Consider the following 115,343-nt stretch of genomic DNA (forward strand, 5'->3'; position numbering starts at 1 on the left):
CCCATTATTAAATGCTGAAATTCAAGGCGACGAGCTTATCATTAAAAAATTCTATGATATCGGTATTGCAGTAGCAGCTCCAGATGGATTAGTTGTTCCAGTTGTACGCGATGCGAACCAATTAAACTTCGCTGAAATCGAAAGCGAAATTCGTGAATTAGGTAAAAAAGCACGTGATAACAAACTTTCACTAAAAGAACTACAAGGTGGTACATTTACAATTACAAACGGTGGTGTGTTCGGTTCTCTAATGTCAACACCGATCCTAAACAGCCCACAAGTTGGTATTTTAGGAATGCACAAAATCCAAGTACGTCCAGTTGCAATCGATAACGAACGTATGGAAAACCGCCCAATGATGTACATCGCTTTATCTTACGATCACCGTATTGTTGATGGTAAAGAGGCAGTTAGCTTCCTTGTTGCTGTTAAAGATATGCTTGAAGATCCAAAATCATTATTATTAGAAGGTTGATAGATTCATAATCTATTACAGGCTGTAGAATATATCATTCTACAGCTTTTTTTATTGCATTCATACGGGACAAATCGCATGACATAAGGTAATAATGTATGCCTAAAACGTAAGGAGGATTAAAATGAGTAACCTTCCAGCACATGCAAAACTAAAAGCAAATAAAGATACTTTCTTCCTCCCCGACTCAAACGGGGGTGTCTATTTTCGAAATAACGCCAGTTCATTTCGTATGGACGGTGACGGAATTTATAACTGGATTGAAAAATTAATGCCAATGTTTAACGGTAATTATTCTTTAGCAGAAATAACGGATGGTCTCCCTCTCCCCTATCAAAATCGTGTATTTGAAATTGGAGAGATTTTATATACAAATGGGTTTGTCCGTGATGTAAGTCAAGATGCACCTCATGAATTAAACAGTGCATTACTTGATAGATATGCTTCGCAAATTGAATTTCTAGAAGCAGATTCTCATTCAGGCGCTTTAAAATTCGAAACGTACCGCAATGCAAATGTACTTATAATCGGCTCTGGAGATATGCTTACTTCCTTAGTTTCTTCTTTATTAGAATCCGGATTACCTACCTTTCATTACCTTGTGACAGATTATGAAGAAACGAATTACGACCGTATTCACGAGCTAGTAGAACTTGCGCATGAAGTAGATGATGCTGTACTTGTTCAAGAAATAGATACAACAATTGATCGTCCCCTGCATGAAGTGTTCGAGCCTTTTGACTGGATTTTATACGTTTCGCAAAATGGAGATATCGAAGGACTAAGAGCAGTTCATGCGATTTGCAAGGAAATAGGAAAGAACTTCATACCTGCTGTCTGTTTATCAACAGTTGGTTTAGCTGGTCCTGTCGTAACAACTAATCATGAAGAATGCTGGGAGTCCGCATGGCATCGGCTACATGAAACAACTTTACAAAATGAAAATTCATCAGCCGCCTTCTCTCCTATTACATCCGCAATGCTAGCAAATATAATCGTTTTTGAATTATTTAAACATGTTGCTGATGATTCACATCGAGAAAAGAATCCACAATTCTTTTTATTAAATTATGAAACACTTGAAGGAACATGGCATCCTTTTATAAAACATCCTCTCGCCACTGATGAAAGTTTTACAATTGATACGATAGAAAACCTTTCTGAAAAACTTGAGCATCGGTCTAACCAACATACCTCAACTGAATTATTCCGTTTTTTCGATTCATTAACTTCTAAAGAAGCTGGTATATTCCATGTATGGGATGAACAAGATTTATATCAATTACCATTATCACAATGCAATATTCAAGTAGCTACACCGCTATTAGATGGCCCAACTTCCCTCCTGCCTCTTATGACTTGCGCTGGTTTGACTCATAACGAAGCGCGCCGAGAAGCTGGTTTAACAGGAATTGAAACCTATGTAGCAGAAATTATACACCGCCTTATCCCTGAACATAACGATATTGGTATTGGCGCTGGAGAAACGATGACAGAGGGTGTATACCGGGCATTACAACAACATTTAAATCACAAACTGTATGAACGACAATCACATATGCTAGAAGAAATTACGACGGTCGACTTAACGGACATTCATGATAAACATTGTAGATTTTATTACGATGCCCTCGCTACAATTCATGAAACACCTAAAATCGCAATGGGTGAAGATATTCTCAGCTTTCCAGTCGTTTGGGTTGGTATACATGATCGATGGTATGGTGCATCTAATATTAATATGACGTTAGCGTTACGAAACGCACTACAACTATCGCTTCTTCATATTCAAAATGAAGAGACTCCTTACAGCACTAATATTTTGCCTGAATCATCTATTATTTTATATAACACAGATTCTTTTAGAGTGGAAATACAAGCGGAAAAAGAAATTCCAGGTGTGCAATCATTACAGCTTGCCTTGCAACATTTAGAAGAACATCATTTTTATCCATTCGTGTTTGATTTAGCGATTGAATCATTTTTGAAAGAAAACTTAGATGGTGTGTACGGGGTATTAATTGCAAAGGAGGACGGTCTATGACTCAAAATATATTACTTATAGGAGATGGCCTTCTTGCAGACTATGTACATGATCAATTATGCAAACAATATTCCATCATTCGCCAACATACAATTGCAGAAGAACTCCCTGAAAATATCGACCTCGCTTTCGTATTACACGACGGCTCTCCTTCTACGATTCATCATGACGCTGAGCTAACTTTCCGGTCAAATCATATTCCGTGGCTACGTGGTTTTACTTCATTTGGTGAAGGGGTTATCGGTCCTTATATTCATCCTCTTGCAGCGGGATGTACTCATTGTGCCGATGGACGACGCTTTATCGCTGGATTTGATCAAAAAGAAATGTGGGAGCTACAAAGAAAATATGCGGTAAAGGAAGAAAACGTAACGAGGCGTGATGTACGTGGCACCCAAAATGGCATTCTGCAAATGTGCCATCTGATTTGCGCAGAAACAGAGAAAATATTAACTCATAATCATCCTTCTTTAGGAAATGAACTCATTTTACTAAACTTACAAACACTGCAATGTACGCGGCATTCTTTTCTTCCAGATCCGCTCTGCCCTGTATGTAGTAATTTACCTGATGACACAGCAGATGCAGCATTGATTTCATTACAACCGAGCTTAAAAACAAATGATGCAACATATCGCTGTCGTTCCATTCATGAACTAAACACATTTTTAACGAAGGACTATTTAGATTACCGAGTCGGTATGTTGAACGGAAAAATGCAGCATTCTTTATTACCATTTGCTGACGTTATTATAAACATGCCATTAATGTTTGGAAATGAAGGGGTTGCAGGCCGAACTCTTTCATTTGCAATAAGTGAAGCAACTGCTATTTTAGAAGGTTTAGAACGTTATTGTGGTATGTCACCTCGAGGGAAAAAGACAAATGTGCATGGTAGTTTTCATGATTTAGAGGATCATGCACTAAATCCCCTTACGCTCGGTGTACATACAAATGAACACTATAATCGTGATGGTTTTCCATTTAAACCGTTTGACCCTGACTATGAACAAAACTGGGTATGGGGATATTCCTTGTCACAAAACCGTCCAATTTTAGTTCCTGAATCAATCGCTTATTATAGTCTCGGTCATCGAGATGCTTACGTATATGAAACATCAAATGGCTGTGCCATTGGTGGTAGTTTAGAAGAAGCAATTTTTCACGGCATTTTAGAAATTGTAGAGCGTGACGCCTTTTTGCTCACTTGGTACGCTGAATTACCTCTTCCCCGCCTTGATCTTAGTTCAGCACATGATACAGAATTACAACTAATGATTCAGCGGCTGTACACGATTACTGGTTATGAATTGCATGCTTTTAACGCAACGATGGAACACGGCATCCCGAGCTTATGGGTAATTGCAAAAAATACGCGTGAAAATGGAATGAATGTCGTTTGTGCTGGAGGCTCTCATTTGGACCCAGTCCGCGCTTTAAAGAGTGCCATTCACGAAATAGCAGGCATGTTACTTATAACAGACGATGAACTCGAACAAAAAAGAGAGCACTACGAAAATTGCTTACAAGACCCTTATCTCGTAAATAAAATGGAAGACCATAGTATGCTGTATGGATTGAAAGAAGCAGAAGAACGTCTTCACTTCCTTTTACGTGACGATGCACCAGTGCAATCGTTCCAAGAAATGAATACATTACAATCAGTTAATCTAGATTTAACATCCGATCTTCATCAACTTTTAAACCGCCTGCAGCAATCTGGACTTGACGTAATCGTTGTAAATCAAACAGTACCTCTTATAGAAAAAAACGGATTACATTGTGTAAAAGTCATTATTCCAGGCATGCTACCGATGACGTTCGGTCACCATCTCACTCGACTTACAGGGCTAGATCGAGTGTATACCGTACCGATGACACTTGGATATACAGACGAACCTTTAACGACTGAACAATTAAATCCACATCCGCACCCGTTTCCATAGTAAAGGAGGGGATTTCATGCAACTAGATACTTTTTTACATCATCTCCATTTCTCTATCGATGAAATTATGCCAAATCATGAAATAGACTGGGAAGATGCACCGCTTCCTTATAAATTATATCGAAACTTACCTATTATCCCTCTCTCTTTAGAAATCCCATTATCTTTACCTAACTCTTCTACTACACCTACTTTAGATGAGATTGGTCATTATCTTTGGTGTTCATTTGGTTTAACCCAGTTATGTCAGCTAAATAGCGAGAAAATTTTATTTCGAAGATCTATCCCTTCCGGCGGCGCTTTGTATCCAAATGAATTATATATATATTTAAAAATTGACGATTATCCAGACGGCATTTACCATTACGACGCCGCGCATCACCGACTTATCTTACTTCGCGAAGGAAATTTCGATTCTTACCTTACAGAAGCACTCGGCAATCGTTGTAACATACAATCTTGTTTTGGTGCTGCATTCGTATCCACTATGTTTTGGAAAAACTACTTTAAATACAATAACTTTTCGTATCGGCTTCAAGGGTTAGATAGCGGTGTTCTCATCGGCCAATTACTGGAATGTGCCAAACAATTTGGTTACACAAATGGTGTGTATTTTCAGTTTCTAGACCGTGCAATCAATCATTTACTCGGACTGTCAGAAGGAGAAGAAAGCGTGTATGCTGTCGTTCCTTTCAGTACAGAACCGCAATCTAATTGGTTTCACAATGATTACCGTGAACATAAAACAATTACTTCTCATGAGCTATTACAACAAATTCCGCCTTTAGCACATGAACATTTCGTTCGCTCAAAGCATGTAAATGAGTATCCGATGATAACAAAAATAAATGAAGCTTCTATGATCGAATCGACAGCACAGTTCCAAACACTAGCTCATGAAGAGCACTATCAACATCATGCGCACGCTGTACAGCTGCCAAAAGTAGAACGTTTATCTTATGATTTCTTACAACTTTGCAGAAAACGGTATTCCCCTGATGCTGACTTTATTTTAACGAAATGGGATGCGGCCGAGCTCGCTACTTTACTACAAGAAGCGAGTCTCTCCTTCCCTTATTCCAACGACCTTGATGGTAAGTATGTAAATGAAAATGCGCGCGTCTCATTATATGGGTGTTTCTATAACGTAAAAGATATAAAAAACGGTGCTTACGCTTATAACAGTAAAACTCATTCCATCCAGCCAATTCGGTACGGAGACCTTCGTTATCCCCTTCAATCTAGTATGACGATGGATAACATAAACCTTTTTCAAGTACCACTTTGCTTACATGTAGTCGGAAAGAAAGATTACTATACAAATGCATTAGGCTATAGAGGGTACCGTATTCATCAAATGGAAGCAGGTATGCTCGTTCACAAACTCGTTTTTGCAGCGACCGCAATGGGGATGGGCGGGCATCCTTTACTTAGTTTTGATACAAATTCATGTGATCAGTTATACGGGCTAGATGCTGGAAATGAAACGTCACTTATTCAAGTTCCTGTTGGAGCTTATCGAGCGCGGAATTGGTTAAAAGGGGATTTGCGTAATTAGAAGCACGCCGCTCATCGGCGTGCTTTTTTTTAAAGGACTTACTTAATAAAAAGAGAAGTGAGTATATATTCTTACATAAAAGGAGAGTTTAACTTGAGCATTTTACAACGATTAATCCAGCAAGCAAAAAATCCTCGGGGGACAATTGGTTCTTCCATGCTTTGTATTATGAACAGTGCACATACGAGACTAACCAATTGGGCATTACAAAAAGTACATATAAAGAAAGAGGCAATTATATTAGATATCGGTTGTGGCGGCGGTAAAACGATACACACTCTTTCAAAACGAACTCCACTTGGAAAAATATACGGGATTGATTATTCCTATCAAGCTGTAAAAAATTCGATACAGACGAATATAAAGGATGTTCAAAAACAAAAAGTCATTGTTCAACAAGCAAGCGTTTCTTCTATTCCCTATCATACGAACTTCTTCGATCTCATTACCGCTTTTCAAACACACTACTTCTGGCCTGATGTGGAACAAGATATAAAAGAAGTATTCCGCGTCCTACAGCCGAACGGATCCTTTTTATTAGTGGCTGAAACTTTCAAAATTCAATATCATATGGAGAAATGCAAAACGAATGAAGAATTAGTAAACCTATTTTATAAAACAGGATTTACAAGCGTGAAATGTTATGAAGAAAGAGGATGCCTTTGTGTAATAGGGACCAAGTAAAAAAAAACAGACCCTTTGAGGTCTGCTTTTTTACTAGATTAATTTAAAGATACTTTTAATTTGTCTCGCAAATAACCAGTTTTTCGTACCGTAGTTATCATTTAAACTATCTAAATGGATAGATTGTCCGTTAGCAAACTTTAATTCTAGCGTTGTATTTTTATCGTTTGTTTTTAAGTTACTATGTGTAATAGCATCATACTTTAATTTTTCAATCTCAACATATTCGTCTTTTTCTTGTCCGATCACGACATGGTCTTGGAAGAAGAACAATACTTCTACTTTCTTACCGAAACAAAATACATTTTTCGTATAAATTAATGTCGCATTATCAAGTCCAATGCATACTTCTTTCATCTCTTCAACAACGTTTCCAAAGTCTTCTTCATGTCTTGCGTTTGATTCAGCAATCCATTCTTCGATTGTTTTCATGTTAATTGCCATACTGTGCCCCCTGGTTCGTTCATTGCTTTGTTTAAAAACTAAATACTATATGACAATATAAGCGATACGTACTATGTTTTCAAGGGTGAACGGTATATTCAAAATAAAGTTAAATTTCAAAGTAATATACTAGGAGCACCAATCTCATTGTATTTTAAACGTTTGCACGAGGCATTCTTCATCGTCGATTAACTGTATTTTCTCATCAAATTCGATGTTTAGCTCCCTATATACTTTCTTCCAAAAAGAAACGGCTGGTACATTTTTCACAAGTTCGATAACGAAATATTGCCCTCGTTTCTCTTTTAGTACATTCTTAATAACTTGTTTACCGATTCCTTTTCCCTTGTATTGATTCAATATGAAAATGTCATGAATACTAAAGTCATTTTCCTTCTTTAAGAATGGACGTTCCAGTAGCAATAAAAATCCTACAATATCATTATCACCTTTAATAAAATACGGAGTAATTCCATCATTTCCCTAAAACATATGTAAATCTTCGAATTCAAAAAATCCATTTGCCCCAATCGTTATATTCGGAGTGAATGTAGAGAGGTCATGAAGATATAGTGCGTACAAATTACGTAATATCTCTTTTTCTGATTCTTGAACTGCTTGAAGTGTTATAAACATTTTTAATGATCCCCTTCCCTATATGTAACTATTTCCCAATCGTCTTCATTCGACAAAAATGATGATTACCCTTTAACGAAAAGAATAGCACTTAAAAAGTGCTATTCTGCTCGTCTTGCCGCTTGCTGAATTGGATCCCAAACGCTGTTATATGGTGGTGCATAACTTAAGTCCACATCTTCTAAATCGTGAATGCTCATTTTATTGAAGAGTGCCATTGCGATCACATCAATCCGTTTATCTACACCTTCTTCTCCAATTACTTGTCCGCCTAATAATTGTTTCGTGTCAGAACGATATAGTAATTTCAAGTAAAGTGGTTTCGCATTTGGATAATAGCCCGCCATATTTGTGGAATCTACTTTGACTGTTTTATACGGGATATGTAGTCCCTTTGCTTCTTTTTCATTTAAGCCTGTTCTTGCAAGCGTCAAATTCATAAACTTAATAATTCCTGTACCTAACGTTCCTTTAAAAGCTCTTCGTTTATCCAGCATATTCAGTCCGGCAAGTCGCCCTTGTTTATTTGCAGTTGTTCCAATTGGAATATGGTCATGAATTTCTTTTATCACGTGATAATGTGTCGCACAATCACCAGCTGCATATACGTCTTGCACATTCGTTTGCATATATGCATTTACCTCGATTGCCCCTTTATGATTTGTACGTATATTCGTTCCTTCAAGAAAATCAGTATTCGGCTTCACTCCGACAGATACTAAAACAAGATCCGTTTTATACGTACCTTTATCCGTTTCAACTGCTTCTACTCGTTCATTCCCTTTAAACGCTTTTACATTTTCATTCGTTAAAATTTCAATATGATGTTTATCTGCTTCTTTATGTATATACTCCGCCATATCCGCATCATAAATCGTACCAATATGATCATTTCGCTCAATCATTCTTACTTTTTTACCAAGTTCAACGAATGTTTCTGCCATTTCCAGCCCAATTGCACCGCCACCAATAATCGTTACATCCTCAACTTTATTCGTTTCTAACGTTTTTAATATACGTTCAGCATCTGGGATTGTTTTTAAAAGATGAACGCCTTGTAAATCTCGCCCTTCCCATTCTGGCATAACAGGACGTACTCCGGTCGCAATTAATAAACGGTCATACGAAAATTCAAAGACATCTTTCGTCTTCGTATGCTCTGCGTATACCATTTTCTTTTCCGTATCTACTTTCGTTACTTCATGTCGTACTTTCGCATCAATTCCGTATTTCTCACGAAACGTCTTTACATTACGCGCGATTAACTTTTCCGTTGAAGCGATAGCACCACTAATGACATATGGTAACCCACACTGCGCGTACGAATAAATTTCACCTTTTTCTAACGTCACAACATTTGCATTTTCATCGTTTCTAACAATTTGCATCGCTGCACTCATACCAGCTGCATCTCCGCCAATAATGACATAGTTCACTTTACCACTCCTTCTTTTTTACATACTCTTTACGTTTTCCATATTTTATAGAAATAACACCTACTTCTATTGTAAAGAAAGAGAATTTCATCTTCAAATTTGGTGCACAAACCTATACGTGAATAGGTAACCGTCGTGCCTTATAAACAACATGTTTAATATGCTATAACAGTTACTATTGAAAGTAGGTGAAATATATGTGCGCCGGCCTTCTCGCCCAGCTTCCAGATGAACCGCAAGAACCAAAAGAACCGAAACCCGCCGTCTCACTTGACCAAGAATTTTCCATTAATGCAACAATATATAGCGCTCGTGCTTGGTTATCTAACGATGATACGTTTGCGCAAGATATTTGGAAAGCTACCCAATTCGCTTCAGCATCACATGCTGGCAAGTCCATCTTTCCAGTCGGTTCTGTTAAAATTATAAACTTCTCTGATGATACAATTACTGTTACTGCTTCACCAGAATCAGATCATGCGCTCAAAATAGTCGTACCACCCCATTCCGAGGCAGCCCTAACGTCTGGTCCTTTATCACATATACAAGCTAGTACATCAGGAGGATCCAGTAAAGTCACATTTCTCTTTCACATCTTTTTCTCAAGGGATCCTGGTTCAGATAAATAACGATAAAAAGGTACAGTTATGCACTGTACCTTTTTATCGTGTTTATTCTCTTGATTTAATGCGTTCAACATTATAAGATTCAATATCCGTTAGCTTTCCTGTATAATACTTGTTTTCTCTATACCAAGACTGCTTTGAAAAATATGTCCATGCCTTGCGTATATTTCGTTTCTCTCTATTTTCAATTGTTCTTTCGATAAGTATGTTAAGTCCCCACTCGTTAATTTTCGGATATCACTATCAGGAAAGATGAAGCCATTATATACATACCGAGGTTTTGACAAAATTGCACACCGCCTTCAAACTGAGTCCCACACTTTGTACATACATTCAACCACCTTTTCGTTAGAAGCCAGTGAATCCCTGTGTAAAGGTTTGAATTATCGTACTAATGTAAGACCACAGTACAATGAATGTTGCAATTCCGATTAAAACATTTGCGATAAGAAGTGTATAAATAAGGTCTAATCCGCCGTTATCTAGCTTTACTATAGCGACAATTATACTAATTGACATATACGTTGTAGCCAGCCCTAATAAGATTGGTAAGAAAAAGATTAATAAAAAGCTAAACAGAAAAGAAAGAACTAATATAGCAATAGCTGGCGTCGCTATCGTTCCCCACACACCGAATACTTCAAGAAATGAAAATGAAGATTTCATCATCTTTCCACTTACAAAAATAATAAATCCGACAAATAAAGTTAAAATGAGTAAAAATAAAAAGACTGTTATAGAGTCTCCAAAGAAAGAAGGAGTAGATAAATCTGGCGCTAATGTTCTCGTAAGTGCTGCCCCAGCACTCATCATTCTATAAAAAATACATGCTCCTAAAAAACAAATAAGAACAAGACTTACAATTCCATTTCGCACTTCAACCTTGCCGCTTTTCATAATCGCTGTCGGTGCTTTGAAAGCATGTTTAAAAAACTGAAAATATCCACTCGCAAATCGCTTCGCTTGCTCTACCGTTTCATTTGGTCGAGTTTCCTTTGCTAAAGCTACGCGTTCCTGTTGCTCACCTTCACTCGCTACGGCTTCCTCCGTCAACGAATGTCCACAATTCCCGCAAAACTTTGCCTCTGTTGCATTTTCTGTATGACACGCCAGACATTTCATTCTCGCATTCCCCCCTTAAGCAGATACCATATAGGGTGTTACAAATTCAATATATGACTTTGTACATAAAACATGACTACAAGAAAAAGATTCTGAAATCCTCCTTCCGAAAGAAAATATATGTGCTAGCAATCTTGAAAAAAATGCTATTATGAAACAGAATAAATAATGTTTCTAACAGATTGGATGACTGGCAATGGAATTGGTAAACTCAATTTTTCAAATACTCCTTAAAAGCGTAATCCAATTATTTTCTTTAATTGGCGTTATCATTGTAATTGGATTTCTATTAGGCTATTTAGAATCTCTCACGCGCATGTATTGGTCGAGAGCTTTCGGAAGAAAAGGCTTCCTTTTAACAGCTTGGATCGGTGTTCCGATTCACGAACTTGGACATGCCATTATGTGTGTACTATTTCGTCATAGAATTGTAGCAACGCAGTTTTTCCCAACAGATACAAGCCAAGGCGCTTTAGGCTACGTACAACATCAGTACAATCAAAAAAGTGTATATCAACGAATCGGGAATTTCTTTATTGGAATAGGACCTATTATTTCCGGTATTACGGCATTAATCCTTTTAATGCGCTATTTCGTACCAGATTCATATTTCTTATTTAATACAACTCTCGAAAAAACAATCGCTACTACTTCTATTAATGTAGAAATGGTGCAAAACATGCTCTTATCGACGTTCGTATTATTAAAGAGCTTATTTACAATAAATAATGTATTGAATCCTTCCTTTTGGCTATTTTTATTTATCGCCATTTGTATTTCTGCACATATCGCTTTAAGCAAACCAGATATTAAAGGATCAATAGACGGTGTTATCGTCATGTTTATCGTGTTATTTTTATTCAATATAATAGCGGGACTGTTTCAGTATGATAGCAACCAACTAATTGGAAAAATGATGAAGTATAATATGTACCTCATTGCGTTTTCTAGCGTAGCACTATTGTTCTCTTGTATTTCTACACTTGTTAGTTTTGGGTTTTATAAAATAAGAGGAGGGCGTTCTTTTTGAACGCCCTCTTCTTCTCAATTATTCCTCTTATAATCACAATGCTCAACCGGCACACGAGCATGTCCCTCTTCATCGGTACACCATGACTGCGATTGGAAGGCAAGAAAAATACCGACCCATTCTTCTTCCTTTTCAAATTGAATGAGTATTCCTCCGTCTTGCCATATGCCATTATCACCTTTCCATTTCTCTACATTTCCTTGATTCATGTGAATATCGTGTATCCCGTTTCCTGGTTCGAAATGAAAGTAAGAATCGGGTGTATTTTCTTCGGGTCCCCATCTTTCACCAAACGCATAAATAATTGCTTTTTCTTCTATTGCTCGTTTTATATAACGTTCTATTTTTTCATTTAAATCATTGTCTACTCCTGCTTTTTCAGCAGGTAAAGGAATCATTTGTTTTGAGTCAAATAGATTTCCTCTTACATAATCTAAAGCTACTTTCGGTTCATTGTTTTTTATTTCTGTAAAACCAAATGGTAATGTCGGTAAAATATGAATCGCCTCTGACCGAATATCGTTACTCGCAAAATATAAAACTTCTGACGGATAACTTTGCGACTTTACGTTAATCGCAATGCGATAATCTACTTCTGCTTCACCTTGTAAATGAACTTGATAATGAGGAGTTTTCCCTTTTCCGATCTTAGATTGTATAACGGTACCTTTTAACACACCATAATTTTTTAAGGGCATACATTTCATCTCCTATCCATTTAGTAGAAGCTTTTCATAATTTAAAGCATTATCCAGTAACAAAAAAAATCCTCCTAAATATAGGAGAATTTTTAATTTCTCAACATATACCAGAAAATAACTTCCACTACTATAAGTAATACCGCACCAAAAATCATTAACGTCGTCTTCTTTAATAGTTCATTTTCACGATACGGGATGTTACATAAATACGCACCTAGTGTAATCCGTGATGGGCAAGCAATTGTCGCTACTGACGATGCGGTGTTTTGCAGTGTTGTGACGTATTGCCAAGGGAGTGCTACGTTTTGCGCGGTTTGCATTTGTAGTTTTATAAACATCGCATTTGATCCTGCGTTACTACCTGTTAAAAAGCCACCGATCCCACCGATAAACGGAGCAACGAAAACGAAAAATGTTCCAAATGTGTCACCAGCTGTTTTTGCTAGTAATGAATGCATGCCAGATGCGCCCATTAGTTCTGAAATAGCAATAAACATTGTCGTTGTAATAGCGAACGGGATCCATTGTTTTATCGTTTGTGAGAGTGATTGTTTCATAATATGAGATGGAATGCGGAAGAAAATAATAGTAAATAAACAAGTCATACCGAGCCAAAAACCTGGTGAATACAGCATTTCTAATTTGTAAGAGTATGATTTTAAATCAAGGACTGCATATGATCTGAACAAGTCATGTAATGCAGGAACGAGGCGAGAAAGTAAAATACAAACTGTTAGAAATATATAAGGGCTAATAATTTTTAGAATAGATACTTCTCTTTCCGTTGCCGCAGCATGTTCTGTTATTAGATTTTGTTCGTTTTTTCCCTTTAATTTAATGATAAGAAAGCCAAATGTAATTGTAACGATAGAACTTAATATACCTGCGAGTTCAACACTTACGTATGCGTTAGAAAGATAGATTCCGAGAGAAAATAATAGAAAGAAGCCGAATCCTTCCTTCCACTTTTCAATAACCGCCTGCCAGCCACCAACAACATGTAAAGAAAGAATGACGAAATAAGCGAACATCGGGATACTTAATAGCGCTGTATTTGTACCGAGTGTTGTAAGCGGCATATCGATGAGCTGGGAACCGATAATCGTACCAGTTGCCATTGCGCCCCATGAACTAGCTAGTAAGCCGATAAAAGAGAGCAGTACAGCTTGAAACGGTTTATAACCTAATGAAAGAAAAATAGGTGCTGCAACCATAAAGCCAATTCCAAATCCACTTACTGATTCAATTAGTGGGCAAATGCCAAAACACATAAGAAGCATTTGTAATAAACGATCGTGTGTCACTTCTTCTAGAAAACGTGCTACTTGATCAATGTACCCCATTTTGTTCATGAGGTGAAATAAAAAAATACCGAAAAATAAAACGTACCCGACAATAAAACAAATTAACCATCCTTTAATCGTTGCGTGCACAGTTTCACTTATCCCTAATTGAAACGTTGGCGAGAGTAAAACGATTCCAACACATACCGCATAAGAAATTAACGAGGATCTTAATGACGTTTGTTTAAATAAAAATAAACAAATGAAAATCATCATAATTGGGATAAGTGCCAACAATATGGCCATGTTATCATCTCATTTCGTTTAAAATACAATTTTTAACTATTATATAACAGATGTCATAATTTTCAATTGTTTTTACAACAGTTTCAAAAAAGAGCCGTTTGGCTCTTTTTTGGATCACTCCCATTTTCTATTATCCTGAAAAACTGTCTGCTGCCTAATTATTTTGTCTAACACAACAAACACAATATAAGCACATATGACTTGCAATACAACATTCCCAAATTTTATGAATTCAAATGAATGGATCCATCGGAATAATTCATTTAACAATACAATCGAAACGATACTAAATAATTCTATACTAATCGAAAATATACATATTTCTAAAATAGATTGCTCTTGAATGCGATTTAAGTTGGAAAAGATGAATACATATCCTAAAAATAGAGCCATCAATTCTATTTTCGTCATGCTAATGAGCCAAGCGTATAGTGGTACAGTTAAGAGAAGATATAGTAGTTTACGTCTTAGCATGCTTTCTCACCCTCTAAATTATATGTATTTTCTGTATATTTTAACATTTATTACGGAAAACAAAAAGAAGAGACTTATGCCTCTTCTTTTTGTTTTGTTGCCTGTATGAATTCACATATTTCTTCTCGTTTTTCATTTTCTAACAGTTCAATAATTTTACTTCCAACGACAACCCCGTCACATATTGTAATCATTTCTTCTACATGTTCCTTCGTTGAAATACCGAACCCTGCCACTACCGGTAAATGCGTATGTGATTTCACTTTTTCTAAGTAACTATGAATCTCCTCTTTAAAATTTTGACGTACGCCTGTTACGCCCGCTACTGTAACGGCGTAGACGAACCCTTCTGATTCACTCGTAATTTTCTCAATTCGCTCAATTGGGCTTGTAACGGTAACGAGTGGGATTAAAGCGATATTTGCAGTTCGGAGAAGCGGTGCAATAATGTCTTGTTCTTCATACGGTAAATCTGGAACGATAATACCATCCACCCCTGCTTCTATACAATTTTCGATAAATTGTTCTTTTCCGAATGCGAGTACTGGATTTAAATATGTCATAAGTACAAACGGAATTTGTACTTCTTTCCTTACCTCTATTAATGCTTGAAAAATGCCTTTTACTGTTACACCGCTATCTAGTGCTCGTTTCCCTGCTCTTTGAATTGTTGGGCCATCTGCAACTGGATCTGAAAACGGGATACCAATTTCAACGATGCTTGCTCCTGCTTCATCAAGAAAACGAATTCTTTCTTTTAATTTTTCAAGGCCACCATCTCCGCCCATTACGTACGGAATAAATGCTTTCTTGCCATTTTCAAATGCTGCTTTCATTTTTTCTACTCCCATTGTTTACACCTCTTCCATATAACGTTTTATACTCTCTACATCTTTATCACCGCGGCCAGATAAACAAATGACCAGCCCTTCGTCTTGCTTCATTTGCGGCGCTAATTTTAAAGCGTACGCGACAGCATGCGAGCTTTCTAACGCCGGGATAATTCCTTCTTTTTTCGTTAATAATTGAAATGCTTCTAACGCTTCATCATCTGTAATGGAATGATAAGAAACGCGGCCAATATCTTTTAGCAAGCTATGTTCTGGCCCAACACCAGGGTAATCAAGTCCCGCCGAAATAGAGTGAGCTTCTTGAATTTGTCCTTCTTCATTTTGCAGAAGATACATCATCGATCCGTGGAGAACGCCAACGCTTCCTTTCGTTAAAGTAGCTGCATGCTTTTCTGTATGAACTCCTTTTCCAGCTGCTTCTACGCCGTAAAGAGCAACTTCTTCATCGTGTACGAACGGATAAAACATACCCATCGCATTACTACCACCGCCAATACAAGCAACGACTGCTTCTGGTAACTTTCCTTCTAACGCCTCATATTGTTTTTTCGTTTCATTTCCAATTACACTTTGGAAATCACGGACAATTTGCGGGAATGGATGTGGTCCGAGAACAGATCCCATAATATAGTGCGTATCATGCACGTGTGAAACCCAGTAACGAAGTGCCTCGTTTACCGCATCTTTTAATGTACCGCTACCTGCCGCTACACTTTCTACTTTCGCTCCGAGTAATTCCATTCGGAACACATTTAATTTTTGACGTCTTACATCTTCTTCTCCCATAAAAATGACGCATTCTAATCCGAGTAGAGCACATACAGTAGCTGTTGCAACTCCGTGTTGTCCAGCCCCTGTTTCAGCGACAACTTTTTTCTTGCCCATTCGCACCGCAAGAAGTGCCTGACCAATTGTATTGTTAATTTTATGAGCTCCTGTATGGTTCAAATCTTCACGTTTTAAATAAATCTTTGCACCTCCGCAATACTTCGTCATATTCTCAGCGAAATAAAGCGGTGTTTCTCTTCCGACATACGTTTTTAAATAATGATTTAATTCCTTTTGAAATGCTTCATCTTCCATCGCCTCTTTATATGCTTCTTCTAGTTCTAATACAGATTGCATTAACGTTTCTGGAACGTATCGTCCTCCGTATATACCGTAGTGACCTTTTTCATCTGGATATGCGTAGTTCATTTAGAACACTCCTTCGCTTTTATAATAAATTGTTTTATTTTCTCTACATCTTTCTTTCCTTCTGTCTCTACTCCGCTGCTCACATCAACCATATATGGCCGAACAGTTCGAATTGCTTCTTCTATATTAAGAGTGTTTAATCCACCAGCTAATATCGTTTTCTTTCTTAATTCTTTTGGCATATGCGCAAGTAACTCCCAAGAAAATGTCTTTCCATTTCCTCCATGAAACTTTTCCTTAGGGCTATCAAATAATATATAGTCCGTTTCATACCCTTGAGCGTTTTTCATATCACTCTCTGAAGTTACTCCGAGCGACTTTATAGACGGAATATTCAATCTTCTAATTTGATGAATATCTTCATCCCCATGTAGTTGCACATGCGTTAACACGCATTCATCTGCAATTTTCTGGATTACTTCTACTGATTCATTTACGAAAACACCGATTTTTAACACGTTGGCTGGAAGTTCCTGAATGATTTCTTTCGCTAGCCCTGGAGTAATTTTCCGCTTACTTTCTGCAAAAACAAATCCGAGTGCATCAGCTCCGTATTCGCAAGCACGTTTTGCTGTTTCCATATCAGTGATCCCGCAAATTTTCACTTTCATATGTTCACCTTACAATCTTCAAAAAAGGTATGAATAGAAGACGATGTCATAAGCGCTTCTCCAACTAGTACACCTTTTGCCCCAGCTCGTTTAACGCGGATTATGTCTTCTTTTGAATGAACCCCGCTCTCACTAATCCAAAGTAATTTTTCCTCATTTAATCGTTTTCCAAGATTTTCCGTTTGACTTAAATCGACTTCGAATGTTTTTAAATTACGGTTGTTAATACCGATAACGTGCGGATTTAATTGAATTGCAATTTCTAATTCCTGTTCATCATGAACTTCAACAATCGCTTCTAATCCTTTTCCTAGTACGTAGCTATACAACTCTTTTAATTTCTCTTTCGTTAACGCCGCTACGATTAGTAAAATAATATCTGCACCAGCTTCATACGCTCTATCAATTTGAATCTTATCGATTATGAAATCTTTACATAAAAGCGGAAGGCTACTTTCTTCTCTTGCCGTTTGTAAATCATAAAATGATCCTTTAAAAAATTGACCGTCTGTTAAAATAGAAACTGCACCAGCGCCACATTCTTCATATGTCTTCACTTGTTTTCGTACATCAACATGTAAATTAATATCTCCTTTTGATGGTGATGCTCGCTTTACTTCTGCAATGACAGTAAATTGCTCTAGAGCCTTTACAAGTGAGCGCGTTTTTCTTTTTTCTTTTACTGGTGTATATGTTTCATATAATGCCGCAACTTCCTTTTTCTTTTGATCTACAATTTTGTCTAAAATCGTCCCCACTTTAATTCACCCTTTCTAATTTTTCGTTACTTGCTGCAATTAATAAGTTTAGTTTCGCTAATGCTTTTCCAGAGTCAATGCTATGCGCTGCGAGTGTTATTCCTTCTTCAATCGTCTTTGCTTTTCCATTTGCGAAAAGAGCAAGCCCTGCATTGAATAAAACAGTATCACGGTAAACACTCTTTTCTCCGCTTAATACTCCGAGCGTAATCTTTGCATTTTCTTTCGAATTCCCGCCTCTAATCTCTTCGTTTTTCACTATTGCGAATCCATATTTCTCAGGTTCAATGCTCGTTTCTACTATTTCATTATCTTTTAAAATGACAACATGATTTTCTCCTTGCAATGATGCTTCATCTAAAAACCCACTTCCGTTTACGACAAGTGCTTGTTTTCTTCCTAGTTTCTGTAGTACTTGCGCAACTGGTAGTAACATATCTCGTTTATAAATGCCGACAAATTGTGTTTCTAAATTCACCGGATTCGTTAACGGTCCAATTAAGTTAAAGATCGTCGGAACGTTTAATTCTTTTCTTATTTTCATAATGCGCTTTAATGCTGGATGCATCGCTGGTGCGAATAAAAATGCGATTCCGACATGCTCTAATAAATAATCAATTTCGTTTGGCGTACTACTAATATTTACACCGAGTTCTTCTAATAAATCTGCACTTCCTGTTTTACTAGAAACAGCACGATTACCATGTTTTGCAACCTTTACGTCAGCTCCTGCCAGTACAAATGCTGATGTTGTGCTAATATTAAACGTTTGGGCACCGTCACCACCTGTCCCGCAATTGTCCATCGCGCCTTGTATATGATTCGAAAACGGTAATGCCTTTTCGCGAAGAGCTCGAACGAGACCGTATATTTCTTCTGCCGTTTCACCTTTCGCTTTCAGTAAGACTAAGAAAGCTGCAATTTCACTTTCCAATATGTTTTCATTTAATAAAAGAAGCCCCGCTTTATACATTTCCTCTTCTGTTAAATGTTGTCCCTCCACTAATTTACGAAGATAGTTATTCATACTCTTTCCTCCTCTTTCACTTCGCCTAAAAAGGCACGTATTAACTTTCCGCCTTCTTCTGTCGCGATTGATTCCGGATGAAACTGTAATCCGAAGAGCGGATAATAATTGTGACGAACTGCCATTATTTCTCCATCGTCCATCGCTGTCGCTAATATGTCAAAACACTGTGGCAAGCTCGTTTGTGCGGCAACAAGAGAATGGTAGCGCATCGCTGTTAGCGGCTGCGTCACATATGAAAAGATTGACGTTCCGTTATGTTTCACACGCGATGTTTTTCCGTGTTTAATGCGCTCTGCTCTTACAATCTCTCCTCCAAACGCTGATATAATTGCTTGATGACCAAGGCAAATACCTAATATGGGAACGTTCTTATAAAAATGACGAATTACTTCAATACAAATACCAGCCTCCTCTGGTTTTCCTGGTCCTGGCGAAAGCACAATTCCTTTTGGGTTCATTTCTTCTAATTGTTCTATCGTTATTTGATCATTTCTTACGACAACAATATCTTCTTCGTATTCGCCTAATAGTTGATACAAGTTATATGTGAATGAATCATAATTATCGATAAGTACAATCATTTCATTACCTCCAATAGCGCTCTCGCTTTATTTAATGTTTCTTCATATTCAGCTACTGGATCTGAATCGTAAACGATACCCGCTCCTGCCTGAACGTATGCTTTTTCATCCTTTACAACCATTGTTCGAATGGCGAGCGCCATATCAAGATTCCCTGAAAAACTAACGTATCCAACTGCACCGGCGTACACATTTCTTTTTTCATTCTCTAGCTCATTTATAATTTCCATCGCTCTAATTTTCGGAGCACCTGATACCGTCCCCGCTGGTAAGCAATACGCTAATGCATCAAATCCGCTCATTCGTTTTCGCAATGTTCCGTAAACTTCAGATACAATGTGCATAACATGAGAATATTTTTCTACTTTCATATATTTATCTATCGTAACTGAGCCGATTTCACTCACTCTACCAATATCATTTCGCCCAAGATCTACAAGCATCATATGCTCCGCTCGCTCTTTCTCATTTTCTAACAGCTCTTTTTCAATTTCCGTATCTTCCTGCTTTGTCTTCCCTCTCGGCCTCGTACCAGCAATTGGATTTGTCATCACTTTATCCTCTCTTACTGATAACAAACTTTCTGGCGAAGAACCGAGTACAACATAATCTTGAAGATCGATATAGAACATATATGGTGATGGATTGGCAATTCGAAGTTTTCGATATAACGCGAATGGATCACCAACACATTCACTTTGCAAACGCTGAGATAATACAACTTGAAATATGTCCCCGGCCCCGATGTGTTCTTTCGCAGTTTCTACCATCACGCAAAATTCTCTTTCCGTTATAGAAGAAGTGAATGATAATGTTGATCTTATTTCAGTTACTTCCGCTTCTTCTCCCTGTAGCACTTCCTCTTTGTATATTTGCAACCTTTCATATACTTCTTCGTAATCTGCTGAATCATCTTCCCTGCATACATATACAAACGACAACTTTTGGCGTAAATGATCGTAAACGATAAACTCACGATATAGTAAAAGGTGTACTTCTGGAATATTCAATGGATCATATAAATCTGCTCCAATGTTTTCATATTGCCGAATGACGTCATAGCCAATATAACCAACTGCTCCACCGCAAAATGGAAATGGACTATCTACTTGAGCTGACGCGATCACTTCTTCTAACACTTGAAGTACGTTACTTTGCAACTTTTCTGACCTGCCGTAAATGGTTCGTTCCACTTCCGTACCAACGCTTTTCACTTCTCCATAAGGATTACATCCTAAGTAAGAATAACGCCCTTTATCTTGATGAAGCTGTGAACTTTCTAATAAAAATTTCTTCTTCCCTTTCATACGTCTATATAAAGAAATTGGCGTAATGCTATCTCCTTCTTCTTCAATAATTACTAAAAATGTTTTTCTTTGTTCTTTCTGTTTTATAAATTCCTCTTTTGTCATCATGCCTTTCACCTCATCCTGAAAAATAAAAAAGTCCTCTACATATCGAAAATATGTAGAGGACGATAAATTTACCGTGGTACCACCTCATGTTGGACGCAAAAGCATCCCGCTTTATTCAGGTACAAAATATATACCTTATCCTTGTAACGGCGGAACCCGGGTTGCCTACTGAAAATAATTGTTCAGCATACCTCTCGTAAGCCCATTCCGTATATAGCACCGTACCGGGCTCCCACCTATTCCCGGCTCTCTGTAACGTCTCCAATATACGTACTCTTCTTACTTAAACGATTTCTTCTATTTAATTTTTTATACACAAAAAGGGAGTACTCATCCTATAGAAAGGACGGGTACTCCCGTGGTGCCACCTTAATTCGTTACGAACGTAACGCACTTTACCGTATCAAAAACAATACGTGTCTCTTGTATCGATGAGATCATGTCGCCAAAGCCTACTTCTTTCGTTTCGGTTTGGAAGCTCCGAAGCCCATTCCACATCAATTCCATACTGATTCGCACCAACCATCAGCTCTCTGACATGTTCATCATGTGTACTCTTCTTCATCAACGCTTGCATTTTTTTAAGTTGCACTCATTATAGACCTAACTTTTTTCACAAGTCAATACTTTTTAAAAAATTTTATTTTTCTCTCCTTTCAATATTATATTGACAAAACAACCTCTTTTTATGTAAATATAATAAATACTCTATTAAAAATAAGGTTTTTTGTATGAATATTATATATTAAAAAAGTAAAATGACATCAAAAAACGCTTACATTTCTGAAAATTCATATTTCTATATGGATTTTTCAGAATAATCATGATAGATTATAAATATGCATAACGCATCAAAAGACATGACAAAAGGAAGGGGAACTACATGAGTACGCAGATGTTAACTTTAACTTCTATCTCTATTTACATGCTCGGGATGTTAGTAATTGGCTATTTTGCCTATAAACGAACGTCCAACTTAACAGATTATATGCTTGGCGGGCGTACACTAGGCCCCGCAGTAACGGCATTAAGTGCTGGAGCATCCGATATGAGTGGTTGGCTTTTAATGGGCTTACCCGGTGCAATGTTTAGCGTTGGATTAAGTAGTAGTTGGATTGCGATCGGCCTAACACTAGGCGCATACGCAAACTGGCTATATGTCGCTCCTCGCTTACGTACCTACTCAGAAATTGCAAACAACTCTATTACTATCCCAGAATTTTTGGAACATCGCTTCCAAGACAAATCCCATATGCTACGCTTAGTATCTGGACTTGTTATTATGATTTTCTTTACTTTTTATGTAGCTTCAGGATTAGTTTCAGGCGCTGTATTATTTGAAAATTCATTTGGTATGAACTACCATGTTGGATTATTCATTGTTGCAGGCGTTGTTGTAGCTTACACGTTATTTGGTGGTTTCTTAGCAGTAAGTTGGACAGACTTCGTGCAAGGAATCATTATGGTGATTGCTCTTATTCTTGTTCCTACTGTTACAATTATGAATGTAAATGGGCTTGGTCCAGCATTTAGCACAATTAAATCAATTGATCCAACATTATTAGACATTTTTAAAGGCACTTCTGTATTAGGTATTATTTCATTATTCGCATGGGGCCTTGGTTATGTTGGACAACCACATATTATCGTACGCTTTATGGCGATTTCTTCTGTAAAAGAAATTAAAAGTGCAAGACGAATTGGTATGAGCTGGATGATTTTCTCTGTTGTCGGAGCTATGTTTACTGGTCTTATCGGTATTGCATACTACTCAGACAAAGGATTAAAACTATCCAATCCAGAGACAATTTTCCTTGAACTGGGAAAAATTTTATTCCACCCACTTATTACTGGATTTTTATTAGCCGCTATTTTAGCAGCGATTATGAGTACAATCTCATCTCAGTTACTCGTGACTTCTAGTGCCATAACTGAAGACTTATATCGTACTTTCTTTAAACGTTCTGCTTCTGATAAAGAGCTTGTATTTGTCGGCCGTATGGCTGTACTTGTTATTGCATTAGTTGGATGTACATTAGCGTTTAAACAAAATGATACGATTTTAGCTCTTGTTGGATACGCTTGGGCTGGATTTGGCTCTTCATTCGGACCTGCTATTTTATTAAGCTTATATTGGAAACGTATGACGAAGTGGGGCGCACTTGCTGGTATGATTTCTGGTGCCGCTACAGTCATTATTTGGACTCAATTCAAATTCTTAAAAGAATCCTTATATGAAATGATTCCTGGTTTCACTATTAGTTTACTAGTAATCGTAATTGTTAGTTTACTAACACAGCCTTCAAAAGAAATTGAAGAGCAATTTGAGGATTTCGAAAAACAACATAGTGATAATCTATAAAGGAAAAGCTCTGCTGTTATGATAGCAGAGCTTTCTTTTTATCCCGCTATTTGTTGGCAATAAGACTCACACCTCAAAATTCGGCGAATATGAAGGAGTTAGGTGGGAAATAACTGCCCGATTGGTAAGAACTAATTAAATTTGCAATTTATCAATGTTCGACAATCTTCTGCTCGAATTTAACAATTTCTTTATGTTTCATTAAATTAAACGTAACACTACTCCTTTATAGTAGTACTATCAGCACTTATACAGAAAGGGGACTCCAACATGTTAGCAGCTTTCCAGCAACAACAAACACGAAAGTTTTCACCTATCACCAATACTTCTGCGTCTTGTTTGAACATACAACCTAATCCACCTAAAATTTCAATTGCTCCTTCTGTTATTTCAGTCATCGGTGTTCATATGGAAAAAAATAAGTTGAAAATAAGAACTGGCCAAAGCACTGAGTTATCCGCCACTGTTTTGCCAGTACAAGCAACCAATAACGAACTTATTTGGACAAATATGAATGCTGATGTTATCACACTGTATCCAAAAGGTGATACAGTAACGATTACTGGAAAAAGTGCCGGAAGAGCAGTCGTAATTGTCACAACTGCTGAAGGAAAGTTCCGTGACCTATGTATCATTCATGTACAACCTTATATGACAAATCCAAAGTAAAAGAGTGGCTACGAAGCCACTCTTTTACTTTGTTTCAATGTATGTATTTTTACTTGTAACGAGATTGATGAATTGCTCTTTATCTTTAGGAGAAATAATTTCTGTTTGATGTGATCCATAAATAATTTCAAGTCGATCAAATGATAAGGCATAAGCTGCTATTGGATTTTTCGTATTTGAAATTTGTTTTATATCTCGTATAAATATGCGCTTTTTCACGAAACCGGATCTAATAGTAATTGTTTCTTCTCCAACAATGTATTTTGTTGAAAACCAACTCCAAATAAATACTATGGCTAATGGGATTGTGAAAAATAAAAGAAAATATTCTCTCCCTGCAAATATAGGAGCAAAACACGCTCCCATGACAACGAAAAAAATCGGATATAACCATGTATCTTTTTTTGATGGAAACTCCATTTCCCTTCCCCTTCTACGCCCGTATTTCTATAAAACAAAAAGAGAAGTATCACAACCTCTCTTTTCTCTCTTAACATTATAATTCCTGTGTATAAACAGGCTCGTTTACGACATTTTTTGCTGTTCGTTTTTGTTGCTGCAATAAGAAAACAGATACACCAAACAATACGAGCATGCTACCGATCATTTGCATTGCATTTAATCTTTCCCCAAGTAAGAAAAACGCTAGTATAGATGCTCCAACTGGTTCCCCTAAAATACTCATCGAAATTGTTGTTGCATTTACGTAGTTTAATAACCAATTATTAATGACGTGTGACACTGTCGGCACGACCGCAAGTAAAAGAAAGACGGTCCAATCCCACTTTGTATAACCTGTAAAAGGCACTTGCAACACTATATTATAAATCCCCATAAAAATACCTGCGAATGCAAAAACAGTAAAGCTATAAATCCAATGTGATACTTTCTTTACTGTCGTTTGCCCGATAAATAAATAACCGACAACTGCTATTACACTTAAAAAGGATAATATATCTCCATAAATTGCTTGTTCACTTAGTCCTAAATCTCCCCAACCGATACACACTACACCTAGTATCGCAATTGCCATTGTCGCAATGGCTGAGTATGTTGTTCTTTCTTTAAACAAGAAAAAACCTCCAACTAAAGATACGATTGGTTGAAGCGCTAAAATAATCGTCGAACTCGCAACTGTTGTATGCTTTAAAGATTCAAACCATAAAAGAAAATGAAGTGCTAAAAAGAAACCAGATCCAATTAAAAATCCCCAATCTTTTATTTGAATCTTACTAAACTCTTCCCGTTTTTTCCAAACGATAGGCAGCATAAGAAGTACGATAATCCATAATCGATACATACTTAATATGGAAGATGGTGCTGAGGACATCTTTACAAAAACTGCTGCGAATGAAATGGCTATAATGGAAATGGCTAATGGTAGTGCGATTGACCTTTCTTGTTTCAAATTCCGTCTCCCCTCTCACCTGTCAAAAATCCCACTTCATTATATCCGTTTTCTTTCCTAACTTAAATACTAATTTTTTAGATTCTTCGTACCATTATGGTAAAATAGAAACGAAAGCACCTATTAGTGAATATTTCTTTCTTTTTCACTACAAGCGTCGCTCTTACAATCATTACAGTAAATTTTTATTTAGGGGGATCTACATGAATCAAACAATTGGGAGAATTGAAGAGATTTCATTTTATAGTGCATCACTTCAAGAAGATGTTACACTTCTCGTTTACTTACCGGTAAATTACACACCACTGCACAAACATACAGTTGTCATTGCACAAGATGGCAGAGATTATTTTCAGCTTGGGAAAGCACACCGTGTAATTGAGCGCCTTCGTGAAACTGAAGAAATTGACCGTACAATTATTGTCGGTATTCCATATAAAAATGTACACGATCGTAAAGAAAAATATTTCCCAAATGAAGTAAAAAACGCTGCGTATATTCGTTTCCTTGCTCATGAACTTGCACCATATATCGATGAAAATTATCCAACGTACCAAATGGGAAAAGGTCGTGTGCTAATTGGTGATTCTCTCGGCGGAACAGTTTCCTTTATGACTGCACTTATGTATCCGCATACATTCGGTAAAGTTGTTATGCAATCACCTTTTGTGGATGAAACAGTAATGAACTTAGCAAAAGACTTCAAAAATCCGGAGGCGCTAGAGCTTTATCACGTTATTGGGACAGAAGAAACAGCTGTAAAGCGCACTGATGGACAAGTATCTGATTTCGTAGGGCCGAACCGTGAGCTTAATACCCTTCTGACAGATAGAAATTTCATCACACATTACGAAGAGTTTGAAGGCAATCATACGTGGAAATATTGGCAAACTGATTTACCGAAAGCTTTCTCTCATATGCTATCAATGAAATAATAGAGAGCAGTATTCAGAATAATTTGATATAATAGAGTAAGAGAGTTATTTTCTCAAAATCTAACTAGACTTACAAAGGGAGGAATTGGAACATGAAATTAGGCATTGTAATTTTTCCATCTAAAATGATTCAAGATAAAGCGAACGGATTGCGTAAACGTTATGATCCACACTACGCATTAGTTCCGCCACATATTACATTGAAAACACCCTTTGAGACGCAAGATGAACAATTAGAATCGATTGTAAACGAGTTACATACAATCGCAAGTAAAACGAACCCTTTCACCCTTCATGTTGGAAAAGTTGGTTCATTCGCACCTGTTAATAATGTTATTTATTTTAAAGTAGAAAAAACACCTGAACTTACTTTCTTAAATGAGGAAATGCATAGCGGATTCTTTACACAAGAACGCGAATACGCTTTTGTACCTCATTTAACAATTGGGCAAGGCTTATCAGATGCAGAGCATGCTGATGTACTAGGTCGATTACGTATGAAAGATTTCTATTACGAACAACCAATCGACCGTTTCCACCTACTATATCAATTAGAAAATGGAACATGGACTGTACACGAAACATTCCGCCTTGGAAAGGGGAACAACTAATTTGCATGCACAGATCGTACAAACGGACGAACAACTAAGAGATGCATTCTCTGTACGTAAGCAAGTATTTGTGAAGGAACAGCAAGTTTCTGCTGAAGAAGAGTATGATGAGTTTGAAGAAACTTCCATACACGTTGTTATATATGATAATGATGTTCCCGTTGGTGCTGGGCGTTTTCGCACCGTTGATGGAATAGGAAAAATGGAACGCATTTGCGTACTAGCTTCCCATCGTAAAAAAGGCATTGGAAAAATTGTTATGGATGCACTTGAAGCATATGCGAAGGAAAACTCGCTACCAAAATTGAAGCTGCATGCTCAAACACATGCTGAAGATTTCTATAAGAAACTTGGATATGTAACGAATTCTGATGTATTTATGGAAGCAAATATTCCTCACATCGTTATGACAAAAGAATTGTAATTTGAAAACAGGAGGTATCCCCTCCTGTTTTTTACATTGCTATTTTCTTTTTCTTCCGCTAAAGTTAAATGTTGATGCTATAGTTTTGAAGGTGAATATATGACACAAGAAAAATTTTCACAAAAATCATTAACGCACGCTGATATTCCACGTGCAACATATCATATTCCGAAAACATCTACCCATTTAATTATGGAAGAAGATGCAGATGCAGCGTATTTCCGCGCTCTCGAACAGCAAAATGTATTTTTAAACGAAAAACAATTAGAAGCCGTACGAACGACAGAAGGTCCTGTTCTTACACTGGCTGGTGCCGGAAGCGGGAAAACATCTGTTTTAACAACTCGCGTCGGTTATTTAGTAAATGTAAAACAAGTTCATCCGAGAAATATTTTATTACTTACATTTACACAAAAAGCGGCTGAAGAAATCCGAAATCGTGTAGCGAATTTACCAGGTATGAATCATGCTGCAAGTAGCTACGTTGTTGCCGGTACGTTCCACTCTGTCTTTTTAAAATTGCTTCGTAGTCAAGGATATAATCAGCAAATTTTAGCAAACGAAAAACATAAACAAATTATGATAAAGAAAATTTTAAAAGAATTGCGTTTAAAAGACGATTATGATGCTGAAACGATGCTCGCGATGATTTCACTTGAGAAAAACAAATTAAATCGTCCGAAAGATGTAAAAGCAAAAACACCCGTTGAACAAGAATTTAAAGAAGTATACGAGCGTTTTGAAGAAGTGAAACAACGATATAATTATATTGATTTCGATGACATCTTATTAGAAACATATTATATGTTAGAAAATAACGCTCCTTTGCTTACCCAATTACAACAACGTTTCCACTATATTGAAGTAGATGAGTTCCAAGATACATCGTATGCTCAATATGAAATTGTAAAATTGTTAGCTTCGCCAAGAAATAATTTATTTATCGCAGGTGATGACGATCAAGCTATATACGGTTGGCGAGGAGCAAGTCACCAAATTATTTTATCTTTTCCAAAAGAATTTGATAACACTACGATTATCGCCCTTAATACGAATTATCGATCCAATCCTTTTATTGTCGGACTTGGAAATGAAGTTATCAAACTAAATCAAGAACGGTTTGATAAAGAGCTATATTCTGTTCGTGAAGAAGGTGTACAACCTTTTTATGCAAGACCGGCTACGACTCTTGATGAAGCAAATCAAATTTTGCAGCTCATTCAAGAAAAAGTAGATAGTGGTGAACGAAATTATAAAGATTTTTGTTTGCTGTATCGCACACATTCTGTAAGCCGTTCGTTACTTGATCAGCTTACCATTCATAAAATCCCGTTTATTAAGCACGGTGCGAGTCAGTCATTTTATGAACATTCTTTAATTAAGCCTGTATTGGATCATTTACGACTAGTAATTGAACCATTTCGATTAGAATCACTTTCAAACATATTGCCAACGATGTATATCGGGCGTGATGATTGTATTTCATTTATTGAACGTGAACAATGGAAATATGGTGAAGGCCGTTTCCCTTCTCTTCTTCATTTCTTATTATTAAATCCGAACTTAAAACCTTTTCAAGTGAAAAAGGTAAATGAGCGTATCGATTTTATTAAATTTATAAAAGAATTAGAACCGAAAAAAGCATTAAAAGAAATTATTCATGGCAAAGGAAAGTATTTAGAGTACTTACAAAGTAACGATCGTTCATCCTTTACGATGCATAAAGATATACAAGAAGAAATGTTAGAAGAATTAATGGAGTCAGCAAATCGTTTCACCGACATTCCAGCTTATTTACAATTTATTGATGAAGCAATTCAAGGGCAAAAAGAAATGGAAGCATTAAAAACAATGCCGCAAAAAGATGCTGTTTCACTTATGTCTATTCATAACGCAAAGGGCCTTGAATTTCCATGTGTCTTTTTACTTGGAGCGAGCGATGGTATTCTGCCCCATACTTCTTCTTTAAAAGATGCAAATGATCGTGTTACAGAGACTTCTGAAGCTTTAGAAGAAGAACGCCGACTACTTTATGTCGCAATTACACGTGCAAAAGAAGAATTGTACATTTCCTCTCCACAATTTTTCAGAGGAAAAAAATTAGATATATCTCGTTTTTTGTACACTGTACGAAAGGATTTACCTGAAAAGACATCCACTAAATAAGGATGTCTTTTTTTATATTGCATTATGTACATCCCTCCTATATAAATTCCCTGTTTTCATCATGATAATTAACGTAATATCAACCATATCTCATTCATATTGTAATAGTGTATGTCAGAACTCACGAGAAGGAGTGAACATAATGAGCTGCAATTGTAACGAAGACCATCATCATCATCATCACGATTGTGATTTCAACTGTGTATCAAATGTCGTTCGTTTTATACATGAATTACAAGAATGTGCAACCACAACATGTGGATCTGGTTGCGAAGTTCCATTTTTAGGAGCACATAATAGTGCATCCGTAGCAAATACGCGTCCTTTTATTTTATACACAAAAGCTGGAGCACCTTTTGAAGCATTTGCACCTTCTGCAAACCTTACTAGCTGCCGCTCTCCAATTTTCCGTGTCGAGAGTATAGATGATGATGATTGCGCTGTATTGCGTGTATTAAGTGTAGTATTAGGTGATACTTCTCCTGTACCACCTACCGACGATCCAATCTGTACATTCCTAGCTGTACCAAATGCAAGATTAATATCGACTAACACTTGTCTTACTGTTGATTTAAGTTGCTTCTGTGCTATTCAATGCTTGCGTGATGTTACGATTTAAAACTAAATAATGAGTTAAGCATGGATTGGGTGGCAGATAATTCTGCCACCCAATCCATGCTTAACGAGTATTATTATGTAAATTTCTTAAAATTGGGAACTTGTCTAGAACATAGAACCTGTCCTTTTCATTAACTGAAAGTAGAAACAGATAAAGGAGTGAAAAACATGTTCTCTTCTGATTGCGAATTTACGAAAATTGATTGCGAGGCGAAACCAGCTAGTACACTACCTGCCTTCGGTTTTGCTTTCAACGCGTCTGCACCTCAGTTCGCTTCATTATTTACACCACTACTATTACCTAGCGTAAGCCCAAACCCAAATATTACTGTTCCTGTAATAAACGATACAGTAAGTGTCGGAGATGGCATCCGAATTCTACGAGCTGGTATTTATCAAATCAGTTATACATTAACAATTAGTCTTGATAACGTACCTACTGCACCAGAAGCTGGTCGTTTCTTCTTATCATTAAATACACCAGCAAACATTATTCCTGGATCAGGTACAGCGGTTCGTTCTAACGTTATTGGTACTGGTGAAGTAGATGTATCCAGTGGTGTTATTCTGATTAACTTAAATCCTGGTGACTTAATTCAAATTGTACCAGTCGAGTTAATTGGAACTGTAGACATCCGTGCTGCAGCATTAACAGTTGCACAAATTAGCTAGTAAAAAGCGGTATTTCTCCTTTGAAATACCGCTTTTTATATGTATAATAAAAAACACTCACAGTAGCATGAGTGTTTCATTCTTCATAGTGTTTTATTGTGTTCTTTTTTTTCCCACAATTACATCCCTTTTTCTTCACAAACCCTTGTTGTTGCAATTGTTCTTGATATGCCTGTTGTTGTGCATAGTGCTGTTGCTGTATGTTATACCATTGCTGCAGGTCATATGAATTTTGCCTTGGATTATTGCTCACAGCAAACATCTCCTCTACTGTCAATTCTGTCTATTTACTATATGAACAACTCTTTATTTCCGTTCCCTCATTCTTTTAAACTCCGCTTTTTCTCGTATTATGGAAATATATTATTCTCCCATAAAATATCCTGTAATCGTTTCAATGATTGCTGCTGCTCCTGCAATAGCTAATAATGCAAGTAACGGCTCTGCAACGATCGGAATCCAATTATATAAAACTAATAAAAAAGCACTAACCCATACACCTGTACACCAATAACAGCTTAACAATTCGCCAATCCACTTTCTTAATCCTTTACCTTTTACTTTTGTAAAAGTTGATACACTTCCATCCGGTTCTGTAATCTCTAATTCATCAATAAATGGTCTTCGCAAAAAAGCTGTAATTTTATCATACACAATTAAACGGGTGAGCCTAAAAGCCGCTAACGCGAAAATAAAAAATAAAAGCCAACTTGTAAACAGCATAATTCCACCTTCCCTTATCTTCTTTCGCCTATTTAAAAAAAAAGGTCTTGAGATTGTGACCAAATCTCCTCGACTCCAATATCTTATTAATGTAAATACAAACAAGAAGATAAGGAGTGACATTAATGAGTTGTAACGAAAATAAACACCATGGCTCTTCTCATTGTGTAGTTGACGTTGTAAAATTCATCAATGAATTACAAGATTGTTCTACAACAACGTGTGGATCTGGTTGTGAAATTCCATTTTTAGGTGCACACAATACTGCATCAGTAGCAAATACACGCCCTTTTATTTTATACACAAAAACTGGAGAACCTTTTGAAGCATTTGCACCATCATCAAGCCTTACTAGCTGCCGCTCTCCAATTTTCCGTGTGGAAAGCGTAGATGATGATAGCTGTGCTGTGCTACGTGTATTAAGTGTAGTATTAGGTGACGGTACTCCGGTACCACCTGGTGACGATCCAATTTGTACGTTTTTAGCTGTACCAAATGCAAGACTAGTATCGACATCTACTTGCATTACTGTAGATTTAAGCTGTTTCTGTGCGATTCAATGCTTACGCGACGTTACTATCTAATAAAGTGAAGTAAACTAAAAAACTATTGGGGTGGTAGAAAGTTTCTACCACCTTTACATATTTAAAAGCCGGCCATACTAATTGATTGGATTTCATCTATAGACAACTTAATATCTCGCATACTATTTGGCGGCATAATCGCTACAATTCCATTACGATACGATATGATTGATCCGACATATGAGAGGGTAGCTGTTTTTATTCTGCACCTTACTTTCGGAATATAGTGAGGGCGATTTAACAAAAAATGAATCTTCTCTTCATTATTCATATCCTTAAATGATTTATTATACGGGACAGTTCTCACTGGCTCTTGCTGCTCTTGTACTTGTTCCTCTTCTTCTATTTTCCCTTCCACTTGCTGCTCCTCTTGTTGTTCCTGTTCTTGTTCTATTACCTCTTCCACAGCACTACTTACAACATTTTCATCTCTATTACTTTCCTCTTTTCGATCCTCATTTTCAAAGTTTGTTAAGATAATTCTTTTTATTTTCGGTGCAGCAAGTTCCAAACTTACTTGCGCAATATATAACAACGGTTTTCCAACTGTTGAACTTTTATTTTTATTCTTCACACTCGTCCCTCCCACTTCCATACGTAGCTGAATAAATCGTGTACTATTATAGTTATATTCATAACGTGGTAAGAACTTTCGTTAAAAATCGTTCTTTCTAAGAACAAATAAAAAGGACAATCTCAACATGTAGAGATTGTCCTTTAAAATTAATATTATATTTATCCTAAGATATGATACCCTGAATCAACGTGAATGTTTTCTCCTGTTACGCCGCGTGCTAAATCACTGAATAAGAATACTGCTGTATCCCCAACTTCTTCTTGCGTTGTTGTACGACGAAGTGGTGCGCGCTCCTCAATTTCTCTTAAGATTGAGTTAAAGTCGCCTACACCTTTGGCAGATAACGTACGAATTGGACCTGCAGAAATAGCGTTAACGCGAATGCCGTGTTGGCCTAAATCATTTGCTAAATATTTCACGCTCGCTTCTAATGAAGCTTTCGCCACACCCATAACGTTATAGTTTTTCACAACGCGCTCGCCGCCAAGATATGTTAACGTTAAAATATTTCCGCCTTCTGTCATTACTTTCTTCGCTTCTCTTGCTACAGCTGTTAAAGAGAATGCACTAATATTTTGTGCAAGTAAAAATCCATCGCGAGAAGTATCTACAAATTCACCTTTTAAGTCGTCACGATTTGCAAAAGCAATACAGTGTGCAACACCGTGAATTGTACCAACTTCTTGCTTGATTGTTTCAAAACAAGCTGTAAGTTCTTCATCATTTGTTACATCACAAGGTAATACAAGCGATTCTTGTCCTTCTAATGTATCCGCTAATTCACGAACATTTCTCTCTAAACGTTCTCCTGCATATGTGAAGATTAATTTTGCACCTGCATTATGCAAAGAGCGAGCAATTCCCCATGCAATACTTCTTTGGTTCGCAACGCCCATAACAACAAATGTTTTCCCTTGTAATAGTTCCATGATATATCCTCCCAGAAATACTTATACTTGTTATTAGTACCTGATACTATAATTATAGTAACATAAAACCTCTTAAAGGCAAACAAAAAAGTCATTAACTTAAAATTGTTAATGACTTTTGGTTTCTATAAAAAAACGCTCTAATCCTTCTTCCCAAGAAGGCATTTGCAAAAAACCATTTAATCGTAGCATGTTATGTTGGAAAATAGAATATTTCGGCCTTGCTGCTGCAGCCCCAAATTCTTCGGTTGAAACAGGTAACACATTCACCTTCATATTTGCATACGAAAATATTTTCTTTGCAAATTCAAACCAAGAACATGATCCTGTATTGGATACGTGATACGTACCGTATAAAGAAGTATGAATGAGCTTATTAATCATCACATTTAAATCCGCCACATACGTAGGAGAACCGATTTGATCCGCTACAACAGATATTTCTTCTCTTTCTTTCCCTAATCGTATCATCGTTTTCACAAAATTATTTCCATACTTACCATATAACCACGATGTACGAACGATAAAGTATTTATTATGTAACTCTTTGACGAACTGCTCTCCCGCATATTTAGAAGCCCCGTATATATTGATCGGCGCCGGATTATGAAATTCATCGTACCCCTCCGGTCTGTCGCCTTGAAATACATAATCGGTACTAATATAAACTAACTTCGCCCCAACTAATTGTGAAGCAACTGCTACATTTCGAGCTCCTATTGCATTTATTCTATACGCAAGATCTCGTTCTTTCTCAGCATGATCAACCTTCGTATACGCTGCACAATGAATAATGATATGTGGCCTTATTTCTTTTACTACTTGCTGCACTTTGGATATATTTGTTATATCTAGTAACTTTTTATCAAATGGATATATGTCATATTCTTCAGGATTTAACTCTTCTTGTAGTTGCTTTCCTAATTGACCATTTGCTCCTGTTATGATAATCCGTTCTTTCATTTATATACCCCTTACTTTTTTAATGGTTTCCACCATTCCTCATTCTTCTCATACCATTGCACCGTTTCTTGTAACCCTTGCTCAAACGTATACTTCGGTTCCCAATCAAATTCATTCTTCATTTTCTCTGCATCAATCGCATAACGGCGGTCGTGTCCTAAACGATCTGTCACATATTCAATATCCTTTTCCGTTTTTCCTAAGAGAGTAATAATTTGTTCCACAACATCTATATTTGTTTTTTCATTATTTCCACCTATATTATATACTTCTCCTATACGTCCCTTATGCAAAACAACGTCAATCGCACGACAATGATCCGTTACATGTAGCCAATCTCTTACATTTAATCCATCCCCATATAACGGTAATTTTTTTCCTTCGAGCGCATTCGTAACCATTAACGGAATTAATTTTTCAGGATATTGATACGGCCCATAGTTATTGGAACAACGCGTTACGATAACTGGTAATTGATATGTTTTATAATAAGATAAAGCTATCATATCGGCGCTCGCTTTGCTTGAAGAATATGGACTATTTGGAGCTAACGGTGTTTCCTCGGTAAATCGCCCTGTTTTTCCTAAAGATCCATACACCTCATCCGTTGATACTTGCACGAGTTTAATATGCGGATATTTTTTTACTAATTCTAATAAGGTGACTGTCCCAATTACATTTGTATCATAAAAAGGGATCGGATTTTCAATACTACGGTCCACATGTGATTCAGCTGCGAAATTGACGATGACTTGCACATCACGTTCCTGAATAACATGCTCCAGCAGCTCTCCATTTTGAATTTCCCCTTTTACAAAATAGTAATTCGGATGATCTTGAATAGACTTTACATTATTTAGATTTCCACTATATGTTAATGCATCGAAATTAATAATTTTATATGTTTCATAGCTTTGTAACATATAATGCACAAAATTACTTCCAATAAATCCAGCTCCACCTGTTACTAATATATTCATAAACAACTCTCCTACTCAAAAGCTATCTTCACATTCCTGAAGTAATGGTAATATTCGATCTTTATCAGACAAAATAGGACTTGTTACCGGCCATGGAATTGCTAATTCTTTATCGTTCCAAAGTACCCCTGAGTCATGATCGGCACTATAATACTCATCTACTTTATACATAACAATCGTATGCGGGACAAGTGTACAAAAACCGTGCGCAAATCCTTTTGGTACTAATAATTGCCGATGATTATCTGCGCTTAAAATATATCCTCTCCACTGTTTAAACGTTGGTGAATCTTTTCGCAAATCTACGATAACGTCATAGATTGCCCCTTGCATAACTTGAATAAGTTTCGTTTGTGCTTTCGGATTTTTTTGAAAGTGTAATCCGCGAATCGTTCCCGCTTCCGCTGAATACGAAACATTATCCTGTACAAATGAATGCGTAACCCCTAATGTTTCTAGCACCTTCTTATTATAACTTTCAGTAAAAAAGCCACGATCATCTCCAAATAACCTCGGTTCCAACAATTTTGCGTCGGTAAAGTTTGTTTCTATAACTTTCATATTCTCACCTATTCTCCGTTAAACTGTTTACCAAAGTTTATATCCCGCGCTAACGTATTCGCCCTTTGAAGAGAAACATGAGTTCCTGCATCAGTCCACCAGCCGCTCATTTCATTATAAGTAAGTACCCCTCGTTTTAAATACCAATTATTGATATCTGTAATTTCAAGTTCTCCCCTTGCGGAAGGTTTTAATTCTTTTATATAAGAAAAGACTTTCGAATCATACAAATAAATTCCTGTAACTGCATAGGAACTTTTCGGCTCTTTCGGCTTTTCTTCAATTTCAATTATTTTTCGGTTTTGAATATTTGCCACGCCAAATCTCTCCGGATCATCTACAGATTGCAGCAGTACTTTCGCACCTTCTTTTTGATTTGTAAACTCTTCAACGTACGGACGAATGTCATCTGAAAAGATATTATCCCCTAATATAACTACCATGCGATCATTCCCAACAAAATCTTCACAAAGCCCTAATGCTTGTGCAATTCCGCCAGCTTTATCTTGCACACGATAAGTGAAAGACACGCCAAACTCTTGACCGCTTCCTAAAAAACTAACAACATCTCCCATATGCTCTTTACCTGTAATAATCATAATATCTGTGATTTCACATTGTTTTAGCTTATATACCGCATGATAAATCATTGGATATCGTCCAACAGGAAGCAAATGTTTATTCGTTACTTTTGTTATGGGATATAATCTCGACCCAGTTCCACCTGCTAAAATAATTCCTTTCACCCTGCATCTCTCCCTTATGATGGAGATAGTATATCTTTGTAATGTTCTACAAACACTTTTCGATCCTTCTCATATGTATCCGCATCAAACTCATCCCCGTTGTAGTGAATACACCATAAATTTGCTTGATTAGGGATACCAATTAAATAACCTGCCTTTTGAAACTCTAAAGACTGCGACACATCATAAAAGTGGAATCCTTGAAATAAGTCTTCTCGCCACGGGATATCATACTGTGTGGCCATTAATAATCCATCAATTGCCTGAACTGACATAAATGATTGATTCCCATAAAAGAGCTGATCTAAATTTAATAGTTGGTAATTCTGTCTTCTATACTCAATCACTTTCCCTACTAAATTTTTCCCTTCCCACCATATCCCATTGCTCGGTAAAAACTGAGCACCAGCTACTCCAATTAAACCAAGTTTTTCGTTATCTTTAAAAAGAGAAATAAGTGTATAAAACATCTCACGATTAATAAGATAAGTATCTTGATGTATATAAACCTTATACTTCGCGGGATATGAAAGTGCTCGGTTATATGCACTTGCCATACTTTTCGCATCTCGTATCGGAAAAATTTGTACAACATAACCAGGGGGAACAAAAAGGTTTCTTATCTGTCTCTCGCACTGTTCAAATAACTCTTCATTGTTTATACAAACAACGACTAATATTGTATGATCTTTCATTTTGTAGCCCCTCTATTCGTCTTGATTTACATCTGACATATAGTGCTCCACAAAGATCTTTCTATACTTGTCATAGTTGGTCATATTCACATCAATATGATAGTGAATGCACCAAGCATCACGCTGTACAGGAACCCCAACTGTATAGCCAGCTTTTCTAAATTCAAATGATTGGGACACATCATAATAGTCAAACCCATCAAACAAGTCTTCTCGCCACGGAATATCGTATTGCGTTGCCATCAATAAACCATCAATACATTCCACAGGCATAAATGTTTTTGACTCATGGTACGGCTGTTCTTGACTTGCCATATAAAATAAATCATTCATATAACCAATTACCTTTCCAACAACTCCTTTTCCTTCGTTCCATATCCCGTTTGGAGGAACGTATTGTGCTCCAATCATTCCTATCATCCCAAGATGTTCATGTTCGTTAAATAATTGCAGTAGTCCATGTAAAAATGCTACATTCATAATGAAAACATCTTGGTGTATATACACTTTATATTTCGCTGGATGCGAAATCGCTTGATTATATCCGCTCGTCATACTTTTCGCATTCCGAATTGGCATAAACTGTACAACATATCCTGGTGGCACTGCCAATCTCAATATATGTCGTACACACTGTGCATACATTTTCGAATCATTTATACATGTAACAAATAATATCGTTTTCTCAGCAGCGCTCATAACGATGATTTTTCTGCTTCAATAATATACTGAAATACGACCGTCTCAGCCATGAAGCCACTTCCAAGACGATATTTTTTACAAACTCCATATAACTCCTCAATTAACGGTTCATACATTTTATGATCAATATATACACGATCTACTTTACTAATAGAATATCCTGCTTTTAAAAACATTCGAAGCATTTCATTAAATGTAAAGAAACGAATATGCGTTTTATCTAATAAACCATATTCTGTATACGTCCAATTTCCAGCAAGTAACGGTGCTAATACTGAAATGTGAGCAACGTTTGGTATACTTGCTAAAATCACACCATTTTCTTTTATATATGGCTTTACTTTTTCTATTACAGCCCAAGGATCAAATAAATGCTCTAATACATCCCCAAATATAACGCAATCAAATTGTTCCTCCTCGTACGGCATATCCATTGTTTCTATATCACCTAAAACAACATGATCTAGTTTTTCCTTTGCTTGTTCTGCCGCCTCTGGGAATGCCTCAATTCCTGATACACGTGTGCCATTTTCTTTTATGGCAGCTCCCAATGCACCACTCGAGCAACCGATATCAAGAACTTCTTTCCATTCCTTTTTTATATGCTTTAATAAATTCGGATTCACTGCATTATAATAATGCCCAGACTTTTCTTCGTATAAAGAATTTTTTGGGGAATTCATTTTACACACTCCTTATGCAAATTGAATTTAAAATATAAATCTCATCTAAAATCTATAGATATAACCAGTACTAGTTACATTGCCAATACTTTACTATATAGCCAATCTATTAGAGTTAGAATCGCGATGAGCCATTTCTAAAAAAAGCTGCCTATAACGATTTATATTGTTTATCAAAAACACTCCGAAAATATTTGCGGTTATATTCGATTGCAGCATTATTTGGAACATAAGCAGCTGCTAATTCGTTGTAATAATAAGCTTTGTCTTGCTCTCCTAACTTGCTATAACAAATACACATTTGTAAATAGGGAAGCCATGTGTAGCTCGCTGGACTATGAAATGGACTCTCCGTGGCCATTGGTACTTCCGTTGCAAGTTTAAACCAAAATATCGCTTCATTATATTTTTGTTGTTCCATATATATATATCCTATTCTTGTACAATTCTCTCCTCTAGGAATAGCATACCGAAACGACTTCACACAAGATTCAACTGCCTTTTCCCATAATCCAAGCTTTGCATAGCAATCTCCTAATTTACCACATGCATAAATTTTCTCTTCATACCATCCTTCGTCTTGATTAAGAAATGTTTCATATAGAAGAACTGCATCATCATATTTTTGGTTATCCATACATTCATTTGCGTAATAAAATAAATCTCTCGGACTCAATTCTTCTCCAGCTGCTACAGCATCTTGAAAAATTTTCAAATTACGATTTGTTACCTTTTTTTCTTTTTTATGTGTAATAGCAACATTACTACTAAAAGTTTCACCAGAAATAGCTAAATATTCATGGACCTTTCCAAACCATTGAAATTGTTTTTCACGCTTTACAAGTCGATTTCTTTTTGTACAATATAAAGGTTTCCCGTTAGAATCCATTGCAAGATGATAAGGCATCGAAACAGCATCAATTTTAGGATCCAATTCTCTTTTTAACAGTTTCAATGCTTCTTGAGCATCTTCTAATAATACGTCATCTGCATCTAGCCACAATATATACTCTTGCGTCGCTTTTGAAAAAGAAAAATTTCTAGCTGCCGCAAAATCATTAATCCATGGAAAGTCATATATGTTAGAGGTATATTGAGCTACAATTTCTTTCGTTCGATCAACGGAACCTGTATCAACAACTATAATTTCATCCACAATTTTCTCTACGGTGTCTAAACAACGGGCTATGGTCTCTTCCTCATCTCGAACAATCATACACAAACTAATTGTAATTCCTTGCTTGTTCAACATAATCACCCTCTTCCAAATCAATCATATGTTATACATATACTAAACTTTCCACTTTTTTAAATTGTTCAAGCAGTTTAAGATTTCTTTTCAATAATTCAAATGTCCGTGTCATTTTCTTTCGGTTTTGCATCTACTATATAATGAACGCTTTATGGAGGTGAATTTATGTCAAATCATAATTATTCAGATGGATTAAATCCCGATGAGTCTTTATCAGCTAGTGCATTTGACCCTAATCTTGTAGGACCAACATTACCACCGATACCACCGTTTACCCTTCCTACCGGACCAACTGGGCCGACTGGACCAACTGGGCCGACTGGGCCAACTGTACCAACTGGGCCGACTGGAGCAACTGGACCGACTGGGCCAACTGGGCCAACTGGAGACACTGGTGCTACTGGACCGACTGGAGCAACTGGAGACACTGGTGCTACTGGACCAACTGGGCCAACTGGAGACACTGGTGCTACTGGACTGACTGGGCCGACTGGAGACACTGGTGCTACTGGACTGACTGGGCCGACTGGTGCTACCGGACTGACTGGGCCAACTGGACCATCAGGGCTAGGACTTCCAGCAGGATTATATGCATTTAACTCCGGTGGGATTTCTTTAGATCTAGGAATTAATGATCCACTACCATTTAATACTGTTGGATCTCAGTTTGGTACAGCAATTTCTCAATTAGATGCTGATACTTTCGTAATTAGTGAAACTGGATTCTATAAAATTACTGTTATCGCTAATACTGCAACAGTCAGTGCATTAGGAGGTCTTACAATCCAAGTGAATGGAGTACCTGTACCAGGTACTGGATCAAGTTTAATCTCACTTGGAGCACCTATCGTTATTCAAGCAATTACGCAAATTACGACAACTCCATCATTGGTTGAAGTAATTGTTACAGGGCTTGGGCTATCATTAGCTCTTGGTACGAGTGCATCCATTATTATTGAAAAAATCGCTTAATTTTTTACTTAGCAGTAAAACTGATATTAGTTTTACTGCTTTTTCATTTTTAAATTCAATCATTAAATCTTCCTTTTCTACATAGTCATAATGTTGTATGACATTCCGCAGGAGGCACTTATATGGAAAATAAATCAGCTGTCCAGCTTTATCTTGAGCTATTAAAGAAAACCATTTTATTTGAAATATGGTTGGAATACGAACCATACTTACCTGCTTCGTTACATATATCTAAAGAACTATCATATGAACCAGTTACGGTCCCACTTCCTTTATTTCTTAAGCAGTATGTAGAAAATCACAATTTAAAAATCGTTAACCCTAATGTTTCAAACAATGAGCGTCAAGGTGGTAAGGATTGGCCAAGAGCTGCACACAGTATGGTTGGTCGAAAACGTATGAATCAATTACAAGAGGCGATGGAGACTGTAGTCAGAGAAAATATAGAAGGCGATTTTATTGAAACTGGTGTATGGCGCGGAGGATCATGCATTTTTATGAATGGGTTTTTACAAGCAAACAACATTACGGATCGTACTGTATGGGTTGCTGATTCGTTTGAAGGTCTGCCCGCACCTAACTTAGAACAATATCCGAAAGATTACGGTGATTATTTGCACACATTCGATTACTTACGAGTTTCTTTAGAAACAGTGCAAGAAAACTTTAGAAAATATGATTTATTAAATGATCAGGTGAAATTTTTAAAGGGTTGGTTTAAAGATACATTGCCTTCAGCACCGATAGAAAAAATTGCAATTGCTCGCCTTGATGGTGATATGTATGAATCAACGATGGATAGTCTTGTAAATTTATACGATAAAGTTTCAATAGGTGGCTTTATTATTATTGATGATTATGGACTGATAACATGCGCAGAGGCCGTAACAGATTTCAGAAGTGAAAGAAACATAAAAACTCCTATGACTCAAATCGATGATTTCGGTATTTTTTGGAGAAAAGAATAGAATAAAAAATTATTTAATTGAGGGGTACTATTATACTACTAATTCATGAAAACAAATCTTGTAATGAATAAAAGCAAAGCTCCCCTCAATATAAGGTAGAAATTTCCTACTTTACTATAAGAAAGGTGTGAATTTTTTGAACGAAAATGAGAAAAAAATCACATTAATTCCACCCCCAGAACTCGTTCAATATGTAGGTGGTCATTTTGAAGAAGTTGGAAAAGAGTTTATGCAGTATTTTATTGAAATTGGCAATTTAAAATCAAATGAAACAGTGTTAGATGTAGGCTGTGGTATCGGCCGGATAGCGGTTCCATTAATGAACTATTTAAGCGATGATGGTAATTATTATGGATTTGACTTATTTAATAAGGGAATTACATGGTGCAAAAATAACATTTCAACACGCCGTAACAATTTCCATTTTGAACATGTCGATATATATAACCAATTCTACAATCCCGATGGAAAAGAAGATGCTTCTCAATACAAGTTTCCATATGAAGATGAATCATTTGACTTTATTTTTTTAACGTCTGTATTTACCCATCTTCTTCCGAAAGAATTAGAGCATTACTTAAGTGAAATTTCTCGAGTTTTGAAAAAGGATGGGAGATGTTTTATTACTTTCTTTTTAATTAATCCTGAGTCTTCCTATTATTTAAATGCAGGTCTAAGTGCGTTAGGTTTTTATCATCAAATTGACAATTGTTATGTTCTAAATAAAGAGATCCCAAATTTCGCAGTTGCCTATCCTGAGGAAGATATTCGTACCCTATTAAATAAGTATGGACTAGAATTGCAGACTCCTCCCCATTATGGTTCATGGTGTAGCAGAACTGAATACACAAGCTATCAAGATATTATTCTTACACAAAAAATTTCCGAAAGGTAGTTGTATATGAATAATATAAAAAATCCGCCTCTCGTTTCCATCCTTATTCCAACCTATAATCGGCCTCATTATTTTAAAATCGCTCTAGAAAGCGCATTAGCACAAACCTATCCAAACATTGAAATTATTGTAGGAGACGATAGCACAAATAATGAAACAGAAAAATTAATATACAGAGATTATTTACATAAGCATAAACATATAACGTACATTCGAAACCCCTCTACTTTAGGACAATTTCATAACGCCCTTATGCTTTTAGAACAATCAAATGGAGAGTACATAAATTTCTTAATGGATGATGATATATTTTATAATAATAAAATTGAAAAAATGATGTTTTATTTCCAAAAAGACTTAAATCAAAATCTCGCACTTATTACATCTTATCGTACTTGGATTAATGATGATGGAGATATAATTGAACAACACCCCTCCATGAAAAGATTATATGATGAAGATACTCTACTAAATGGGAAAGATTTTGGAAACCGTATGCTTATACTAGGGCAAAATATTATTGGTGAACCTACGACTGTACTCTTTCGAAAATGCCTATTAACAGAACCTTTCGGTACTTTAAATGGTAGAAATTATAATTGTAGTGTGGATATGGCTTCTTGGATCAGTTTACTTTCCAAAGGTGATGCAATCTATATTACGGAACCTTTAAGTTCTTTCCGCCTTCATACGGGACAGCAAGTACATCACAAATACCTTGAAGGTTGCGAAGATTTTTCACATCTCGTTTTACATTCAAAAAAATATGGTTTTCTACAAGAGATTGACTATTACAAAACGAGTCTGTTAAAAGCTTGCGAATGGTATAAAAACGCTACAACATTTTATCAGCTATATCCAGAACTCATTCCAACGACCGATACACATACTCGCCTTTCTCATTGTTTGAATATAGTTACAAAAGAACTCCATGCAATCTAATCCATCACAAGGGGGAATTCCTTCCTTGTGATGTATGACTTCCCGCAAATAGTGGAATAAATGTATGCATAGTCTGCTTGTATATTATTTTTTTCATGACATAATCCACATATTTACTAGGCGATAGAAAGGAATACATACATTGAAAGATCCAAATTCTCAATATCAAATAGACTACGTATTACTATGCATCTTATTTGCCATTGGGACTGTTAGTTGCTTTGCAATTGCAAGTGCACAAGCCTCTTTACCACCATTTTTGCAAAATGTAAATTTTGTATTAAAGCAAATCCAGTGGTACTTCATTGGATTCATAGCCATTGGTGTTATTATGATTATCGATTTCGATCGTTATCAAAAAATTGCTTGGTATTTATACAGCTTTGCATTGGTACTACTAATTGGGCTAGAACTTCAAGTACCAGGTGCCATTACAATTAAAGGTGCGACCGCTTGGTACAGGCTCCCAGGCATCGGAAATTTCCAGCCTTCTGAAATTATGAAATTGTTTTTAATTATCGTCACCGGACGAATTATAGCAAATCACAATGAGAAATATTTTTACCGAACAATACACGATGATTTTTTATTACTCGGAAAAATATGCGCAACAAGTTTGCCGCCCCTACTACTTATCGCAAAGGAACCTGATTTAGGAAACACAATGGTAATTTCAGCTATGCTTGCAGCAATGATATTAGTTTCTGGTATACGTTGGCGTTTTATTTTCGGGTTAGCTTCCGGTATCTTTGCAGCTGGCGTTACATTAACGTATATTTTTTTTACTCATACAAAATTCTTTAAAGCACACATTTTACAAGAATATCAATTAAATCGCTTCTACGGCTGGTTAGCTCCATACAAATATGATGCGCAAGGCTATCAATTAAGACAAGCTTTCTTAGCTACTGGATCAGGAGAAATGCAAGGAAAAGGTTGGGAAAATGGACAAGTATACTTTCCAGAACCACATACAGATTTTATTTTCACTAATGTCGCTGAGCAATTCGGATTTTTAGGCGCAAGCGTCATTATTGCACTTTTTTTCCTACTTATTTTCCGCATGATTCATATCGCTATAGAAAGTAATGACCCTTTCGGTAGTTACATCTGCGCTGGTACAATCGGAATGTTTACTTTTCAAGTATTTCAAAATATCGGGATGACAATCGGACTACTACCTATTACAGGAATCACATTACCCCTTATGAGCTACGGAGGAAGTTCCTTACTCACATACATGATAGCGATTGGATTTGTTTTAAACGTCCGCTCAAGAACGAAAATCTTTATGTTTAACTGAAGCACAAAAACGGTATATTTTTATCTCTATCCTTTTTTAGATATACTAATGAAAAATATGATGGAGGTTTAAATATGAAATATGACATTATAGGGGATATACATGGATGCTTACAAGAGTTTCAAAATTTAACAGAGAAGCTAGGGTATAACTGGAGTAGCGGTCTACCGATTCACCCTGATCAACGCAAACTTGCATTTGTTGGTGATATTACAGATCGCGGCCCTCATTCATTACGTATGATTGAAATTGTATGGGAACTTGTCATACATAAAAAAGTAGCTTACTACGCTCCGGGAAATCACTGTAATAAACTATACCGATTTTTCCTTGGGCGTAATGTAACAATCGCTCATGGACTCGAAACAACTGTTGCTGAATATGAAGCACTGCCTTCTCATAAACAAAACATGATAAAAGAAAAATTCATCACACTTTACGAGCAATCCCCTTTATATCACGTACTCGATGAGAAAAGGTTACTCGTGTGTCACGCCGGCATTCGGCAAGATTACATAGGAAGACAAGATAAAAAAGTACAAACCTTTGTATTATATGGCGATATCACTGGAGAAAAACATGCTGACGGTTCACCTGTCCGTCGCGACTGGGCGAAGGAGTATAAAGGAACAGCTTGGGTTGTATATGGACATACACCCGTAAAAGAACCTCGCTTTGTAAATCATACAGTCAATATTGACACTGGTGCTGTATTTGGTGGCAAACTAACTGGACTACGTTATCCTGAAATGGAGATTGTTTCCGTTCCTTCCTCCCTGCCTTTTGTCCCTGAGAAATTCCGCCCAATTTCATAACTCATATGTAAGGATTACCGTATCTTTTAGGCGTCTCTCATATAAAGTGAAACTTTAATCAGCCCTCACCAATCCCACTTTAATGGGCAGCCCGTCCATTAAAGTGGGATAAAAATTGGGTAAAGTCATTAAAAAAAGATGCAATAAAGTGCATCTTTTTTTAATGACACGGCATATACTGTCGCAGGAGGTGACAGAATGAAGAAAAAATCTTCTAAACAAAAAAGAAAATGCCCGCCTTTTTATCTGCCCATGTACGGAATTAACAACTGGTGCAGCATTCGAGCTGCAGCTGTAGAAGAACTGGAAGAACAAGAGGCTTCCACAAAAAACAAAGATAGACCAAAATATGTCTCATTACAGAATGCTGTAATGAGACGCATAATTGATAATAGAAAAGCAAAGATGCAGCAAAAAAATAAACCTCTCTCTACTCATATTGAACAGATTGTGCCTTCTGAGCAAGTAGAGAAGAATACAGAAGAAAACAGCCCTGTAGCAATAAATAAAAAAGCGGAAGCAGACATTCCAGCTGCTATTATAAATCAAGTAAAAAAAATTAAAGAAGCATTAGTACCGTCAGGTGATATACAAACAGAAAAAACGATTATCATTCAGACCCCTACATCTGAAAATACAAAAGTAAAAAAAGATGGGCGGTATGCATATGCAGAGGGTCTTCACTCTCATGCAGAGGGTACAGCTTCACATGCAGAAGGACTTCTGACACATGCAAAAGGTTCTTTCTCTCATGCAGAAGGATCAAAAACGAAAGCAACTGGACATAGTTCCCATAGTGAAGGAAGTGAAACGACAGCAGGTGGCTCCTATTCTCATGCGGAAGGTAAACATACAATCGCTTTAGGCGAAGCAGCACATGCAGAAGGAACCGCGACTATCGCTAACGGATTCTCTTCTCATGCGGAAGGTAATCATACATCAACAGCTCATTTTGCAGGTAGCCATATTATGGGGCGCTTCGGCGCAGCAGATGAATCTTATTCTTGGTTTATTGCAAACGGTACAAATGAAACCGATCATAATATCGGTGCAAAGTGGCTTGCTCATAATGGAGAAATGTACATTGAGGGCGCTTCTTACAATGCAAGCGGAACTGATTTTGCGCAAATGTTTGAAACAGTAGACAATACTTTTATTGATGTAGGTTATTTCGTTACATTTAGTAGCGAAGAAAAAATTCGAATCGCTACTTCAAACGATTCATTCATCTTAGGAATATCTAGTGCCACCCCCGCTCTTATAGGAAATAGCGGTGCTTTAAGTTGGCAAAAACGCTATAAAACAGATAGCTTCGGAAAACGTCAATATGTACGTACGGAATCGCAAGACATACAACCTCTTTTAAATACAGAATGGGATCCAGCTTGCAAATATATAGCAAGAAAAGACCGTAACGAGTGGCTTCCTGTCGGATTAATTGGACAAATGTTAGTACGTGATGACGGTACTTGCGAAACGCATGGATATTGTCGTCCAAATAACGATGGCATTGCTACAAAATCTGAAAGTGGCTTTTTCGTTATAAAGCGCACGGGCGACAATCAAATTTTAATATTATTCCGCTAAGAAAAAGGGAACAAAATTCTTCGTTACATAAGAATTTTGTTCCCTTTTTAAGTATGTCTTAATACCGCTTGCATATCGCTTGGAATCGGTGTAGTGAAAGACATTTCTTTCTCTAAAATAGGATGATAAAACGTCAAGGATGTACTGTGAAGCGCTTGTCGTTTCATTTCATCTCTTTTTCCACCATATAAATTATCGCCAAGTAGCGGATGTCCTATGTACGCCATATGCACACGAATTTGATGCGTTCTCCCTGTATCGAGCTCAAGTGATACGTGCGTCTTATGATTGACGCTATCGATCACTCTAAAATGAGTAACGGCTCTTTGCCCCTCCTCACAAACGGTTCGCTCAATAATGCTATCCGATTTTCGTCCAATCGGTGCGTCAATCGTTCCTTCTCTTTCTACCATCTCACCGTGAACAATCGCTTCATACGTTCTTTTCACAGCTTTTTGTTGATGCTGTTTCGATAAAAGATGATGTACGAAACGATTTTTTGCAATAAGCATAAGCCCTGAAGTATCACGATCTAACCTCGTTACGATGTGCACCGTACTTGCAAGATGTCGCTTATCATAATGAGATAAGAGCGCATTCGCAACACTTCCTGCCGGATGTTCTCTAGACGGGATCGTTGACATGTTTGCCTCTTTGTTTATGACAAGAACTGCATCATCTTCATATACGATACATAAAGGAATATCTTCAGCAATCATCCCTTCACTTCTTTCCTCTACTGGAAAAAAGACACGTAATTCTTCACCAGCTTGCAACTGATGACGAACGCTCGCATGTTGACCATTTACTTCTATAGATCCGCCATGAAACTTTATATCCGTTAATGCGGCTTTGGAGATCCCTTTTGTTTTTAAAAATTCTCTAACCAAAGTTCCTTCCTCAGCCGAGTCTATATCCCATTTCAATGTAAATCTGTTCAAATATATAAACCCTTTCTATTTATCTGCAACAAACGAGTCACGAACTCGTTTCCAGAACGGAAATGGACGGAAACGAACGAATCGTACTTTCTCATTTGCCACGCGATACTGAATTGATTTCACATCTTGATGAACCATCGTTAAATGGTCCACCGTAATTTGTAAGTTCATTCCTGCAGTCGGCTTCAGCACGCATGTATGATGTTTCGGCAATACGAGCGGCGAACCTACCGTACGAAACACACGGTTATTAATCGATGCCATTTCTGCAATTTGAATCGCTTCAATAGAAGGGTGAATAATTGCTCCGCCAAGCGCCTTATTATACGCAGTACTTCCCGAAGGAGTAGAAATACAAAGGCCATCCCCGCGGAACGTTTCAAAGTACTCTCCGCGTATTTCCACTTCTGTTACTAATGTACCTTCTGCACTTTTTACAGTCGCTTCATTCATCGCTAAATACTGCGACTCTTTACTCCCATTCACATAGCGAATAATCACTTCTAAAAGCGGATATTCCACCACTTGGAATGGTGTTTTAGCAATTGCAATTACTAATTTCTCTACTTCTGTCGGTAACCAATCTGCATAGAAACCTAAATGCCCTGTATGTACACCAACAAATGCTGTTTCATCCAATCGATTATAATAACGATGAAACGCATATAAAAGCGTTCCATCTCCCCCAACAGAAATTACAATATCGGGTTCCTTTTCATCCATTATAAATCCAAAATCTAGCAAGTATTCTTTCATCGTGCTTGCTAGTGCATCTGATGATTGATCTCCCTTTGACATAATTGTAAATTTCATCGCCCAACACCCTTTAGTTTATGATTCGGAATCTTTCGTTTCTTGCTTTCTTGAAAAAGCTTTCTGCGCTTCTTGAATTTCAAGACGGATAGAAGACATTTCTTCATCTAATAAAAATGCTGCTTCCGCTGCACGTTGCAAGCGTATTTTAATATCTTCAGGAAAACGTCCACTATATTTATAATTTAAAGAATGCTCAATTGTTGCCCAAAAGTTCATTGCTAACGTACGTATTTGGATTTCTACCAACACTTTTTGTTCTCCTTGAATTGTTTGAACAGGATAACTAATAACAACGTGATAAGAACGATAACCACTATCTTTCTTTTGCGTGACATAATCACGCTCTTCCACGATTTCAAAGTCATTTCGTTTTCTAAGATATTCTACAACAGGCTTAATCTCATCAACAAATTGACACATCATTCGAAGGCCTGCGATGTCTTGCATATCTTCTCTTAGCCTGTCTAACGGTACATTTCTCTTCTCCGCTTTATCAATAATGCTTGCAACCGACTTTACCCTTCCTGTTACAAACTCAATTGGAGAATGCTCTGTTAACATTGCAAATTGAGTACGCATTCCTTTTAGTTTCACTTTCAGCTCTGCCACCGCTTGATGGTAAGGTGCTAAAAATTCTTCCCAATTTCGATTCATTTCAACCACCACCAAAATCAATCCATTTGCTTATAGAAATACTTTTTCTACAGCAGTTACTAGTTCTTCTCCGTAATTTGCATTACCTTCAATATTTTCAACTAAATATTCTACTTCTTCTTTTAATCCTTCTAATTCCATTTCAATGTCATTCACGCGAACAAACATAACCACATCGTTATTCATCGCTTCATGCATTGCTTCCCAGCATGTGTGCGGAATACTTACATAAATGAAAGATGATTCGTTTTCTAAGATATATAAAAATGATAAATTGTCTGAGTCTACAAGTACGTGATTACGCGCACTTAACCCCTTTACCTCTATTTCACTATTTTCCGCACAAAAAATAAGAGCATTCTCTCTCTTTTCTACGCTCTTAACTTGGATTTTATTTTGCATGCTCTAACTCCTCCATCTCAACTTCCTGTCTTACTTAACAGTATTATTGTATCATAACATGGACGCAAACAAATAAAACATTGAACCAAATTTGTGAAAAAGCGATAATGTGTAAAGAATTATTTTTCAAAAGGAGCGCGCATACAATGACACAAGAAATTGAAATTGAATTTAAAAATATTGTTACAGAAGAAGAATTCCATGCATTATGTAAATCATTTTCTATTGAGGTATTTACGAAACAAGTGAATCACTATTTTGAAACACCGAACTTCTCATTAAAGGAAGCTGGCTCTGCACTTCGTATTCGTCATAAAGGAGAAACTTATACATTAACATTGAAACAACCTGCAGAAGTCGGCTTGTTAGAAACGCATCAAGTTATAACAGCAGATGAAGCAAGATTGATGATGGAAACAAATACAATTATTCAAGGCGCTGTAGTAGATCAACTACACACATTACAAATTCCTGTTTCTACTTTAACTTATATGGGTAGTTTAACAACTGAAAGAGCCGAAACACTATTTGAAGGCGGAACGCTTGTCTTTGATCATAGTTTCTATTACAATCACGATGATTATGAAATTGAATTTGAAGTACAAGATGAAGAAACAGGAAAAGCTGCCTTTATTCATTTATTAAAGCAGCATAACATACCTATCCGTCATACAAATAATAAAGTAAAACGCTTTTTCCTTGCCAAACAAAACAAAGCACGCTAAAGTGAAAATTCCACTAGTGAATACGTTCTACTAGTGGATACATCTCACTTTTTGAAAAGGAAAAGATTCTTTTACAACTGTAAAATAAGCAAAGAACGTTATGAAGGCTGTTTATTTGCCCTCCCTAACATTCCATTGCTACAATAGATATACATTTCATGGAAAAAGGAGTTTAAAAGGATGAGCAAGCAACCGATGACACCATTTGAAGCAATTGGCGGTGAACAATGCATTGCAATATTAGTAGACACATTTTATTCCTATGTCAGTAAGCACCCTGACCTATCTCCCATCTTCCCGGATGATTTAACAGAAACAGCTAGGAAGCAGAAACAATTTTTAACACAATATTTAGGCGGTCCTAATTTGTACACGGAAGAACACGGTCATCCTATGTTGAGAGCACGCCATCTCCCGTTTGAGATTACTCCAAAACGAGCAGAGGCTTGGCTATCATGCATGGAGCAAGCAATGGATGACACAGGAGTGCACGGTCATATAAGAGAGTTCGTTTTTGAACGTTTAGCATTAACTGCTCAGCATATGGTTAATACTCCAAATGAAACAGGTGAAATATAATGGATAAACAGGAAGCAAAGCATATCAATATGCCATCTCCTTCCGCATGTGAGCATAAGTCTGTAGAAGCATATTTATTTATTGATCCACTTTGTAAAGATTGCTGGGAAATTGAACCCTTTATTATTAAACTATGGCTTGAATACGGGAAATACTTCTCTATTCGTCATATCGTAACAGGAAAAGTGGACGGAACGAACGCTTCCTCACACAAATGGAATAAACCTGCTAATATTCGATTTGTGTGGGAAAAGACAACAAGTTTACAAGGTTTTTCATGTGATGGAAAGGTACATATGCAAGAAGCATCGTCAACACCATATTTAGTTTCGATGGCAATTAAAGCAGCGGAGTTGCAGGGCCGAAAAGCAGGTTCGAAGTTTTTGCGAAAACTCCAAGAATACATTTTCCTTGAAAATGTATCAAATCCTGACTGCGAATTATTACTTGCATGCGCAAAAGATAGCAATATTGATGTAGAAGAATTTAAAAAAGACCTATATTCCGCTAGTGCAAAAAAGGCTTTCCAATGTGACTTAAAATTCACAAATGAGATGCATATTACAGAAATACCTTCTCTCGTATTCTTTCATGCAAATTCAGATGAAGAAGGTATTAAAATCGCTGGAACGTATTCCTACGACGTCTACGTACAATTATTGAAAGAACTTGTAAAATGTGAAATCGAGCCAGAGCCATTACCACCTTTAGAAGTATTCCTGGAAGCGACACAATTTATCTCTTCAAAAGAAGTAGCATTTATATATGACTGCTCGAAGCAAGAAATTGAGCGTGAACTAAAAAAATTACAACTGAAACGAAAAGTACAAATGATTGACGTAAAATGTGAGCGTTATTGGAAATGGATAGCAAAAGAAAAAGACCTGGTGTAAACACCAGGTCTTCTTCTTTACGGCTTATAAAAATATTAAAGGGGATGGGAGAAATTTTCACGTTCAAACAAAGGGGTATATGTTTGTATGTGAATTCGTTCACGCTTATTATATTACAAGATTCGACGTCAGATGACAACCCCTTTTGTCGAATTTCACACTTTTGTCACATTCTAAACGTTTTCATTTTTGAATAAGCTATAAAAAAGCTATTTTGGAGGTGTTCTGTATGAAAAAAACATATATTTTACTTATCCTTCTAGCTGTCATCGTTTCTTTTTTCTTGTACATCCTCTCTCTACTACAAGCTTTTCCTAAAATGATTGCCTTTCCTCTTTTATTCGGAGTCATTGTCATCGGCCTCTCGTATTTCAACCATAAAAAACGATTTAAAGGGTTTTAATAAACTGTAAAACTACCTTCTAATTTAGAAACAAGAAAGAAAATCTGTCTTATTTTTTCGACAAATATCGACAAAATAACATGTAAACAAAAAGACGAGGAGAAATCCCTCGTCTTTTCTATTACTTCTCTTCAAATAATAATGCTTCTAATTCATTTAATTTCTCTTCAAATACTTGCAATGCTTCTTTTACCGGTTCTGGAGATGCCATATCTACTCCAGCTTTTTTCAGCACTTCAATTGGATAATCCGAACTTCCTGCTTTTAAGAACTCATTAATATAGCGTTCTACTGCTGGTTGCCCTTCTTCTAAAATTTGTTTAGATAGAGCAGTTGCTGCACTAAATCCTGTTGCGTATTGGTATACGTAATAGTTGTAGTAGAAGTGCGGAATACGTGACCACTCTAAACCAATTTCTTCATCAATTACTAAAGCATCACCGAAATATTTCTTATTTAAATCATAGTAGATCTCCGTTAACATGTCTGGCGTAACCGCATGTCCCTCTTGTACTTTCTTATGAATAATATGCTCAAACTCTGCGAACATCGTTTGACGGAATACAGTACCACGGAATCCTTCTAAATAATGATTTAATAAGTATAGACGCTCTTTCTTATCTTCTGTCGTTTTTAATAAATAATCGTTTAGCAACGCTTCATTACAAGTTGATGCTACTTCCGCAACAAAGATTGAATAGTCACCGTATACGTGCGGCTGCGTTTTTCTTGTGTAGTAACTATGCACAGAATGACCAAATTCATGAGCAAGTGTAAATAAATTATTTACATTATCATGCCAGTTCATTAAAATATAAGGATTTGTTCCATACGCACCAGATGAATATGCTCCGCTTCGTTTTCCTTTATTCTCATACACATCTACCCAACGATTTTCATATGCTTCTTTTAAAATATCAACATACTCATCACCAAGTACATGTAAAGACTTTAATAACATGTCTTGCGCTTCTTCATACTTCACGTTCATTTTCACTTCTGGTACAAGTGGTGTATATAAATCATACATATGAAGCTCATCAAGCCCTAATGCACGCTTACGAATATCAATGTAACGATGTAACAAGTGTAAATTATCATTTACAGATTCAACAAGTTGATCATACACTGCTTCAGGAATATTATTATTACTTAATGCCGCTTGACGTGCAGAGTCGTATTTACGAACGCGCGCATTAAAATTATTACGTTTCACAGCTCCGCTTAACGTACTTGCAAATGTATTCTTATATTTTCCGTACGTTTCATATACAGCTTTAAATGCATCTTCACGCACACGACGATTATCACTTTCTAAAAACTGAATGTAACGACCATGTGTAATCTCTACTTCTTCTCCATCCTCACCTTTAATAGATGGGAATTTCAAATCCGCATTATTCAACATACCAAATGTATTACTTGACGCACTCATTACTTCAGATGCTTCTGCTAATAAAGCCTCTTCCGCTTCAGATAATACGTGAGGGCGTTGACGCGTAATTTCTTCTAACGCATGTTCATATACACTTAAGTCTCTATTTTCTTTCAAGAATGTTTGCAATGTATCTTCTGAAATCGATAAAATTTCAGGCACAATATATGCTGTGCTACTAGATACTTGTGAATATAAATTTGTCGCGCGGTCATTTAACGCTTGATACACAGAGTTTGTTGTATCTTGATCGTAACGCATATGTGCATATGTATATAACTTACCTAATCGCATTGAAATTTCATCTTCATATTGCAATGCTTCAAGTAAATTGTTCGCAGAGTCACCAAGTTTCCCTTTAAATTCAGTTAACTTCGGTAATAGCTCTTTAATAGCTTGGAATTCTTGTTCCCATTCTGCATCTGTTTGGAAAATATCTTCTAATCGCCACGTATTTGATTCTTCAATTTCGTTACGATCCGGTAATGTTTTTGCTGTGTTTTGTTCAGACATGCTTTAAGCCCTCCTTTAAATATCTCTACTTACATACAATTCGATTTTTCTTATGTAATTCCTTCACGATCAGTCTTTATTATATCCGCTTTTCCTTCTCTCATGTTGTACTTTGCCTCAAATAAAGATAAGGCATACGCTAAACTCCTTTCATCATATTTCATAACTTCCTCCTCTGTTTTTAACATGGATATCCCCCGTATTTTCCGGTACTTATAAGTCCCTACTCTCTGCAAGACACCTGCATAACATAAAAATGTCATATATTCAGTAACTGCCACTTTCCATATATGCTGTGAAAAGTACGGGAGCATACGCCTTTTCGTATACTTTTTTATATAACTACACACATACTTGAGGGAAATACAATCCCCTACCGCAAGCTCACCTATACACTTCATGTATATAAAAGCTTGCCATATAAATGGATTTGTTCGAAAAGCAAATGTGGACGGGAGTGGCACACCAATTTCAGAAGGGAAATTTGCTGGGTTACATTTACATTGGTATAAGAGGCGCAATAGTGACTTATCATTATAATTCAAGATGGGCAAAGCGTTTTGACGAAAATAGTCCTTTCGCCTCTTCCATTCTCGGTTTAATACTTCCCTTTGGAAAGGAACAGGAGAAAAGAGCATTTCAAAAGTAGTCGTTTCAATTGGTAAATATATAATATGTGAAAAAGCAACGCTTGTAGAAAATGATGTAATAAACGTGCATTTCATAAATGATTTTTGTTTCGAACAGAAGAAAATAAGAAGTGGCTGAGGATAAGATTGTAAGGAGAAAGCCATAAGTGAGGAGAATTTCATCCAATATGCTGATTGCTTCTTCAATTGATTTCCACCAATAATCCAAATGACCCGTATACCAGCTCGCCAATACGAATAGGTTCGTTTGCAGAGCTGTTCTATAGAAAGATTCGCGCACTGGTATTCAATCGCAATTTTTCTCCCTGCTCTCTCTATAAAAATATCCGGTCGTTGCTGAATCTCTGGTAGATAATGCTCTATCTCTACATGAACATTTTGACGTTTGAACCACCGATATAACAATTCTTTACCGTACATATGATATATAGATTCTGCTTCATAAAAGGCTAAACATGAATCTACTTTCTTATGAGCAAAATGCCACCTTTTTTGTTTTCCTAATCTCATTAGTACTTGCTTCCCGCAAGCTATGCAAAAGAAACTTTCCCTTTTGCGCATATGGTTTAAAAGCTCTTCATCATGATGATCGAGTAGATGAATTTTTTCTCCGTTTTCTCTTTTTGCGATAAATATCGGAATCACACCCTTTCAGCTCCTTATATTCTACAATTTATTACAAATTCCTTTTAAAAAAGAGATGTCCCAATTTTGGACATCTCTTTTTATAATAAAGGCGATAATAACCGGTACGTTGATTCAACAATTCGTCTATGAAGACGCCTTTTATGAAAACGATCGACGTGAATTTCACTTGATTCTTCTAAATCGTCTTTAAAATCTTGAACAAGTTTTCGAATGCTATCTGTATCATATAAAAAGGCATTTACTTCAAAGTTCAAATGAAAACTTCTCATATCCATATTCGCTGTCCCAATTGAAGCTAAATCAGAATCGACAATGACAACTTTACTATGGAGAAAACCTTTCTCGTATTCATATATCTTTACCCCTGCATCTAAAAGCTCTGGGAAATACGATCTCGATGCGTAAAAGACAGTGCGCTTATCAGGCTTACTCGGCATTAACAAACGAACATCGATACCAGCAAGCGCAGCTACCTTTAATGCGGATAAAATATCATCATCCGGAATGAAATACGGCGTTGCAATCCAAATGGATTTCCGCGCAGAAGCAATCATAGCAAAATATAAATGTTTAATTGTTTCCCATTTATTATCCGGCCCACCTGCAACGAGCTGCACGCCTCCCCAATGCTCCCCCTCAACTGCTTTCGCTTGTAAATATTCAGGGGCTAGCACAGCCTCACCAGTCATATAAAACCAATCTTGAAGGAAAATAAGCTGCAAACTTTGCACAGCTTCACCACGCAAATATAAATGCGTGTCTCGCCAAAAGCCGAAGTACTTATCCTTTCCTAAATATTCATCACCAATATTTAATCCACCTACAAATCCTTCATTTCCATCAATAATAACGATTTTTCGGTGATTTCGATAATTAATCTTATCGTTTAAAATCGGAAAGCGCACAGGGAAGAACGGAATCATTTCGACACCTGCACCGTTTAATTCTTCAATATATGATTTTGATAATTTAAAACTTCCAACCGCATCATATAAAAAACGAACGACTACGCCTTCTTTTGATTTTTGTATTAAAATATCTTTAATTTCTGTTCCAAGTTTATCATCACGCACAATGTAATATTCCATATGAATGTGATGTTTCGCTCGTTTTAATCCATCTAAAATAGCCTGAAACGTTTCATCTCCATTTGTTAATGTTCTCGTTTCAGTTTGAAATGAAATATTTAAAGCGCCTAAGCGATCCGCTAAACGAAATAACAGCTCTTGATGCTTATGATTGCGCAAAATCCGTTCTTCGTAATCTTCATGTCCCTTATATTGTAAAAACGCTTGTTCATCGAGCAACGCCTTCTTTTGGAACATTCTCTTCCTTCGAAAGTTCTGTCCGAATAATAAATAAGCGAAGAATCCAAATACGGGAAAAATACCTAAAACAATGAGCCATGTAAGTGTTTTTGACGGATGACGGTTCTCTAAGAAAATAACGCAGCCAATTAAAAATGCAGATACCGTAAATAAAATACTAATAATACCTAAAATCGAAACATCTTTTATCCCAATTACATCCGAATAAAATGCCACATCAATAAACATACGTAATGAAACAAATAATGCGAACAATAGTAAAACAAAGAAAATCAACTTTAACGTATTTTTCATCTCTTACCTCCTTACTAAGAAAGCTTTCCTATTCTTCATATAAAAAGCCGATTTCATACTACAGAAATCGGCCTACGTTTTAGCAGGAAAATTATTGCGAATTGTTTCAAGCGCATGCTCTTTCACAATTTGTTTCCCATACTCACTTACACGATGAATTGTTAAAGTTGATTCTTCTCCGTATTCTAAAACAATACTTAAAATGCGATCAATTTCTTCCTCATCATGTAGCACTTCATCGAATTCCACATATACATAATAGCGGTCCTCAAATGAATACAGCTCATCTTTTATATCTTCAAAGATAAGACGATGACTTAATGAAATGACATCTTCAAAATCATTAAACTTAATTAAAAAGCCAAACGTACCATCTTCGTTAAAGTTTGTTCCTACTTGTTCTTCTACCTCTTCCACTAATTCTTGCTGGAATAATGATTCAATGCCTTCATCTAGAGGAATGTCTATAATTTTATCTACACCTATTGGTAGTTCTAGCTTTTGTCCATCCTTTGAAAGTTCTGCTTTCGTTACAAGTACTTCAATCCCTTTATCGACTGCTTGCACTTGAATCCATAACGGCCCATCAATAAAGAAATCGTCATGATCACGAGCTTCGTCCATCATTTCCCAAAAGAGCTCTTCGCTTCTTTCGCGGTCATACCAAATTTCCTCACGATTAAAGCCTCTGTCCTCTATATCAATGTACGTAATAAAAAATTTCATCGTATGATCATTAATTCTTTCAATATCCAAAATACAACTCTCCCTTCCTGCTTAGAATTGTTATGAAGGGATTCCCCACTCATATGACAAATCAATAGATTCTTGTACTCTCATTTTATGATAAGATTCTCCAGAATGGAAATAAAATCGATTTATTTTACAAAAATAGTTATATGCCTATCTTTAATCGACCATCTACACAAATATATCATTATAGCGATTTCTCACTCCTAAAAAATTTGGACATACATTTCCACCTTCCCCCGTACACTGTAATAAAGTGAAACTTTTATTAGAGAAGATTCACCACATACATATAGTTCGCTTATTAAAACATCATAAATGGAGGCAGACGAATGGACTTAGAGTTTTTAACATCTGTACTAATGATTGTCGGTATCGATGTTGTATTAGGTGGTGACAACGCAATTGTTATCGCACTAGCTAGCCGAAATTTACCTGAATCGAAACGAAATAAAGCTATTTTGATCGGTACTCTTTTAGCAATCGTACTAAGAATTATCCTTACTATACTAGCTGTCTATTTGCTCGACATTCCATTTCTGCAGCTTATCGGGGGCATTTTACTTACATTCATTGCAGTAAATTTACTAACTGATAATAGCAACGATCTTTCTTCTATTCAAGGAAAAACAACTTTATTTCAAGCTGTGCGTACAATTGTATTCGCGGACCTTGTTATGGGATTTGACAACGTTATTGCCATTGCAGGGGCAGCTCACGGAAGATTTTCACTCGTAATAATCGGCTTGCTCATTTCTATCCCGATTATTATTTGGGGCAGCAAACTCATTTTAATGCTTATGGAACGCTTTCCATTCCTCATTTATTGCGGGGCAGCAATTCTCGCTTATACAGCAGGCAAAATGGTCACACATGAAGACAGACTTGCATCCTTTTTTCATAACAATCCAAGTTTCACTGCAGGCATTCCCTATTTGTTCATTTTCACTATTTTATGCATCGGCTTTATCGTACAACAAGTTCGATTACGCAATGTGAAACATTAAAAAAAACCTTCTACTATATAATAGGTAGAAGGTTTTCAAATTATTATAATTAATTTACAAGACGCTGTGCTTCACGCAATTGGAACGTTCTTACTGTACGTGGTAAGAAACGGCGGATTTCGTCTTCATTGTAACCTACTTGAAGGCGTTTCTCGTCAATCATAATTGGACGACGTAAAATCCCTGGATAGTCACGAATCATCTTATATAAATCTTGAAGTGGTAAAGACTCTAAGTTTACATTTAATTCTTGGAAAACTTTTGAACGAGTAGAAATAATCTCATCCGTTCCGCTTTCTGTCATACGTAAAATCTCTTTAATTTCCTCAATCGTTAATGGATCTGAGAAAATATTACGTTCTGTATAAGGAATATGATTTTCCTCTAGCCATAATTTCGCCTTTCTACAAGACGTACAGCTTGGAGAACTATATAATGTTACCATACAAAGCTCACTCTCCTTAAAGAGTACAAATTCTGTACTAATTACAGTTTAAATTTCTAAATTCAGCAATTTTGCGCGATACCTTGTCTTAAAACAAAGTAAAAAAATTGCATTTCATGTAAGCAACAACTTTTAGTAAACAACAATTACTTTTAATAAGTAACTTCTATAATCATTATACAATAGATTTTGCAAGAAATATACAGTAAATTTCCTTCTAATTGAGAAAACTCTTCCGTGCATTTCACTGCTATGTAACATAATCACACTTACTTCAGCTGTTCTTTAACAATAATCTTCAACCCTCTTAACGCTTGCTTTTCATAGATTTTTCATATGATTTATAGTTATTTCCTCATAATCTTTTCTATGAAAACGAGAACGTTTTCTTACCTTTTTTTGATAAATCAATTAAGAAATGTAAGACTATATAAGTGAGAATCTTAAAGAACATTTGTTCTTATTTTAACAAACATTCTCATTCATGTCTATACGATTTCTAAAATAAACCCATTATTTTTCTGACATTTCTTTCTTTTTTATCTTTTATCTCATACAATAAAAATACAGACAGGCAAAGGGGGAATTTGCAAATGATTGCTTTTTTTATTGATTTTGTCACTGTTGCTACCCTCATCATCGGAATAACAGCATTGATTGGTGTCATTACAAATAGCATTGGTGAAAAACTCTTTGGCGGAAAAGAAAAGATGAAGTTTGTTAATAAAAGTTTGGATGTGCAATCCGGCTGGAACGAGGTCGGTGGGAAAGGTATTTATAAGAAACGTACGTATTAAAAAAAGCAGGCAATCACCTGCTTTTTTTATTTCTCTACTGACGCCCATTTAAAGCTTAAATCGCCGCCATATTTATGGTTGTACATATTTTTAATTGAATCTCTTTGCAAGTATGCTCTACCACGTTGATATACTGGAACAATCGCAGCGTCATCAAGTAACATTTTCTCTGCTTCTAGTAAGCTTTTCCAGCGAGCATTTACATCGCTTCCATCTTTTTTCGCTTTCATGATGATCTCATCATATTTCGGATTAGAATATTTCATTTTATTTTGTGATCCGTCAGTTACAAACATATCAAGATATGTAATTGGATCTGGGAAGTCCGCACTCCATCCAGAGAATGACATGACAAAATCGCCCGCATCTTCTAATTTTAGTTTTTGTGCGAATGGTTGTTGTTTAATTTTCACTGTTAAACCTGGTAAATTCTTTTCTAACTCACCTTTTAAATATTCCCCTGTTTTCTTCGATAATTCAACATCTTCATTTAATAACTCTAATTCGATTTCATTTTTACCAAGCTCTTTTTTACCAGTTTCCCAATATTTCTTCGCTTCTTTCACGTTTGGTTTTACAATATCTCCATTTACAGCACGGAAGTCCTTTTTATCCGGTCCTTTAATGAAGTTATCAGGAATTAATCCTGTTGCTGGCTTAGAACCGTTATTTAATAATGTATCAACGAACGGTTTACGTTCAAAAGCAAGTGAAATTGCTTTACGAATATTTTTATTTGCTAACGCTGGATCTTTTTGATTTAAACGAAGGAAGAATACAGATGTATCTTCTACTGTTTGGAAATCTGGTTTTCCTTTATATTTATCGATGAACTCCGCTAATAACGTCGCTCGATCGACTGCGTTTGTTTCATACAAATTAATTGGTGTAGACGTATCTTTAACAATATTAAAGTTTACTTCCTCAATCTTCACTTCTTTATTGTCCCAATATGACGGGCTCTTTGTCATTTTAAAGCTACGTTCATGTTGCCAATCACTTAATGTAAATGGTCCGTTATAAAGTGTTGTATTCGCTTCCAAACCAAACTTCGTACCTTGTTCTTTTACAAACTTTTCATTCACAGGATAGAAGATTGGATATACCATTAAATCTACAAGGTATGGAATTGAATTGTCTAATTCCACTTCTAATGTATGATCATCAATCGCTTTTACACCTAATTGATCCGGACTCATCTCTTTTTTATTAATTTTCTCTGCATTTTTTATATCATACATAATGTACGCTGATTTCGCAGCTGTATCTGGGTTAATTGCTCTTTGCCATGCATATACGAAATCTTTCGCCGTCACAGGCTCACCATTTGACCATTTTGCGTCTTCACGTAATGTAAATGTATATTTTTTACCGTCTTCTGACTTTTTAAATTCCTTCGCTACACCAGGAATTAGCTTATCATCTTTTCCTAAACTGTATAAGCCTTCCATCGTATTAGTCATTACTCTTGAAGAAACTGCATCAGCTGATAACGCTGGATCCATCGTTGGAATTTCTTGCGTTTCAATTAAATTAATAACTTGCTTCGCACCGCTTTTCCCGCTATCCCCTTTTGCGTTCGCTTGCGGTTCATCTTTTTGGTAGCTACATGCCCCTAACATCATGCTCATTGCTACTGTTGATACTACAAAAACTGGCATCTTTTTTTTCATACTTCCACCCTCCACAAAAATGTTAGCCCTTTCATTTTCAAACAAAAAGAAATATATATATGTTCTAATAATTCATATTATACACACAAATATATTTTTTGTATATTTATATTTCTATTTTATTAAAATTTTCTGTTAAAAATCAAACCTTTGTAAACGTTTCATATTGCTGATTATCCTTACTAAAGTGTTGAAAATAGTCATTTTTATATTTTTCTAAATTATCAGAGAAAAACGAATTTTATATTTTATAATACTTTACGCATAATTATCCTTCTGTTTTTATCATAAAATAGCACTCTCTTCATAATAAAAATATGTAGGTTAAAATGAGTGCAAAGGATAAGAAAGTATGTTACGATACACTTTGCTAAAAATAGATATCGGTAAAGAGGGGACGGACATGACAGCAATTCAGGCAAAAAACGGGCCTACAGAGAAATTAAGTTTATTCTTATTAACATGGCCTATTTTTCTAGAAGTTTTTCTATTTATGTTAATGGGGATCGCTGATACTTTCATGTTAAGTGCATTATCAGACGATGCTGTATCTGGGGTTGGTGCAGCGAATCAATATCTCCATATCGCTATTTTGGTACTAGAAGTCATCGGGAACGGCGCAGCCATCGTCGTATCTCAATACCTCGGTTCCAAACGTTTTATGGAAGCATCAAAAATATCAGCTTTAGCCGTCACATTAAATTTAGTGGTCGGACTCGTTATAAGCGCTGGTTTTCTTTTATTCTCAAAACATATGATGATGGCAATGAACTTACAAGGCGATGTACTTATGTATGCACAAAGCTATTTATCCATCGTCGGAGGAGCTATTTTCCTTCAAGCTATTATTAATTCATTAGCCGCAATTATCCGCGTACATGGCTTCACAAAGCAAGCGATGTTTATTTCTCTTGGAATGAATATTATTCATATCGCCGGAAACTACGTACTCATTTTCGGAAAATTTGGTTTCCCAGAGCTAGGTGTACAAGGGGCTGCCATTTCTTCTGCTGTCAGCAGGCTAATCGCGCTTATCGTTTTCTTCTTGTTACTGTACCGCGTTATGGAGTACCGTGTAAAATTACAATATTATTTCACCTTATCAAAAGAATATATCGGGAAAATTTTAAAAATCGGAATTCCATCTGCATTTGAGCAGGTTATGTATCAAGCTTGCCAAATTGTCTTCTTATACTATGCAACATATTTAGGAACGGAATCGTTAGCGGCTAGACAATACGCTACGAACATTTCTATGTTCACTTATTTATTCGCTATTGCAATCGGTATGGGAACTGCAATTATTATCGGACGCCTCGTTGGCGGTGGTGAAAAAGATGAAGCGTATGAACGCGTATGGAAAAGTGTAAAGTGGGCGATTGGTGTCACTTTATGTATGGTTGCTCTCGTTATTACATTCCGCACACAATTAATGGGACTATTTACAGATAATCCGCACATTATTGCGTTAGGTGCAAGCGTCCTTTTACTAAGTGTACTACTTGAAACAGGGCGTACGATGAACATCGTCATCATCAATTCACTTCGCGCAGCTGGTGATGCAAAGTACCCAGTTTTAATCGGCGCATTCTCTATGGTGTTAATGAGTTTACCACTCGGTTATTTTTTCGCCTTCCATTTAGATATGGGACTCGTTGGTATTTGGCTAGCAATTGCTATTGATGAATGGACGCGCGCCATTATTATGTTCTTCCGCTGGAAAAGTAGAGCGTGGGAGCGTTATGCACTTGTTAAACCTGAAGAACAAGAGGAGATTGTTTCTGTTCAAGCGCAATAATACGCGTTTCATTAAGGTGTAGTCATTCGTATAGGAAACTTATATTTGCGATTCTTTAAATATATCGACTTACCGAGAAATAGTGACAACTCTTTTATATAGTAGAAAAAAGCCATTCTTCAGTAATAATAGAAGAATGGCCTTTTTTATTATTGATAAATCTCTTTATATTTCTTATACTCCGCTTCAGAACATAATACGAAATGTCCTGGGCGAATTTCACGCATTGTCGGTTCTTCACTACCATAATTGTGCTGAGATGGATCGTATACGATACGTTTACGATTGCGCTCATAATCTGGATCTGGAAGTGGAATTGCTGATAATAGTGATTTTGTATATGGATGAATTGGATTTGCATATAACTCATCACTTGTTGTTAATTCAACGATTTGACCACGGTACATTACACCAATGCGGTCACTAATGTATTTTACCATTGATAAATCATGGGCAATGAATAAGTATGTTAAACCTTTTTCTTTTTGTAACTTTTTCAGTAAGTTTACAACTTGCGCCTGAATTGATACGTCAAGTGCTGAGATTGGCTCATCGGCAATGATAAATTCAGGTTCTACAGCAAGTGCACGAGCGATACCGATACGTTGACGTTGTCCACCTGAGAATTCATGAGGGAAACGGTTTGCGTGCTCTTTATTTAAGCCAACTGTGTTTAATAATTCATGAACACGGTCCATACGCTCTTTTTTGTTTTTCGCTAATCCGTGAATATCAATACCTTCTGCAATAATATCCCCTACTGTCATACGAGGGTTTAATGATGCATATGGATCTTGGAAAATCATTTGCATTTTACGGTTGAATTTCTTCAATTCTGCGCGTGATTTTTTGCCATGTACATTTTCACCGTCGAACAATACTTCACCAGCAGTTGCATCATATAAACGAATAATCGTTCTTCCAGTTGTTGATTTACCACAACCTGATTCTCCTACAAGACCAAATGTTTCTCCGCGGTAAATATCAAATGAAATATCATTAACCGCTTTGACAACACCACCACTCACGTCGAAGTGCTGCTTTACATTTTTTACTTCAATTAATTTCTCACGTTGTTTAGTCATGTTGTTCACCTGCTTTCATTTGAAGAATGCGTTTTTCAACGACTGCCGGCGGTCTTACTTCTGGAGCTTGCTCATGAAGTAACCAAGTTGCCGCATAGTGTGTATCACTTACTTTAAATAAAGGTGGGTCCATTTCAAAATCAATTTTCAGTGCCTGCGGGTTACGTGGTGCAAAAGCATCTCCCTTTGGCGGCTTCAATAAATCTGGAGGCGTTCCAGGAATTGCGTATAACTCTTCCTCTGAGCCATCTAAACTTGGCATAGATGCGATTAAGCCCCAAGTATACGGATGTTTTGGATTGTAGAAAATTTCATCTACAGTTCCGATTTCAACAACTTTACCAGCGTACATAACTGCTACGCGGTCCGCAACGTTCGCCACTACACCTAAGTCATGCGTAATGAAAATGATTGCTGCTTCTGTTTTTTGTTGAATGTCCTTCATAAGCTCTAAAATTTGCGCCTGAATTGTAACGTCTAGCGCTGTTGTCGGCTCATCGGCAATCAATAATTTTGGGTTACAAGCTAATGCCATCGCAATAACTACACGCTGCCTCATACCACCAGAGAATTGGTGCGGATATTGTTTTAAACGAGCTTCTGGATTTGGAATACCTACAAGGTCGATTAATTCCAACGCAACTTTACGTGCGTCTGCTTTACTCATTCCTTGGTGTTTAATAAGGCCTTCCATAATTTGATTTCCAATTGTCATCGTTGGGTTTAATGATGTCATTGGATCTTGGAAAATCATCGCGATATCTTTACCACGTACTTGCTGCATTTCTTTTTCTGTTAATTTCGTTAAGTCACGACCTTCAAATACGATTTCACCATTTTTAATGCGTCCAGGAGGATTCGGAATTAATCCCATTAACGCTTTAGAAGTAACTGATTTCCCAGAACCAGATTCTCCTACAATCGCTAATGTTTCCCCTTTTTTCAAATCAAAAGTAACGCCGCGTACAGCTTGTACTTCACCTGCATGTGTATCAAAGGAGACTTGTAAATCTTTTACCTCTAACAATGTTTTCATCTTTGCCTCTCCCCTCTTTTACTTACGCATTTTTGGATCTAACGCATCGCGTAATCCGTCTGCCATTAAGTTAAACGCTAAAATTAATATACTGATGACAACCGCAGGAATGAACATCATATGCGGATACGTTTGAATTGATTTATAACCGTCATTTACAAGAGAACCAAGTGATGCGAATGGTGGCTGAATACCTAAACCGATGAAGCTTAAGAACGCCTCACCAAACACCGCTGTTGGAATTGTAAACATTGTCATTACGATAATTGGTCCCATTACGTTCGGGATTAAGTGTTTTACAATTAATTGTGTATTTGTTGCACCTAATGTACGAGATGCTAATACGTATTCTTGATTTTTTAATTTAAGGATTTGTCCACGAACGATACGCGACATCCCTATCCAACCTGTAATTGCCATTGCGAGTGTAATTGACCATATACCAGATCCCATAATGATTACCATTAAAATAACGATGATTAAGTATGGAATACCGTTAATAATCTCCATAATACGTTGCATAATGTTATCTACTCTACCGCCATAGAACGCTGAAATACCTCCATATGCAACCCCAATTACTAAGTCAATTGCTGCTGCTAAAAGAGCGATATATAATGATACGCGTGTACCTTCCCATGTTCTTGTCCATAAATCGCGTCCAAGATCATCTGTACCAAACCAGAAATACTCTTTAATATCACGTTTTTCATATTGGTCAACACCATATTGATCTGTACCGTCAAATGGTAACCAATGAACATTTTCAATAACTGGAATTTTCGGTGGCAATTTTGCACGTCCTAAATCTTGCTCTTTATACGAGTGCTTACTTACCATCGGTCCGAAGATTGCTAGTAAGATAATAAGCGTTAATAAAACTAAACCAAACATTGCTCCTTTATGTTGGAACAAACGTCTTCTTACATCTTGCCAAAACGTTAAGCTTGGACGGGCAATGACTTCATTATCCACATTATTTTGATTAGCTTGTTGAAATAAGTCTGGAGATAATTTTTGTACATCTTTCATCATTTTTTCCCTCCCGCTAAACGAATACGAGGATCAATAATTCCGTATAAAATATCAACAATGAAAATAACTAAGATGAAGATCGCACTATAGAAAATTGTAGTTCCCATAATAACTGTATAGTCATTCACTGTAATAGATTTAACGAACTGTTCCCCTAGTCCTGGTACAGCATAAATTTGCTCAATAACTAATGTACCTGTAATTAACCCTGCAACCATCGGTCCTAAAATTGTTACAACTGGAATTAACGCGTTACGAAGGGCGTGTTTGATAATGATAACGCCTTGGCTAATTCCTTTCGCTTTCGCTGTTAAAATGTAGTCAGCTTGCATAACTTCAATTAACTCTGCACGAGCGAAACGTGCGATTGTTGCGATAACTGCCATCGATAAAGCAATTGTAGGCATTACTGTAAACTCTGGTCCTTTCCAGAATGCTACTGGGAACCATCCAAGTTTTACCCCTACGAAATATTGTAGTAATGCGGCGAATACGAACGATGGTACCGACATCCCGAGTACGGAAATAATTGTCGCTCCATAGTCGACCCACGTATTGTTACGAAGTGCCGCAACGATTCCTAAAATTAAACCGATAAATGTTCCTAATATAATCGCTTGTAAACCAAGTTGTGCTGATGGTCCAATGCGATCCACAATCATATCTGTTACTGGACGGTTATCATATTGGAATGATACCCCTAAATCACCTTTTGCTAAGTTACCTAAGTAACGTGCATATTGAACTGGTACTGGATCATTTAAACCATATTTTTCAAGAATGATTTCTTTTTGTGCAGGTGATAACTTCTCCTGATTTTTAAGCGGAGAACCTGGAAGTAATTTCATCAAAAAGAAAGTCAACGTAGTAATTAAAAATAATGTCAAAGCCATGTACACGAAACGTTTTAATACATAACGTCCCATAGTCAAGCACCTCCCCGTTTTTCTCAAAAGCAATAAGATAGTTTAAAATATTCTTACTTTTATTTTTTTAAAATAAGAGTACATGCCCATCATAGGCATATACCCTAATAAACGATGGAAAAAAGATTATTTTTGTTCAACAGATGCCCATTTGTAAGTTAATTTACCCCCATAGTTAATTGGGATAATATCTTTAACGGCACCTTTTACTACATACGCTGAACCTTTTTGGAAGATTGGAGTGATAACTGCATCCTCTTTAATTAACATCTTCTCTACCTCTAAAAGATTGTCCCAGCGTGCTTGTAAATCTTTTGTATCTGTTTTAGCTTTTAGAATTAACTCATCATATTTCTGATTAGAATAGCCTGTTTTATTTTGAGAACCATTTGTAACAAACATATCTAAATATGAGATTGGATCTGGGAAATCTGGTCCCCATATACCAAACGCAATATCATATTGCTGAGAATCTTCTAATTTATTTTTTTGTGCGAATGGCTGCTGTTTAATTTTAATTGATAAACCTGGTAAGTTCTTTTCCATCTCACCTTTTAAGAATTCGCCAACTTTTTTCGCATCTTCATTATCGAAGTTTAAGAATTCTAGTTCGATTTTATCAGTGCCAAGCTCTTTCTTCGCTGTTTCCCACAGCTTTTTCGCTTCTTTTGGATTTGTTTCAACTAACTTTCCATTTTCAGCTCGGAAATCTTTTTTATTCGGACCTTCAGCAAAATCTTTTCCAACAAATCCATAAGCTCCAATTGCACCATTATTTAAAATAACCTTCGCAATGTTATCACGATCAAAGGACATTGAAATTGCTTTTCTTAAGTTTTTATTACTTAAGTATTGATTACTTTGATTAAATCTTAAGTAAGCAACCCCTGCTTCTTTTCTTGTGTGGAATTCTGGGCTTTGTCTAAACTTATCAACAAATTCTGAAGATAGAGCCGCACGATCAATCGAGTTTGTCTCATATAAATTTACATCAGTTGACGTATTTTTAACAATATTAAAGTTAATTTCTTCGATTTTAACCGTTTTATTATCCCAATATGATGGGTTCTTCTTAAACTGGAAGCTTTGCTCATGTTTCCAATCACTCATAACAAATGGTCCATTATATAATGTTGTATTTGCCTCTAACCCAAACTTATCACCTTGCGCTTTCACAAAGTTCTCATTAAGTGGGTAAAATACTGGATAAACCGTTAAATCAACAAAGTAAGGAACGGGATTGTCTAATTCCACTTCTAATGTATAATCATCAATCGCTTTTACACCTAATTGGTCAGCAGGTAATTCTTTTTTATGAATTTTCTCTGCATTTTTAATATCAAACATAATGTACGAATACGTTGCTTTTGTATCTGGATTTACTGCTCTTTTCCATGAATACACAAAGTCTTTTGCCGTTACAGCTTCCCCATTCGACCACTTTGCATCTTTTCTTAATTTAAATATGTATTTCTTTCCATCCTCTAGCTTTTGAACATCTTCAGCAATTCCAGGCAATCTCTTTTGATCTTTGCCGATACGATATAAACCTTCCATCGTATTATTTAATGCTGTAGAAGATGCAGAGTCAGATGCTAATGATGCATCCATTGACGGAATTTCAGATAACTCTGTTAAATTAAGAACCTGCTTTCCGTTACTACTACTCGTAGCGTTTTCTTTCCCTTTTGCTTTTGCGTCATCTTTTTGATAGCTGCACGCACCAAGCAACATACTTGCAGTTAAAGTCGATGCAAGTAATAACGGTATCTTTTTCTTCATGTTGTGTTGCCTCCCCTAATTGCACTTCCTGTACCCTCACTTGTAAAAAAGTAGAATTGAAAGAATAATCTCCAAGTTTCTACAATTTTCATTATACATATAATATGACGATTGTGAATATAGTTTTTTGTTTTTTTGTTAAAATTTTTAATAAAATGTTTATATTTTTATTTTTTTGTAAAGGGATACGTTAACATTGCTACCATCATCTTGCAATCAGACCTTTAATTGCGTATAATTTTCAAAAAATTAATTCTAGTACATATTATAGCTTTTATAGTATAATAATTCTAGTAATATTTTGACGGAGGGGAACATTTTGAATAAAGTTTTTTTTCATACTTGTATACTAATTTTCATAGCGATAATTGCTTCTAGTATTGGTGCATTCCTTGTTTCATCGCAGTTTTTGTTGAATTTTGTCAACATCTCGTTCTATATCGCACTATTTTTTATTCTTATAGGCGGTTTTTTATTCATATTTCAAAATGGATTTTTTAATGTAACAATTTACGCCTTCCAAAGAGTATTTGGTACGAATAAAAAAATCGACTCTTTAATTGAAGAAGTAGAGGAACCTATCGATAAAAAAGAACGTATTTATAAAACATATTCATTCAAATGGACGTATCCAATTTGCATTACCGGTATCGTTCTTGGGTTGTTCTCGACCTTCATTAGCTTTACTATTTTGATGTAGTTTGCAAACACTATCCCATATGATATAATAATCAGCAAAACATTTTGTTATAAAACTTTAGTTCTTTCATATTTAAAGAGCTCAGGTAACAATAAATAAATTTATATGTATGCGATGATAAAGAAGAGTACATATTGAGGCAATTTCAGAGAGCTTGTGGCTGGTGTGAACAAGTAATTGTACAGTATGGAATGGGCTTTTGAGCTCCAAACCGAACCGAAAGTAGTAGGCTTTGGCGTTATATCCAAACGTTATTATGGATTAGAGAGATTTCACAGTAGTGAAATAATTAGGGTGGTACCGCGGTCCATTCGTCCCTATAGTTTTTTGGGATGAATGGGCTTTTTTTGTTTGCTTTCTCTTCCCTATCACGCATTCAAATTTAGGAGGAATTACTTATGTCAGTTATCTTTTCTGGTATTCAGCCGAGTGGAACGATTACACTTGGAAACTATTTAGGAGCTATGAAGCAATTTACAGAGCTTCAGAACGAACACGACTGTTATTTCTGTATTGTAAATCAACATGCGATTACAGTACCTCAAGATCCGGTACAACTTCGTAAAAACATCCGCAGTCTTGCTGCACTTTATGTAGCATGCGGTATCGATCCTGAAAAAGCTACTTTATTTGTACAGTCAGAAGTACCGGCACACGCTCAACTAGGATGGATTATGCAATCCGTTGCTTACGTTGGAGAATTAGAGCGTATGACGCAATATAAAGATAAAGCATCAGGTAGAGATTCAGTTCCAGCTGGATTACTAACTTACCCACCATTAATGGCTGCTGATATTTTACTTTACAACACTGAGATCGTGCCTGTTGGTGATGACCAAAAGCAACATATGGAATTAACACGTGACCTAGCAGAGCGTTTCAACAAACGCTTCCGTGAAGTATTCACAATTCCTGAAATCCGCATTCCAAAAGTAGGAGCTCGCGTTATGTCACTAACAGAGCCTACGAAAAAAATGAGTAAATCTGATCCGAATCCAAAATCAATGATCAGCATGCTTGACGAACCAAAAACAATTGAAAAGAAAATTAAGAGTGCTGTAACTGATTCTGAAGGTATCGTGAAATTTGATAAAGAAAACAAACCTGGCATCTCTAACTTATTAACAATCTACTCTTCATTCTCTGGAAAAACAGTTGAAGAAATTGAAGCAATGTACGAAGGAAAAGGATATGGCGACTTTAAAGGCGACTTAGCGCAAGTAGTCGTAGAGGCAATTCGTCCAATCCAAGACAAATATAACGAACTAATCAACTCACCAGAACTAGACGAAATTCTAGACAAAGGTGCCGAAAAAGCAAACCGCGTTGCATTCAAACAACTACGCAAAGTAGAAAACGCAATGGGACTAAGTAGAAAACGTAGGTAATTTATAAAGCGGAGGCGGCTCGTTCAGCTCTGACTGGCTAAGGTTCTTTCGCATAAAAGGCGCTTTTTGTCTTCTTATGCGGAAGGTTCTTAGACACGAAGAGCTTGCCGCTGGAGCTAGACTACAACAAATAAAAAACCGCCAATCGGCGGTTTTTTTAATTTACCTTTTGCTCGTTTTCCATTTCCCATAACTTTTCAAAAAATGGCTGTCCTTTTACGAGACGCTCGCATAATTGTTCGTGCTTCTCAGACCAACCTGTTTTCGCTTCATCATACAGCTTAGCCCAAATATCTTCAAATTCCATATGTTGAACCATTCCGTATGCTGATGGATCCCACTCTGTGAACCAATAGCGAATTTCTGCTGTGTTTTTCGTTGTATGTAATTGATCTAACGCCATAAATAGTAATTGTTTAAGCTGTCTTTCTTTACGAGTTAAGCCATTCATAATGAAAGGTGATGGTGATAAAATATGATGTTCTTTTTCCATTTCTTCTACTTGGAACTCATACTTTTCTGCTTGTACGTTTTCTACCATCTCATATACCATCTGCTCTTGGCGCGGTATAAGTCTGCTCTTTCGAATCGGTACGTTGTAACCAATTGTGTCGATTGCAATAATTCCTTTTCCATCTGTAACTACAAAGCAATACTCTTGCTGCAAACGTTCATGATTTTTACGAATATAAGCCTTATGATGTACGTCTTCCAACATTTTTTGCGGAAGCTCTAACAATTCGTTCTCGATGTAATGATATAATGTGGAATCTACTTTTAATAATGGCACTTGATCTAATAGCTCAATCGTATCATCTTTCCGCCATTCGTAAAAATGACAAACGTTATACCCATTTTCTTCACCTTCAAACCAATTTACCCATACATCATGTAGATATAACATTCACTACCCCTCACTTCACTACTGTTTGTATCCATCATTATGTTCAATTTTTCTTAACTTTATTCCACCTAAGGAAATATATTCTAATTATTATTTTTTCTTCTATTAATACTAAAAAAACAGGAAAGAGAGCTCCTGTTTTTTTATATATGAAATGTATTGGCTTTATTTAATATTTCTTTCGCATCTATAGGCAATAAAGAAAGTGTATCTTCTCCTTGCAAAGTTACACAATCTTTGACAATATGAAATCCAAGCGCATAGCCAAGCATCTTCGGATAAGAGTGAAATCCATTTAATAAGATGTCGTGCTCCCTTGTTCCTCGCTTTATACTTATTCTTTCATGCACAACATTTTTCCAATAATATATAGCCTCTTCCTTTGAAAGATACGTCGTCCACGGTGCATTGTTTTTTTCTGAATATCTTTCCGTTACCGCTTGCTCAGCTAATCCTTCCATAATCATCGTATCAAGTAATGTATATTCTGTTTCTTTCGTCTCAATTTGATGTAACCTGCATATGTGATGATATTCATGCGCCAATAGCACTTTTAATTCTTCCACCGAATTCCGTCCACATACGAATAAGAAAATAACGTGGCGCATAGATAATCCAGCCCTGCCGTTATACTCTTCTTGTACCGTTCGATTATAGGAGTCTGATAATAAAATAAAGACAGGGACATCTGGACCTTTTAACCAATTTTTCAGTTTCTCATACTCCGCACGTAACTCTTTCCAAACTTCCTTTTTCTCTAACTCTTTAATTTCTCGTTCTCCTCGCATAACAGGGCGATACATACCTTTAGAAATTAAAAAGCGATACAACCTTTCTTTTGGCAGCGGGATATACTTCGTAAACTTCTCACACAGCTTTTCTGGCCGTCCGTAATATAGATGTAGCCACTCAGCAGTTTCAACAATCCCCATCTTTATCCCTCCTTTTTCTTATGTATATGCAAAAGGAGAAAAAGGCGTAAAAATAAATAAGGAGTTTTTTCGCAATATGTTACGAAAAAACTCCTTATTTCATCTATTATTTATACGCTTTAAATACTAATACTGCGTTATGACCACCGAATCCTAATGAATTACTTAACACCGCGTTTACTTCTTGATGTCTCGCATTATTCGGTACGTAATCTAAGTCACATTCTGGATCTGGTGTCTCATAGTTAATTGTTGGAGGAATTACTCCATCTGTAATTGATTTAATAGAGAAGATTGCTTCAACAGCACCAGCTGCCCCTAATAAGTGACCTGTCATTGATTTCGTTGAGCTGATTGCTACTTTATACGCATGCTCACCGAACGTTTCTTTAATTGCCATCGTTTCATACTTTTCATTCGCATCCGTACTTGTACCATGCGCATTAATGTAATCAATATCTTCTGGCTGTAGACCTGCATCCGCTAAAGCTTGACGCATTGCGCGCACGCCGCCTTCACCGCCAGGAGCTGGCATTGTAATATGGAATGCATCACCAGTTGCACCGTAACCAGCGATTTCCGCATAAATGTGAGCACCACGAGCTAATGCGTGCTCTAATTCTTCAAGAATTAAAATACCTGAACCTTCACCCATTACGAAACCACTACGGTTTTTATCGAATGGGCGGCAAGCTGTTGCTGGATCTTCATTGAATGTTAATGCTTTCGCTGAGCTAAATCCTGCGAATGCCATACTTGTTAACGGCGCCTCTGCTCCACCTGTAATCATTGCATCAGCATCACCACGCTGAATTGCTTTAAACGCATCACCAATTGAGTTTGCACCAGATGCACAAGCCGTTACAGAACAAGTGTTAATTCCTTTTGCTCCTGTTGCGATTGATACTTGGCCTGCTGCCATATCTGGAATCATCATTGGTACGAAGAATGGGCTCACGCGGCGCGGGCCTTTCTCAGTAAAAATCTTAAATTGTTCTTCGTATGTTTCCATACCACCAATACCAGAACCAATCCATACACCAATTCGAGGTCCATTTTCTTCTGTAATCTCAAGCTTTGCATCTGCCACTGCCATTTTCGCTGCTGCTACTGCATATTGTGTAAAGCGATCCATACGACGCGCTTCTTTTTTATCAATATATTTCTCGACTTCAAAATCGTTAATTTCTGCTGCTACTTTTGCTGGAAATAGTTCCGGATCAATTCTTGTAAGTCGTCCGATTCCAGATACACCTTTTTTAATGTTTTCCCACGCTGTTTCAACATCTGTACCAACCGGTGTAACAGCTCCTAGTCCTGTAATTACGACCCTCTTTTTTTCCATACAAAATACACTCCTTTTTTTCTCTCAGTCCTTATTTACCCCAACGAAGAGCGACTGCTCCCCATGTTAATCCGCCGCCAAAACCAACAAGTATAATTAAATCACCATCTTGAATACGTCCGTTTTGCAATTCCTCTACCATTGCAATCGGAATGGAAGAAGCTGATGTATTACCGAACTTCTCAATTGTCATACTCATTTTTTCTTGTGGTAGATTTAATCTCTCTCTTGCAGATTCCATAATACGAATATTCGCTTGATGCGGTACTAAGAAATCCACATCTTCTTTCGTAAGACCAGCTTTATCTAGAACGCGAAGACAAGAATCCCCAAGTTGACGAACAGCAAATTTAAAGACTTCTCTGCCATTCATCATAACATACTCATCTTGATAAAGATGCTTACCGCCACTTCCGTCCGCTCCTAATTCGAAAGATAGAACGCCTTTACCTTCTGAAACAGCTCCCATTACGATCGCACCGGCTCCGTCTCCAAATAGTACTGCTGTATTTCGATCGTTCCAATCTACAATTTTAGATAGTTTATCACTACCAACTACTAGTATATTTTTATAAGTTCCCGTTTGAATAAATTGCTGCGCTGTAATCATTCCGTACATAAAACCAGCACACGCTGCACTTAAATCCATTGCAGCTGCATGTTTTGCGCCAATCGCTTCTTGAATAACACAAGCTACTGCTGGAAAAGCACGATCTGGCGTTACTGTTGCTACTAAAATAAGATCGATATCCTCTCCGCTAATCCCTGCATCTTCAAGTGCTTTTTTAGAAGCCTCTACGGCCATATATGAAGTATCTATTGTATCATCGGCAATGCGTCTTTCCGCAATACCTGTTCTCGTACGAATCCATTCATCGGATGTATCCATTATTTTCTCTAAATCGTGATTTGTGACTACTTTTTCCGGCACATATCTTCCGATCCCTAAAATGCCCACGTTCACATCGCAGCCCTCCGTTTTATATCAATTATTATGACTTGGTACTAATTTTAAAACATAAATGTATTTTTGTCTAGAATATATTTCAGCTAAAACATAAAGCTAACGCATTATTCACCTTATTGTTTATGAAAAGAAACGGAAACATACCTTTACCTGTTCTTTCGAAATATAAAAAAGCCCGAACCGTTTCTACTTACAGTTCAGGCCTCTCTTCCATCTAAATTTTTATTCTTTATTTGCTTTCCTTCTAAACTAGAGGGTTCTCCCCACTACTTTTCCTTTAGCCTCTTCATATATCTAGTTTTCCCCCAGGCGAGAATAAAAAAGGCCCTGACCGCTTCTATCCACGGTTCGGGCCTCTCTTCCATCTTAAAAAGATGCTTTTTATTCTTTTTATGCTTTTTATTCTTGATCTGCTTTCCCAAGCTCATATGCTTCGTTCATAACTTTCATCAATAACTCTAATACTGGTTGAGCTTTCTCCATATCAAGCGCAATTCCATTATCATCTAAAATGGCCTTTGCTTCTGGTAAATGCTTCATTGCGATTTGTAAAAATTGCATGCTTTTCTCATTCATATTATGTTCTTCCTCTCCATTAAAACTTTCACATACATAGTGTAACACGCTCTCTATCCTTCGTATAACTCTTTATATTTTTTCATATGCGCCAATTGTTTATTTAAACCGTATTCTAACGGAGTATTTCTTTTTATCGAAATAACCTCTACTGTTCCATCTCTTTCTTCCAGATTCTCTTTTTTCACTTTATCCTCTGCACGTAAAAGGTTCATACCTTTTTTCCATAATGATTTTTTACCACTAAGTAAATTATATATACCGAGATATTCCTCGTTCATGCCATTTTCCCATAAGTATTCACATACATCTTCAACGTACAGTAGATCACTGGCGTTTTCCTCACTCGTATAATGGCACTCTTTCTCACCCAGTTCTGATAACATGAGCTGATGATACATCATAAAAGATGGTTGCCATGGTCCATACAATGTAGGAACTCGAAATACACTATATTGTACCTCTCCTTTTTTCAATCCTTCTTCCACTTTTGCAAATAGACGTTTATTTTCGGACTCATCTACGTTTCCTACTTCAATAGAAGAAATTAGATTTAACTTCACTTTATGTTCTTCACACAGTCTTATCATTCGCTTTAAATACTGTAATATAACTCTTTCATTTCGAAAGCCACTTTGTTGGTTAGGCTCATACAGACAAAAGTAAACCGCATCAAATTTCTCTTCCTCTACGGATCTCCATCCGTCTTCATCTCTTATCGAATAATACGTAAATAACGCATTTCGCCCAATTAACAATAACTTCTCTTCATTAATTTTTGTCATATTATCGAATTCATCAAAATCAAGACCATATACTTCTACTTCTTCTGTAATCATTTTATTCACAAGGTGATAACCTACAAACGTAAGTGCACCTATAATTAGCACGCGTTCCATACCACCCACCCTTTCTCCTTGAAACAAATAGCTCCTCATTTATGTATATGGGAGCTTCACAATTCTTCTTCATATTTTTTAAAGAAATCAGTCGTTTGCCTAACCATTTTATATTTCACATCTTGCAGATGGAATAAGACAGAAGTATCGCATTGGTTCAATTGCCTCATTTTCTCGTATTTACGTAGCAGCTGTTTTCTTCCTCTTTTTTCTTGTGTTGATACAAAAATTTTAACAGGTACACAAGACGGAAGAAGCGTAAATGATTTCTTATTTATTTTCGCTTCTAATTCTTCTTCTTTAGCATCATACGCTAAACTTAATTCCTTCAAGAGTCTCTTGTAAAAAAATTTATGCTCTTTCTCAAACTCCACATATTCTGGTAAATCTAAACACGGATTTAACATAATGACAGAACGTATACATTCAGGGTATTTGTTCATCATTTCAAGCGCAACAAGTGCCCCCATACCATCTGCCATAATGTGCATTTTTGCATTTAATGTCTCTTTTCTCAACACAACATCATATAGGCGTTTTGCTAGACGAACAGATTGATCGTTTCCCCAATGTCTGCCGTATAAATTAGAAGAAAATACCGTATAGCCTTCCTCAATAAGGCCGTGTAAAAAATAAGATCTACCCGCATGCTGTGTCCATAAACTTGTACCATTCTCAATAAAGTAGTTGTAATCCCCAAGAAGCATAACAGAAAATCCATTTGGCTTCTCCGGTAAATAAATAACGCATGGTTCTTTTTCTAAGTAAAAAAAACGTTCCGTAATACTCATTTTTCCCCCGCCTTATTTTCTAAACGTATAAAAAGTACTCTTTTATAATGTATGAACAGAATGCAAATTTGCGTTGAAAAATCTACAAATATTTTTCTATATTCTTTTTTCAATTGTGTTACAATAAGGACAGATTGAACGAATAGAGGTGTAAAATATGCGTTTCATTTGGGCATTAATTTGGTCGTTCTTGCTTGTACATATGATGAGCTACGTAATCGGCTCTATGACTGGCGGTACATACGATTTTAACCAAGCGTCTATTTTCTCAGTTGTTCTTGCAGTATTAGTACTAGCAATTTCAGCTGCAATTCCAAACGAGCCAGTAGAACAGCACTAAAAAAAGAGTCCGGATTTTATCCGAACTCTTTTTTATTTTACTTCACATGAACGACTAATTCGTTATTTTCTACATCAACCACTACATGACTATTGTCAGTAATCGTACCTGCAATTAATTCTCTCGCTAATTTCGTCTCAACTTGACGCTGTACATATCGTTTTAATGGACGAGCTCCATACATCGGATCGAAGCCAGCTTCTACAACAAATTCTTTCGCTGCTTCTGTTAATTGTACCGTAATATGACGGTCAGCTAAACGACCTTGTAATTCTTTTACAATTTTATCAACAATACCTTTAATTTCATTCGTTGTAAGAGGTTTGAATAAAATAATTTCGTCGACGCGGTTTAAGAACTCTGGTCGGAAATGTCCTCTCAATTGCCCCATTACAAGGTCTCTTGATTCCTCTTTAATCGAACCATCTTCTTCTAATCCATCTAATAAATGAGCAGACCCAATATTTGAAGTCATAATAATAACTGTGTTTTTAAAGTCCACTGTACGTCCTTGCGAATCTGTAATGCGTCCGTCATCTAACATTTGTAATAAAATATTGAATACTTCTGGATGCGCTTTTTCGATTTCGTCTAACAAAATAACGGAATACGGTTTACGTCTTACCGCTTCTGTTAATTGACCGCCCTCTTCATATCCAACATATCCAGGAGGCGCACCAATTAAGCGTGACACAGCGTGTTTCTCCATATACTCAGACATATCGATACGAATCATTTGTTCTTCACTATCAAATAAAGACTGCGCTAACGTTTTGGCAAGCTCTGTTTTACCAACCCCCGTCGGTCCTAAGAAGATGAAGGAACCAATTGGACGGTTCGGATCTTTAATACCAGCGCGCGCGCGAAGAACTGCATCTGATACTAGGCTTACCGCTTCCTCTTGTCCGATAACACGTTCTGATAAAATTTGCTCTAAGCGTAATAATTTCTCACGTTCACCTTCAACGAGTTTTGCGACAGGAATACCAGTCCAGCGTGAAACAATCTCAGCAATCTCTTCTTCACTTACTTCCTCACGTAATAAACGATTTTCTTGTTTATTATTTGCGCCCATTTCTTCTGCTTCTTTTAACTCTTTTTCAATTGCAGGAATTTTTCCATGGCGAAGTTCCGCTGCTTTATTTAAATCGTAATTCCCTTCTGCTTCTTCTAATTCACGGCGCAGACGCTCTAAATGTTCACGTAAGTCACGCACTTTGTGAATATCTTCTTTTTCTTTCTCCCATTTCGCTCTCATACCACTTGCAACTTCTTTTAAATCCGATAATTCACGTTGCAACGTTTTGAGGCGTTCTTGGCTACCAAAGTCCTTTTCTTTTCCAAGAGCCGCTTCTTCAATTTCCAGCTGCATAATGCGGCGCGTTACTTCATCTAATTCTGTCGGCATAGAATCGATTTCTGTACGAATTGTTGCACAAGCTTCATCGACAAGATCAATTGCTTTATCCGGTAAGAAACGGTCCGAAATATATCGATCTGATAAAACTGATGCTGCTACAATTGCGCGGTCATGAATATTTACACCGTGATAAATTTCAAAACGCTCTTTTAAACCACGTAAAATGGAAATTGTATCTTCAACAGTTGGTTCTTCTGCTAATACTTGTTGGAAACGTCTTTCTAGCGCTGGATCTTTCTCAATATATTTACGATATTCATCTAACGTCGTCGCCCCGATACAATGCAGTTCACCACGCGCAAGCATCGGTTTTAACATATTTCCTGCATCCATTGCGCCTTCTGTTTTACCAGCGCCGACGATTGTGTGAAGCTCATCAATGAATAGTAAAATGCGACCTTCACTCTTTTTAATTTCATTTAATACAGCTTGGAGACGCTCTTCAAATTCACCGCGGAATTTCGCACCAGCTACAAGCGCACTCATATCTAACGCAAAGATTGTTCTATCTTTTAATCCTTCAGGTACATCCTTCTTCACAATACGCTGCGCTAACCCTTCAACGATTGCTGTTTTACCAACACCTGGCTCACCAATTAAAACAGGGTTGTTTTTCGTTTTACGTGAAAGAATGCGGATTACGCGGCGAATTTCACTATCGCGGCCGATAACAGGGTCAATTTTCCCTGCTTTCACTTCCGCCACTAAATCACGACCATATTTTTCTAACGCTTCATAAGTTGCTTCTGGATTTTGACTAGTCACTCTTTGATTCCCCCGAACTGTCATTAAAGACTGTAATAAGTTATCTTTCGTAATATGAAATCTTGTAAATAATTGGCTTATATCGCCTTTTTCTTCAGTAAAAGCAAGTAATACATGTTCAACTGAAATGTAATCATCTTGCAATTTCTCTGCTTCTTTTCCTGCTCTTACTAGCAGTTGTTGCAAAGCACCTGTTATATATAATTTACCTGCTTCTGCACCGCTTCCCGTTACGGAAGGCTTTTTCTTAATTAAATTTTCTACACCTTGTTTTAATGCTTCTATATCGACATTCATTTTTTGAAAAATACGTACTGCTAGCCCATCTTGCTCTTCTAATAATGTAAACAAGAGATGAACAGTATCTACTTCTTGATGGTGATGAGATACCGCTAAAGATTGTGCACTCATAATCGCCTCTTGTGTTTTTGTTGTCATTTGATTTAAGTCCATCTTTACAGTCCTCCAAATGTTTGACTTTCTTTGACCTTTGATTTGATTATACGCCAACTGACTTTTTTATACAATAATTTTGACTATGTATTTTCAAACTTATTATTGGAAAAAGAAAAAAGGAGCATGCATGATACAAGTGAAAAATATACGGTAAATGAAATTATTATGTGTAACGACAAAAAAAGCCGCAATAACGATTGCGGCTCCTGTTACGGTTTTCTTTTATACGTCCACTGACGGTTATGATTTGTGTTATCTGGAAATTTTTCACCAGCAGTTAGTTTTACCATTTGCGGATCTTTCACCATACTTCCCGTTTCACCAATTTCTACGTAAATGCCATCATTCGGCGCTTTTTGTCCAGAACGAAACCTACGATTTTGTCCCATTTCCATTCTCCTTCCATGACGTCTTTGCCTCATTAGTATATCCATTTTAAAAGAAAGCTTGTCTGTCATGTTTAGGAAACAAGTACTACATTTCATTCTTGTACATATACATGAATGACACAAGCTTAAAGCAGGGATTTCATTCCTATTTGTAGAAAAAAAAGAAACCAACCTACTATAGGCCAGTTTCAAAGGAGAGTCAAACATATACGAGAAGATTACATGTTCATTATAAGCCTCATCATACGAGCAATGTAACCCTTTTCACAATTTGTACATAATGAAAGAAACATTGTTTGAACTTTCTAAAAAGATGTTGACTTTTCTTAATTTCCAGCGAGAAATAGTAGACACCGCAGCACTTTGCGACGTAAGATGGATATATAGTGAACTTTCCATCTTTGGTGGTCTCACCCAGTCTAACCTCTTATTTCTGCATATAAAAAACGGAAATACAGATAAAAACAAAAAAATATTATAAGAGGTGAAATTATGAACAAACAACATTTAATCGCACTAGACTTAGACGGCACTTTATTAACAGACAACAAAATAATTTCCACTCGAACAAAACATACAATTGCAAAAGCAAAGGAACAAGGACATATTGTTGTTATCTCAACAGGACGTCCATTCCGCGCTAGTTATGATTACTATAAAGAACTTGGTCTAAATACACCAATCGTAAACTTTAATGGCGCTTACGTACATCACCCTCTTGATTCAAAGTGGGGCACACATCACTCTCCTCTTGAGCTAGCAACAGCGCAAGAAATTGTCCGAGCTTGCTTTGATTTTGGCGTAAAAAATATATACGCTGAAGTAATGGACGATGTGTATGTTCGTGAAATTGATGAAGATAAAAAACATATTTTCGAATTCGGTTCTCCAAATATTTTTACAGGAGACTTATTAAATATTTTAAACGATCATCCAACTTGCTTATTAATTGACGCACATGACGAGCATTCCAGTGCAATTCGTCAACATTTAACTGATATGCATGCTGAAGTAATTGACCATAGAAAATGGGGCGCACCTTGGCCGATTATTGAAATTGTAAAAAGCGGATTAAATAAAGCTGTTGGACTACAAAAAATTTCTAGTCATTACAACATTCCACAAGAGCGAATTATCGCTTTCGGTGATGAAGATAACGACTTTGAAATGATTGAATTTGCTGGTCACGGCATCGCAATGGGAAATGCCATTCCTGAATTAAAATCACTCGCAAACCATACGACGCTAACGAACGAAGAAGATGGCATTGCACTATATTTAGAAGAGGTTCTTGGGTTGTAATCTAAAAATTCCCTGCTTATAGTTTCTCGCCAAACGCTCATACTATCATTAGACGCACAAGTTAGCGCGTCGATTGTTTTCAGCTAAATAAAGGGGGTTTTTCGAATGGGTAAAAAGAACAAATCAAAACGTTTTATCCAACAAGGAGCCGATGCTGTTATGAAGCATGATGCAAGATTCCCGTACCGAGGTACATTAGCTGAGGCAGAAAAAGCGAGAAGTAACTCTTCTTTTGGAGGGGTCTAAATGGGGAACTTACTATTTCAACAAGCTAGAGATGCTGTTGCAAATGCCGTATCTTGTTCAAGCGGTGCCGAGCAACAAGATCTCGTATATAGAGCCAAAAACGCTTTGCACTCTGCATACGCAAACTCTTCAACAGCTGAAAAAGTTCAGCTACGTGAAATGCAAGAGCAGTTGCAAAACATTACGAATGCACATTAAAAAAGAGGACCAGCTTTGGTCCTCTTTAATCTTTTCGAAACAATCCGAACACCCCAACTGTTTGCAGTACGTTTGTAAATGCACCTGGGTCCACTTGTTTAATAACCCTCTCCAATTCGTACAGTTCGTAACGAGTAATAACAATCATTAGCATTTCCTTATTTTCATTCGTATAAGCACCAGTTGCTGGTATAGTTGTAATCCCCCTCACTAAGCGTGAGTGAATCGCCTTTCGTATATCTGCCCCATTTTTCGTAACGATTAATGCCGTAATCTTCACATGACGCGTATGAATTGCATCGATGATTCGCGTTGACACATACAAAGTCACTAAAGTATATAATGCTTTTTCCCATCCATACACATAGCCGGCAGCGATAATGATCAGTGCATTAAAGAAGAAAAAATACGTACCGACAGGCTTGTCTTTAATCTTTGATAAAATCATGGCGATTATATCTAAACCACCTGTAGAAGCCCCCCACTTCAACGCAATCCCTACCCCGATTGCTGAAATAAGCCCACCAAAAATCGCATTTAATATGATGTCGTTTGAAACTGCTCTAACTGGGATAATTTCTAAAAACATAGTCATAAAGATAACGCAAAGAAAACTAAAGAAAGTAAAGGCCTTTCCAACCTTTTTCCACGCTAAAATAACGACTGGAATGTTAAACAAGCTAAATAATACCCCGGTTGATATGTGAATAGATAAAAAATCACCTAATATTTGTGATAGCAATTGAGACAATCCAGCAAAGCCACTTGCATACACTTTCGCTGGCGTTAAAAATAAATTCATTCCAATCGCATTTAACAAACCTGCGACGATTACAACGATTAACTTCTTTATAAGTTCGGTATAATTCAACTTCAAATCCATTTCCAATCCACCTTCATTATTCATGAATACACTGCTATACATAGTCTTTACGAAAAAGGAAATGATAAACGTACAACGTTTAGAAATGGAGTTGATACATATGCCACATACGAGTGATAACGACAAAAAAGCACGCGATAATAATGCAAAACGCGCGCAAAAAAATGAGCAAGAACAAAAGAATATAGAGCAAGGTAAGCGTGCCTATTCTAAAAAGACCGATCACCTTTGATTCCATCGTACATCAACAATATTGTTGGTGTACTTTTTTTACAGTTTACAGGGAAAAAACATTAAAAATTCACTTCATGTTCACTTCTATATTCTACAATAACGATAACATATTCGGATGAGGTGTTAGCATGAGAGGAAAACACATTTTCATTATTACTGCACTACTAAGTATATTAATGCTATCTGCTTGTGGACAAAAAAACGACTCAGATACAGTCGCTACAGCAACAGACTCAACCATTACGAAGAGCGACTTCGAAAAACAGTTGAAAGATCGTTACGGAAAAGACATGCTGTACGAAATGATGGCGCAAGACGTTATCACGAAAAAATATAAAGTATCTGACGATGATGTAGATAAAGAATTACAAAAAGCAAAAAATCAATACGGAGACCAATTTAAAAACGTATTGAAAAACAATGGTTTAAAAGATGAAGCTGATTTCAAAAATCAAATTAAGTTCAAACTTGCTATGAATGAAGCGATTAAGAAAAGTATTACAGAAAAAGACGTGAAAGACCACTATAAACCAGAAATTAAAGCAAGCCATATTTTAGTAAGTGACGAAAATGAAGCGAAAGAAATAAAGAAAAAATTAGATGCTGGTGCTTCATTTGAAGAACTAGCAAAACAAGAATCGCAAGACCTACTATCAAAAGAAAAAGGCGGAGACCTCGGATATTTCAATTCAGGTAGAATGGCACCTGAATTTGAAACTGCTGCCTATAAACTAAAGGTCGGACAAATTAGCAATCCCGTTACATCACCAAACGGTTATCATATTATTAAATTAACTGATAAAAAAGAGTTAAAACCCTATGATGAAGTGAAAGACTCTATTCGCAAAAACTTAGAAGAAGAACGTATCTCTGACCCTATATTCGGCAAAAAACTATTGCAAAATGAATTAAAAAAAGCAAATATTAAAATAAACGATAGTGAGTTGAAAGATACGTTTACTCTTGTACATGAGCAAGGGAATTAAAAAAGCACCACCTTATAGGTAAAATATAAGGTGGTGCTTTTTATTTCCTTTATTTCTTAAAGTACGTCCAACCTTCTTCTTGGTAAACCTTTTCTTCTTTCATCAACTTACCAAGTGCACGCTTAAATGCAGCTTTACTCATATTGAAACGTTCTTTAATGTCTTCTGGATAGCTCTTATCCCAAAACGGCATTGCTCCGCCTCGTTCTTCCATATATGCATAAATCACTGTAGCATCATCTTCCATTCCTTCTTCTTTACGAGGAAGAAGGGAGATGTTAATTGTACCGTCATCTTTTACATCAATAATTCGTCCCGTTACACGTTGACCGATGCGAACTTGCTCTTTTCTTTCTGTATGATGTAAAAATGCACGGAAATGCTCATCTGTTAATACGAACGAACCAACTTGAAGTGAACGATACACACGTCCGTTTACGTTTTTATTACGCATAGATGGTGTCGCATCTACAACGATTTCTTGCATATCACTATCTCTTGCTGGAAGAGCAATTAAACGATCACGATTCGTTAATTTTAACGTACAATATAATTCGTCTCCAACTTCTGGCCATACTGGCATATAAATTGGGAATTCATCAGCTGGAATTAGTATATCTTTTGATACACCAATATCAACAAACACACCTAAACTAGGAATAACTTCTACAACCTTTACCCAGTTCCAATCATATGTTGTAATAATTGGCTCCTTCATTGTTGCCGAAATACGATTTTGGTGGTCAAGGTATAAGAATACATCAATCGTATCGCCTTCTTCAATTTCTCCAGCTACTTCATTTTTATGTAGGAAAATTTCTTCTTCTTCATTTCCAACCATATATCCAATTTCCGTTTCGCGTAAAACAGTTACCTGTTCAATCGATCCTATTTGTAAATACATATTTTTTTAATTCCCTTCTCTATATATAAAGTGAAACTTTAATCAGTGGAGGTTTTGTTCCTTCCCACTGATTATTAGTTGAACCAATCGGGCTTTTACGGGCAGTTGATCTCCCGCCTCCCTTCTTTGATACAGTCGAATTTTGAGGTGGGAGTCTTACTGCCCGTTAATGCGGGGTAAAATTAACTTTTTTATCTTTTTATCATTCCAAACAAAAGTTAATTATAACACGATTTTCTCTTTATTTGTCCAACTGCCCAAAATTCACTATAATAAAATGAGGTTATATCATTATAAGTACGAAAACACTTAAGTCTAAGCTCGTTTTCAGCTATACTTTAGTATGTACAATACATAAAAAGATTAGAAATTTATTTGGAGGTGCTAACTATGGCAAAAGATAGTTCTTTTGACATCGTTTCGAAAGTAGAATTACCTGAAGTAACAAACGCAATTAACACTGCATTAAAAGAAATCCAAAACCGATATGACTTTAAAGGAAGTAAAAGTGATATTAAACTTGAGAAAGAAGTACTTGTTTTAACTTCTGACGATGAGTTCAAATTAGAGCAAGTAAAAGACGTTCTTATTTCTAAACTCGTAAAACGTAACGTTCCAATTAAGAACTTAGATTACGGAAAAGTTGAAGCCGCGGCTGGTAACACTGTTCGCCAACGCGCAACACTTCAACAAGGTATCGATAAAGATAACGCAAAAAAAATTAACAATATCATTAAAGAAATGAAATTAAAAGTAAAAACACAAGTACAAGATGATCAAGTACGTGTTACAGCGAAAAGCCGTGATGACTTACAAGCAGTTATCGCAGCAGTTCGTAGCGCTGACTTACCGATTGACGTACAATTTATTAACTACCGCTAAAAAGAAAAACATCCTCTATGTAGAGGATGTTTTTCTTTTTAGCGTGTAAAAGTCTAAACTTACGGGCAATCGGATAAATTTTATGCATAAATGAAGAAGACCCTTTTAAAAATCGGAACAAAAACCTCCCTCCCCAATCAAATGTAACAAATTATGAGTATATGAATATTTTCCACCCTTTCCTGTAATGTAAAATTAGTAAGGAATTTATTTTATGAAAAATGTTAATTAAAAAGAGTTAGAAGTGGTTATTTGAAGAAATTAATACTATGTTTTTTATTAACTACATTCTGTCTATATATTGCAGGGTGTTCTAATAATATAACTACACCTGGGGATACATCTAAAACTTCAACACCTGTGAATTGTAAATACATCAACAAAGCTTGGTATAAGAAACCTACGAACTGTAATAATCGATGATATAAGTCATAAAAAAGACACCATAAGGTGCTTTTTTTATAGAGAATAATAAGATGTTCATCAGAAATTATGAGTGATTTTTTTATTTTGTTGTTCAAAATATTTTTCTTTAACTATTTTTATCAGATCTTCTTTTTCTGTTAGTTCAAAGATAAATAATGCTTTTTTCATATTATCAGCTACATCTTCTTCATTACATTGTTTCAGCTTTAGCATGTTCCAAGCTTTCCCATAGTATAATTCGCCTAATAAATATAAAGTATTTAGATTAATAGCTAATTTAATACCCATATCATTGTATTTTATTGCCTCTTCATGTTGATTTGCATGACCTAACATTTTCCCTAAATTAAAAATGATTTTTAATTTAACCTCTTTATCTCTAGGGAAATCTAACTTATTAAAATTAGTTAAACATCTTCTTAATATAGTAATACTCTTTTCATATTCTTTATTTGCCCAATGAAATATAGCCATCGACTGCATAATATCTATTTCTCTTTCCGATAAAAAATCACCATTCGTTACAGTTAGTTTTAGTGCATTATTTAAAAGATTTAAAGCAGTTTTTATTGATTTATTCACATAAAATATAGCAATCGCTTCATGCCATATTAGAAATTGTTTATCTTCTTTTAACTGGAAATTATTTTCGGTTTTCTCTTGTTTCACTATTTCATAAAGTTCATTATATTGTTTTTGTTTTGTACAATCTCTCATTACACATTTTACATTTTCTACATATTTTAGTTTTTTGTTTTGAGTTAGTGCGAAAATATGATTTGGATCAATACCAAGTCTTTCAGATAATTGATATAACAATATGCTAGATGGATAAATCATACCTTTTTCTATTTTGCTAATTTGACTTTGCGAACATATTCCATGACACAATTCAGATTGTGATATATTCTTTTTCATTCTAAGTTCTTTAATGGTAATACCCAAATCGTAAAATTCCATTTTTCCTCCTCAAATATAGCCCTCAATGAGTAACAAAATACTTTTCATCCTTTAATGTAATGTAAAATTAGTATATTTTCAATTATTGTTCTTCTATCGATTTTTTTACTTCTTTGCTCAGTTGCATTTCGAGGTGAGAGTCTTACTTCAAAGAAAAACAGACTAGGGAGAAAGTTTTCTCCTTAGCCTGTCCCACCGAACAAATTCCCCATCGTCACTGTTATCCCCAAAATACAGAATTACGAATACGATAAGAAGACTTAAACATCTCACCTCATCACGCACTTTTAATTGAACACAAAAGAGAATATCCCCTTATTTCCGCTTCTTTTTAACCACAATTAAAAAAGCAATAAACAATACGTTCACACCGACGATTAAAGAAATAAATAGCCAATTCACACCTGTTTCCCCGTTAACTTTATACACATTTGATTCTTCACGCTTTAAAACGAGATAAAATTTTCCGTTTTCTTCTCTTATAATTTCATCTTCTAACAATCCCCTTAGCTCTTGTTTTTCACCAATCGCACTTGCAGGTAAAGCAACTTTTTGTGTTTCTCTCGTATTATTAATCGCTACTACCGTCACTTCATCTTTATACTTTCTCTTTAGTACACTCATTCCATCTTTATCGTATAGAAGCTCAAACGTACCGCGGCGTAAAGATGGTCTCGCTTGTCTAAGCTCACCGAGTTTCGTTATATGTTGCATAAACTTTTCATCTGATTTGAAGTCCATTAATCGTCTATTATCTGGCGTACCTCCTCCATCCAATGCAATTTCAGTTCCGTAATAAAAATTCGGAATACCTGGTGTTGTTAATAAATATGTAAGAGCTAGTTTCAAACGAGGTGGTGGATAATTCATATTCTCTTTTGCAATACGAGCAAATCTTTTTGTATCTTGATTATCTAAAAATGTAGCGGCTGCTCCGTCTTTTTTACTTACATCATATAAAGGTTTCACCGATACGTCCGCTTTGGAAAACGCATCTACTATTTTTTCGTTGTATTCACTATCTTCTTTTGTCATAACTCGAAAATCTTTCTTTATCACTTGCATATCTTTTTGCACATCATCCCAAAAAGCAGGCGACTTTTTTTCACTATGTATTACATAACTTGCATCTAAATCAACTTCTTTAATCCACCATTTCATCGAGTCGATTACTTGTTGTTCGTTTTCTCCAAGTGGAAATTGAAATACAACTTTCATTCCTTTTGCATGAGCTTCTTGCAAAAGTTCTTTCACATCATTTTCTGTTCCGAAATGTTCATTTACCTTCTGAAAATTGCGCACGTCTAACCCATCGTATTTTACACTTTCAAAAAGCGGCGAAAGCATAACAGTAGTAAATCCCATTTTTTTTATGTAATCCAGTCTTTTTATAATACCTCTTATATCTCCGCCCTGATATCCTTCTAAATTGCCAACTTCTAACTGTTTGTCATTTTTCGGTTCCCCATTATTAAAACGATCAATCATAATGGAATATATAACTTCGTCTCGCCACTCTCTTTTTTCATCTGCAAATGTATGTATTGGTACAAACAAAACGACAGCTAAACAAAAACAAATGAATAGTTTCCTAGTATGTATTTTCCCCACACGCATCCCCCATGTATTTTAATTGTAAGAATATTATACCAATTATCCAAACGAATCGCATACGTTGATTTCATTCTTATTAAATTAATACATGTTAGATTTTCTAACATTACATATAAAATTTTCTGAATTTTTAGTTGATTTTTCTTTTTATTTCGAATATGATATGAAACATAACAAATTGATGTTATTTTTTCTAACATTATAGGAGGAGAGAGAATGAATACAGGAGATACGGTTTTTATGTTTGTAGCGACAGTAATGGTCATGTTAATGACACCAGGATTAGCACTTTTTTATGGAGGTATGGTTCGCAGTAAAAACGTACTCAGTACGACAATGCATAGTTATAGCGCAATGGCTATCGTTTCGATTCAATGGATTGTAATTGGTTATTCTTTATCATTCGGACCAGATTGGCACGGACTTATCGGCACATTCGATTGGTTCGGTTTAAACGGAGTTACCTACGCACCAAATCCAGACTACTCATCTACTATTCCTCACAATTTATTTATGATGTTTCAACTCATGTTTGCTATTCTAACCCCCGCTCTAATTTCAGGAGCATTTGCCGAAAGAATGCGATTTTCAGCTTTCCTTATTTTCATCCTTCTATGGACAACAATCGTTTACAATCCTGTCGCTCATTGGGTATGGGGCGTTGGTGGATGGCTAAGAGAACTTGGCGCATTAGACTTCGCTGGCGGTAATGTCGTTCATATTACATCTGGCGTGGCTGGCCTCGTATTAGCTATTTTCCTTGGAAAACGCAAAAACATAAACGGTTCGTCTCCTCATCATTTACCATTTACGATGTTAGGCGCTGGGCTGCTATGGTTCGGCTGGTTTGGTTTTAACGTCGGAAGCGCATTATCTTTAAATGATGTAGCTTTAACTGCATTTATTAATACAAATATAGCTGCCGCTGCCTCCGCATTAACTTGGATGCTTTCAGAGTGGTTCTTCCAATCAAAACCGACCGCGATGGGAGCTGCTTGCGGCGTTGTTTCCGGTCTAGTCGCTATTACACCAGCTTGCGGGTTCGTTACACCTTTCTCAGCTCTTCTTATCGGAGCAATTGGCGGCGTATTATGCTTCGGAGCGGTCTTTTTCTTAAAAACAAAATTCGGATACGACGATACACTCGATGCATTTGGATGTCACGGCATCGGCGGAACTTGGGGCGGCATTGCGACAGGACTATTTGCAACTACCACCATAAACAGTGATGGCGCTAACGGATTATTTTACGGAAACGCCGCGCTGCTGTTGAAACAACTTGTAGCGATCGGCGCAACATATGCGTTCACAATTATAATGACGTACGCGATTATTAAAGCAATTAACTTCTTCCTCCCTGTCCGGGTAGATGAGCACGAGGAACATATGGGACTTGATATTTCAATGCATGGGGAGAAAGCTTATGAATATACTGAGCGAGTGAACTAAAAAAGAGATGCAATCTATTGATAGTAGATTGCATCTCTTTTTTGCATTTATTGGCACTGCATACCCCAGCTAGTATTCCTGTAAATATATCAGCGATTCTTCGGATATATCGACGATTTTTCAAATATATCAGCGATTATTTCAATATATCGACGTTTCGACACGATATATCGATTTACCAACAAACTTCGACATGACGAAAATGAAGAATACCCGCGTGTAACTTTACACTTAAAAAAAGACGACCGTTTCATAACAGTCGTCTTTTCCGATTTATTTCGGAGCATTTCCTACATATTGCGTAATATCAACGTTTAATGCTTGCGCTAAACGCATACCGTACTCTTGATCTGCACGGAAGAAGTTACATACAGCTAGTAATTTCGTACGTTCATTTACGTCTTTTAAGTCATTTGTTAAGTTTGCAATTAAGTTGTCTTGCTCTTCTTTAGAGAACGAACGGTAACGCTCACCTGCTTGTTTGAAGTCATTTGGTTTGTCAATTTTTTCACGAGATACGTAGCCTTCTACTTTCATAGTTGAATCGCGGTAAGCTGGGTCTTCAACTGGATTTTCAGCATGACGGCTCGGTTCGTAGTTAATTGTAGATGGGTTTTGATTGATTTGCATCGCACCATCACGTTGTTGGTTATGAACAGCTGCGTATGGGCAGTTTACAGGAATTTGTAAGTAGTTTGCACCAAGGCGGTAACGCTGTGTATCTGGATAAGAGAATAAACGACCTTGTAATAATTTATCTTCAGATGGTTCAATACCATTTACAGTTGCACTTGGAGAGAACGCTACTTGTTCTACTTCAGCAAAGAAGTTTTTCGGGTTACGATTTAACGTCATTGTCCCTACTTCCATTAATGGGAAACGATCTTCTGGCCAAACTTTCGTCGGATCCAACGGATCGAAATCTAAAGAATCCGTTTCTTCTAGTTGCATCACTTGTACGTGTAAATCCCACTTCGGATAATTTCCTTTTTCGATTGCATCGAACAAGTCACGAGTTGCATGGTTGAAGTCTTTTCCTTGTACTTCTTGCACTTCTTTTGCACTTAAGTTACGTACACCTTGCTGTGGTTTCCAATGATATTTAATGTAGACGATTTTACCTTCTGCATTAATCCATTTGAATGAATGTACACCGAAACCTTCCATTTCACGATAGCTTGCTGGTGTACCGTAATCAGAAAATACCCATGTCATCATATGTGTAGATTCTGGACTTAACGTCATGAAATCCCAGTAACGATCTGGTGTTTGAATATTTGTATCAGGTGCTGGTTTTAAAGAATGCACCATATCAGGGAATTTAATTGCATCACGAATGAAGAAGACTGGTAAATGGTTACCTACAATATCGTAATTTCCTTCTTCTGTATAAAATTTAACAGCGAAACCGCGTGGATCACGTGCTGTTTCAGGAGAACCTTGACCATGAATAACCGTTGAAAAACGAACAAACACAGGTGTTTCAGTTCCTTCATTTTGTAAAAATGCTGCTTTCGTATATTTCTTCATGCTGTTTTTCGTTACGAATACACCGTGAGCACCTGCACCACGTGCATGCACAACACGCTCTGGAATACGTTCACGATCAAAGTGAGCTAGTTTTTCTACTAAATGATAGTCTTCTAATAATACTGGTCCACGGCGACCAGCTGTACGAGAATTTTGGTTATCTCCGACCGGAGCACCTTGGTTTGTTGTTAAGCGATTATTTGGATTCATCTAGGGGGATCCTCCTCTTTCTTTCATAGTAATTATTATTTATTTAAAATTATTATAAATTAATTATTGTTCAAAATTAGTTCTTTGTCAACTATTTCTTTCATTTTTTTGGAAACAATTGTAGCTAAACAATCAATAAATATAGATTGTGCATTCGGCATATTCGGTCTAAAATACGCAGCATTTAATTCATCCGTCACAACTTTACACTCATAATCGTTGTCATATAAAACTTCTAAATGCTCTGCCACAAAACCGACTGGGCAATATATGAAAGCTTCATATCTATGATCTTCAAATAAATCTCTCGTTAAATCTTGTACATCCGGTCCAATCCATGGATCAGATGTATTTCCGGCACTTTGCCAACCAATTGTATAGTTTTGAATATTTGCAGCTGCTGCGATTAAATCCGCTGTATGCTGCAATTGCTCCACATAAGGATCACCTGCTGCAATAATTTTTTCTGGTAAACTATGCGCTGAAAAAATTACGACCGCTTTCTCTTTATCTTCAATTTTTGTAAATGTTTCTTTTATTTGATCTGCCCAATACGAAATAAACTTCGGTTCATCGTACCATTGGTCAATCGGCTCAATAACAGGACCACCTATTTCCTCCGAGAGACGAATTGCACGCTCGTTATATGCCTTAATGCTAAAGGTAGAATAATGCGGTGCTAATACGATACTAATTGCTTGCTCAATTCCATCGCGCTTCATCTCTTCTACTGCATCTTCTATAAACGGAGCAGTATGTTTTAAGCCTAAGTAACAATTAAATTCATACTCTGTAAACATATTATTCATTGAGTCTGTTAATTTATGCGCTTGCTCTTTCGTAATTTTTGCAAGCGGTGAAATTCCACCAATCGCTTTATAGCGTCCAATTAAATCTTGGAGTGCTTCTTCGGACGGCTTACGCCCATGACGAATATGTGTATAATATGCCTCTACTTCATCTAATGAATCCGGCGTTCCATACGCCATTACGAGTAAACCTATTTTTTTCTTTTTCATCTATATAACACCTCAATTTTATAAATGAGAATCTTTTTCAAGAACATTTGTTTCCAATTATAACAACTAATAATAAGTACGTAAAGATAATTATTCTAAATAAATATTTTTTCTAATATGATTTTGAATTTTATATGACAATTTATTTAATAAAAAGCGACTTACTTATAAAGTAAGTCGCTTTTCTCCTATTCTTTAATATTTACTCCATATTCTTTAAACCAAACGTGAATTTGTGCTAAATGAGCTAAAAGTTGTGGCCCAGTCATTAATTGACCATACCATGGCGTTTGGAATGCACTGCCGCCTGACTCAATTAATCCACTCAGCTGTTCTTTATCAAATAGCTCGTGTAAAATCGAGCCTTTATCTGTTAATAAATCTTGTATCCATACTGTTACTGCTTTCGTATAGTGCGGATTATGTGTTTTTGGATACGGGCTCTTCTTTCTATATAATATCTCATTTGGAAGTAACCCTTCTAACGCTTTACGCAATAGACCTTTTTCGCGGTTTTTATACATTTTCATTTCCCAAGGAATATTCCACGCATATTCGACAAGACGATGATCTGCAAATGGAACACGTACTTCTAAGCTCGCCCCCATACTCATACGGTCTTTTCTGTCTAATAATGTTGTCATAAACCATACCATATTTAAATAAAATAATTGGCGTCTTTTCGCTTCTAGCGGACTTTCCCCATCTAAAATAGGAACTTCTTGAATCGATTCCTCATAACGTTGTTGCACATATTGTTGTAAATTTAATTTATTTCTCCATTCTTTCTTTAGCAATTGTTCACGCGCTTCTGTAGAACGCATCCACGGAAATGCGCTCGATTGTAAATCATCTTCTCTATAAAACCAAGGATAACCACCAAATATTTCATCTGCACATTCCCCAGATAAACCGACGACAAAATCTTGTTTAATTTCGCGGCAAAACCATAATAATGACGAATCGATATCTGCCATACCAGGCAAATCACGAACGAGTACTGCTTCTGTTAAATACTGCGCTAATTGTTCATTTGAAATGACGCAGCGATGATGGATCGTTTGAAACGTCTCCGTCATCAAATGAATAAATGGTGCATCTGAATTTGGCTGAAACGCATTTGCTTTAAAGTATTTGTCATTATCTTCGTAATCAACCGAATACGTGTGTAATTGACCTTTTCCCGATCTTTCGTATTCTTTTGCAGCAATTGCTGTTATAGCGCTTGAATCTACACCGCCTGATAAAAAAGTGCATAATGGTACATCAGAAACGAGCTGCCTTGTAATCGAATCTTGTAATAAAAAGCGTGTTTTTTCTACTGTTTCTTCAAAGGAATCTTCATGCTTTTTACTTTCTACATTCCAATATCTCCATATACATAAACCGTTCTTCGAAAATGTCATCGCATGACCTGGACGTAATTCTTTTATACCAGCATAAATGCCGTGACCAGGCGTTCTAGATGGTCCAAGGCCAAATATTTCAGATAATCCTTCTAACGTCACTTCCGCCTTCACATCTGGATGCGCCAATATCGCTTTTAACTCTGAGCCAAATAGTAATCGCCCACTGTCATATTTATAAAATAGTGGTTTTACCCCTAATCGATCGCGCGCAATAAACACTTGTTCTTTCTGTTCATCCCATACAGCAAACGCATATATACCGTTTAAATGATCGACACATTCTTCTTTCCATTCGATATAAGAAGCTAACAATACTTCCGTATCAGAGTGACCTCTGAACGTATATCCTCTTCTTAATAGTTCCTTTCGAATATCTTCCGTATTATACAGTTCACCGTTATAGCAAATTGCATAATTTGCTTCATCTTTTAAACAAGTCATCGGCTGTTTACCACCTTCAGGATCAACAACGATTAACCGTTTATGCCCAAATGCGACATTGCCTTTAATCCAAACTTTATTATCATCTGGGCCACGCTTCGCTAACGTCTCAGCCATCTTCGTAACGACGTCCCGTTCTCCTTCTAATGAGCGTTTATAATCCACCCATCCTGTAATCCCGCACATATAAATCATCCTTCCATCTTATTTCTTTTCTTGAACGTACAGTAACCCCACTCTAAAAGTGCGGATCAAAAAAATGACAAACTTGACGATAACCTACTATCCACATTTGGAATAGCATTTTCACTCAGTAAAACGTGTTTTATTGTATGCCCACCTATGTCCGGATGTGTCTAGTTATAAAGAATGCACGAACTGTCTATAACAGAAATAACTACTTTTCATAAAGGAGAAAGCGTGTATGATACAACGTAAACATATTTTATATAACCAGCCCCGCGCTCATACAGTCGGTAATGTAGAATATATAAACAATGAATGGATATTCTTTGATGACGAAAATGAGGAAGCATTTTTATTAGAAGAGATTGCCGAAGATGGCTTTGAGATTTTATATAACAACAACTGGCTACCAGCGCGTTTCTATGAACAAGATGTATTACAAATCGCCGACGAACAGCATCATTTACAAAACGGAGAAATGATACGAATTCGAAAAAAATTACTTCTTAGCTATAAGGAATGGCTTGAGGAGTTACCCGATTCTGTTTTCACCTTATTAACAGAATCATTGCAATCACTTCATTACTCTTTATATGATTGCATGTATTGTCATAATTATTTATCCTTCTTACCGAAAGAGGAAACATGTGAAGGAGTAAATATTCTTTTATTCGATAACGAAGAAATGATTTGTTCACTGCAGCACCATTTCGTTCGTCACGCTACATCAAATAAAAATATGTTTCGTTTTACGAAAGTAAACGGAGAAGAGTTGCATATCGATGCAACATAAAATAAAAAACCACCTTATCTCCCAAACATTTGAGATTATAAGGTGGTTTTATTTTCTTTATTAGAATACTTGCCAACCAATCGGTAATTTCAGTCCTAGATAAAATACCGCTACAAGCGCGATAATAAATAATCCCCAGAATGCCCCCGTTGCCTTGTTCTTGCTCATTTTCACAAGAACCATTTCCATTCCAGCGATTACCAATATACCAGCTAGCATTTTTAGACCGTACCACATGTGATAGCTCTTATCGACTATAGTTTGATCTAGGTATAACCAAACGCCTGTCACAATAATGATAATGTACATGAGACGAAGCCCCATATGTACACCTTTCCCTTTTCTTCCTGCTGAATAAAGTGAATACGCAACGAAGAATAAAATTAAACCTAACGCCCATGCTGTAATATGCATATGTACCATCGTATCCCTTACCTCCTCTTTTCACACTTTTTCACTCTATATGATAACATGTTCATTTATTTTCAGGAAATGTTTCGCTTTTTTACATTTAAATGCTATAATATTTAGAGTATTTACAAACTTCTTGTAATAACAAAAGGGGGAACAATCATGATTCAAACTAAGGATATTATCGAACTTACAGACACATACGGGGCAAATAACTATCACCCACTTCCAATCGTTATTTCTAAAGCAGAAGGCGTTTGGGTAGAAGATCCTGAAGGAAACCGCTATATGGACTTATTAAGTGCATATTCGGCAGTAAACCAAGGTCATCGTCACCCAAAAATTATTAACGCTTTAATTGACCAAGCTAATCGTGTTACGTTAACTTCTCGTGCTTTCCATAGCGATCAATTAGGTCCTTGGTACGAAAAAGTTGCGAAACTAACTAATAAAGAAATGGTACTTCCAATGAATACAGGTGCAGAAGCTGTTGAAACTGCAATTAAAACAGCTCGCCGATGGGCTTATGATGTGAAGAAAGTAGAAGCAAACCGTGCTGAAATTATCGTTTGTGAAGATAACTTCCACGGACGTACGATGGGTGCTGTTTCTATGTCTTCAAACGAAGAGTACAAGCGTGGATTCGGTCCAATGCTTCCTGGCATCGTTGTAATTCCTTACGGTGATTTAGAAGCGTTAAAAGCTGCTATTACACCAAACACAGCTGCATTCATTTTAGAGCCAATCCAAGGTGAAGCAGGGATTAACATCCCACCAGCTGGTTTCTTAAAAGAAGCTCTTGAAGTATGTAAAAAAGAAAACGTTTTATTCGTAGCAGATGAAATCCAAACTGGCTTAGGCCGTACTGGTAAAGTATTTGCTTGTGACTGGGACGGTGTAACTCCTGACATGTACATACTTGGTAAAGCACTTGGCGGCGGCGTATTCCCAATCTCTTGCGTTGCAGCAAACCGCGACATTTTAGGGGTATTTGAGCCAGGTTCTCACGGTTCTACATTCGGTGGTAATCCACTTGCATGTGCTGTTTCTATCGCAGCTCTTGAAGTGTTAGAAGAAGAAAAATTAACAGAGCGTTCTCTTCAATTAGGTGAAAAATTAGTTGGACAATTAAAAGAAATCGATAACCCAATGATTACTGAAGTTCGCGGTAAAGGTTTATTTATCGGTATCGAATTAAACGAGCCAGCTCGCCCTTACTGTGAACAACTAAAAGCAGCTGGACTGTTATGTAAAGAAACACACGAAAACGTAATTCGTATCGCACCACCTCTAGTAATCTCTGAAGAAGATTTAGAGTGGGCATTCCAAAAAATTAAAGCTGTATTATCGTAATAATAGAGAGGTTGTCCTACATGTTGGGACAACCTCTTTCATTTTATATTGATTTATACTAAAATAAAATTGTAATTTTCTGTATTTTAAAATCATAAAGGAGGTGCGATATGTTATTAAGATACGGCAAACATATTAACTATTTAGCTACAACTTTTCTTTTAGTTACATTCTTTGGCTTCCTACTTTCCGTAACATCGCTTAGTCACTACTCAACTCCCACTACATTCACACTACTGAAAGCATCATTTTGGACTACTGTTATCCTTACTATCATTGGTTTTGGACGCGAAAAAAGCGCACTTACGGTTATACTATTTGGCATTTGTACACTTGCAGTCATTGGTCTTTACACTTTTTCCGTTATCGATTACCTCTATCACCCAAGACCATAGAAACGAGCTATCTAGTAATAAGATAGCTCGTTTCTTCACTTCACTACATTTCGCAAAGTACCAATTCCTTCTACTGTAATAACTACTTCATCACCGGCATGCAAAAACTTCGGTGGTGTGAAACCTTTTCCAACACCAGCCGGGGTTCCTGTTGCGATAATATCTCCTGGTTCTAATGTCATTCCTTTACTTATCGTTGAAATGATTTCTTCTATTGAAAAAATCATTTTATTTGTATTTGAAGTTTGTCTTACTTCCCCATTTACTACCGTTTCAATGTGTAACGCATTTGGCGCACTAACCATCGATTTATGAATTAAATACGGTCCCATCGGACAAAATGTATCGAAACTTTTTCCAAGGAAAAATTGCTTATGCTTCCTTTGAATGTCGCGAGCAGTTATATCATTTATAATGGTATAACCAAAAACATGCTCAAGCGCTTTTTCTTTTTTTATTTGTTTCCCTCGCTTACCAATGACGATAGCTAGTTCTCCTTCATAGTCTAATTCATTTGTTGCGTGGGGATGACTATTAATTTTTTCACCCATTCCAATCACTGTCGTTGGTGCTTTCGTAAAGATCATTATATTTTCTGGAATTGACTCTACGCCGCCCATTTCCATCGCATGCTCACGATAATTTTTTCCAACGCAAAGAATATTCTTTCTTGGCCTTGGAATTGGTGCTAATATTTTCACCTCAGTTAACGGGTAATACGCCGTTCCTTCATTTTCCTTCGCCCAATTGACAATTTCACACATTTTTTCAACACATTCGGTTCCTCTTTCAATACACTCTAACATTGTAATTGGAATCGTAACCTTTTCCCCTTTTTGTCTTTGTGCTTCTCTTACATGCAATACCTTTTCTTCCTCTTCATCCACAATACCTACAAATACCTTTTCATCTTTTTTCGCCGTTACCAAACGCAATGTTTCCACTCTCCATCCTAAAACTCATACACTTTAATTGTATTCGCATCCGTAAGAAAAAAACCTTCTCATACACGCTAATTTTTACAATATTCTTCTCATATCCGATTCGTTACTCCTTTATCATTTGGCATAAAATGTAGAAATTTTACTTTTTTTAGCGAATGCATTTCTTTTTTATGTTTTTTTTGTATAATATGTACTACATATATACTAAAAATTTCATTTAGAGATGGAGCCGATTTCAATGTTTGAGCAAGCGATTGAAAAAAAACGTGAAAAAATGATTTATTTTGCTGAACGCTACGGAATGACTTCTCAAAAAACAGTGGATTGTAGCCAAGAACTGGACAGGCTCTTAAATGCAATTTGGCATGTACATACGGATTTTCACCCTAATCAAACACTCGACACACACACACAATAACGTGTGTGTTTCTTTTATTTCAAAAAAACACACATTTTATTAAAAACGCCCATACAATAGTAGAAAAGAAAATTTTAAAAACGAAAGGTGTTTTGTATGCCAGCTATGGTCGGACATATTCGTATCGTTAATATTGGATCAAGTGGTATTTTTCATATTGGAGATGTATTTGCGATTAGACCTATTAGTTATTCACGCGCTTTCGCGGGGGCCGGCTCTTTTAACGTTGGAGATAACGTTTCTGTCTACAATTATCAAAGCGCAACGACTGTTAATGATTCAGATGTCGTTGATCAAGCGATAATTGGTTCAACTTAAAGGGGGCGATTGTATTGAATTTTTATGTAAACCAAAGCATCATCATTAACAGTATTAAAATTGATAGCATTACAACCTCTTCTGTATTCCAAATTGGTACTGCCGGAAGTATTAAAGCACTATCTAAATTCTCAAATACTGGCGGATTTACAGAACCCCTTCGCCCATTACAGGCAAAAGGACAAATTATTTCTATCAAACCATCAACTAGTTCTTCTTAAGACACCCTTGTCATAAATATATAGTAGGAATATATTTACCCTCCCTATTGAAAAGGAGGTTTCACAAATGAATCAAGATATATATACTTACTTACACCAACTTCAACAAGCTCTTCAAGCACAACAAGCGACCATTCTTAACTTAGAAGATCAAGTTCGTCAATTACAAGAAGAGCTTAATGAATTAAAAAGTCGCCCCTCCTCTTCTATAGGAAAAGTGGAATATAAATTCGATCAATTAAAAGTAGAAAATTTAAATGGCACTTTAAATATTGGATTAAATCCATTTTCAACAAAAGGACAACAAATTGAGGATTTTCAAGTTGATACGGAAACTTTGAAGGTCAATCCTGAAACAGATACAAACCCAGACTTTTACCAAGGTATCCTTCAGGAAATGCATCGTTACTTAGATGAAGAAGCATATAATCGAATTCTCCATTTTGAACAAGAAGAGAGAACGCCGCTCGATGAAATGTATCGACAAATGATGGTTGACGACATAAAGAAACAGATGGAGCATAGACTTCCTTATTATTTATCACAAGCACAATCACATGAAGGGATTTCAACAGATCCAGATTATTTACGAGATATCATTATTCAAGCTATGAAACATGATATCGACAAAGCCTTCCTCTCTTTTATTCAACACATACCGGGCAATTTCCGAAAGGAGTAAGTATGTATGAACCTTAACGTTGTAAACCGCGAGTTCAAAGTCGGACAGATTAAAATGAACGGTGTATCGTCGTCCGCACTCTTTTTAATTGGAGATGCAAATTTCCTCATTCTATCTTCTATTCTTGATACGCCGTTTGAAACTGTTACAGAGGGTCCATTTGTGCCATTAGTAACAGATGTCCCTCCTACTCCAGGTTAAGGAGACTGAGAAATTATGTTACATCACGTGTCTATTGTCCAAAATGTTTCTATTGTTTCGTTAGGGATTGCTGCCGTATTTCAAGTTGGGGATGCAAATCAAATGGAATTAAAAAGTAGAGCTCTTGCCGTTCACCGGGAATTCCCTTGTTATATAAAAGACGAAGGTCGCTTAGACGCATTTGAAATCTTTACAGATGAACACATCACAATCCCAAAACGAACGACAGATGTAAAATTAAACATTATAAATGAGTGTCCTTTTATTGAAGTGAATAACGTTGAATTGCGCACACTTTTAAACTCTGGTGGATTTCAAATTGGAAATGTTGATTATGTTTTTAATAACTCTCGTATTATGCAAATTCGCCAATATATTACAGATGAACCTTCCGCACAATAATTCATATAGTAATTACAAAGTTTAGTAAAGTAGGTGGATGGTATGCCTTCTGTTGTTGGAAATCTTGTCGTTCAAAACAGTAATGGTTCTTTCAATTTAGGGGATTTTTATAACGTTTCTCCGAAAGAAAATACGAAAGCTTATAATGGATCTGGAGCTTCCAATGTTGGATTTGTCGTGAATACGTTTAACGGTGTTAGTGCAACAAATACGTTTGATTCTGATGTGGCGGATCAAGACCAGATTGGGACAGCGTAAAAAAAGTAGGAGAATATCTCCTACTTTTTTCTTTTACCTCATTCGATATTATCAAAATCTCCACTGTTTACTGTTTCATTTTATTTAAATGATAAACCACTCTCTTCCAAAGCCTTTCTAAGCTTCGGCATCGACGCAGGTCCCATACCATGCAGTTTTAAAACTTCTTTCTCACTATACTTTGAGAGTTCTTCTACAGTGTGAATTCCATGATGCTCTAGCGCCCTTCTTGCTGGCGCTGAAAGAAGGGAAAGAAACCCTTCTTTTGGCGTTCTCTCTTTCTCACAGGTTGGGCAAGTTGGACAATCGCTACTTTTATAGTACTCATGTCCTTTTTCACACGTTCTTAACGTCTTTTCCGTTGCCATTTTCAAGTTCCTCTATTCTTCGATTTTTACAACATGATTACCATCAAAGAAGTATAAACATTTCTCTTTCACAGGATGTTGTAAGCTTTTCTCAAGTGCCTTTGCATATAACGAAAGCTGGACTTTATATCGCTCTTCTAAAATTGGTTTCGCTTGATCAAATCCACCTGGGAACTTCCCTTCAATCGTATCCGTTTTAAAGTCGATTAAAGTAATACCATCTTCCTCTTCAATCATGCAGTCAATAACCCCTTGGACAAGAATGGATTCCCCGCTCTGCCCTCGCCAATCTTGATACGCTTCTTCTGCTGCAAGCATCATCGTAAATGGTACTTCACGCTCAACACTTTTCGCCGCTAATACCCTTTTACCTAAGTCACTATCAAAGAATGAAATTACTTTTTCAATCGCAATTTCTTCCGCCTGCTCGAATGTTAATAATTCTTTATTTACCATTCCAGAAATTTGCTCCCGAATCACTTCTTCTGTAATCGGCTTCTTCAAATCAACATGCTGCATAACGGCATGTACTGCTGTTCCGCGCTCTGCATATGTTAATCCCTTTTTCTCCATAAAACGAGGACGTGTTTGAATTGGTGCACGTAATTTTTTAATAAAGGCATTATCGCTACCTTCTTCAGATTGATAATTTCTCTTTATTTCTGTAACAGATTGCTTCGCACGATGAGATGTCGCTTCCTCATATCCGTACTTCCACATTAATCTATCGTACACCTCTTCTTTCCGTTCACTTTGCAGAGGAACGGCCTTTTTCTCACGAAGTGCTTCTAACAATTCTTGTTTCTCTTCTTGAACCGGTTCTGGCGCAAGTAACGTGTTACCGTCAACAACTTCTACTTTCCAGCTAGTGTCATACCCATAAATTTCATCCGGAATGCTTCCTTGTCCTAATTCAAGAAGTATTTCACTATCACGGTGCCTATATAATGAAGGTGCAATCCAGTCTAAGTAGCAAGACGCTCCGGCACGTATATGATCTGGTAATAACCATTCACTATGCTCTCTCGCATCCAGCCATTTTTCCATTTCCTTAGTTGCATCCTTAACTGTTCCAATTAAAATTAACTTCTCTTTTGCACGTGTTAACGCTACGTATAATACGCGCATTTCTTCCGCAATTAATTCCATTTTCATTTTACGCTTAATCGCAAGTTGCGATAATGTCGTATATTTAATTCGTTTACGTGGATCAATAAATTGTGAACCGAAACCGAAGTCTTTATGCAGTAAGAAACGTTTCATTAAGTCTTGTGTATTAAAGCGACGACCTAGTCCAGCTACAAATACGACTGGGAACTCAAGTCCTTTACTTTTATGAATTGTCATAATGCGAACGACATCTTCTTGTTCACCTAAAGCTCTCGCCGTACCCATATCATCACCGCGTTCTAAAATACGCTCAATAAAACGCAAGAAGCGGAATAGTCCTCTAAACGATGTTGCTTCATATTGTCTTGCGCGGTCATATAGTACACGCAAGTTTGCTTGCCTTTGCTTTCCAGCTGGTAAACCACCGACAAAGTCATAATAACCTGTCTCACCGTACACTTTCCAAATTAAATCAGAAAGAGACTGTTGGCGCGCAAATTCACGCCATCCTTGTAATAAGTTATAGAACCACTCTAATTTATCATGTAGTTCTTTTTCTTCTTCAAGCGGTGCGCCTTTTAAGAATGAGCTCATTACTTCATAAAACGAACCTTTCTTCCCGTGAGCACGAAGCGTTGCAAGTTCTTCATCATTTAATCCAACGATTGGGGAACGAAGTACGGCTGCAAGCGGAATATCTTGCATCGGATTATCAATAACGCGGAATACGTTCATCATAATATTTACTTCTGTCGCTTCAAAGTAACCAGTCGCAAGATCAGCGTATACTGGAATTCCTTGCAATTTTAACTCTTCCATAATTTGCGGTGCCCACGGCATGGATCGAAGTAAAATAACGAAGTCACGGTATTGTACAGGGCGCATACTATCCGTTTTACGATCATACACTTCATAACCTGAATCAACCATCGCTTTAATGCGCTGCGCCATAAGACGTGCTTCAAGCTGTGCTTTTTCTACTTCCGCACCTTCTTCACCGTCTATTACTTCTTCTTCTGTTTGCTGAATGCACAATAGTTCAGCTGCTACATCTTCACCTTCTGGATAGCTAGCACCTAGCTTTAATTCAGCGTCAGCATCGTAATCAATTTCCCCAACTTCTTCGCCCATAATTTGTTTGAAGATAAAGTTTGTACCCGCTAACACTTCATGACGACTACGGAAGTTTTTCGCTAAGTCAATTTTCATTCCGCCGCCTAATCCTTCTTGCGTGAAGCGTTTATACTTTCCTAAGAATAATCCTGGTTCTGCTAGTCGGAAACGATAAATCGACTGCTTCACGTCACCAACCATGAATAAGTTTCCTTCACTCTCAGAATCTTTCGTTACGAATTTAATAATTGATTCTTGTACGAAGTTCGTATCTTGATATTCATCGACTAATACTTCAGCAAATTTATTACGATATTGAAGTGCTACTGCTGACGGCTTCATTTCACCATCTTCACTTTGTTCACTTAAAATTTGTAAACAGAAATGCTCTAAATCTGTGAAATCGACCATGCCTTTATCTCGCTTCATCGCTTGGAAACGCTCTGTAAATACTTTTACGAGCTGAACAAGCTTTTCTAATACAGGATGCATATCTTGAAAATCTCGTAAGAAACTTTCAGGCCTGCGGCTAAATAGCTCTTCTTGTAATTTTTTCACTTCATCTTTTGCTTTATTACGAAGAGAGTCTACTTGTTTTACAACATCCTCGTTGTAATCACTTTTCTTAATACGCTTTAACGTTTGCCACGATACGTTTTGCATCGCTTCATACACGCTTGTCCATGACTCACGAGCAGCTGATGATAACGTTCCAAGTAAAACTAAATCTGCTTGCAGGGTTTCAACGCGAGGCGCTGGACCGTCAGGAAGCATTGCGAGCTCTGTCGCTTTACGAATATGCTGTTCCGCTGTTTCAAGTTGAAATTTCACATCTTCTAATAAGTAGGAAGCGTACACTAAATCTTCAATTGTCTTTCCTTCCACATCATATGCTTCTACTAATTTATCAAGCCATTTTTCCGGATTTGGATGCGCTCTTGATTCTGTATGAAGCGCTAAAATCATACGTTGTAAATCATCGTCACTGCGGTCACTCGTATAACGATCAACGAGTTCAAAGAATATCGTATTATCTTCTATTCCGTACTCTTCTTCTAATATGTCATCTAGCACTTCTTCTTTTAATAGTTCGTTTTCTGTTTGATTCGCAATGCGGAAACGAGGATCGACATCAAGCATGTAATAGTATCCTCTAATTACTTGTAAACAAAATGAATGGATCGTTGAAATGGAAGCTTTATTTAATAGGCTCAGCTGCTTTCTAATGTGCTGAGAGCCTGGCTCATCAATTAATACTTTTTCTAACGCTTCCCCAATTCTGTTTTTCATCTCTTGCGCCGCTGCATTCGTAAATGTTACAACGAGCAGGCGGTCGACATCGACTGGGTTTTCTTCATTAATAATCTTTTTAATAATACGTTCAACTAATACTGCTGTTTTCCCTGATCCTGCTGCTGCCGCGACTAAAATATCACGTCCGTTCGCTACAACCGCTTTCCACTGGTCATCTGTCCACTGACTACCTTCTGGTTTTTTAGGCCAATTTTCTATCATTCTCCGCCAACCTCCTCTCTAATTTTCTCCATCGCTTCGCTATCTTTCATATCTTTTAGCGTACGGAATTGGTTATCTTCAAGTGATTCATCAAACTGACAAACAGATTTGAAGTTACAGAACGTACATGCCGCTTTATTCCCCTTTTTGTAAGGAGCAATATCAATAACGCCTTCTGTAATGTCTTTCCCGATATTTTCAAACGTATGGTGTACGTATTTTTGCAGGACGTTAAACTCTTGTTCACTGGCAATACTTGAACGCGCACTAAAACTACCGTCTTTTTTCAGACCAGCAGAAATAATATCAGAGCTTCCTGTTGAAAGTTTGTTATCCATTAAACGAACAACGTCAGCATCTCCTAGTACGAGACCTTTCATTTTGAATTTCTTTAAAATTTCCTTTTCAATTTCTGCTTCAGATGCGTCACCTTTTACCTCCACAATTGGGTTATGAATGTGGAAATACAATACACCAGCTGGTGATGCCGTGCCGCCTTTTTTCATCCACGTATGCGCATTTGAAGTAACAACATCTAAATACGTTAACATTTGAAGTGCTAATCCGTAATACACTTCCGTTAAGTCTAACGCTTTTGAGCTTGATTTATAGTCAATAATACGTAGGAATGTTCCCTTTTCATCTTCTGCCTTATCAACACGGTCAATACGGCCAACTACTTCCATCTTCACACCATTAGGTAAGGAGAATTCCATTGGCGGAAGTGATCCTGTACCGCCCATACCAAATGGCACTTCTAGATCAACTGGTACGAAACCGCTAGACTTCGCATGTTCACGAAGAATGATTGACGTACGGAAAATGATTTGTTGTAGTTTTTGTTTTAAATAGAAGTGACGGTTTGAACTTAATAAAATTTGTCTTTGTAATAACGGTGCAATCTCTTCTATTACTACAGCAGAAAGATGCTCACACTCTTTTATTGATAAATCCGCCCAAGTACGGTTTTCACGTAATAGCCTATCTGCAATTCTCTTCAGCGCTGCATGGAAGAGCTCTCCGATATCTGGCGCATCAAGTTTGAAAATATCACGCTCTCTTAACGATAAACCGTGCTGCGCAAAATGAGCGTACGCACAACGGTTAAATAATTCCATACGAGAAACGCTTCCTTTTATTTTATCTCCGTATAAATCTCTACTTACAGCTGTACTTAGCTTTTGCGCACGATTTCGGTAGAATAAGCTTGATAATACGCGGCTACTTTTTTGCTTCCATTCATCTGAAGTAACGTAGAAATTATATACATCCCACCAAAAGTCTAAGTTGCCTTCAAATCCATATCGCTTCCACGTTTGAAGTTGCTGCATAACATATGACAACGTTACTTCTGGTGTTGCTACATATGAAATTTGTTCCGAACGTGATAAATCATTTACGTCGTTCGTAATAAATGTATCTTTCACATCAGGGAACATTCTTTTTATTTTCTTAATAAAGCTAGAAGCAAGTAACGTCTTTCCTTCCTCATCTGCAAGCGGGCATGAAATGTATAATTTCTCAGTTGCTCTCGTTACCATTTGGTACATAACAAACTGTTCTTCTAATAATGTTTGTCTCGTCGTTGGTGCGAGTTCAATACCTGCAGCGCTAAGAACATCTCTTTCTTCATCAGAAAGCATACCTTCATCCATCGGTGCTGCTGGAATCACACCTTCATTCACGCCAATGACGAATGTTGCTTTCACATTTGATAATCTAGAACGATCAATATTCGCAATTAACACTTGGTCTAATGACGGCGGAATGTTTGCGAATTGAAGCGCCTCAAGACCTGTCGACATAACGTCTGTGAACATAGAAAGTGACATTTTTTCTTCGCCAAGCATCTCAACGAACGTATCAAGAAGACTCATTACTTCTTCCCATACTTGTTCATGATCTGTCGCAAATAAGAAATCTCCGCTCTCTTCTGCACGAATACGTAATGCTTCTAATTTTTTCGGAACGTCAAGCTCTTCTAAAAATAAGTAAACAGCTTCGCACATTTGCATAACTGTTCCCGCGCGCTTCAGTCTTTTTTGCATACGAATAACAGGCGTTCTTACAACATCACGCAATCGATTTATTTTCTCTTCCATTTCACGTTCACTGTCTGTAATCATCCCGTCCGTATCGTCAAGAGAACGATAGCGGCGATACATCCACGGATCTTCAGAAGTCCATCTTTTCCCTTGTACACCGTACGCTAAACAGTAATTTTCAAACTCATCCATCTCTTCGCGCATCGTTTCTTTTCTTACGTCTAATGGATATAAAAGCTCTGTTTTCACGCAGCGAAATACTGCATCATAACGCCAATTCCCGCTAATAATCTCGAGTGCAGAACGAATGCATTCTACTAACGGATGATGTGACATCGGGCGTTTTTCATCGATAAAGTGCGGGATATTATAATCTGTAAATAGAGTCCGCATTACATCGTAATAACTTTCTCCGTTACGAAGAAGAACTGCAATATCTCGGTAACGATAGTCTTCATCTGCCACAAGTCTACGAATTTCACGAGCAACGCCTTCTACTTCAGCTCGTAAATTCGCGGCTGTATGAATCGTTACACTTGCTTCCCCGTTAAATTTCTCATTCGGACGCGCTTCATAATGAGCTTCTAAATGCGCTAATGCTGGAGAATGAAAACGTGGTTGTTCCATAAGCGGAATCGTTTTTTCAATTTCTATTTTCTCTTCACGCGCTACTTGTTTTATTTTTTCATACGTTAACGTCGTTTCATAAAATAAATCTAGTTCATTTACTGGCTGCGCTAACGTTTTTTCATCTATCGTTAACGTGATTGTCACTCTCGCTCCGCAAATCATAAGCTGTCTTACAATTTCTAGTTCTTGCGGTGAAAACGAATGGAAGCCATCTATATAAATTTCAGCTCCCTTTACATATTCAGACTGCGGAAGCTTTTCCACTAGCAATTGCAGATAGTCTTCTGAATCTAAGTACTTTCCGATTAAAGCACGTTCAAAATCATCATATAATAGTTGTAAATCATACACTTTATTCGCTAATAGCTTTTGTTCAGCACTGCTACTATGTGCATCTAATTGTTGCCACATTTCATATACGTTTGATGGCGTCACGTTATATCGTTTAAACTCCGCAATCATACTGCCAAGATGTTCAAAGAAACCATTTTGCTCCGCTGCTTTTTGGAATACCGATAATCCATCTTTACGAGACTCTACAATTTTACGAAGTAACATATGTACGCCCGCTTCATCAATGTGAAGACGACTCGCTCCGCCAACTTCTTGCAATACTTTCCACGCTAATCGTGAAAAACTAAAAACTTGTGCCCGAATAGAACCTCTAACATCCTCACTACCAATTAACGCCTGCTGCGTTTGGAATGTCATCTGTTCTGGCACAAGATATAATATTGTTTCCCCTCTTGGACGCTGCTTTAACTCTTCTTGTACTTCGTGTAAACAAAGTGTACTTTTTCCACTTCCCGCTCTACCAATCACAAATCGAAGTGACATGTAACCCCACCTTTCACTTACATAACGAACGTTAGTTTGCTACTATAATTGTATTATAGGACACGAAAAAAGACAAACGGAGTAGTTTGTCTTTTTCTATACTTCTACCTATTATATCAACCTTTTGAAAAATTCGTTTGCACCTCTTGAATTGGCCAATATCGTAAATCAACTTTACCGACAACTGTATCAGCTTTTACAAAACCAAAATGTCTACTATCCCAGCTCCCGAGGCGGTTATCACCTACTACAAAAATATATCCAGGTGGCACCGTTTTTTCCTTCGTTAACTCTTCTAGCGTAAAGTCACCTGTTAGTTGTCGTCCATTTATCTCTTTCTTATATTTCTCTAGATAAGGTTCATCCACGAATTGTCCGTTTATATATAGTTTATCATGCTTATATTCAATATGATCCCCAGGTAAACCGATAATTCGTTTTACGTAGTCCTCTTTTTTGTTCGCATGAAACACAACAACATCAAACCTATTCAAGTCCCCCACTTGATAACTCACCTTATTTACAACGAGCATATTGCCATCTTGCAATGTCGGCATCATTGATTTCCCCTCTACAACGTACGTTGAAAAGAAAAACGTTCGAAAAAATACAGCTAATAATACACCAATTAAAATTGTTCGTATCCACTCTATGCCTTCTTTTTTCAAAGTTTTCTTCATCCGCTTCTCCCCTTATCCATTAATAATGAAGCTTTCCTTTACAAAGAAGACTATTCTTAATGTAGTTCTAACTTTACTTCGATTTTCTTACCGACATACCATAAAATAAAAATACCAATTGCTACAATGACTGATTTCACCGGATTATGAATGAATGACATTAAATCATGACCGATATACGTTAAAATAAAAATCATCACAAGCTTTCCGAACGCGAGCGCAAGGCCAAACTGTTTTACACTAATGCGAGATAGACCAGCAACAACATTTATAAGCGCAGATGGTGTAAACGGAAAACAAAATATGACGAAAATCGGTGCGAACCCTTTCCTTTCAATCCATCCCATTGCCTTTCGTACTTTCTCATGCTTATTTACAAAAGAAAAGAAACGACTTCGGCCAAAATGGCGAATTATGAAAAAGACAAGTAAGGCACCCATTACTGATCCAAGCCAAGAATAAAGAAAACCGAGCCAAAATCCAAATGCAACAGCATTCGCCAGTACAAATACGATGAGTGGCAATGCTGGAATTAACGCCTCTATCATCGGTAACCCAATACCAAGAAGTGGTCCGAACGCTTTATAGCTTTCAACAATATGATCCATATTTTCTGGTGAAAAATACTCTTTGATCGTCTGAAAATCCATTCTACACTTTACCCCTTTACTCTAAGTACTACCTCTACTGTATCATTGCCTATATGAAAGAGGAAATGGTAGATACGACATATGGAGATGTAATTATTAAGTTTCCATATCTTTCATGAGAATTCCTTCATTATTATGCTATGATAATCTATCAATATTCGACAGGACGTGAAGTTATTTTAAATAACATGCGCCGATTATAGCTTAATGGTTACATTTTATGAGAAAGAAGAATATGCAAAAAGTAAGAATTAGTCTTTTTCATATAGGTAGCGACGGATGATTATTTTACCTTCAAACAATCCTCTAATGGCTAGTTCTTACAAGCAATTTTTTTAGCAAGCGTACACTGTCAATCACGATAAGTATTAACATATGTAAGAAAGATAGTATTAATAATGTACTCCGAATAGGTACCATTCGAAATTTGTATAAAAATTTATCAATCATATATATATCTTCTTCATTCGTTATAGTTGCAGGAGTGAAGATAAGATAATCTTTCCAGTTATCTATCCACGTTAAATTAACTGCGGAAAATTCCATCGTTCCTAACCACAAATAAAGAAAAATTGGTATAAGAATCATATATTGCAGGCTATGTAATATCTTTCTTTTCTTCTTACATTCAATAATTTGAAAGACAATAAGTGTCAGTACATACACGATTGACAGAAAACATACTATAGTGACAAACGGTTGAATTGAAAAAGCAAATAGCAATTTATCAATTTCACTAATTTGACTATAATCTGTCGTATTTTGAGGTGTGAAAACAAAATATCGTTTATCAGCGACTATCATCAACTGACTACCAGTGAAACTAGTAAACACAAATGTAAGAAAAAATATAGGCAAAGCAAGAATATATTGCGCCCAAAATAACAGGTTCCTTTTCAACATACCATCTCCTTTTTATACAGGATGAAAAAATATACTGTATGTTCACACTATAGTGAATATGTATAATTTTCCCATTATATCGTAATTATATATTATCTTGAACCCTTCGAGAACAAAAGTTTGTACATTCTCTCATTTTGTTTATAAATCTTACAACGTAAACTGTATATATAATGAAATCAAAAAGGATGAGTCACCTCATCCTTTTCCTCTCATACATCCTCTTCTCTAACAACATACACTCTCTCATAAGCTGGTCTTAATGTTGATTCATCCCTTTGATCAACCTCTTTAAAGCAAGGATTCCCTTGTTTTTTCCTACGATCTTCATACTCCGTTCGCAATTTCGCAGTACGATTTTGTTGATTTTCAAAACTAGTTTTCGATATCTCTAACTTCACAGCAAAGCCATTTATAAATCGGATAATAAGGTTTCCATCTTTTAATTCTTTATTGCTTTCAATATAAAAATGAGATAACCACGCGCACTCTTTTCTAGAATACGAATAGGTAGGGAAAAAATAAAGTTGATCGGTCGGACTAATTGCAATTGGTGCTTTATGTGTAATGTGAGTTAACTCTTTCGTTCCTTCTTTTCTCCCTAAGAAACTAGAACCATGCTTGCGACAACTTCTTTCTATAATATCTAGAGGTTTTTGAAATACGAAAAAAGAGTCTTGCACTTCAACAACTCGCGTAACAATTTTCTTTTCACTGAGAATTACAGGAAGTAAGGCCATTGTATTTTTATTTACAACATAGTTTTCGACGTAGCGTTCTACTTTACTTTCCATATTCCACTATCTCCTTTTTTCTATTTATATTAGCAGCTGCATGTATAATTTTAGCATCTATGAAAAGGAAATGGCTTACAGATTCCGCTTTTTTACAATACTTTATTATTTGTCAAATACCTTTTAAATTATAAAATAAAAATATATTATTTTTATAATAATAAACCTATACAAAATCTATTTATACTACCTATAAATATTTACAACTACTTCCTCATTTCGCATCATTAAGACAATTAACTTTGCTATAATTAAAATAAAAATCCAATATATGGAGGTCCACTATGAAAGAAAAAGAAATGCAACCAACGATTCACATGAAAAATAGCAGCATTGTGATCGTGAACAACTCAGCTAGCATTATATTCGCTTTATTTTTCATTCTATTATTTTTTGCAAAGCCTTTTCGTAAATCGAAATGCTCTGAATGTAAGAAAAGCGCGAAGAAAAAAGTTGAAAAAGAAGAGTAAAAGGCTTTCTATTTTGGAAAGCCTTTTACTCTTCTTCATATTCATATTTTCTTCCGAGTGTCCCTGTATCCCCTTTATTTTCTAATATTATTACATATAAAAAATTATCCACTACGTTAAAAAGTACTTGTACGTGTTACCCATTTTTATTAAGAACTTCACCTTTATAAATCACTAGCAACTTTTTAACTCGTTAAATCTGCAATATAAGTTTTGTATATAATTCCACTTCAAAACACAAAATATGTAAGTGATTATTTATGATTACATTCGTTTTTTATCTAATTCCAAAAAGGAGCTGTATAATATGGAGAAAAAAAGTCTATTAAGCCAACAGATTAATAGCGTCCCATCAGATGCTCTGAATACCCCTAGTAAGGAGCAAGAACAAATGTTAGAAACATCATCTCAAGACGAACAAAATTCTAACAAAAAAGATGTTACTCAAGGTCTATCTGGAAAAGATTTCTCTATTTCAACAGAGAATACAAATTTATAGTTATTTACCATCATACG

The 115,343-nt window shown here is 36.5% G+C and carries 119 protein-coding genes, 2 pseudogenes and 3 other annotated features (1 of these 124 cut by a window edge); of the genes and pseudogenes, 52 read left to right on the forward strand and 69 right to left on the reverse strand.

The window, feature by feature from the left end:
• The 5 genes from odhB to MR147_RS08355 all read left to right on the forward strand — a co-directional run.
• Positions 1–475, forward strand: partial view of a 2-oxoglutarate dehydrogenase complex dihydrolipoyllysine-residue succinyltransferase gene (gene odhB / locus MR147_RS08335; protein WP_000569915.1) — the final stretch only. 785 nt of this gene lie to the left of the window's left edge; only the last 475 of its 1,260 coding nucleotides appear in the window; the start codon falls outside the window, past its left edge; it ends in the stop codon at positions 473–475.
• Positions 476–599: 124 nt separating this feature from the next.
• Positions 600–2,519: a putative thiazole-containing bacteriocin maturation protein gene (locus MR147_RS08340; protein WP_074609786.1), complete on the forward strand. Its 1,920-nt coding sequence runs from the start codon at positions 600–602 to the stop codon at positions 2,517–2,519.
• Positions 2,516–4,465 (forward strand): TOMM precursor leader peptide-binding protein, encoded by a 1,950-nt coding sequence (locus tag MR147_RS08345; RefSeq protein ID WP_074609788.1) that lies wholly within the window; start codon positions 2,516–2,518, stop codon positions 4,463–4,465. Before MR147_RS08340 ends, MR147_RS08345 begins: the two co-directional genes overlap by 4 nt.
• 16 nt (positions 4,466–4,481) lie before the next feature.
• Entirely contained in the window at positions 4,482–6,023 is a 1,542-nt protein-coding gene (locus tag MR147_RS08350; RefSeq protein WP_074609790.1) for a SagB family peptide dehydrogenase, read from the forward strand.
• A 93-nt stretch (positions 6,024–6,116) separates the two neighbouring features.
• Positions 6,117–6,707 (forward strand): class I SAM-dependent methyltransferase, encoded by a 591-nt coding sequence (locus tag MR147_RS08355; RefSeq protein ID WP_074609792.1) that lies wholly within the window; start codon positions 6,117–6,119, stop codon positions 6,705–6,707.
• Between the two features lie 33 nt (positions 6,708–6,740).
• On the opposite strand, the gene MR147_RS08360 is transcribed toward MR147_RS08355, so the two are convergent.
• The 3 genes and pseudogenes from MR147_RS08360 to MR147_RS08370 form a co-directional block, all read right to left on the reverse strand.
• Positions 6,741–7,151: a DUF3908 family protein gene (locus MR147_RS08360; protein WP_074609793.1), complete on the reverse strand. Its 411-nt coding sequence runs from the start codon at positions 7,149–7,151 to the stop codon at positions 6,741–6,743.
• 144 nt (positions 7,152–7,295) lie between these two features.
• A pseudogene (locus MR147_RS08365) lies at positions 7,296–7,787 on the reverse strand (GNAT family N-acetyltransferase).
• A 101-nt stretch (positions 7,788–7,888) separates the two neighbouring features.
• Positions 7,889–9,223, reverse strand: a complete 1,335-nt coding sequence (locus MR147_RS08370; protein ID WP_074609797.1) for an FAD-dependent oxidoreductase — start codon at positions 9,221–9,223, stop codon at positions 7,889–7,891.
• A gap of 197 nt (positions 9,224–9,420) precedes the next feature.
• Here MR147_RS08370 and MR147_RS08375 point away from each other — a divergent pair, with 197 nt between their 5' ends.
• The gene (locus tag MR147_RS08375) at positions 9,421–9,852 is read left to right on the forward strand and encodes a hypothetical protein (protein ID WP_000332408.1); all 432 of its coding nucleotides are present in this window, start codon (positions 9,421–9,423) and stop codon (positions 9,850–9,852) included.
• Between the two features lie 42 nt (positions 9,853–9,894).
• Here the strand turns inward: MR147_RS08375 and MR147_RS08380 are convergent.
• Both MR147_RS08380 and MR147_RS08385 read right to left on the reverse strand, forming a co-directional pair.
• A pseudogene (locus MR147_RS08380) lies at positions 9,895–10,121 on the reverse strand (YARHG domain-containing protein); the annotation flags it as partial.
• A gap of 76 nt (positions 10,122–10,197) precedes the next feature.
• Positions 10,198–10,971 (reverse strand): zinc ribbon domain-containing protein, encoded by a 774-nt coding sequence (locus tag MR147_RS08385; protein ID WP_074609798.1) that lies wholly within the window; start codon positions 10,969–10,971, stop codon positions 10,198–10,200.
• 196 nt (positions 10,972–11,167) lie between these two features.
• Between MR147_RS08385 and MR147_RS08390 the strand changes: the two genes are divergently transcribed.
• Positions 11,168–12,001, forward strand: coding sequence for a hypothetical protein (locus MR147_RS08390; RefSeq protein WP_074609800.1), 834 nt, complete (start codon positions 11,168–11,170; stop codon positions 11,999–12,001).
• Between the two features lie 14 nt (positions 12,002–12,015).
• Here MR147_RS08390 and MR147_RS08395 read toward each other — a convergent pair whose 3' ends face one another.
• From MR147_RS08395 to trpE, 10 genes are all read right to left on the reverse strand, one after another.
• Positions 12,016–12,699: a DUF2278 family protein gene (locus tag MR147_RS08395; protein WP_074609802.1), complete on the reverse strand. Its 684-nt coding sequence runs from the start codon at positions 12,697–12,699 to the stop codon at positions 12,016–12,018.
• A 92-nt stretch (positions 12,700–12,791) separates the two neighbouring features.
• Positions 12,792–14,291 (reverse strand): L-lactate permease, encoded by a 1,500-nt coding sequence (locus MR147_RS08400; RefSeq protein ID WP_074609803.1) that lies wholly within the window; start codon positions 14,289–14,291, stop codon positions 12,792–12,794.
• Positions 14,292–14,405: 114 nt separating this feature from the next.
• Positions 14,406–14,765 (reverse strand): DUF4029 domain-containing protein, encoded by a 360-nt coding sequence (locus tag MR147_RS08405; RefSeq protein WP_074609805.1) that lies wholly within the window; start codon positions 14,763–14,765, stop codon positions 14,406–14,408.
• Between the two features lie 74 nt (positions 14,766–14,839).
• Positions 14,840–15,616: a tryptophan synthase subunit alpha gene (gene trpA / locus MR147_RS08410; RefSeq protein ID WP_074609807.1), complete on the reverse strand. Its 777-nt coding sequence runs from the start codon at positions 15,614–15,616 to the stop codon at positions 14,840–14,842.
• 3 nt (positions 15,617–15,619) lie between these two features.
• Positions 15,620–16,813, reverse strand: coding sequence for a tryptophan synthase subunit beta (trpB, locus tag MR147_RS08415; RefSeq protein ID WP_074609808.1), 1,194 nt, complete (start codon positions 16,811–16,813; stop codon positions 15,620–15,622).
• Entirely contained in the window at positions 16,810–17,424 is a 615-nt protein-coding gene (gene trpF, locus MR147_RS08420; RefSeq protein ID WP_074609810.1) for an N-(5'phosphoribosyl)anthranilate isomerase, read from the reverse strand. Before trpF ends, trpB begins: the two co-directional genes overlap by 4 nt.
• Positions 17,421–18,182: an indole-3-glycerol phosphate synthase TrpC gene (gene trpC, locus MR147_RS08425; RefSeq protein ID WP_074609812.1), complete on the reverse strand. Its 762-nt coding sequence runs from the start codon at positions 18,180–18,182 to the stop codon at positions 17,421–17,423. Before trpC ends, trpF begins: the two co-directional genes overlap by 4 nt.
• Before the next feature lies 1 nt (position 18,183).
• Positions 18,184–19,209, reverse strand: a complete 1,026-nt coding sequence (trpD, locus tag MR147_RS08430; RefSeq protein ID WP_074609813.1) for an anthranilate phosphoribosyltransferase — start codon at positions 19,207–19,209, stop codon at positions 18,184–18,186.
• Positions 19,206–19,793, reverse strand: a complete 588-nt coding sequence (locus MR147_RS08435; RefSeq protein WP_000636334.1) for an aminodeoxychorismate/anthranilate synthase component II — start codon at positions 19,791–19,793, stop codon at positions 19,206–19,208. Before MR147_RS08435 ends, trpD begins: the two co-directional genes overlap by 4 nt.
• Positions 19,790–21,208 carry an anthranilate synthase component I gene (trpE, locus tag MR147_RS08440; RefSeq protein ID WP_139302881.1) on the reverse strand — a complete coding sequence of 473 codons (1,419 nt, stop codon included), beginning with the start codon at positions 21,206–21,208 and terminating at the stop codon, positions 19,790–19,792. The genes MR147_RS08435 and trpE overlap by 4 nt, the downstream gene beginning before the upstream one ends.
• A 52-nt stretch (positions 21,209–21,260) precedes the next feature.
• Positions 21,261–21,505: a binding site (T-box leader), on the reverse strand.
• A 42-nt stretch (positions 21,506–21,547) separates the two neighbouring features.
• Positions 21,548–21,785, reverse strand: a binding site (T-box leader).
• A 306-nt stretch (positions 21,786–22,091) separates the two neighbouring features.
• Here trpE and putP point away from each other — a divergent pair.
• Together putP and MR147_RS08450 are read left to right on the forward strand one after the other, a co-directional pair.
• The gene (gene putP, locus MR147_RS08445) at positions 22,092–23,570 is read left to right on the forward strand and encodes a sodium/proline symporter PutP (protein ID WP_074609817.1); all 1,479 of its coding nucleotides are present in this window, start codon (positions 22,092–22,094) and stop codon (positions 23,568–23,570) included.
• Positions 23,571–23,840: 270 nt separating this feature from the next.
• Positions 23,841–24,239 (forward strand): Ig-like domain-containing protein, encoded by a 399-nt coding sequence (locus MR147_RS08450; RefSeq protein ID WP_000878719.1) that lies wholly within the window; start codon positions 23,841–23,843, stop codon positions 24,237–24,239.
• Positions 24,240–24,263: 24 nt separating this feature from the next.
• Here MR147_RS08450 and MR147_RS08455 read toward each other — a convergent pair whose 3' ends face one another.
• A complete protein-coding gene (locus MR147_RS08455; RefSeq protein WP_074609819.1) occupies positions 24,264–24,659 on the reverse strand; it encodes a PH domain-containing protein in 396 nt (131 codons plus the stop codon).
• Between the two features lie 76 nt (positions 24,660–24,735).
• Positions 24,736–25,647: a DMT family transporter gene (locus tag MR147_RS08460; RefSeq protein WP_074609821.1), complete on the reverse strand. Its 912-nt coding sequence runs from the start codon at positions 25,645–25,647 to the stop codon at positions 24,736–24,738.
• A 203-nt stretch (positions 25,648–25,850) separates the two neighbouring features.
• On the opposite strand from MR147_RS08460, the gene MR147_RS08465 reads away from it, so the two are divergent.
• The 6 genes from MR147_RS08465 (at position 25,851) to exsF (ending at position 31,073) form a co-directional block, all read left to right on the forward strand.
• Entirely contained in the window at positions 25,851–26,582 is a 732-nt protein-coding gene (locus tag MR147_RS08465; RefSeq protein WP_001076848.1) for an alpha/beta hydrolase, read from the forward strand.
• Positions 26,583–26,674: 92 nt separating this feature from the next.
• Entirely contained in the window at positions 26,675–27,193 is a 519-nt protein-coding gene (locus MR147_RS08470; RefSeq protein ID WP_000765876.1) for a YjcG family protein, read from the forward strand.
• Position 27,194: 1 nt separating this feature from the next.
• A complete protein-coding gene (locus tag MR147_RS08475) occupies positions 27,195–27,617 on the forward strand; it encodes a GNAT family N-acetyltransferase (RefSeq protein WP_074609823.1) in 423 nt (140 codons plus the stop codon).
• Between the two features lie 99 nt (positions 27,618–27,716).
• Positions 27,717–29,783 carry an ATP-dependent helicase gene (locus MR147_RS08480; protein ID WP_000191172.1) on the forward strand — a complete coding sequence of 689 codons (2,067 nt, stop codon included), beginning with the start codon at positions 27,717–27,719 and terminating at the stop codon, positions 29,781–29,783.
• A 142-nt stretch (positions 29,784–29,925) separates the two neighbouring features.
• Positions 29,926–30,402: a spore coat protein CotY gene (gene cotY, locus MR147_RS08485; protein WP_074609824.1), complete on the forward strand. Its 477-nt coding sequence runs from the start codon at positions 29,926–29,928 to the stop codon at positions 30,400–30,402.
• Between the two features lie 167 nt (positions 30,403–30,569).
• The gene (exsF, locus tag MR147_RS08490) at positions 30,570–31,073 is read left to right on the forward strand and encodes an exosporium protein ExsF (RefSeq protein WP_000492942.1); all 504 of its coding nucleotides are present in this window, start codon (positions 30,570–30,572) and stop codon (positions 31,071–31,073) included.
• 76 nt (positions 31,074–31,149) lie between these two features.
• On the opposite strand, the gene MR147_RS08495 is transcribed toward exsF, so the two are convergent.
• The gene (locus MR147_RS08495) at positions 31,150–31,335 is read right to left on the reverse strand and encodes a hypothetical protein (protein ID WP_002194706.1); all 186 of its coding nucleotides are present in this window, start codon (positions 31,333–31,335) and stop codon (positions 31,150–31,152) included.
• A 101-nt stretch (positions 31,336–31,436) separates the two neighbouring features.
• Positions 31,437–31,796 carry a DUF1360 domain-containing protein gene (locus MR147_RS08500; protein ID WP_000899662.1) on the reverse strand — a complete coding sequence of 120 codons (360 nt, stop codon included), beginning with the start codon at positions 31,794–31,796 and terminating at the stop codon, positions 31,437–31,439.
• 125 nt (positions 31,797–31,921) lie between these two features.
• Between MR147_RS08500 and exsY the strand changes: the two genes are divergently transcribed.
• Positions 31,922–32,380: an exosporium assembly protein ExsY gene (gene exsY, locus MR147_RS08505; RefSeq protein WP_029437865.1), complete on the forward strand. Its 459-nt coding sequence runs from the start codon at positions 31,922–31,924 to the stop codon at positions 32,378–32,380.
• Between the two features lie 61 nt (positions 32,381–32,441).
• On the opposite strand, the gene MR147_RS08510 is transcribed toward exsY, so the two are convergent.
• The 10 genes from MR147_RS08510 to MR147_RS08555 all read right to left on the reverse strand — a co-directional run bounded on the left by MR147_RS08510 (position 32,442) and on the right by MR147_RS08555 (position 40,468).
• Positions 32,442–32,975, reverse strand: a complete 534-nt coding sequence (locus MR147_RS08510; protein ID WP_074609826.1) for a spore coat CotO family protein — start codon at positions 32,973–32,975, stop codon at positions 32,442–32,444.
• A gap of 140 nt (positions 32,976–33,115) precedes the next feature.
• On the reverse strand, positions 33,116–33,886 hold the full coding sequence (fabI, locus tag MR147_RS08515) for an enoyl-ACP reductase FabI (protein ID WP_000421886.1): 771 nt from the start codon (positions 33,884–33,886) through the stop codon (positions 33,116–33,118).
• 108 nt (positions 33,887–33,994) lie between these two features.
• The gene (gene rfbD, locus MR147_RS08520; RefSeq protein ID WP_074609828.1) at positions 33,995–34,849 is read right to left on the reverse strand and encodes a dTDP-4-dehydrorhamnose reductase; all 855 of its coding nucleotides are present in this window, start codon (positions 34,847–34,849) and stop codon (positions 33,995–33,997) included.
• Between the two features lie 11 nt (positions 34,850–34,860).
• The gene (gene rfbB, locus MR147_RS08525) at positions 34,861–35,829 is read right to left on the reverse strand and encodes a dTDP-glucose 4,6-dehydratase (protein WP_001024148.1); all 969 of its coding nucleotides are present in this window, start codon (positions 35,827–35,829) and stop codon (positions 34,861–34,863) included.
• A gap of 15 nt (positions 35,830–35,844) precedes the next feature.
• The gene (rfbC, locus tag MR147_RS08530) at positions 35,845–36,390 is read right to left on the reverse strand and encodes a dTDP-4-dehydrorhamnose 3,5-epimerase (RefSeq protein WP_000864162.1); all 546 of its coding nucleotides are present in this window, start codon (positions 36,388–36,390) and stop codon (positions 35,845–35,847) included.
• A gap of 8 nt (positions 36,391–36,398) precedes the next feature.
• Positions 36,399–37,136, reverse strand: a complete 738-nt coding sequence (locus MR147_RS08535; RefSeq protein WP_074609829.1) for a sugar phosphate nucleotidyltransferase — start codon at positions 37,134–37,136, stop codon at positions 36,399–36,401.
• A 14-nt stretch (positions 37,137–37,150) separates the two neighbouring features.
• On the reverse strand, positions 37,151–37,831 hold the full coding sequence (locus MR147_RS08540; protein ID WP_000651513.1) for a glycosyltransferase family protein: 681 nt from the start codon (positions 37,829–37,831) through the stop codon (positions 37,151–37,153).
• A gap of 12 nt (positions 37,832–37,843) precedes the next feature.
• Positions 37,844–38,530: a glycosyltransferase family protein gene (locus tag MR147_RS08545; RefSeq protein WP_074609831.1), complete on the reverse strand. Its 687-nt coding sequence runs from the start codon at positions 38,528–38,530 to the stop codon at positions 37,844–37,846.
• On the reverse strand, positions 38,527–39,216 hold the full coding sequence (locus MR147_RS08550) for a class I SAM-dependent methyltransferase (RefSeq protein ID WP_074609832.1): 690 nt from the start codon (positions 39,214–39,216) through the stop codon (positions 38,527–38,529). Before MR147_RS08550 ends, MR147_RS08545 begins: the two co-directional genes overlap by 4 nt.
• Positions 39,217–39,367: 151 nt before the next feature.
• The gene (locus MR147_RS08555) at positions 39,368–40,468 is read right to left on the reverse strand and encodes a glycosyltransferase (RefSeq protein WP_074609834.1); all 1,101 of its coding nucleotides are present in this window, start codon (positions 40,466–40,468) and stop codon (positions 39,368–39,370) included.
• 165 nt (positions 40,469–40,633) lie between these two features.
• Between MR147_RS08555 and MR147_RS08560 the strand changes: the two genes are divergently transcribed.
• The 7 genes from MR147_RS08560 (at position 40,634) to MR147_RS08590 (ending at position 47,950) form a co-directional block, all read left to right on the forward strand.
• Entirely contained in the window at positions 40,634–41,440 is an 807-nt protein-coding gene (locus MR147_RS08560) for a BclA C-terminal domain-containing protein (RefSeq protein ID WP_242303919.1), read from the forward strand.
• Between the two features lie 122 nt (positions 41,441–41,562).
• On the forward strand, positions 41,563–42,408 hold the full coding sequence (locus MR147_RS08565; RefSeq protein WP_000428861.1) for a TylF/MycF family methyltransferase: 846 nt from the start codon (positions 41,563–41,565) through the stop codon (positions 42,406–42,408).
• 136 nt (positions 42,409–42,544) lie between these two features.
• Positions 42,545–43,303, forward strand: coding sequence for a class I SAM-dependent methyltransferase (locus MR147_RS08570; RefSeq protein WP_139302882.1), 759 nt, complete (start codon positions 42,545–42,547; stop codon positions 43,301–43,303).
• A gap of 6 nt (positions 43,304–43,309) precedes the next feature.
• Positions 43,310–44,245: a glycosyltransferase family 2 protein gene (locus MR147_RS08575; protein WP_074609839.1), complete on the forward strand. Its 936-nt coding sequence runs from the start codon at positions 43,310–43,312 to the stop codon at positions 44,243–44,245.
• Positions 44,246–44,387: 142 nt separating this feature from the next.
• Positions 44,388–45,548 carry an FtsW/RodA/SpoVE family cell cycle protein gene (locus MR147_RS08580; protein WP_074609840.1) on the forward strand — a complete coding sequence of 387 codons (1,161 nt, stop codon included), beginning with the start codon at positions 44,388–44,390 and terminating at the stop codon, positions 45,546–45,548.
• Between the two features lie 74 nt (positions 45,549–45,622).
• Complete coding sequence (gene prpE / locus MR147_RS08585; RefSeq protein WP_074609842.1) at positions 45,623–46,363, forward strand: bis(5'-nucleosyl)-tetraphosphatase PrpE; 741 nt, start codon at positions 45,623–45,625, stop codon at positions 46,361–46,363.
• Positions 46,364–46,561: 198 nt separating this feature from the next.
• Positions 46,562–47,950: a peptidase G2 autoproteolytic cleavage domain-containing protein gene (locus MR147_RS08590; protein WP_074609844.1), complete on the forward strand. Its 1,389-nt coding sequence runs from the start codon at positions 46,562–46,564 to the stop codon at positions 47,948–47,950.
• A gap of 47 nt (positions 47,951–47,997) precedes the next feature.
• Here MR147_RS08590 and MR147_RS08595 read toward each other — a convergent pair whose 3' ends face one another.
• Genes MR147_RS08595 through MR147_RS08610 form a run of 4 tightly spaced genes read right to left on the reverse strand, consistent with a single transcriptional unit; the run spans position 47,998 to position 50,763 of the window.
• Positions 47,998–48,891: an RluA family pseudouridine synthase gene (locus MR147_RS08595; protein ID WP_074609845.1), complete on the reverse strand. Its 894-nt coding sequence runs from the start codon at positions 48,889–48,891 to the stop codon at positions 47,998–48,000.
• Between the two features lie 15 nt (positions 48,892–48,906).
• Positions 48,907–49,704 carry an NAD kinase gene (locus MR147_RS08600; RefSeq protein WP_000673184.1) on the reverse strand — a complete coding sequence of 266 codons (798 nt, stop codon included), beginning with the start codon at positions 49,702–49,704 and terminating at the stop codon, positions 48,907–48,909.
• An 18-nt stretch (positions 49,705–49,722) separates the two neighbouring features.
• Entirely contained in the window at positions 49,723–50,361 is a 639-nt protein-coding gene (gene yjbM, locus MR147_RS08605; RefSeq protein WP_001081482.1) for a GTP diphosphokinase, read from the reverse strand.
• A gap of 30 nt (positions 50,362–50,391) precedes the next feature.
• Positions 50,392–50,763 carry a UPF0738 family protein gene (locus MR147_RS08610; protein ID WP_001180009.1) on the reverse strand — a complete coding sequence of 124 codons (372 nt, stop codon included), beginning with the start codon at positions 50,761–50,763 and terminating at the stop codon, positions 50,392–50,394.
• Positions 50,764–50,909: 146 nt separating this feature from the next.
• Here MR147_RS08610 and MR147_RS08615 point away from each other — a divergent pair, with 146 nt between their 5' ends.
• The 4 genes from MR147_RS08615 to MR147_RS08630 all read left to right on the forward strand — a co-directional run bounded on the left by MR147_RS08615 (position 50,910) and on the right by MR147_RS08630 (position 53,363).
• On the forward strand, positions 50,910–51,488 hold the full coding sequence (locus MR147_RS08615; protein WP_242303920.1) for a CYTH domain-containing protein: 579 nt from the start codon (positions 50,910–50,912) through the stop codon (positions 51,486–51,488).
• A gap of 180 nt (positions 51,489–51,668) precedes the next feature.
• Positions 51,669–52,067: a globin domain-containing protein gene (locus tag MR147_RS08620; RefSeq protein ID WP_000043381.1), complete on the forward strand. Its 399-nt coding sequence runs from the start codon at positions 51,669–51,671 to the stop codon at positions 52,065–52,067.
• Positions 52,067–52,960 carry a ClpXP adapter SpxH family protein gene (locus tag MR147_RS08625; protein WP_242303921.1) on the forward strand — a complete coding sequence of 298 codons (894 nt, stop codon included), beginning with the start codon at positions 52,067–52,069 and terminating at the stop codon, positions 52,958–52,960. Before MR147_RS08620 ends, MR147_RS08625 begins: the two co-directional genes overlap by 1 nt.
• A gap of 229 nt (positions 52,961–53,189) precedes the next feature.
• Positions 53,190–53,363, forward strand: a complete 174-nt coding sequence (locus MR147_RS08630) for a hypothetical protein (RefSeq protein WP_047956365.1) — start codon at positions 53,190–53,192, stop codon at positions 53,361–53,363.
• Between the two features lie 121 nt (positions 53,364–53,484).
• On the opposite strand, the gene pepF is transcribed toward MR147_RS08630, so the two are convergent.
• The 4 genes from pepF to mecA form a co-directional block, all read right to left on the reverse strand.
• Positions 53,485–55,311 carry an oligoendopeptidase F gene (pepF, locus tag MR147_RS08635; protein ID WP_074609854.1) on the reverse strand — a complete coding sequence of 609 codons (1,827 nt, stop codon included), beginning with the start codon at positions 55,309–55,311 and terminating at the stop codon, positions 53,485–53,487.
• Between the two features lie 50 nt (positions 55,312–55,361).
• Positions 55,362–56,606, reverse strand: a complete 1,245-nt coding sequence (locus MR147_RS08640) for a competence protein CoiA (protein ID WP_074609855.1) — start codon at positions 56,604–56,606, stop codon at positions 55,362–55,364.
• A gap of 80 nt (positions 56,607–56,686) precedes the next feature.
• Positions 56,687–58,231: a cardiolipin synthase gene (locus MR147_RS08645; protein WP_074609857.1), complete on the reverse strand. Its 1,545-nt coding sequence runs from the start codon at positions 58,229–58,231 to the stop codon at positions 56,687–56,689.
• 72 nt (positions 58,232–58,303) lie between these two features.
• Positions 58,304–58,987 carry an adaptor protein MecA gene (mecA, locus tag MR147_RS08650; RefSeq protein ID WP_000350720.1) on the reverse strand — a complete coding sequence of 228 codons (684 nt, stop codon included), beginning with the start codon at positions 58,985–58,987 and terminating at the stop codon, positions 58,304–58,306.
• Between the two features lie 326 nt (positions 58,988–59,313).
• Here mecA and MR147_RS08655 point away from each other — a divergent pair, with 326 nt between their 5' ends.
• A complete protein-coding gene (locus tag MR147_RS08655; RefSeq protein ID WP_074609858.1) occupies positions 59,314–59,988 on the forward strand; it encodes a TerC family protein in 675 nt (224 codons plus the stop codon).
• A gap of 49 nt (positions 59,989–60,037) precedes the next feature.
• Here the strand turns inward: MR147_RS08655 and spx are convergent, their stop codons facing one another.
• Positions 60,038–60,433 carry a transcriptional regulator Spx gene (gene spx, locus MR147_RS08660; RefSeq protein WP_000258267.1) on the reverse strand — a complete coding sequence of 132 codons (396 nt, stop codon included), beginning with the start codon at positions 60,431–60,433 and terminating at the stop codon, positions 60,038–60,040.
• 593 nt (positions 60,434–61,026) lie between these two features.
• Here spx and MR147_RS08665 point away from each other — a divergent pair.
• Positions 61,027–61,230 (forward strand): hypothetical protein, encoded by a 204-nt coding sequence (locus tag MR147_RS08665; RefSeq protein ID WP_000559980.1) that lies wholly within the window; start codon positions 61,027–61,029, stop codon positions 61,228–61,230.
• Positions 61,231–61,256: 26 nt separating this feature from the next.
• Here MR147_RS08665 and MR147_RS08670 read toward each other — a convergent pair whose 3' ends face one another.
• The gene (locus MR147_RS08670) at positions 61,257–62,903 is read right to left on the reverse strand and encodes a peptide ABC transporter substrate-binding protein (RefSeq protein ID WP_074609860.1); all 1,647 of its coding nucleotides are present in this window, start codon (positions 62,901–62,903) and stop codon (positions 61,257–61,259) included.
• 352 nt (positions 62,904–63,255) lie between these two features.
• Here MR147_RS08670 and MR147_RS08675 point away from each other — a divergent pair, with 352 nt between their 5' ends.
• Complete coding sequence (locus MR147_RS08675) at positions 63,256–64,701, forward strand: MATE family efflux transporter (RefSeq protein WP_074609862.1); 1,446 nt, start codon at positions 63,256–63,258, stop codon at positions 64,699–64,701.
• Positions 64,702–64,850: 149 nt separating this feature from the next.
• On the opposite strand, the gene MR147_RS08680 is transcribed toward MR147_RS08675, so the two are convergent.
• The 5 genes from MR147_RS08680 to MR147_RS08700 form a co-directional block, all read right to left on the reverse strand.
• Complete coding sequence (locus tag MR147_RS08680; protein WP_000166346.1) at positions 64,851–65,786, reverse strand: ABC transporter ATP-binding protein; 936 nt, start codon at positions 65,784–65,786, stop codon at positions 64,851–64,853.
• Positions 65,779–66,822, reverse strand: a complete 1,044-nt coding sequence (locus tag MR147_RS08685; RefSeq protein WP_000854348.1) for an ABC transporter ATP-binding protein — start codon at positions 66,820–66,822, stop codon at positions 65,779–65,781. The genes MR147_RS08680 and MR147_RS08685 overlap by 8 nt, the downstream gene beginning before the upstream one ends.
• Positions 66,823–66,840: 18 nt before the next feature.
• Positions 66,841–67,857 (reverse strand): oligopeptide ABC transporter permease, encoded by a 1,017-nt coding sequence (opp3C, locus tag MR147_RS08690; RefSeq protein WP_000974101.1) that lies wholly within the window; start codon positions 67,855–67,857, stop codon positions 66,841–66,843.
• The gene (opp3b, locus tag MR147_RS08695) at positions 67,854–68,783 is read right to left on the reverse strand and encodes an oligopeptide ABC transporter permease (RefSeq protein WP_000534165.1); all 930 of its coding nucleotides are present in this window, start codon (positions 68,781–68,783) and stop codon (positions 67,854–67,856) included. The genes opp3C and opp3b overlap by 4 nt, the downstream gene beginning before the upstream one ends.
• Before the next feature lie 126 nt (positions 68,784–68,909).
• A complete protein-coding gene (locus tag MR147_RS08700) occupies positions 68,910–70,565 on the reverse strand; it encodes a peptide ABC transporter substrate-binding protein (protein WP_074610631.1) in 1,656 nt (551 codons plus the stop codon).
• A gap of 319 nt (positions 70,566–70,884) precedes the next feature.
• On the opposite strand from MR147_RS08700, the gene MR147_RS08705 reads away from it, so the two are divergent.
• Positions 70,885–71,265 carry a DUF3899 domain-containing protein gene (locus tag MR147_RS08705; protein ID WP_001044990.1) on the forward strand — a complete coding sequence of 127 codons (381 nt, stop codon included), beginning with the start codon at positions 70,885–70,887 and terminating at the stop codon, positions 71,263–71,265.
• Positions 71,266–71,370: 105 nt separating this feature from the next.
• Positions 71,371–71,587 (forward strand) — a binding site (T-box leader).
• 76 nt (positions 71,588–71,663) lie between these two features.
• Positions 71,664–72,653, forward strand: a complete 990-nt coding sequence (gene trpS / locus MR147_RS08710) for a tryptophan--tRNA ligase (RefSeq protein WP_000110993.1) — start codon at positions 71,664–71,666, stop codon at positions 72,651–72,653.
• 157 nt (positions 72,654–72,810) lie between these two features.
• Here trpS and MR147_RS08715 read toward each other — a convergent pair whose 3' ends face one another.
• The 7 genes from MR147_RS08715 to MR147_RS08745 all read right to left on the reverse strand — a co-directional run bounded on the left by MR147_RS08715 (position 72,811) and on the right by MR147_RS08745 (position 79,067).
• Positions 72,811–73,557: a YjbA family protein gene (locus MR147_RS08715; RefSeq protein WP_000966137.1), complete on the reverse strand. Its 747-nt coding sequence runs from the start codon at positions 73,555–73,557 to the stop codon at positions 72,811–72,813.
• A gap of 143 nt (positions 73,558–73,700) precedes the next feature.
• Complete coding sequence (locus MR147_RS08720) at positions 73,701–74,489, reverse strand: DUF2268 domain-containing putative Zn-dependent protease (RefSeq protein ID WP_000513292.1); 789 nt, start codon at positions 74,487–74,489, stop codon at positions 73,701–73,703.
• A 106-nt stretch (positions 74,490–74,595) separates the two neighbouring features.
• Entirely contained in the window at positions 74,596–75,834 is a 1,239-nt protein-coding gene (gene fabF, locus MR147_RS08725; protein WP_000412651.1) for a beta-ketoacyl-ACP synthase II, read from the reverse strand.
• A gap of 31 nt (positions 75,835–75,865) precedes the next feature.
• The gene (fabH, locus tag MR147_RS08730) at positions 75,866–76,798 is read right to left on the reverse strand and encodes a beta-ketoacyl-ACP synthase III (RefSeq protein WP_001100536.1); all 933 of its coding nucleotides are present in this window, start codon (positions 76,796–76,798) and stop codon (positions 75,866–75,868) included.
• Between the two features lie 402 nt (positions 76,799–77,200).
• Positions 77,201–77,377: a ComZ family protein gene (locus MR147_RS08735; protein WP_009879752.1), complete on the reverse strand. Its 177-nt coding sequence runs from the start codon at positions 77,375–77,377 to the stop codon at positions 77,201–77,203.
• A gap of 53 nt (positions 77,378–77,430) precedes the next feature.
• Positions 77,431–78,303 (reverse strand): NAD-dependent epimerase/dehydratase family protein, encoded by an 873-nt coding sequence (locus MR147_RS08740; RefSeq protein WP_242303922.1) that lies wholly within the window; start codon positions 78,301–78,303, stop codon positions 77,431–77,433.
• 29 nt (positions 78,304–78,332) lie between these two features.
• Complete coding sequence (locus tag MR147_RS08745; RefSeq protein WP_000028698.1) at positions 78,333–79,067, reverse strand: lipase family protein; 735 nt, start codon at positions 79,065–79,067, stop codon at positions 78,333–78,335.
• A 157-nt stretch (positions 79,068–79,224) separates the two neighbouring features.
• Here MR147_RS08745 and MR147_RS08750 point away from each other — a divergent pair, with 157 nt between their 5' ends.
• The gene (locus tag MR147_RS08750; protein WP_001211116.1) at positions 79,225–79,407 is read left to right on the forward strand and encodes a YjzD family protein; all 183 of its coding nucleotides are present in this window, start codon (positions 79,225–79,227) and stop codon (positions 79,405–79,407) included.
• 37 nt (positions 79,408–79,444) lie between these two features.
• On the opposite strand, the gene clpB is transcribed toward MR147_RS08750, so the two are convergent.
• Positions 79,445–82,045 carry an ATP-dependent chaperone ClpB gene (gene clpB, locus MR147_RS08755; protein ID WP_242303923.1) on the reverse strand — a complete coding sequence of 867 codons (2,601 nt, stop codon included), beginning with the start codon at positions 82,043–82,045 and terminating at the stop codon, positions 79,445–79,447.
• Positions 82,046–82,257: 212 nt separating this feature from the next.
• Positions 82,258–82,437, reverse strand: coding sequence for a YjzC family protein (locus MR147_RS08760; protein ID WP_000531421.1), 180 nt, complete (start codon positions 82,435–82,437; stop codon positions 82,258–82,260).
• A 492-nt stretch (positions 82,438–82,929) separates the two neighbouring features.
• Here MR147_RS08760 and MR147_RS08765 point away from each other — a divergent pair, with 492 nt between their 5' ends.
• The 3 genes from MR147_RS08765 (at position 82,930) to MR147_RS08775 (ending at position 84,183) form a co-directional block, all read left to right on the forward strand.
• Positions 82,930–83,739: a Cof-type HAD-IIB family hydrolase gene (locus MR147_RS08765; protein WP_001041235.1), complete on the forward strand. Its 810-nt coding sequence runs from the start codon at positions 82,930–82,932 to the stop codon at positions 83,737–83,739.
• 105 nt (positions 83,740–83,844) lie between these two features.
• A complete protein-coding gene (locus MR147_RS08770) occupies positions 83,845–83,985 on the forward strand; it encodes a hypothetical protein (RefSeq protein ID WP_000516816.1) in 141 nt (46 codons plus the stop codon).
• Positions 83,986–84,183, forward strand: coding sequence for a DUF3813 domain-containing protein (locus MR147_RS08775; protein WP_000527392.1), 198 nt, complete (start codon positions 83,986–83,988; stop codon positions 84,181–84,183).
• 25 nt (positions 84,184–84,208) lie between these two features.
• Here MR147_RS08775 and MR147_RS08780 read toward each other — a convergent pair whose 3' ends face one another.
• Positions 84,209–85,066 carry a YitT family protein gene (locus MR147_RS08780; RefSeq protein ID WP_074610636.1) on the reverse strand — a complete coding sequence of 286 codons (858 nt, stop codon included), beginning with the start codon at positions 85,064–85,066 and terminating at the stop codon, positions 84,209–84,211.
• A gap of 100 nt (positions 85,067–85,166) precedes the next feature.
• Here MR147_RS08780 and MR147_RS08785 point away from each other — a divergent pair, with 100 nt between their 5' ends.
• A complete protein-coding gene (locus tag MR147_RS08785) occupies positions 85,167–85,298 on the forward strand; it encodes a DUF3941 domain-containing protein (RefSeq protein ID WP_001120845.1) in 132 nt (43 codons plus the stop codon).
• 130 nt (positions 85,299–85,428) lie between these two features.
• Positions 85,429–86,286: a peptidylprolyl isomerase PrsA gene (gene prsA / locus MR147_RS08790; RefSeq protein ID WP_001214230.1), complete on the forward strand. Its 858-nt coding sequence runs from the start codon at positions 85,429–85,431 to the stop codon at positions 86,284–86,286.
• A gap of 49 nt (positions 86,287–86,335) precedes the next feature.
• Here the strand turns inward: prsA and MR147_RS08795 are convergent, their stop codons facing one another.
• Positions 86,336–87,190: a CvfB family protein gene (locus MR147_RS08795; RefSeq protein WP_000281267.1), complete on the reverse strand. Its 855-nt coding sequence runs from the start codon at positions 87,188–87,190 to the stop codon at positions 86,336–86,338.
• A 390-nt stretch (positions 87,191–87,580) separates the two neighbouring features.
• Here MR147_RS08795 and MR147_RS08800 point away from each other — a divergent pair, with 390 nt between their 5' ends.
• Entirely contained in the window at positions 87,581–88,072 is a 492-nt protein-coding gene (locus MR147_RS08800; protein WP_001040153.1) for a YajQ family cyclic di-GMP-binding protein, read from the forward strand.
• Positions 88,073–88,555: 483 nt separating this feature from the next.
• Here the strand turns inward: MR147_RS08800 and MR147_RS08805 are convergent, their stop codons facing one another.
• Positions 88,556–89,458 (reverse strand): helix-turn-helix domain-containing protein, encoded by a 903-nt coding sequence (locus tag MR147_RS08805; RefSeq protein WP_098923568.1) that lies wholly within the window; start codon positions 89,456–89,458, stop codon positions 88,556–88,558.
• 315 nt (positions 89,459–89,773) lie between these two features.
• Complete coding sequence (locus MR147_RS08810; protein ID WP_074610541.1) at positions 89,774–91,075, reverse strand: alpha-amylase family glycosyl hydrolase; 1,302 nt, start codon at positions 91,073–91,075, stop codon at positions 89,774–89,776.
• Between the two features lie 213 nt (positions 91,076–91,288).
• Here MR147_RS08810 and MR147_RS08815 point away from each other — a divergent pair, with 213 nt between their 5' ends.
• Positions 91,289–92,521 (forward strand): ammonium transporter, encoded by a 1,233-nt coding sequence (locus tag MR147_RS08815; protein WP_074610539.1) that lies wholly within the window; start codon positions 91,289–91,291, stop codon positions 92,519–92,521.
• A 273-nt stretch (positions 92,522–92,794) separates the two neighbouring features.
• On the opposite strand, the gene katB is transcribed toward MR147_RS08815, so the two are convergent.
• The 3 genes from katB to asnB form a co-directional block, all read right to left on the reverse strand.
• Positions 92,795–94,261 carry a catalase KatB gene (gene katB / locus MR147_RS08820; protein WP_001069156.1) on the reverse strand — a complete coding sequence of 489 codons (1,467 nt, stop codon included), beginning with the start codon at positions 94,259–94,261 and terminating at the stop codon, positions 92,795–92,797.
• 59 nt (positions 94,262–94,320) lie between these two features.
• On the reverse strand, positions 94,321–95,280 hold the full coding sequence (gene hemH, locus MR147_RS08825) for a ferrochelatase (RefSeq protein ID WP_073543590.1): 960 nt from the start codon (positions 95,278–95,280) through the stop codon (positions 94,321–94,323).
• A gap of 188 nt (positions 95,281–95,468) precedes the next feature.
• A complete protein-coding gene (gene asnB / locus MR147_RS08830; protein ID WP_074610534.1) occupies positions 95,469–97,316 on the reverse strand; it encodes an asparagine synthase (glutamine-hydrolyzing) in 1,848 nt (615 codons plus the stop codon).
• A gap of 238 nt (positions 97,317–97,554) precedes the next feature.
• On the opposite strand from asnB, the gene MR147_RS08835 reads away from it, so the two are divergent.
• On the forward strand, positions 97,555–98,109 hold the full coding sequence (locus tag MR147_RS08835) for a DUF2777 domain-containing protein (protein ID WP_000616042.1): 555 nt from the start codon (positions 97,555–97,557) through the stop codon (positions 98,107–98,109).
• 60 nt (positions 98,110–98,169) lie between these two features.
• On the opposite strand, the gene MR147_RS08840 is transcribed toward MR147_RS08835, so the two are convergent.
• Positions 98,170–98,532 carry a YisL family protein gene (locus tag MR147_RS08840; RefSeq protein ID WP_000233503.1) on the reverse strand — a complete coding sequence of 121 codons (363 nt, stop codon included), beginning with the start codon at positions 98,530–98,532 and terminating at the stop codon, positions 98,170–98,172.
• Between the two features lie 150 nt (positions 98,533–98,682).
• On the opposite strand from MR147_RS08840, the gene rocD reads away from it, so the two are divergent.
• Both rocD and MR147_RS08850 read left to right on the forward strand, forming a co-directional pair.
• Positions 98,683–99,873: an ornithine aminotransferase gene (gene rocD / locus MR147_RS08845; protein WP_000616655.1), complete on the forward strand. Its 1,191-nt coding sequence runs from the start codon at positions 98,683–98,685 to the stop codon at positions 99,871–99,873.
• Positions 99,874–99,983: 110 nt separating this feature from the next.
• Entirely contained in the window at positions 99,984–100,268 is a 285-nt protein-coding gene (locus MR147_RS08850) for a hypothetical protein (protein ID WP_000926868.1), read from the forward strand.
• Between the two features lie 35 nt (positions 100,269–100,303).
• On the opposite strand, the gene MR147_RS08855 is transcribed toward MR147_RS08850, so the two are convergent.
• The gene (locus tag MR147_RS08855) at positions 100,304–101,203 is read right to left on the reverse strand and encodes a fumarylacetoacetate hydrolase family protein (RefSeq protein ID WP_139302912.1); all 900 of its coding nucleotides are present in this window, start codon (positions 101,201–101,203) and stop codon (positions 100,304–100,306) included.
• A gap of 247 nt (positions 101,204–101,450) precedes the next feature.
• On the opposite strand from MR147_RS08855, the gene MR147_RS08860 reads away from it, so the two are divergent.
• The 7 genes from MR147_RS08860 (at position 101,451) to gerPF (ending at position 103,712) form a co-directional block, all read left to right on the forward strand.
• Positions 101,451–101,630, forward strand: a complete 180-nt coding sequence (locus tag MR147_RS08860; RefSeq protein ID WP_000462840.1) for an aspartyl-phosphate phosphatase Spo0E family protein — start codon at positions 101,451–101,453, stop codon at positions 101,628–101,630.
• Between the two features lie 96 nt (positions 101,631–101,726).
• Positions 101,727–101,948 carry a spore germination protein GerPA gene (gerPA, locus tag MR147_RS08865; protein ID WP_001111188.1) on the forward strand — a complete coding sequence of 74 codons (222 nt, stop codon included), beginning with the start codon at positions 101,727–101,729 and terminating at the stop codon, positions 101,946–101,948.
• A 14-nt stretch (positions 101,949–101,962) separates the two neighbouring features.
• A complete protein-coding gene (gene gerPB, locus MR147_RS08870; RefSeq protein WP_001012508.1) occupies positions 101,963–102,169 on the forward strand; it encodes a spore germination protein GerPB in 207 nt (68 codons plus the stop codon).
• Between the two features lie 67 nt (positions 102,170–102,236).
• Complete coding sequence (gene gerPC, locus MR147_RS08875) at positions 102,237–102,851, forward strand: spore germination protein GerPC (RefSeq protein WP_001070747.1); 615 nt, start codon at positions 102,237–102,239, stop codon at positions 102,849–102,851.
• 6 nt (positions 102,852–102,857) lie between these two features.
• Positions 102,858–103,052, forward strand: coding sequence for a spore germination protein GerPD (gene gerPD / locus MR147_RS08880; protein WP_001052802.1), 195 nt, complete (start codon positions 102,858–102,860; stop codon positions 103,050–103,052).
• A gap of 15 nt (positions 103,053–103,067) precedes the next feature.
• Entirely contained in the window at positions 103,068–103,454 is a 387-nt protein-coding gene (locus MR147_RS08885) for a spore germination protein GerPE (protein ID WP_073536333.1), read from the forward strand.
• 42 nt (positions 103,455–103,496) lie between these two features.
• Positions 103,497–103,712, forward strand: a complete 216-nt coding sequence (gerPF, locus tag MR147_RS08890) for a spore germination protein GerPF (protein ID WP_001141566.1) — start codon at positions 103,497–103,499, stop codon at positions 103,710–103,712.
• Positions 103,713–103,792: 80 nt separating this feature from the next.
• Here the strand turns inward: gerPF and MR147_RS08895 are convergent, their stop codons facing one another.
• The 7 genes from MR147_RS08895 to MR147_RS08925 form a co-directional block, all read right to left on the reverse strand.
• Positions 103,793–104,080, reverse strand: a complete 288-nt coding sequence (locus MR147_RS08895) for an RNA polymerase alpha subunit C-terminal domain-containing protein (protein ID WP_074610527.1) — start codon at positions 104,078–104,080, stop codon at positions 103,793–103,795.
• Between the two features lie 12 nt (positions 104,081–104,092).
• Positions 104,093–107,818, reverse strand: coding sequence for a helicase-exonuclease AddAB subunit AddA (gene addA, locus MR147_RS08900; protein WP_074610525.1), 3,726 nt, complete (start codon positions 107,816–107,818; stop codon positions 104,093–104,095).
• A complete protein-coding gene (gene addB, locus MR147_RS08905) occupies positions 107,815–111,330 on the reverse strand; it encodes a helicase-exonuclease AddAB subunit AddB (RefSeq protein ID WP_000058548.1) in 3,516 nt (1,171 codons plus the stop codon). The genes addA and addB overlap by 4 nt, the downstream gene beginning before the upstream one ends.
• A 116-nt stretch (positions 111,331–111,446) precedes the next feature.
• Positions 111,447–112,010: a signal peptidase I gene (lepB, locus tag MR147_RS08910; RefSeq protein ID WP_000751900.1), complete on the reverse strand. Its 564-nt coding sequence runs from the start codon at positions 112,008–112,010 to the stop codon at positions 111,447–111,449.
• 56 nt (positions 112,011–112,066) lie between these two features.
• A complete protein-coding gene (locus MR147_RS08915; protein WP_000347516.1) occupies positions 112,067–112,660 on the reverse strand; it encodes a TVP38/TMEM64 family protein in 594 nt (197 codons plus the stop codon).
• Between the two features lie 306 nt (positions 112,661–112,966).
• Complete coding sequence (locus tag MR147_RS08920) at positions 112,967–113,563, reverse strand: DUF4306 domain-containing protein (RefSeq protein ID WP_074543157.1); 597 nt, start codon at positions 113,561–113,563, stop codon at positions 112,967–112,969.
• A gap of 212 nt (positions 113,564–113,775) precedes the next feature.
• Positions 113,776–114,357 carry a competence protein ComK gene (locus MR147_RS08925; protein WP_000444431.1) on the reverse strand — a complete coding sequence of 194 codons (582 nt, stop codon included), beginning with the start codon at positions 114,355–114,357 and terminating at the stop codon, positions 113,776–113,778.
• A 284-nt stretch (positions 114,358–114,641) separates the two neighbouring features.
• Here MR147_RS08925 and MR147_RS08930 point away from each other — a divergent pair, with 284 nt between their 5' ends.
• Positions 114,642–114,827, forward strand: coding sequence for a hypothetical protein (locus MR147_RS08930; RefSeq protein WP_000659565.1), 186 nt, complete (start codon positions 114,642–114,644; stop codon positions 114,825–114,827).
• Positions 114,828–115,134: 307 nt separating this feature from the next.
• The gene (locus MR147_RS08935; protein WP_074610523.1) at positions 115,135–115,326 is read left to right on the forward strand and encodes a hypothetical protein; all 192 of its coding nucleotides are present in this window, start codon (positions 115,135–115,137) and stop codon (positions 115,324–115,326) included.
• The last annotated feature ends 17 nt before the right edge of the window (positions 115,327–115,343 follow it).

This window comes from Bacillus cereus group sp. BfR-BA-01350 (assembly GCF_022663775.1).
Lineage (GTDB): Bacteria > Bacillota > Bacilli > Bacillales > Bacillaceae_G > Bacillus_A > Bacillus_A paranthracis.

What these genes read in the sequence shown, in the direction of transcription:
- MR147_RS08340 (WP_074609786.1), top strand. Translation starts at nt 600, where the DNA reads ATGAGTAACCTTCCAGCACATGCAAAACTAAAAGCAAATAAAGATACT.
- MR147_RS08345 (WP_074609788.1), top strand. Translation starts at nt 2,516, where the DNA reads ATGACTCAAAATATATTACTTATAGGAGATGGCCTTCTTGCAGACTAT.
- MR147_RS08350 (WP_074609790.1), top strand. Translation starts at nt 4,482, where the DNA reads ATGCAACTAGATACTTTTTTACATCATCTCCATTTCTCTATCGATGAA.
- MR147_RS08360 (WP_074609793.1), bottom strand. Translation starts at nt 7,151, where the DNA reads ATGGCAATTAACATGAAAACAATCGAAGAATGGATTGCTGAATCAAAC.
- MR147_RS08375 (WP_000332408.1), top strand. Translation starts at nt 9,421, where the DNA reads ATGTGCGCCGGCCTTCTCGCCCAGCTTCCAGATGAACCGCAAGAACCA.
- MR147_RS08385 (WP_074609798.1), bottom strand. Translation starts at nt 10,971, where the DNA reads ATGAAATGTCTGGCGTGTCATACAGAAAATGCAACAGAGGCAAAGTTT.
- MR147_RS08390 (WP_074609800.1), top strand. Translation starts at nt 11,168, where the DNA reads ATGGAATTGGTAAACTCAATTTTTCAAATACTCCTTAAAAGCGTAATC.
- MR147_RS08395 (WP_074609802.1), bottom strand. Translation starts at nt 12,699, where the DNA reads ATGCCCTTAAAAAATTATGGTGTGTTAAAAGGTACCGTTATACAATCT.
- MR147_RS08400 (WP_074609803.1), bottom strand. Translation starts at nt 14,291, where the DNA reads ATGGCCATATTGTTGGCACTTATCCCAATTATGATGATTTTCATTTGT.
- MR147_RS08405 (WP_074609805.1), bottom strand. Translation starts at nt 14,765, where the DNA reads ATGCTAAGACGTAAACTACTATATCTTCTCTTAACTGTACCACTATAC.
- trpA (WP_074609807.1), bottom strand. Translation starts at nt 15,616, where the DNA reads ATGGGAGTAGAAAAAATGAAAGCAGCATTTGAAAATGGCAAGAAAGCA.
- trpB (WP_074609808.1), bottom strand. Translation starts at nt 16,813, where the DNA reads ATGAACTACGCATATCCAGATGAAAAAGGTCACTACGGTATATACGGA.
- trpF (WP_074609810.1), bottom strand. Translation starts at nt 17,424, where the DNA reads ATGAAAGTGAAAATTTGCGGGATCACTGATATGGAAACAGCAAAACGT.
- trpD (WP_074609813.1), bottom strand. Translation starts at nt 19,209, where the DNA reads ATGAATAACTATCTTCGTAAATTAGTGGAGGGACAACATTTAACAGAA.
- MR147_RS08435 (WP_000636334.1), bottom strand. Translation starts at nt 19,793, where the DNA reads ATGATTGTACTTATCGATAATTATGATTCATTCACATATAACTTGTAT.
- trpE (WP_139302881.1), bottom strand. Translation starts at nt 21,208, where the DNA reads ATGATGACAAAAGAGGAATTTATAAAACAGAAAGAACAAAGAAAAACA.
- putP (WP_074609817.1), top strand. Translation starts at nt 22,092, where the DNA reads ATGAGTACGCAGATGTTAACTTTAACTTCTATCTCTATTTACATGCTC.
- MR147_RS08450 (WP_000878719.1), top strand. Translation starts at nt 23,841, where the DNA reads ATGTTAGCAGCTTTCCAGCAACAACAAACACGAAAGTTTTCACCTATC.
- MR147_RS08455 (WP_074609819.1), bottom strand. Translation starts at nt 24,659, where the DNA reads ATGGAGTTTCCATCAAAAAAAGATACATGGTTATATCCGATTTTTTTC.
- MR147_RS08465 (WP_001076848.1), top strand. Translation starts at nt 25,851, where the DNA reads ATGAATCAAACAATTGGGAGAATTGAAGAGATTTCATTTTATAGTGCA.
- MR147_RS08470 (WP_000765876.1), top strand. Translation starts at nt 26,675, where the DNA reads ATGAAATTAGGCATTGTAATTTTTCCATCTAAAATGATTCAAGATAAA.
- MR147_RS08480 (WP_000191172.1), top strand. Translation starts at nt 27,717, where the DNA reads ATGACACAAGAAAAATTTTCACAAAAATCATTAACGCACGCTGATATT.
- cotY (WP_074609824.1), top strand. Translation starts at nt 29,926, where the DNA reads ATGAGCTGCAATTGTAACGAAGACCATCATCATCATCATCACGATTGT.
- exsF (WP_000492942.1), top strand. Translation starts at nt 30,570, where the DNA reads ATGTTCTCTTCTGATTGCGAATTTACGAAAATTGATTGCGAGGCGAAA.
- MR147_RS08495 (WP_002194706.1), bottom strand. Translation starts at nt 31,335, where the DNA reads ATGTTTGCTGTGAGCAATAATCCAAGGCAAAATTCATATGACCTGCAG.
- MR147_RS08500 (WP_000899662.1), bottom strand. Translation starts at nt 31,796, where the DNA reads ATGCTGTTTACAAGTTGGCTTTTATTTTTTATTTTCGCGTTAGCGGCT.
- exsY (WP_029437865.1), top strand. Translation starts at nt 31,922, where the DNA reads ATGAGTTGTAACGAAAATAAACACCATGGCTCTTCTCATTGTGTAGTT.
- MR147_RS08510 (WP_074609826.1), bottom strand. Translation starts at nt 32,975, where the DNA reads ATGGAAGTGGGAGGGACGAGTGTGAAGAATAAAAATAAAAGTTCAACA.
- fabI (WP_000421886.1), bottom strand. Translation starts at nt 33,886, where the DNA reads ATGGAACTATTACAAGGGAAAACATTTGTTGTTATGGGCGTTGCGAAC.
- rfbD (WP_074609828.1), bottom strand. Translation starts at nt 34,849, where the DNA reads ATGAAAGAACGGATTATCATAACAGGAGCAAATGGTCAATTAGGAAAG.
- rfbB (WP_001024148.1), bottom strand. Translation starts at nt 35,829, where the DNA reads ATGAATATATTAGTAACAGGTGGAGCTGGATTTATTGGAAGTAATTTT.
- rfbC (WP_000864162.1), bottom strand. Translation starts at nt 36,390, where the DNA reads ATGAAAGTTATAGAAACAAACTTTACCGACGCAAAATTGTTGGAACCG.
- MR147_RS08540 (WP_000651513.1), bottom strand. Translation starts at nt 37,831, where the DNA reads ATGAAAGATCATACAATATTAGTCGTTGTTTGTATAAACAATGAAGAG.
- MR147_RS08545 (WP_074609831.1), bottom strand. Translation starts at nt 38,530, where the DNA reads ATGAGCGCTGCTGAGAAAACGATATTATTTGTTACATGTATAAATGAT.
- MR147_RS08550 (WP_074609832.1), bottom strand. Translation starts at nt 39,216, where the DNA reads ATGAATTCCCCAAAAAATTCTTTATACGAAGAAAAGTCTGGGCATTAT.
- MR147_RS08555 (WP_074609834.1), bottom strand. Translation starts at nt 40,468, where the DNA reads ATGTTGAACAAGCAAGGAATTACAATTAGTTTGTGTATGATTGTTCGA.
- MR147_RS08560 (WP_242303919.1), top strand. Translation starts at nt 40,634, where the DNA reads ATGTCAAATCATAATTATTCAGATGGATTAAATCCCGATGAGTCTTTA.
- MR147_RS08565 (WP_000428861.1), top strand. Translation starts at nt 41,563, where the DNA reads ATGGAAAATAAATCAGCTGTCCAGCTTTATCTTGAGCTATTAAAGAAA.
- MR147_RS08575 (WP_074609839.1), top strand. Translation starts at nt 43,310, where the DNA reads ATGAATAATATAAAAAATCCGCCTCTCGTTTCCATCCTTATTCCAACC.
- prpE (WP_074609842.1), top strand. Translation starts at nt 45,623, where the DNA reads ATGAAATATGACATTATAGGGGATATACATGGATGCTTACAAGAGTTT.
- MR147_RS08590 (WP_074609844.1), top strand. Translation starts at nt 46,562, where the DNA reads ATGAAGAAAAAATCTTCTAAACAAAAAAGAAAATGCCCGCCTTTTTAT.
- MR147_RS08600 (WP_000673184.1), bottom strand. Translation starts at nt 49,704, where the DNA reads ATGAAATTTACAATTATGTCAAAGGGAGATCAATCATCAGATGCACTA.
- yjbM (WP_001081482.1), bottom strand. Translation starts at nt 50,361, where the DNA reads ATGAATCGAAATTGGGAAGAATTTTTAGCACCTTACCATCAAGCGGTG.
- MR147_RS08610 (WP_001180009.1), bottom strand. Translation starts at nt 50,763, where the DNA reads ATGCAAAATAAAATCCAAGTTAAGAGCGTAGAAAAGAGAGAGAATGCT.
- MR147_RS08615 (WP_242303920.1), top strand. Translation starts at nt 50,910, where the DNA reads ATGACACAAGAAATTGAAATTGAATTTAAAAATATTGTTACAGAAGAA.
- MR147_RS08620 (WP_000043381.1), top strand. Translation starts at nt 51,669, where the DNA reads ATGAGCAAGCAACCGATGACACCATTTGAAGCAATTGGCGGTGAACAA.
- MR147_RS08625 (WP_242303921.1), top strand. Translation starts at nt 52,067, where the DNA reads ATGGATAAACAGGAAGCAAAGCATATCAATATGCCATCTCCTTCCGCA.
- MR147_RS08630 (WP_047956365.1), top strand. Translation starts at nt 53,190, where the DNA reads ATGAAAAAAACATATATTTTACTTATCCTTCTAGCTGTCATCGTTTCT.
- pepF (WP_074609854.1), bottom strand. Translation starts at nt 55,311, where the DNA reads ATGTCTGAACAAAACACAGCAAAAACATTACCGGATCGTAACGAAATT.
- MR147_RS08645 (WP_074609857.1), bottom strand. Translation starts at nt 58,231, where the DNA reads ATGAAAAATACGTTAAAGTTGATTTTCTTTGTTTTACTATTGTTCGCA.
- MR147_RS08655 (WP_074609858.1), top strand. Translation starts at nt 59,314, where the DNA reads ATGGACTTAGAGTTTTTAACATCTGTACTAATGATTGTCGGTATCGAT.
- spx (WP_000258267.1), bottom strand. Translation starts at nt 60,433, where the DNA reads ATGGTAACATTATATAGTTCTCCAAGCTGTACGTCTTGTAGAAAGGCG.
- MR147_RS08665 (WP_000559980.1), top strand. Translation starts at nt 61,027, where the DNA reads ATGATTGCTTTTTTTATTGATTTTGTCACTGTTGCTACCCTCATCATC.
- MR147_RS08670 (WP_074609860.1), bottom strand. Translation starts at nt 62,903, where the DNA reads ATGAAAAAAAAGATGCCAGTTTTTGTAGTATCAACAGTAGCAATGAGC.
- MR147_RS08675 (WP_074609862.1), top strand. Translation starts at nt 63,256, where the DNA reads ATGTTACGATACACTTTGCTAAAAATAGATATCGGTAAAGAGGGGACG.
- MR147_RS08680 (WP_000166346.1), bottom strand. Translation starts at nt 65,786, where the DNA reads ATGACTAAACAACGTGAGAAATTAATTGAAGTAAAAAATGTAAAGCAG.
- MR147_RS08685 (WP_000854348.1), bottom strand. Translation starts at nt 66,822, where the DNA reads ATGAAAACATTGTTAGAGGTAAAAGATTTACAAGTCTCCTTTGATACA.
- opp3C (WP_000974101.1), bottom strand. Translation starts at nt 67,857, where the DNA reads ATGATGAAAGATGTACAAAAATTATCTCCAGACTTATTTCAACAAGCT.
- opp3b (WP_000534165.1), bottom strand. Translation starts at nt 68,783, where the DNA reads ATGGGACGTTATGTATTAAAACGTTTCGTGTACATGGCTTTGACATTA.
- MR147_RS08700 (WP_074610631.1), bottom strand. Translation starts at nt 70,565, where the DNA reads ATGAAGAAAAAGATACCGTTATTACTTGCATCGACTTTAACTGCAAGT.
- trpS (WP_000110993.1), top strand. Translation starts at nt 71,664, where the DNA reads ATGTCAGTTATCTTTTCTGGTATTCAGCCGAGTGGAACGATTACACTT.
- MR147_RS08715 (WP_000966137.1), bottom strand. Translation starts at nt 73,557, where the DNA reads ATGTTATATCTACATGATGTATGGGTAAATTGGTTTGAAGGTGAAGAA.
- MR147_RS08720 (WP_000513292.1), bottom strand. Translation starts at nt 74,489, where the DNA reads ATGGGGATTGTTGAAACTGCTGAGTGGCTACATCTATATTACGGACGG.
- fabF (WP_000412651.1), bottom strand. Translation starts at nt 75,834, where the DNA reads ATGGAAAAAAAGAGGGTCGTAATTACAGGACTAGGAGCTGTTACACCG.
- MR147_RS08735 (WP_009879752.1), bottom strand. Translation starts at nt 77,377, where the DNA reads ATGAATGAGAAAAGCATGCAATTTTTACAAATCGCAATGAAGCATTTA.
- MR147_RS08745 (WP_000028698.1), bottom strand. Translation starts at nt 79,067, where the DNA reads ATGAGTATTACGGAACGTTTTTTTTACTTAGAAAAAGAACCATGCGTT.
- MR147_RS08750 (WP_001211116.1), top strand. Translation starts at nt 79,225, where the DNA reads ATGCGTTTCATTTGGGCATTAATTTGGTCGTTCTTGCTTGTACATATG.
- clpB (WP_242303923.1), bottom strand. Translation starts at nt 82,045, where the DNA reads ATGGACTTAAATCAAATGACAACAAAAACACAAGAGGCGATTATGAGT.
- MR147_RS08760 (WP_000531421.1), bottom strand. Translation starts at nt 82,437, where the DNA reads ATGGGACAAAATCGTAGGTTTCGTTCTGGACAAAAAGCGCCGAATGAT.
- MR147_RS08765 (WP_001041235.1), top strand. Translation starts at nt 82,930, where the DNA reads ATGAACAAACAACATTTAATCGCACTAGACTTAGACGGCACTTTATTA.
- MR147_RS08770 (WP_000516816.1), top strand. Translation starts at nt 83,845, where the DNA reads ATGGGTAAAAAGAACAAATCAAAACGTTTTATCCAACAAGGAGCCGAT.
- MR147_RS08775 (WP_000527392.1), top strand. Translation starts at nt 83,986, where the DNA reads ATGGGGAACTTACTATTTCAACAAGCTAGAGATGCTGTTGCAAATGCC.
- MR147_RS08780 (WP_074610636.1), bottom strand. Translation starts at nt 85,066, where the DNA reads ATGGATTTGAAGTTGAATTATACCGAACTTATAAAGAAGTTAATCGTT.
- MR147_RS08785 (WP_001120845.1), top strand. Translation starts at nt 85,167, where the DNA reads ATGCCACATACGAGTGATAACGACAAAAAAGCACGCGATAATAATGCA.
- prsA (WP_001214230.1), top strand. Translation starts at nt 85,429, where the DNA reads ATGAGAGGAAAACACATTTTCATTATTACTGCACTACTAAGTATATTA.
- MR147_RS08795 (WP_000281267.1), bottom strand. Translation starts at nt 87,190, where the DNA reads ATGTATTTACAAATAGGATCGATTGAACAGGTAACTGTTTTACGCGAA.
- MR147_RS08800 (WP_001040153.1), top strand. Translation starts at nt 87,581, where the DNA reads ATGGCAAAAGATAGTTCTTTTGACATCGTTTCGAAAGTAGAATTACCT.
- MR147_RS08805 (WP_098923568.1), bottom strand. Translation starts at nt 89,458, where the DNA reads ATGGAATTTTACGATTTGGGTATTACCATTAAAGAACTTAGAATGAAA.
- MR147_RS08810 (WP_074610541.1), bottom strand. Translation starts at nt 91,075, where the DNA reads ATGCGTGTGGGGAAAATACATACTAGGAAACTATTCATTTGTTTTTGT.
- MR147_RS08815 (WP_074610539.1), top strand. Translation starts at nt 91,289, where the DNA reads ATGAATACAGGAGATACGGTTTTTATGTTTGTAGCGACAGTAATGGTC.
- katB (WP_001069156.1), bottom strand. Translation starts at nt 94,261, where the DNA reads ATGAATCCAAATAATCGCTTAACAACAAACCAAGGTGCTCCGGTCGGA.
- hemH (WP_073543590.1), bottom strand. Translation starts at nt 95,280, where the DNA reads ATGAAAAAGAAAAAAATAGGTTTACTCGTAATGGCGTATGGAACGCCG.
- asnB (WP_074610534.1), bottom strand. Translation starts at nt 97,316, where the DNA reads ATGTGCGGGATTACAGGATGGGTGGATTATAAACGCTCATTAGAAGGA.
- MR147_RS08835 (WP_000616042.1), top strand. Translation starts at nt 97,555, where the DNA reads ATGATACAACGTAAACATATTTTATATAACCAGCCCCGCGCTCATACA.
- MR147_RS08840 (WP_000233503.1), bottom strand. Translation starts at nt 98,532, where the DNA reads ATGGTACATATGCATATTACAGCATGGGCGTTAGGTTTAATTTTATTC.
- rocD (WP_000616655.1), top strand. Translation starts at nt 98,683, where the DNA reads ATGATTCAAACTAAGGATATTATCGAACTTACAGACACATACGGGGCA.
- MR147_RS08850 (WP_000926868.1), top strand. Translation starts at nt 99,984, where the DNA reads ATGTTATTAAGATACGGCAAACATATTAACTATTTAGCTACAACTTTT.
- MR147_RS08860 (WP_000462840.1), top strand. Translation starts at nt 101,451, where the DNA reads ATGTTTGAGCAAGCGATTGAAAAAAAACGTGAAAAAATGATTTATTTT.
- gerPA (WP_001111188.1), top strand. Translation starts at nt 101,727, where the DNA reads ATGCCAGCTATGGTCGGACATATTCGTATCGTTAATATTGGATCAAGT.
- gerPC (WP_001070747.1), top strand. Translation starts at nt 102,237, where the DNA reads ATGAATCAAGATATATATACTTACTTACACCAACTTCAACAAGCTCTT.
- gerPD (WP_001052802.1), top strand. Translation starts at nt 102,858, where the DNA reads ATGAACCTTAACGTTGTAAACCGCGAGTTCAAAGTCGGACAGATTAAA.
- MR147_RS08885 (WP_073536333.1), top strand. Translation starts at nt 103,068, where the DNA reads ATGTTACATCACGTGTCTATTGTCCAAAATGTTTCTATTGTTTCGTTA.
- gerPF (WP_001141566.1), top strand. Translation starts at nt 103,497, where the DNA reads ATGCCTTCTGTTGTTGGAAATCTTGTCGTTCAAAACAGTAATGGTTCT.
- MR147_RS08895 (WP_074610527.1), bottom strand. Translation starts at nt 104,080, where the DNA reads ATGGCAACGGAAAAGACGTTAAGAACGTGTGAAAAAGGACATGAGTAC.
- addA (WP_074610525.1), bottom strand. Translation starts at nt 107,818, where the DNA reads ATGATAGAAAATTGGCCTAAAAAACCAGAAGGTAGTCAGTGGACAGAT.
- addB (WP_000058548.1), bottom strand. Translation starts at nt 111,330, where the DNA reads ATGTCACTTCGATTTGTGATTGGTAGAGCGGGAAGTGGAAAAAGTACA.
- lepB (WP_000751900.1), bottom strand. Translation starts at nt 112,010, where the DNA reads ATGAAGAAAACTTTGAAAAAAGAAGGCATAGAGTGGATACGAACAATT.
- MR147_RS08915 (WP_000347516.1), bottom strand. Translation starts at nt 112,660, where the DNA reads ATGGATTTTCAGACGATCAAAGAGTATTTTTCACCAGAAAATATGGAT.
- MR147_RS08920 (WP_074543157.1), bottom strand. Translation starts at nt 113,563, where the DNA reads ATGTTGAAAAGGAACCTGTTATTTTGGGCGCAATATATTCTTGCTTTG.
- MR147_RS08925 (WP_000444431.1), bottom strand. Translation starts at nt 114,357, where the DNA reads ATGGAAAGTAAAGTAGAACGCTACGTCGAAAACTATGTTGTAAATAAA.
- MR147_RS08930 (WP_000659565.1), top strand. Translation starts at nt 114,642, where the DNA reads ATGAAAGAAAAAGAAATGCAACCAACGATTCACATGAAAAATAGCAGC.
- MR147_RS08935 (WP_074610523.1), top strand. Translation starts at nt 115,135, where the DNA reads ATGGAGAAAAAAAGTCTATTAAGCCAACAGATTAATAGCGTCCCATCA.